Source organism: Mycobacterium sp. PDNC021 (genome assembly GCF_048282635.1).
In the GTDB taxonomy this organism is placed as follows: Bacteria; Actinomycetota; Actinomycetes; order Mycobacteriales; family Mycobacteriaceae; genus Mycobacterium; species Mycobacterium llatzerense.
The window spans coordinates 1,942,688-2,057,040 of the sequence record NZ_CP182502.1 but is presented as its reverse complement, the minus strand read 5'-3'; the positions used below and the strand labels follow the sequence as shown (position 1 = coordinate 2,057,040).

Sequence of the window (114,353 nt, the reverse complement as noted above, 5' to 3'; positions counted from 1 at the left end):
GAAGATGCCGCCGGGCTCGATGGTGTCGAACACCTGCCCACCAGCTGCCCCACCCACCTCCTGCAGATTCACCGAGCCGGTGAGGACCATCCAGATGTCATCGGGGACGTGGCGGGAGAAATCCGCGATGACCGCTCCGGTCGGGTACGGCTCCACGGTCGACTGCGCCACCAACTCGAGCAACTCGGCGTCGCTGGCCGTCTGGAACGGCGGATGCGCACGGAGAAACTCCACCAGCTCCGAAGCCGATGCGGGAGATGCGGTCACCCCGACATCGTGCCCTACGTCAGGTCGTACGAAGCAGATCGACGCATTTCTCCGCCATGGTCATCACGGTGATGTTCGGATTCACCACCGGCAGCTTCGGCATCGCCGAGGCATCCACCACCCGCAGGTTGCGCACACCCTTGACGCGCAACTGCGGATCGAGCACCGCCATCGGGTCGTCCAGCGCACCCATCCGCGCCGTGCCGGCCGGGTGGTACACGGTGTTGTGCGTCTTGTAGATGTACGCGAGCAGTTCCTCGTCGGTCTGCACATCCGGTCCGGGCGCGAGTTCACGGCCGATCCACTCCTGCAGCGGTTCCTGCTCGGCGATCTTGCGGGCCAGCCTGATTCCGGCGAGCATCACCTTCTCGTCGTGCCCCTCCGGGTCGGTGAAATAGCGGGGGTCGACCTTGGCCCGGTCCCGGAAGTCACGGGAGGCCAGCCGCACCGTTCCGCGTGAACGACCCTGTGTCACATTGGGAGTCAGGCAGAACCCGTTGTCGGTGGTGGGATACCCATGCCGCAGGGTGTTCATGTCGAACGGGACGCTGCCGTAGTGCATCATCAGGTCCGAGTGATCGGGATTGTCGCCGGCGACCTCGGTGGTGGCGAACAGCCCGATCTCCCACCACTGGGTGGAGTCGGCGACCATCGGCTTCGCCGCTTCCCAGAACACCAGGCCCTCGACATGGTCGTCGAGGTTCTCGCCGACCCCGGGAGAGTCGACCCGCACCGGGACCCCGACTTCGTTCAGGTGATCCGCCGGCCCGATTCCGGACAGCATCAGCAGCTTCGGGGTATCGATGGCGCCGGCGGTGACGACCACCTCGCGGGTGGCGTGGACGACGTCGTAGCCGGTGAGGTCCGGACGCTGGTACCGGATGCCCGTCGCCACCGGCTCGTCCCCGGAATCGTCGAACAGAATCTCGGCCACCCAGCAGTTGGTCAGCACCGTGAGGTTGGGCCGCGACTCCAGGATCGGGTGCAGGTACGCGTGCGAACTGGACATCCGCTCGCCGGCCTCGTTCGCGTTGATCTGCAGCCAGCCGGCCGCATTGAGGTTCCAGTCGTCGCGGTTGAACTGCACGGTCTCGAGACCGACTTTGGCGGCCGCGTCGATCACGGCCTGACCGCACGGATCGTTCGGTGGCACGTCGCGCAGCCGAACCGGACCCGAATCACCGTGCGGCACGCCCTGATACGTGCCGGTAGCCGTGTTGTTCTCCAGCTTCGCGGTATACCGCAGCACGTCCTGCGGGCCCCATCCGGTGGCGCCCATCGCCTCCCAGTCACGCAGGCCCTGGGCCAGCGGCCAGAACGCGATACAGGAGTTGTGCGACGAACACCCGCCGAGCACCTTCGCGCGGGCATGCCGCATGAAGCTGTTGCCCTTCTCCTGTGGCTCGACCGGGTAGTCCCAGTCGTAGCCGGAGTCCAGCAGGTGCATCCACTGGTTGAGCACGAGGATGTTCGGATCGTCGACGTCGCTCGGACCTGCCTCCACCAGACATACCGTGACGTCCGGGTCCTCGGACAGGCGCGCCGCGACGACACAGCCGGCGGTGCCGCCACCGGCGATCACATAGTCGTAGGTCTGGTCAGACATGATGCGAACTCCTCGAAAAGTGGGCAGGCAGAAGGGAATCGGTTCAGTGGGTCACTCGCGGCTGTCCGCCGCATGGGAGGCAAGGGTGCCAATGTGGTTGCGGCCCTTGACGAAATACCAGAGCAGGCCCAGTCCGAGAATGACGCCGATGTAGATGAAGGCGCCCCAGGTGTTGTACCAGGGGTCGCCGTAGATGGCGACGCGCGGCCAGGCCAGGTTGATCGCCATGGCGACACCCCAAACCACCGCGAAGATGTTGACCGCCATGCCCCACTTGCCCATGGTGAAGTAGCCACCTTCCTTCAGGTCCTTCGGCGGCCACTGGCCCTGCAAGCGCTTCTTGAGCAGCGGGCCGGTGACCATCAGGTAGGCCAGGTAGATCATGATGATCGCGATCGAGGTCAGCACCGTGAACACCTTGGGCTGCCCGAGGTTGATCACCAGGATCAGCGCCGCGATGATGCCGATGACGACGGCCGGAACGATCGGCGCCTGGGTCTTGGGGTGTACGCGGGCCAGCTTCTCGCCGAACGGCAGCGCGTTGTCGCGGGCCATCGCGAAGGTCAGCCGGATCGCTGCGGTGTGCACGGCCAGCGAACACACTGTCACCGCCACCACGATGCAGATCAGGAAGATGGTCCCCAACGGGCCCCACATCACCTTCTCGACGACGGACTGCAGGCTGCCGTCGGGGCTGCTGAGCGCCGGGTCCTTCAGGTCCGGCGTGGCCATGACGGCGAACGCCAGGATGGAGCCGCCGATCACGAACGAGGCGAGGATGGCGCGCAGGATGGCCTTGGGTGCGGTGCGCCGCGGTTCGACCGTCTCCTCACCGAGCGAGCTTGCCGTGTCGAAGCCGTACATCACGTAGAGCGAAGCCACCGACGCGACCATGAAGGCGCCGAAATACCCACCGGGCACGCCGGCGCCGTGACCCTGCGTATCGAAGAAGACGCTCGGTCCGCGCTTGATGTTGAACGCCAGGATGAGCGCAATGAGCACGGCCGCAATGAGTTCGATGAAAACACCGGCGCTGTTGATCATCGCCATCAATCGAACGCCGAAGGCGTTGATGGTGGTGGTGAACGCGATCAGGACGGTGCCCAGCAGAATCGCGTTGGCGGCGAAGTCGTACTGACCTGTGCCGTCACCGATCACCTGGAAACCGTGCCACAGCCGCGGCAGGTTCAGTTGCAGGGCCAACACCACGGCCGACAGCGTGACGATCGACGCCGTCAGCATCAGCCAACCCGAACTCCAGCCGACGATGCGACTACCCAGCTTCTTCGACCAGTTGTACACCGATCCCGCGACGGGGTACTTCGCGGCGAGTTCCATGAAACACAACGCGACCGCCATCTGCCCGATGAAGACCATGGGCCACGACCAGAGGTAGGCCGGACCGCCGTTGCCGTAGCCGACATAGAACAGCTGGAAGGTGCCGGTCAGGATCGAGATATAGCTGACCCCGGCCGCGAAGCTCGCGAATTTTCCGATACTGCGGTCCAGCGACTCCTTGTAGCCGAAATCTTCGAGTCCGCCGCTGTCCGTATCGGTCAGGTTCTGCGTCATGTTGTCGTGTCCCTAGGCTTCGCTGGCAGCGTCAAACCAGCCCGCGGGCTTCGGCGCGGTGTTGTGCCAGATATGTTTGAGCTCTTGATATTCCGCGAGGCCCGACGGTCCGAGCTCACGACCGTTGCCCGACTTCCCAAAACCGCCCCACTCCGCTGCCGCGGTGTAGTAACCGAAGTCGTTCAACCACACCGTGCCGTGCCGCAATGCGCGCACCACACGTTCGCCCCGCGCCGGATCGGAGGTTCGGACCCCCGCCGCGAGACCGTACTGCGTGTCGTTGCCGAGCATGATCGCCTCGGCCTCGTCAGCGAACCGCTCCACCGTCATGATCGGCCCGAAGGTCTCCTCCGTGACGATCCGCATCGAGCGGTCGCACCGGTCGAAGATCGTCGGCAGGAAGAAGTAGCCATCCACGAGCGCCGGATCGCTGGGCCGGCAACCGCCGGTGACGAGCTTCGCCCCCTCGGAAATACCGAGGGCCACAAACGATTCCATCTTGTCCAGCTGTTGCTTGGACACCAGCGGGCCGGTCTCGCTGCGCGGGTCGGTGCCGTCGCCCAGCCGAATCTTCTCGGCCCGTTCGACGAGTTGGGCGACGAAGTCGTCGGCGATCGAGTCCTCGATGATCACCCGGGTGCCCGCCGAACAGACCTGACCCGAGTGCAGGAACACCCCGGTGAGGACCTGGTCCACCGAGCTTTCCCAATCCGCATCGGCGAACACGATGTGCGGGTTCTTCCCACCGAGTTCCAGGGCCACCTTGCTCACATGCTCGGCGGCGCTCCTGGCGATGTGCTGACCGGTGCTCAGACCTCCGGTGAACGAGATGAGGTCGACGTCGGGGTTGTCGGTGAGAGCGGCGCCCACGGCGGCTCCGCTGCCCTGGATCAGGTTGAGCACGCCGGGGGGCACACCTGCCTCCTGGGCCAGCCGGACGAACGCGATGGTCGAAAGTGGTGTCACTTCACTGGGTTTGGCGACCATGGTGCAGCCGGCCGCCAGCGCCGGTGCGATCTTCCAGGAGATCTGCAGCAGCGGGTAGTTCCACGGGGCGATCAGCACGCACACCCCGATGGGCTCGTGCACCACCCGGCTGATCACGGTCGGGTCGCCCACATCGACCAACCGATCGGACTGTGTTGTCACCAGGTTGGCGTAGTAGCGGAACACCGAGATCACGTCATCGATGTCGATCCGGCTCTCCGCCAAGGTCTTTCCGGTGTCGGCGGTCTCCACCGCCGACAATGACTCCTTGTCCCGGGCCAGTAGATCGGCGATGCGACCCAGCAGCGCGGCGCGCTCGGCGACCGGAGTGGCCGGCCAGTCACCGGCGTCGAACGCCGCCCTGGCCGCGGCAACGGCCGCCAGCGCATCGTCGTGGGTGGCCTCGTCCACGGTGGCGAAGACCTTGCCACTGGCGGGATTGATGATCTCCCGGACACCGCCGTCGGCGGCATGGCGCCACTGCGATCCGATGAGCAGATCCGGTGCACCGTCCACATTGCCTCCTCGACTAACCATCACCGCACATCCCGACTACAACCGAGGTGGTGTCCCGGCCCGCCGAGGCCGCCTCTCCAGCCGACCCGGCGGACCGGGACACCGCACCGACTCCACGAACATTCGACACCCAACCGGGTTGCCGGGTGCCGAATTTCGCGCATCAGCCGGCGAGCTTGTTTCGCAACCAATGGTGGAATTCACCGAGGTGGTGCTCGCTGGGCACCAACACTCCACCGTCGCGGTAGACGCGCGAACTCATGGCGGGCTGGCACCGCTCGCACGCGTCGAAGTCCTGCTGATTGACGCGGTGGAACAACTCCACCGACTTGCTGACGTCGCGCCCGGATTCGACGACCTCGGGCAGGTACAGCCAGTCGCATTCCACGATGGTGCGGTCCGCCGCCATCGGGAACATGCGATGGATGATGACGTGGTCGGGCACCAGGTTGACGAACACCTGCGGGCGCACCGTGATCGCGTAGTAACGCCGATCCTGGTCCTCGGCGACTCCGGGGATGTGCTCGAATCCCGCTGACCCGTCGATGGTGAAACCCGAGACCTCTTCGCCGAACTCCGCGCCGTGGCCGACATAGAACTGGGCGGCATAGCCGTCGGCGAACTCGGGCAGCACCTCGGTGAGTTCCGGATGAATCGTGGCGCAGTGGTAGCACTCCATGAAGTTCTCGATGATGAGCTTCCAGTTGGCCTTGACGTCGTAGACGATCCGGCGACCGAGGCTCAGGTCGGCCACCGTGTAGTGGTCGATCGATTCGACATCGCCGAGCCGATCGACGATCTCCTGCATGACGGTGTCCTCGAACGACGGCGGCTCGTCGGCCAGGCACACCCACACGTAGCCCAGCCATTCGCGCACTGAGATCGCGCGCAGACCGTATTCGACGCGGTCGATGTCGGGCATCTTGGTCAGGTTCGGCGCCGCGATGAGCTTGCCGTCGAGATCGTAAGTCCATGCGTGATAAGGACATTGGAAGGCGCGTTTGACCTCGCCACTGTCCTCGGTACACAACCGCGCGCCGCGATGCCGGCACAGGTTGAAGAACGCCTTGACATCGCCCTTGCGCGACCTGGTCACCAGGACGCTTTCGCTGCCGACCTGAACCGTCTTGAACGCACCGGGCTTATCCAGATCCGCGGAGCGCACAACGCAGAACCACATGGTCTCGAAGATCTTCTCCTGCTCGAGGGCAAAGACCTCCGGATCGGTGTAGTAGTGCCCTGCCAGAGTGGAAATGAGGCTTTCCGGCAGGTGTGGCACGGTGGCGGTCATCGAGCTCCTTTTCGGTGTTTCCGTGGTGAGTTTCATTGGCGGGCAACAACTAAACGGCGGCGGCCGTGGGAACCAGCTGGCGGCGCCAGCGGGTGAACAGCCGGGGCTGATCGATACCGAGGACCGCCACCAAGCGGCCGTCCCGCCGATACGTGGCCAGCAGGCAGCGTTCCTCGCAGCTGCCGTCCTCGATGGTGATCTCGTCATCGGGTCGCGCGAGGCCGGCGAACTGGATGCGCGAGCCGTACTGGTCGGACCAGAAATACGGCGCCTTCACTGCCGCCTCTTCTCGGCGACCACCGGAGAGCAGCGCGGCGACAGCCGCGGCAGGACGCTCCAGCGCACCGGTCCAGTGCTCGACGCGATGGTGAGCGTTGGTGGCGGAGTCGAGCCAGGCCGCGCAGTCGCCGACGGCGACGACGTTCGGCAGGGCCGTCTGCCCATTGGTGCCGCAGAGGACGCCGTTGCCCAGCTCCAGACCACTGCCGTGCAGCCAGTCGATGTTGGGCACGCCGCCGATACCGACCACGACGACGTCAGCCGGCAGGTGGCGTCCGTCGGCGAGGTCGACGCCGGTGACCCGCCCGACGCTGCCGGGGGCGCGCAGTGCGCGCTTCTCACCGACGAGCCCGGCGACGCCGACACCGCAGATCAACTTGGTTCCGTTGGCGGCGTGCGCACCGGCGACGACGCCGCCGAGCCAGCCGCCGAGCTGCATCTGCAGCGGGGTCGGCGCGGCCTCGACCACCGTGACGTCCAGGCCGAGCTTGCGCGCGGTCGAGGCGACTTCCGCTCCGATGAATCCGGCGCCGATGACAACCAGTTGCGCACCGGGTACCAGGTCTGTACGCAAGGCGCGGGCATCCTCGACGGTGCGGATCACGTGCACGCCGCCCATGTCCGCGCTGCCGGGCCAGCGGCGGGCGCGGGAACCGGTCGCGATCACCACACCATCGGCGTCGATGCGCGTGCCGTCCGCGAGTTCGATTGCGCCGCAGCGATTATCGATTCCCGACGCGGAGACTCCCAACCGCCAGTCCGCCTGCAGATCGTCGTCCTCGGATTCCAACGCGAGATCGGCCTCGGAGACGTTGCCGCAGAGGAACTCCTTCGACAGCGGCGGGCGGTCGTAGGGCCGCTGCGCCTCGTCGCCGATGACGGTCAGGTGCCCGTCGAAACCCTGTGCCCGCAGCGCCCTGGCCGCGGACAGACCGGCAAGCGAGGCCCCCACGATCGCGACGTGCTTCACAGCTTCCCCGCTCCACCGAGTCGGGCGCGGACGTCCGGTGGCAGGTTGGGCTGCTCGGTGCTCAGTTCGACGTGGATGACGCCGTCGGAGATCACGACGGCGTGCGTGCGGACCGGCAACTTGGCCGGCGGCGCGTCGACAGCGCCGGTGCGGAGGTTGAACCGCGAGGCGTGCAGCGGGCACTCGACGTCGCACCCCTCCAACCAACCGTCGGCCAGTGACGCGTCCTGATGCGAACAGGTGTCATCGATCGCGAACACCTCGCCGTCCTCGGTGTGGAAGACCGCGATGGGCGGGTCGGATTCCACGCGCCGGGCTTCACCCGGAGGCAGTTCGGAGAGTGGACAGATCTCCAGCATCGTGTGTGCCCTCTCGATACGGTTTGACGCATAAAACGCAACGTATTTCGTATTACGCAACAGTGTGGTGGCAGTCACAAGCCCTTGTCAAGGGCAGAACCGCACCGTTTACACAGCCGGAACAACAGCCTCAAATCACCTGAAAACCCACGTCAATCGGCTTTACGCCGAACGGGAGCCTTGTTGCGCAGATGCGCCACCATCGGGTCCCGGGTGACATCCAGATACAGCGACACACACATACCGATCATCACGACGACGAACGGTGCGGCCACGATGATCGTCATCGTCTGCAAGCCGTTGAGCGCGTCATTGCCGCCGGCCCAGAGCATCAGCACAGCCACTGCACCCGTACTGAGTCCCCAGAACGCCACCGCCCACCGCGATGGGAACAGGGAACCGCTCTGCGACAGCGTGCCCATCACCATCGAGGCCGCGTCGGCGCCCGAAACGAAGAAGATCGCGACGAGCGCCATGACCAACAGCGACGAAGCGCCGGCCCACGGCAGGTGGTTGAGCATGCCGAACAACAACAGCGGCGGTCCCGCTGATATATTAGAACGCGAATATCTGATATGCGACCGAATCGCGAAATTGCCCGAATCAGATTGGCGGCGACGCCGGACGATCAGCCCTGATGACCCATCCGGCGGCTGACATCGTCAGCGGCCGAGACCACCGTCGGCGCAATCTCCCGAGCCCGCTCCGCGGTGAGCCGGTACGCCGGCCCGGAGACGCTCAGCGCGGCGATCACCCCGCCGATGTGGTCGCGAATCGGCGCGGCGACCGCGTTGAGCCCGTCCTCGAGCTCCTCCAACGACACCACGTAACCGTTCTGGGGCACGTCGCGCAGCTGCGCTTCCAGGCCCTCGACCGACGTGATGGTGCGCTCGGTGAACCGCCGCAACCCGGCCACCGCCAACAGATCCCGGCGGGCATCCGCAGCCATGAACGCCAGCAGCACTTTGCCGCTCGACGTCGCGTGCAACGGGGTGAGTTCACCCACCCAGTTGTGCGTACTGACGGCAGCCGGCCCGCGCGCCTGGTCGACGTTCACCACATACTCCGACCGCAATACCGCGATGTTCACGGTCTCGCCGACTTCGAGCGCCAGCCGCTCGCATACCTCTCGTCCCTGCTGCGTGACGTCGAGGCGGCCCGACACCGCGTTGGCCAGCCGCAGGATGCCGAATCCGAGTCGGTACTTGCCGCGCTCAAAAGCCTGCTCGACGAGTTCGCGGTCCTCCAGCGCCGTGAGCAGGCGCGAGACCGTCGATTTGTGCACCCCGATATCCGACGCCAGCTCGGTGACCCCGGCTTCGCCGCGGCGCGCAAGGAGCTCCAAGACCTGCAGCGCGCGGTCGACGGACTGCACCCCGCCATTGCCGGAGTCAACAACACTGTTGCTCATTGCGCAACAATACCCACGATGTGACGCTAGCGGTCACGTTCGTCGGGCACGTCAGACGATGGCGCGGACAGCCTTCTCGAATCCGGTGACGTGCTCGAGCGCGATCTGCGCAGCGGCATCCCCATCGCCACCGGCAATGGTCCGCAACAGTTCGGCGTGCTCACCCACGTGGCGGGCCACGGTCGGCAGCCGATCGAGAAACAGGCAGAAGATGCGGGTCGCCAGGTTGTCGTAGCGGACCAGCACGTCCTCGAGATGCGGGTTTCCGGTGGACCGGTAGATCGCGCGGTGCGCGCGCAGGTCCCAGCGCATCAGTTCGTCGCGGTCGATGTTCTCGACGTCGAGCGCTTCAGTGCGATCGGCCAGCTTCAGCAGGCCGGCACGCGCCTCGGCCGAGGCGTTCTCGGCAGCCGAGCGCGCCGCGACAGGCTCGAGATTGACGCGGATTTGCGAAATGTGGCGGAGGTCGGCGACATCGACACCCGTAGCAAAGGTGCCCCGACGAGGAAAGGAGACCACGAGCCGGTCCACTTCCAAGCGCTTGAGCGCCTCGCGGACGGGCGTGCGCCCCAGTTTGAGCTCCGCAGCCAATTCGCTTTCGACGATCGCTTCGTTGGGGCGGATGTCGAGCATGATGAGCTTGTCGCGGATCACCAGGTAGGCGCGGTCGGCAAACGACATCTCCTCGGAGGCAACGTCATCGAGCTGTTCCACACCCGCAACACTCATCGCCGAACCGCCTTCCCGACGTCACCGACTTCACCAGCCCGCAACTGACCTGCTCTGGTCGGAGCAATGATATATCAGGACCGGTCGCGGTTGGGTCTGCCCGCCGGCGAGCAGCCGGCGGCGGACGACGGAGACGTCACAGCAACGCGCGAATGGCCGCCTCGAAGCCGGTGACGTGGGCCAGCGTGAGAGCCGCCGCCTTTGCCTCGTCGCCGCCGACGATGGCCTCCAACAGCTCGATATGTTCGCGAACATGGCCGGCCACCCCGGGGAGCCGATCCAGGAACATGCACCAGATCCGGGTGGCATGCGCGTCGAGGCTGACGAGGATCTGTTCCAGATGCGGGTTGCCCGAGGCCCGGTAGATCTCGCGGTGCACATGGACGTCGTGCCGCAGCACCTCACGGGGATCGTCGGTGTCCTCGATTCCGGCGATCGCCTGCGCCAGTGCCGTCAGTCGGGCACGGGTGTCCGGCGCCGCGACCCGGGCGGCACGGGCGGCCGCCGTCGGCTCCAGCAGCTTGCGAATCTCTGAGATGTCGGCCAGGTCCGTCATGTCCACAGCCGCGGCGAACGTGCCCCGGCGCGGGTAGGCGACGACGAGACGGTCGCGCTCAAGGCGTTTGAGGGCCTCCCGCACGGGAGTACGGCCAAAGCCGAGTTCGGCAGCCAGCCGGTCGTCATTGATCGGGTCACCCGGCCGGATGTCCAGCATGACCAGACGTTCGCGCACGATCTCGTAGGCACGGTCCGCATTGGTCTCGCCGATGGCCGGCGTGCTGTCGGGTTCGCCGAACGACAACTCCGTCAGGGTCATCGCCACTCCTCCAAGAATGTCTGCGGCCAACCTATTGACGTGGCCTCGAGCTGATCCTAATCTAACCGACAGTTGATATATTAGTCCACTGCACACTGCAATGTCAGAAAGGTGCACATGACCCTCGACACCGCACCCACGGCCACGAACCCCACGCTCAGCGCGAGCCTCGCCGAACTGGACCCGGACGTGTACCGGGCCATCTCCGCTGAGTTGCACCGTCAGCAGAGCACCCTGGAAATGATCGCCAGCGAGAACTTCGCGCCGGTCGCCGTGATGCAGGCGCAGGGCTCGGTGATGACCAACAAGTACGCCGAGGGCTACCCGGGCCGCCGGTACTACGGCGGCTGCGAATTCGTCGACGTCACAGAGCAACTCGCCATCGACCGGGTCAAGAGCCTGTTCGGCGCTGCCTTCGCCAACGTGCAACCACATTCGGGGGCGCAGGCCAATGCCGCCGCCATGGCGGCGCTGCTCTCCCCCGGGGACACCATCCTCGGGCTCGATCTGGCCCACGGCGGCCACCTCACGCACGGGATGAAGCTGAACTTCTCCGGCAAGCTCTACGACGTCGCCGCGTACCACGTCGGCGAGAGCGACCACCGGATCGACATGGCCGAGGTCGAGCGGATCGCCCTGGAGCGTCGGCCGAAGCTGATCCTGGCCGGCTGGTCGGCATATCCCCGGCAGCTCGATTTCGCCGAATTCCGGCGCATCGCAGACGAAGTCGGCGCGTACCTGATGGTCGACATGGCGCATTTCGCGGGCCTGGTCGCCGCCGGGCTGCACCCCTCCCCGGTGCCGCACGCCCACGTCGTCACCTCGACCACACACAAGACATTGGGCGGCCCACGCGGTGGCATCATCCTGACCAACGACGAAGCGTTGGCCAAGAAGTTCAACTCCTCGGTGTTCCCCGGACAACAGGGCGGTCCGCTCGAGCACGTCATCGCCGCCAAGGCAGTGTCGTTCAAACTCGCGGCAGCCCCGGAATTCCGCGAGCGGCAGCAGCGCACCCTCGACGGCGCGGCGATCCTGGCCGAGCGTCTGCTGCAAGAGGATTCCCGCGCCGCCGGCATCAACGTGGTCTCCGGCGGCACCGACGTCCACCTGGTGCTGGTCGACCTGCGGGAGTCCGAACTGGACGGCAAACAGGCCGAGGATCGGTTGCACCGCGTGGGAATCACGTTGAACCGCAACGCCGTTCCGTTCGACCCGCGGCCGCCGATGGTCAGTTCGGGCGTGCGGATCGGCACCGCGGCGCTGGCGACCCGGGGTTTCGATAAGGAGAGCTTCCGCGAAGTCGCCGACGTCATCAGCCACGCGCTTCGACCCGGCACCGACGACGCGTCCTTGGCCGCGCTGCGCGCCCGGGTGGACGTGCTGGCCGGCCGTTTCCCGCTCTACCCGAACCTCACGGAGGCCTCGCTGTGACCGCATCGACGATGCCGCCGGGCGCCCATCTGCCCGACCACCCCGAATTCCTCTGGCGCACACCCGAACCCAAGAAGTCGTACGACGTCGTCATCGTCGGTGGCGGCGGGCACGGTCTGGCCACCGCGCACTACCTGGCCAAGAATCACGGCATCACCAATGTCGCGGTGCTGGAGCGGGGCTGGCTGGCGGGCGGCAACATGGCCCGCAACACCACGCTGATCAGATCCAACTACCTGTGGGACGAGAGCGCCCGAATCTACGAGCACGCCCTCAAACTGTGGGAAGGGCTCGAAGAGGACCTGGACTACCCGATCCTGTTCAGCCAGCGCGGTGTGCTCAACCTCGCACACAGCCTGCAGGATGTGCGCGACAGTGTCCGGCGCGTCGAGGCCAACAAGCTCAATGGCATCGACGCCGATTGGGTGGAGCCCAAAGAGGTCCGCGACCTGTGCCCAATCATCAACATTTCCAGTGACATTCGCTACCCGGTACTGGGCGCCACCTATCAACCGCGCGCCGGCATCGCCAAGCACGACTACGTGGCCTGGGGCTTCGCGCGCCGGGCCGATGAGGCCGGGATCGACATCATCCAGAACTGCGAAGTCACGGGATTCATGACCGACGGCGACCGGGTGACCGGCGTGCGCACCACCCGCGGTGACATCGGCGCCGGACAGGTGGCGCTGTGCGCGGCCGGCCACACCTCCACGCTGACCGACATGCTGGGGATCCGCACGCCGCTGCAGAGCCACCCGCTGCAGGCGCTGGTGTCCGAACTGCTCGAGCCGGTGCACCCGACCGTCGTGATGTCGAATGCGGTGCACGTGTACGTATCCCAGGCACACAAGGGTGAACTCGTCATGGGTGCCGGCGTGGACTCCTACAACGGCTACGGACAGCGCGGCGCCTTCCACATCATCGAACGCCAGATGGCAGCCGCGGTGGAGCTGTTCCCGATCTTCGCCCGGGCACACCTGTTGCGCACCTGGGCGGGCATCGTCGACGTCTGCCCGGACGCGTCACCGATCGTCGGCCGCGTCGGCTACGACAATCTGTACCTCAACGCCGGTTGGGGCACAGGCGGATTCAAGGTCACGCCGGGTATCGGCTGGTGCCTGGCCGACACCATCGCGAGCGGCGTCGAACACGAATACGTCGCCCCGTTCAGCATCGACAGGTTCGTCACCGGAGCCCTCGTGGATGAGCACGGCGCCGCCGGCGTGGCGCACTAGATCTCAGGAGTCACAATGCAACTCATCGACTGCCCGTGGTGCGGACCACGCGAGGAAACCGAATTCCACTACGGTGGCCAGGCGCACGTCGCCTACCCCGAAGACCCGCAATCGCTGACCGACGAACAGTGGGCGCACTACGTGTTCTTCCGCGCCAACCCCAAGGGGCTGTTTGCCGAACGCTGGACCCACAGTGCCGGCTGTCGCCGCTGGTTCAACGCCATCCGGGACACCGCAACCTACCGATTCGACCGCGTCTACCGACTCGACGAGCAGAGGCCGACCATCTGATGAGCACATCACTGCGTACCGAGACTGGTGGCCGTATCGACCGAGATACGGTGCACACCTTCACTTTCAACGGCCGCGAGTACACCGGCCATGCCGGTGACACACTGGCCTCCGCGCTGCTGGCGCACGGCGTGCATCACGTCACCTCCAGCATCAAGATGGGCCGGCCCCGCGGCTTCACCTCGGCGTGGGCCGAGGACACCGGCGGCCTGGTCCAGATCGAGTACCCCTTCCCCGAGCCCATGCTGCTGGCCACCACCGTCGAGCTGTACGACGGTCTCGTCGCACGAGGCATCCCGGGACAAGGCCGGCTGGCCGACGTCCCCGACCCCGCGCGCTACGACTCGACCCACGTGCACGCCGATGTCCTGGTCGCCGGAGCCGGCCCGGCCGGTCTGGCGGCCGCGCTGACGGCAGCGCGCGCCGGCGCCCGCGTGGTGCTGATCGACGAGCAGAGCGAGGCCGGTGGTGCCCTGTTGGGCAGCGCCGACACCATCGATGGTCGGCCGGCACTGCAGTGGGTCGCCGATGCCGTGGCCGAGCTCGCCACCTATCCCGATGTGCTGCACCTGCAGCGCACCACGGCGTTCGGTCACTACGACGACGGCTTTGTCCTTGCGCTGCAACGGCGTACCGATCACCTCGGTGCCGATGCTCCTGTGGCGGTGAGCCGCCAGCGGGTCTGGCGGATCCGGGCCCGGCACGTCATCGTCGCCGCCGGTGCGCATGAGCGGCCGGTGGTGTTCACCGACAACGACCGGCCCGGCATCATGCTGGCGGGTGGCGCCCGGACGTTCCTGCACCGGTACGGCGTCAAGGTCGGCGAGCGGGCCGTCGTCTTCACCACCAACGACAGCGCGTATTCGGCCGCGATGGATCTGCACGACGCCGGCGTGGCAATCACGGCGATCGTGGATGCCCGCAGCAACGTGGCCTCGGATCTGCGCGCGGCGTGCGCCTCCCGTGGCATCGAACTGCGGACCGGATCGGTCGTCAGCGGCACCGACGGAGAGCATCGGGTCAGCGCCGCCATTGTCACCGGTCCCGAAGGTTCACAATCTTTGTCGTGCGACGTGCTCCTGATCAGCGGTGGCTGGAATCCCGCGGTGCACCTGTTCAGTCAGGTGCGCGGGCCCCTGCGGTACGACGACGGCATCGGCGCGTTCGTCCCCGGCGCGGAACTCGATGAGGTGAGTGTCACCGGTTCGGCCGCCGGGACCTTCGACCTGCCCGGTTGTCTGCGCGGCGGGCGCACCGCCGCGACCCGGGCCTTGTCGGGCCTCGGGTTCACCGCGGCAGCTGAACCGCTTGCCGGAGAATCGGATTCAACCCGCACCGCCGAAGCTCCCCTGGTGCTGTGGCGGGTTCCCGATGCTGACGGTGCGGCAACGCAATTCGTCGACGTCCAGCGCGATGCCACGGTGGCGGACCTGGTGCGCGCAGTCGGTGCCGGCATTCGTTCGATGGAACACATCAAGCGCTACACCACCATCGGCACTGCGCACGATCAGGGCAAGACGTCGGGCGTCGTCGCCTCGGGCATCACCGCCGAGCTGCTCGGCGTCCCCGTTGCGGACCTGGGCGTCACCACGTTCCGGCCGCCGTACACCCCGGTCGCGTTCGCCGCGCTGGCCGGCCGCAGCCGCGGCCGGATGTTCGACCCCGAACGCGTTACCGCAGTACATGATTGGCATGTTGCCCGAGGCGCGGTCTTCGAGGACGTCGGGCAGTGGAAGCGACCCCGCTATTACCCGCTGGCCGGCGAGGACATGCAGACCGCGGTCCTGCGCGAATGTGCCGCCGCGCGAACGAATGTCGGAATCCTCGACGGCTCCACCCTGGGCAAGATCGACGTCCAGGGCCCCGATGCCGGCGCCTTCCTCGACCTGCTCTACACCAACCTGATGAGCACCCTGAAGGTCGGGATGCTGCGGTACGGCGTGATGTGCGGCGTGGACGGCATGGTGATCGACGACGGCACCGTGATGCGCTTGGCCGACGACCGCTTCCAGGTGTTCACCACCACGGGCGGCGCCGCGCACATCCTCGACTGGATGGAGGAATGGCTGCAGACCGAATGGCCGCATCTCCGGGTGCGTCTCACCTCGGTCACCGAGCAGTGGCATACCTTCCCGGTGGTCGGCCCGCGGTCGCGCGACGTCGTCGGCACCGTGTTTCCCGGCGTCGACGTCAACAACGAGGCGTTTCCGTTCATGGCCTGGCGGGACACCCAACTCGACGGCGTCCACGTCCGCATCGGCCGGGTCAGTTTCTCGGGCGAGCTGGCCTACGAGGTCAACGTCATGGGTTGGTACGCAACTGCGGTGTGGGAGAGGCTGATTGCGGCCGGCGAGCCGTTCGGCATCACGCCCTACGGCACCGAGACAATGCACGTGCTGCGGGCCGAGAAGGGCTACCCGATCATCGGGCAGGACACCGACGGCACCGTCACGCCGCAGGACCTCGGGATGAACTGGGTGGTGTCGAAGAAGAAGCCCGACTTCGTCGGCAAGCGCTCCTTCACTCGCGCCGAGAACCTGAATCCGCTGCGCAAGCAGTTCGTCGGGCTGTTGCCCGTCGACGCGCAAACGGTGCTGCCCGAAGGCGCTCAGATCATCGAGACCCCTGGCGACGGTGCGCTGCCGCCGCCACCGGTTCCCATGCTCGGGCACGTCACGTCGAGTTACCGCAGCGCCGAACTGGGTCGCCCGTTCGCTCTTGCGCTGGTCAAGGGCGGCCACGCCCGCATTGGAGACACCCTCACCGTTCCGGTGGACGGCACCCTGGTGGCCGTCGAGGTCACCGGGTCTGTCCTCGTCGATCCCGAAGGAGCACGCCGCGATGGCTGAAACTCTCACTCGCCGTAGCCCATTGCAGGGTTGGGCCGCCCAGTTCGCAGCCACGCCGGCTGCGGCGCGCCTCACCGAGGAGCCGTTCGTCACGATGGTCGATCTGTGGGCCGACCCGACGGGGCCCGGCGGCGCCGAAGCCGCCCGGCTGCTCGGCCTGAACTCGTTGCCGGCGACGCCGGGGACCTGCGCCAGCGGAACTGATACGACGGCGATCTGGTTCGGTCCGCAGGAGTGGTTGGTGACCTCGACGCAGCGCGGCGGTGAGGCGCTCGAGGCGCAGCTGCACGAGGCGGTCGCCGCGGCCGGCGGTGCAGCCGTCGACGTGTCGGCGCAGCGCACCACGGCGCGCCTGCGCGGTGCCCATGCCCGCGACGTACTTGCCAAGGGCTGCTCACTGGACCTGCACCCGCGGGTGTTCGGCCGGGGTGACGCGGCCCAGACGATGCTGGCGCTCGCTGCCGTCGTACTGATTCCCTTGGACGACAGCGGAACCGACTACCGGGTCATCGTCCGGTCGTCGTTCGCCGGCTATCTGGCCGACTGGTTGATCGATGCGGTGGCGGAGTTCGGCGGCGACTAGATCGACTGGCAATGCTCGGCCTTGTCAGAGGTGCCGGTGCCGAATTCGGGCGGGCGGGGAAGTACCTGAATGCAATCGCGATTGCGATCCGCCCGCGGCTATTGCGCTCAGGGACCTCTGATGCGCCGAAACAGTACCTGACTTCAATCACCTCGGCTACGCGCACATTCTGGTTGAAGCTACGTATTCTCTGACTGCATACGTTCACACTCAAGGACTCTCGATACCTCGCCCGTACGCGACCCACAGTTCTGCCACAACAACCATGCGGAAACAACTGTGCGGCGGCAACTCATCAGAGTTGCCGCCGCACAGCGCTATTGAATTCAGTGCCCGCGGGCGATCCACTCCGCCAGATGCGGCGCCTCGGCGCCCACCGTGGTGTGGTCACCGTGGCCGGTGTGCACGCGGGTGTCCTCCGGCAGCGTCAGGATCGAATCCCGGATCGAGTCGATGATCGTCGGGAAATCACTGTACGAGCGGCCCGTAGCGCCGGGCCCGCCGTTGAACAGGGTGTCACCGGAGAACAGCGCGCCGGCCTCCGGCAGGTACAGGCACACCGACCCCGGCGAGTGTCCGGGCGTGTGGATGACCTCGATCTCGGTGCCGGCGAAACCGATCCGCTGACCGGCATCGAGATTCCAGTACTTTTCATCGGGATAGCTTGCCTGCCAAAGCATGTCGTCGCCGGGATGCAGCAGTACCGGAGCGTGGAGGGCGGTTGCGAGTTCCGGCGCCACGGTCACGTGGTCGTTGTGTCCGTGGGTGACGATGACTGCCACAACATCGCGGCCGGCGACCGCGTCGATTATCTGCGGTGCAGTGTGTGCGGCGTCGACGATGACCACCTCGGAGTCATCGCCGATCACCCACACGTTGTTGTCGACGTCCCAGGTGCCGCCGTCGAGGCTGAACGTGCCCGAGGTGACGACCCGGTCGATGCGGAGCTGTCCACTCACAGCACAACCACCGAGCGCAGCACGTTGCCCGCGTGCATGGTGTGGAAGGCTTCCTCGACCTCGTCGAGCTTGATGCGTTCGGAGACGAAGCGTTCCAACGGGATTCGACCCTGCCGGTAGAGGTCGACGAGCATCGGGAAGTCGCGCTCGGGCAGGCAGTCGCCGTACCACGACGACTTCAGCGAGCCACCGCGGGAGAAGAAGTCGACCAGCGGCATCTCCAGCGTCATATCCGGGGTGGGCACGCCGACCAGGACGACGGTGCCGGCGAGGTCGCGGGCATAGAACGCCTGCTTCCACGTTTCTGGGCGGCCGACGGCGTCGATCACGACGTCGGCGCCGAATCCGCCGGTGAGCTCCTGTACCGCCTCGATGGTGTCTGTGTCGGTGGCGTTGATGGTATGGGTGGCGCCGAGTTCCTTGGCCCACTCCAGCTTTCGCGGGTCCCGGTCGACGGCGATGATCTTGCCCGCGCCCGCCAACCGGGCACCCATGATGGCGGCGTCACCGACCCCACCGCAACCGATCACTGCCACCGAATCACCGCGCGAGACGTTGCCGGTGTTGACGGCCGCGCCGAGCCCCGCCATCACGCCACAGCCCAGCAGGCCGACCACCGCCGGGTCCGCATCGGCGTCGACCTTGGTGCACTGCCCCGCGTGGACCAGCGTCTTGTCGGCGAACGCTCCGATGCCCAGCGCCGGCGTGAGCTCGGTGCCATCCTCGAGCGTCATCTTCTGAGTGGCGTTGAAGGTGTCGAAGCAGTACTGCGGACGGCCGCGCTTGCACGCCCGGCACTGGCCGCACACTGCGCGCCAGTTGAGGATCACGAAGTCGCCGACCGCCACCGACTCGACGCCGGGCCCGACCTCTTCGACGATGCCAGCTGCCTCATGTCCGAGCAGGAAGGGGTACTCGTCGTTGATGCCGCCCTCGCGGTAGGTCAGGTCGGTGTGGCAGACGCCGCACGCCTGGATCTTCACCACCACCTCACCCGGGCCCGGGTCCGGGATCACGATGGTGGTGACTTCGACCGGGGCGCCCTTGGAGCGAGCGATGACGCCTCGAACGTGTTGCGGCATAGGGATACTCCTTGTTTGTCAGGGGATGGTGGTGGTCAGAGAACCAGGCAGAGCCGGAACGCGTCGTAGATCGCCGCGTGGATGTTGCGGCTGGCGACGGCGTCACCGATTCGGAAAAGCTGGTAGCCGCCGCCGGTGTTGCGGACGACGTCTTGCGGTTGCAGGTTGAGCAGAGCCTGCTGGTCGACCTCACCGAGGTTGGTGGAACCCGCGACCAACCCGAAGTACAACTCGTCCGACGGCAGGGTGCCGTGTTCGACGACGACGTGGTCGACCATGCGCTGCCGGGTGGCGTGCGCGTATTCGTTGTACAGGTCCACTTCGAGCCGACCGTCCTTGCGGCGCACCGCAGTCAGCCGCTCGTTGAGCGTGACGTGCACGTCGTGCTCGGCGAAAACCTTGAAGTAGCCGGGGTAATTCACGCCGCCGACGTCAGGCGCCAATGTCCGTTCCGGCGTGACGAATTCGACGGCGACGCCACTGCGTGCCAGCACCTCGGCGGCATCCAACCCGGGGTGGCCACCGTTGTCGTCGTAGAGCATGACCTCGCCGCGCGGATGCACCGCACCGCACAGCACATCCCAGCCATCGGTGACCAGATTGGCTCCCTCGGTGAGGAATTCGGTATTCGGCACTCCCCCGGTGGCGACCACGACGATATCGGGATTCTCCGCCAGCACTTCGTCGGTGTCGACGTAGCGGTTGGTGCGGATGTCGACCCCGAGCAGCTTGCACTCGTCCAGCCGCCACTCGATGATGCTGATGAGATCGCGCCGGCGCGGTGACGACGCCGCGATCCGGACCTGACCGCCCGCCGCGTCGGCAGCCTCGAACACCACGACCCGGTGGCCCCGCTCGCCGAGCACCCGGGCGGCCTCCAGTCCTGCCGGTCCTGCCCCGATGACCACCGCGGTCCGCGCGGGCCCCGTCGCCCTGGACACATGATGCGGCAGCCGATCCTCGCGGCCGGTGGACGGGTTGTGCACGCACTTGGCATCGCGGTTCTGGTAGATCTCGTCGAGGCAGTAGGTCGCGCCGACACAGGGACGAATCCGATCCTCCTCGCCCGCTTGGATTTTCGCGACGATGTGTGGGTCGGCGATATGCGCGCGGGTCATGCCGACGAGGTCGAGGAGGCCGTCGCGGATCGCATGCCGGGCCGTGGCCACGTCGTTGATCCGGGCAGCGTGCATGACCGGGATCCCGAGTTCCTTCTTGACCTGCCCGGCGAACGACAGGTGCGGCGCGACCGGGGTACCCATCGGCGGGATGACGCGCGACAGCGCCTCGTCACTGGCCATGTAGCCCTTGATCACGCTGATGAAGTCGATGCCCTCGGGCACCAGGCGTTTGGCGATCTCGATGCCGTCCTCGTACTGCAGCCCGCCGGGCAGGTCCTCGTCGAGTGACATCCGGATTCCGACCGCGAAGTCCGGTCCGGCGGCCTCGCGGACGGCGCGAATCACCCTCAACGGGAAGCGAAGTCGATCCTCCATGCTCCCCATGCCGTACTCGTCGTCGCGGTGGTTGGTCAGCGGCGACCAGAACGCGTCGAGCAGATGCGTGTAGGCCTCGAGTTCGATGCCGTCCAGGCCGGCCGCGCGGCACCGTGCGGTGGCGTCGGCGTATGCCTTGACGATGCGGTCCATGTCCCACTCCTCGGCCACCTTGGGGAAGGACCGGTGGGCAGGCTCGCGGATGGCGGACGGGTACACGACGGGCAGCCAGTCGCCGTCGTAATTGCTGGTCCGGCGGCCCAGGTGGGTGATCTGGCACATGACGGCGGCGCCGTGCTCGTGGACGCCGTACGCCAACTCGCTCAGCCACGGCACGATCTCGTCTTTGTAGACGTGCAGATTGCCGAAGGCAGACGGGCTGTCCGGCGCGACGACCGCCGAGCCACCCATCATGGTCAGCGAGATGCCGCCCTTGGCCTTCTCCTCGTGGTAGAGGCGGTAGCGGCGCTTGGGCATGCCATCCTCGGTATAGGACGGCTCGTGCGACGTGCTCACCACGCGATTGCGCAGGTTCATCTTCTTCAGCTGGAAGGGCTGCAGGAGCGGATCGATGAGCTGATGCGCCATGGGCGAGTCCGTTTCTTTCTGATGGTTCGGACGTGCTTCACACGTCGTCTTCAACCCCACAAGTACCCCTTGACCAGGTACGAATGCTGATCTACCGTATGTGAGATAACTAATATATCACTCGTCTATCAGCCCGTCTATGGACATCGAAAGGGGAAATTCCGATGACCATCAGCGTGTTCGACCTGTTCTCCGTCGGCATCGGTCCGTCGAGTTCGCACACCGTCGGACCGATGCGGGCCGCCGCCCGATTCGTCGACGATCTGCACACCATCGGCGCCTTCGGCGGCGCCACCGGGGTTGCCGCCGTCCGCGTCGATCTCTACGGCTCGTTGGCGGCGACCGGAGCCGGCCACGGCACCATGACGGCGATCCTCCTCGGCCTCGAAGGCAACCGCCCTGAGGAGATCCGCACCGATGTCATGGAACGGCGCGTCGAAGAGATGCGGGCCAGCGGCCACATCATGCTCGGCGGGTTGCGGGCAATCGCGCTCACCGAGGCCGACATGATCCTGCGCCCGTTGACCGTGCTGCCCTTCCACCCCAACGGCATGACGCTGACCGCAGTCGATGCGCACGGCGCCGAGTTGCACCTGCAGACCTACTTCTCCATCGGCGGCGGGTTCGTCGTCACCGAGGCCGAGAGCCTGGAACCCGCACGGGCCGCCACAACCCAGTCGCTGTCGTTCGACTCCGCCAAGGAGATGCTGGAACTCTGCCGCCAACGTGATTGCCGCGTCAGCGATCTCATGCTGGCCATCGAATGCGAAACCCGAACCGCCGATGAGGTCCGGGCGCGGTTACTGCACATCCGCGACGTCATGGTCGAGTGTGAAGTGCGCGGCATCGCGCGCGACGGCTACCTCCCCGGGCCCATGAGAGTGCGCCGCCGCGCCAGAGACTGGTTCGAGCGTCTCAATGCCGAGGACTGGAACAAACAGCCCGAATTCGCCGAGGACTGGGTCAATCTCGTCGCGCTGGCCGTCAACGAGGAGAACGCGTCCGGCGGCCGGGTCGTCACCGCTCCCACCAACGGCGCCGCCGGCATCGTGCCCGCGGTGATGCACTACGCCGTGCACTACACCCGGGCGGGACGGCAGGATCCCGACGGCACCGCAGTGCGGTTTCTCTTGACCGCGGGTGCCATCGGCTCGCTTTACAAGGAACGAGCGTCCATCTCGGGCGCCGAGGTCGGCTGCCAGGGCGAGGTCGGCTCGGCCGCGTCGATGGCTGCGGGTGCGCTCGCCAAAATCCTCGGTGGCACAACGGAACAGGTCGAGAACGCCGCTGAGATCGCCATGGAGCACAGCCTCGGGCTCACCTGCGATCCGATCCAGGGCCTCGTCCAGGTGCCGTGCATCGAGCGCAACGCCATCTCGGCCGGTAAGGCCATCAACGCGGCGCGGATGGCACTGCGCGGCGACGGCGCCCACTACGTCTCCCTGGACCAGGTCATCGAGACCATGCGGACCACGGGTGCCGACATGCTGTCCAAGTACAAAGAAACGTCCACCGGCGGCCTCGCGGTCAACGTGCCGGTGAACTACGTCGAATGCTGAATGTTGGTGTAGGAGAGGGAGACAACCATGCACCTCGACTGGTACGACCGGGGAATCCTCGCCTTTGTGCTGGGTTGCGCGTCGGGTTCAGGACCGTCCGACGACGCGTCCCTGGCACAGTTCGGGATCACCACGCCCCGGGTGATGCGTCGCTTCGACGCCGTCCTCGACACCGTCAGATCACACCAGATCCCGCTCGATGACGCTGACCTGACGCTCGTCCGCCAGGCCGTCGACTATCGAGACCACATGCCGCGCACCGGGTAACCCGGCCACTCCCGCCGAAACGCGCTAGGGCTGGTCGCTGACCGACTCTGCGACGCGGAACGCCACCATCCGCGCGGTGTCCTCGTCGGCGGCTTCCACCATGACCCGGACCACCTGTTCGGTTCCGGAGGGCCGCAACAGGATTCGGCCGGTATCGCCGAGTTCTGCCTCGGCTTCGGCAACCGCGGTCTGCACTGCCGGCGCCTGCGCCACCGTGGTCTTGTCGGCCACCTCGACGTTGATCAGTACCTGCGGCAACGTCTTCATGGGCGCACACAGCCGCGCCAGGGACTCCCCCGTCTGCGCCATGCGCGACATCAGCCGCAGTCCGGTGACGATGCCGTCACCGGTGGTGCCGAGCTCGGGCATCACGATGTGGCCGGACTGTTCGCCGCCGAGGGCGAACCTGCCGGCGCGCAGCTCCTCGAGCACGTACCGGTCCCCCACGCCCGTGGTGCGAACCTCGATGCCGGCTTCGCGCATGGCCAGGTGCAGACCGAGGTTGCTCATCACGGTGGCCACCAACGTGTTCGAGACCAGCTCGCCCGCATCGCGCATGGCCAGCGCCAGCACCACCATGATCGCGTCACCATCGACCAGCGCGCCTGACGCATCGACGGCCAGACAGCGGTCGGCGTCGCCGTCATGCGCCAGGCCCAGGTCGGCCCCGTGCTCGATGACGGCCTGTTGCAGCTGCGCCATGTGGGTGGAACCGCAACCGTCGTTGATGTTGAGCCCGGTCGGCTCGGCGCTGATGGCGATGACGGTCGCGCCCGCGGCCCGGTACGCCTGCGGGGCTGCAGCCGAGGCGGCGCCATTGGCGCAGTCGACGACCACTTTCAGCCCGGCCAGCGGCGCAACCGCGGCCTTGGCGGCGTGGGTGAGGTAGCGGTCCAGCGCGTCGGCGGCGTCGAGAACGCGTCCGATGCCGGCGCCCGTCGGCCGGGTACCCGGACCGGCAGCGACCAGTTCGGCGATGCGGTCCTCGGTATCGTCGTCGAGCTTGTGCCCGCCGGCGCCGAAAATCTTGATGCCGTTGTCCGGCATGGGGTTGTGCGAGGCGGAGATCATCACGCCGAGCTGCGCGTCATAGGAGGCGGTCAGATACGCCACCGCGGGGGTCGGCAGCACGCCGGCCCGCAGCACGTCGACGCCCTCGCTGGTGATGCCTGCGATGACCGCGGCCTCCAGCATCTCGCCGCTGGCCCGGGGATCTCGTCCGACCACCGCGACGCAACGGCCGGCTCCTGAGGTCGAGCAGAGCCGTCGGGCGGCGGCCGAACCCAGCGCCAGCGCCAACTCAGCCGTCAGATCACGGTTTGCGACGCCACGTACGCCATCGGTGCCGAACAGCCGACTCATAGACCCGCTTTCCTCCAGAGATGTCCTCATGAAACGCCGAAGGCGGGCGTGTCCAGACTGCGACACGCCCGCCCACGAGCAGAAACGATCAGCGCTTGCTGTACTGAGGCGCCTTACGGGCCTTCTTGAGGCCGTACTTCTTGCGCTCGATGGCACGCGGGTCACGGGTCAGGAACCCGGCCTTCTTGAGTGCCGGACGATCCTCAGGCTGAACAATGATCAGCGCACGGGCGATGGCCAGACGCAGCGCGCCGGCCTGGCCCGAGGGGCCGCCACCGTCGAGGTGGGCGTAGATGTCCACTGTCTCGACGCGGTCGACGGTCACCAGCGGGGCCTTGATCAGCTGCTGGTGCACCTTGTTCGGGAAGTAGTCCTCGAGCGAACGGCCGTCCAGGTTGAACTTGCCGGTGCCGGGCACCAGGCGAACGCGGACGACGGCTTCCTTGCGGCGACCGACGGTCTGGATCGGACGGTCGATGTACACGGGCTCGCGGGGGGCCGACTCTTCGGCCGCCTCGAACTCGGGCGCTTCGATCGCTTCTTCGGTCACTTCGGTCACTTCAGCCGTTTCGACGATTTCAGTCACTGGGCCACCTGCTTGATCTCGAAAGGAATCGGCTGCTGAGCGGCGTGCGGATGATCAGGACCCGCGTACACCTTGAGCTTCTTCTGCACCTGGCGCGCCAGCTTGTTGTGCGGGAGCATGCCGATGATCGCGTTCTCGACGGTGCGGGTCGGGTGCTTCACCAGCTGTTCGCCGATGGAGCGCTTGCTCAGGCCGCCCGGGAAACCCGAGTGACGGTAAGCAAACTTGTCGGTGAGCTTCTTGCCCGACAGGGCAATCTTCTCGGCGTTGATGATGATGACGAAGTCACCCTCATCGGAGTTGGGCGTGAACGTCGGCTTGTGCTTGCCGCGGAGCAGCTTGGCTGCTTCCACCGCGAGCCGGCCGAGGACCACGTCTTGGGCGTCGATGACGTACCACTTACGCGTGGTGTCACCCGCCTTCGGCGTGAATGTAGGCACAGCTATACCTCTTCATCTCGGGTTGAGTCCCGGTGCTATCCGGGTGTCGATCAAGTGCGCGACCTGGTATTTCCCGGCGACCGACGGTGACCCGGGAACCACTGGCCTGACGGCCTGCAGCGCACCAACGTGGGAGCTTACCCGCGGGCGTCGCCGCAGGTCAAAACGCGCAGAGGTCAGTACACCCGGTCCTGCTGGTCGGGCACGACGCTGCCGTCCGGCCGGTGCAGCGGCGCCTTGGCGCCCGTCGGCTCGATGTAGCCCTTCGTCGCGCAGGCATATGGCTCGCTCTGCTTCTTGGGGTCGATGAACATCGGGTTGACCAGCCAGTTTCCGCCCGCGTTGTCGTACGCCGTGCACATCAACTCGGTCTTGTTCCGGTTGAGTACCAGCCGCAGGGCAGTGGCGTCGGTCAGGAACGTGACGTCGGTGTCGGAGTCGCCGGCGGCGAACGCGGCGCGCTTGGGCTCGGGCTGCTGGGTGAACGCGGCCGGGCCGCTGACCCCGAACACCTCTTCATTGACCCGGCAGCGCTTGCCCTCGATATAGGTGATGGCGGTTTCGCCGCCGCAGGGCACCAGCCGGGGCGTCAGCACATCGCCGTCGCGTTCGGTCCGCACACCCATCACGTGATCGGCGGGGATACCGAGTTCTTCAGCCCACACCCGGGCAATCAGTTCAGGCGAGGCCGAGATGACCCGCACGTCGAATCCGTTGGCGTGCAAGGTTTCCACGAGGTCGCGCATCTGCGGGTAGTAGCGCACCCAGGCGGTCTCCACCCCACTGCCGATCTTCTGCTCGGCGCCGACCGGGGCATCGAGGTTCTCCTTGCGGGCCGCCTTCGCGAATTCGGCCAGCTCGGCTTCCGACCAGCCGGCGAGCATCTGCGCGTTCCAGGCGTAGGCCGGCTCGACTCGGCGGGCGTTGAACCCGGCGAATGCGGGTTCGCCGGCCTTCGTCTCGCTGCCGGTGTAGACCGAGATGATCTCGTCGGCGCACGCGGTGTCGGTGTCGGTCGCCATCGGCTGGCCCGGCTTGGCCGCGGCGCAGGCCCGGCCGAGGGCCGAGGCGGCCTGCGGAGTAAGGAACGTGCTGGTGGACGCCCAATTGCCGTCGGCCGGTGCCCGCAGCCTGCCGTTGCGCACCATCCAGAAGAACGTGGCGTCGCCGATGTCGTTCTTGACCAGGGTGTTGTCCCAGTCGAACAACGCCAGGGGCGCACCCGCGTTCACCGAACCGGTCGCGCCGCACGTGCCCAGCTTGGCGAGCATGGCGTCGATCCGGTCGCGGTTGTCGCCGTACCAGGCCGCGCTCTCCGCCAGCGTCCGGCACGACGCCTTACCGGTGGCCGGCGATTGCGCCGCCGGGGTGCTGTCGTGGCTGCTGCAGCCGGACATGGCGAGGAGGCCGGCCAGTGCAGCGGCACCGGCCAGTCGGGTCAAGCGGGTCACGGTTCTCCTGGTGGTGTCAGGTCAGTTCGGCGGCGCTGGGCGCCTCGAGCGAGGTGTCACGTGAGGTGTCCTTGAGGTCGACACCGGATCGACCCAAGGCGCGGGCACCGGACACCAACCCCGCGGCGACCCTCGCGGCCTCGGTGTAGCCGAGGCCCTCGGGCGGATGGATGTTCGAGATGCAGTTGCGGTCGGCATCGGTACGCCCCGGGATGGGCAGATGCGTCAGGTAGATGCCCAGGCTGTCGGCGACGGACAGGCCCGGCCGCTCCCCGATGATCACCAACAAGGTCCGCACTTTCGCCGCCGCGCCGATGTGGTCGCCGAGGGCGACACGGGCCTGGGTGGCGATCACCGGCGGCGCCAGCGTGTAGTCGTCACGCAGGGTGGCCACCAGTTCGGCGAGCAGCGCCGGACCGTGTTTGGCCAGGGCGTAGGGCGAGAGCCCGTCGGCCAGCACGAAGCCGATGTCGGCCGGGGTCTCGGGGACGTCCATGGGCTCGGCCGGGACCCGGCCCAGGTCGGGACGGCGCAGATACTCGCTGCGGGACTCGGCCTGGCTGCGGACCACCGCTGGTTCGCCGAGGCCGATATCCCGGACCCGGGCCGCCAGGGTGCCGATGTCGAGCGGCTCGTGCACGGCGTCCCGGGCAGCGGCATGGGCCGCCGCCAGTTCGAGCACCTCGCGGGTGGGCAGCGCGTTCCCGGCGCGGCCCAGCCCGATGCGGGCCTGGGTGGTCTTGCGGAGCTCGTCCCAGAATTCCTGGATTGCAAGATCTTCGGTCATCGTCATCCCGCCGCGGTGAGCGCACGCAGCGCCGAGCGCTGCAGATCGAAGTTGGTGAGCTTGCCGGCATCGTCGGTCATGCCGACCTTCTTCAGCCAGGCCTCGAACTCGGGCGCGGGCTTCAATCCCAAGGTGCGACGGACCGCCACGACGTCGTGGAAGGACAGGCTCTGGTAGCCGAGCATGACGTCGTCGGCGCCGGGCACCGTGATCACGAAGGCGCAGCCCGCCGCGGCGAGCAGCGTGAGCAGGGTGTCCATGTCGTTCTGGTCGGCTTCGGCGTGGTTGGTGTAGCAGACGTCGACGCCCATCGGCAGGCCGAGCAGCTTGCCGCAGAAATGATCTTCGAGCCCGGCGCGGATGATCTGCCGGCCGTCGTAGAGGTACTCGGGGCCGATGAAGCCGACGACGGTGTTGACCAGCAGCGGGTCCAGGGCACGGGCGACGCCGTAGGCGCGGGTTTCCAGGGTCTGCTGATCGACGGGCCGGCCGCCGGTGCCGAGGTGCGCACCGGAGCTCAGGGCCGAGCCCTGCCCCGTCTCCAGGTACATGACGTTGTTGCCGACGGTGCCGCGGTTCAGGGACCGGCCGGCCTCGTTGCCTTCCCGCAGCAGCGCCATGTCGACACCGAAGGCCTTGTTGGCGCCTTCGGTTCCGGCGACGGACTGGAACACCAGGTCCACCGGAGCCCCGGCCTCGATGAGGCCGATGGTCGTGGTGATGTGGGACAGCACGCAGGACTGCGCCGGGATGTCGTAGCGGCTGCGGATGTTGTCGAGCAGGTGCAGCAGGTCGGCGGTGGCCTGCGGTGAATCGGTGGCCGGGTTGATGCCGATGACGGCATCGCCGCAACCCATCAGGAGACCGTCGAGCACCGCGGCGGCGATGCCGCGGGGGTCGTCGGTCGGGTGGTTGGGTTGCAGTCGGGTGGCCAGGGTGCCCGGCAGCCCAATGGTGCTGCGGAAGGCCGCGTGCACCTGGGTGGCCGCGGTGACGGCGATCAGGTCCTGGTTGCGCATGATCTTGCTGACCGCGGCCGCCATCTCCGGCGTGATGCCGGGTGCGACGGCCGCGATACGGACTGCGGCGTCGTCGCCGGCCACCGCGTCCAGCAGCCAGTCCCGGAACGCTCCCACCGTCAGGTGCGAGATTTCCGAAAATGCCTGCTGGTCATGGGAATCCATGATCAGACGGGTGACCTCGTCGGTCTCGTAGGGCACCACCGCGTCATTGAGGAAGGTGTCCAGCGGAAGCTCGGCCAGCGCCCACGCCGCGGCGGCCCGCTCGGCATCGCTGTGGGCCGCGCACCCGGCGAGTTCGTCACCGGAGCGCAGCGGCGTGGCCTTGGCCATCAAGTCCACAAGCCCGTCGAAGGTGTAATTCACCCCCGAAATCCGCTGGTGGTACTTCATTTCAGCTCGTCCTCGGCTTCTGCGAGCATCGCGAACTCTTCATCAGGAGAGTTTGCCACCAAACGGTGCCGGCTGTAGAGCGCGAAGTACAGCATGAACGCGCAGAACACCAGGAGGCACAGACCGGCGGCGACCGGGTTCACCAGGAAGGTCGCGATGACGGCGACGACGGCGATGACGAGAGCGAACGACGTGGTCGCGATGCCGCCCGGGGTGCGGTACGGCCGCGGCATGTTCGGCTCGCGACGGCGCAGCACGATGTGGCTGACCATCATCAGGACGTAGCTCACCGCAGCGCCGAAGACGGCCATGTTCAGCAGCAGGTCGCCCTTGCCGGTCAGCGACAACAGGAAGCCGATGACGCCGGGGACGATGAGCGCCAGTGTCGGCGCCTTGCGCGAGTTGGTCACCGACAGCTGGGTCGGCAGGTAGCCCGCCCGGGACAGGGCGAACAGCTGGCGCGAGTAGGCGTAGATGATCGAGAAGAAGCTCGCGATGAGGCCGGCCAGGCCGATGTAGTTGACCAGCTTGGCTCCGGCGCCGGAACCGAGTGCCTCGACGAGCGGGTTGCCCGAGCCCGACATCTGTTGGGCCCCACCGACACCCGTGGTGAGGATCAGCACGACGGCGCAGGTGACCAGCAGGATCGTCATTGCCGCGATGATGCCGCGCGGCACGTTCTTCTCCGGGTTGGCGGTCTCTTCGGCGGCCAGCGGCACACCTTCGATGGCCAGGAAGAACCAGATGGCGAACGGGATGGCGGCCCAGATGCCGAGGTATCCGTGCGGCAGGATGTCGGAAGCTCCGGCCGCTCCCGTGTCGACGGCGATGGTGGTCAGGTTCGAGATGTCGAACTGCCCGATGGCACAGACCGCGAAGATCACCAGGCCCAGCAGCGCGATGGCGGTGATCACGAACATCACCTTGAGCGCCTCACCGACGCCGGACAGGTGGATACCGATGAAGAAGGCATAGGCCGCGAGATACACCCACCAGCCGTTGTGAATCCCGAAGAGTCCCAACGATTCCACGTAGGCGCCGATGAACGTCGCGATGGCGGCCGGGGCGATCGAGTACTCGATCAGGATCGCGGTACCGGTGGCGAAACCGCCCCATGGGCCCAGGGCGCGGCGCGCGAAGGTGTAGCCGCCGCCGGCGGCCGGCAGGGCCGAGGACAGCTCGGCCATGCCGAGCACCAGGGCCAGGTACATGCCGGCGATGATCACGGCCGCGATGGCGAGACCGCCGAAACCGCCTTGCGCCAGGCCGAAATTCCAGCCGGAGTAGTCCCCGGACACCACGTAGCTGACGCCGAGGCCGGCGAGCAGCAGCCAGCCCGCGGTGCCTTTCTTCAGCTGACGCTTGGCGAGGTATTCGTTCGTTTCGACATGTTCTTCAACACCGTGAGCGGAGTGCTCACTGGGCGGGTTGGCGATGGACACTGCAGACTCCTGAGGGGGATGGCGGATTACCGCGGTCTGCCCCCAGGACCCATCTGGTGCCGACCGGAATTAGTTTGTCGCCGAACGCATTTGAGAACGCGTCGACCGAGCCCGAAGCGAGCGCCCGCGTATTCGGGGGTTACGCGGGCGCTCGCGGATCGGGGATCAGAAGAAACCTTGAGCCTTCGTCGAGTACGAGACGAGCAGGTTCTTCGTCTGCTGGTAGTGGTCCAGCATCATCTTGTGGTTTTCCCGGCCGATGCCGGACTGCTTGTAGCCGCCGAAGGCGGCGTGCGCGGGGTACATGTGGTAGCAGTTGGTCCACACGCGACCGGCCTTGATGTCCCGGCCGGCCCGGTAGGCGACGTTGCCGTTGCGCGACCAGACGCCGGCGCCCAGGCCATACAGGGTGTTGTTGGCGATGGAGATGGCGTCGTCGTAGTCCTTGAACGACGTGACCGACAGCACCGGCCCGAAGATCTCCTCCTGGAAGATGCGCATGCCGTTGTGACCGGAGAAGACCGTCGGCGTCACGTAGTAACCACCGCTGAGGTCGCCGCCGAGCTCGGCCCGCTCACCACCGGTGATCAGCTGGGCGCCTTCGGATTTGCCGATCTCGATGTACGACAGGATCTTCTCGAGCTGGTCGTTGGAGGCCTGCGCGCCGATCATGGTCTCGGTGTCCAGCGGGTCGCCCTGGCGGACGGCCTTGGTGCGGATCGCGGCCAGCGCCAGGAACTCGTCGAAGATGTCGGCCTGGATGAGGCTGCGCGACGGGCAGGTGCAGACCTCGCCCTGGTTCAGCGCGAACATGGTGAAGCCTTCCAGGGCCTTGTCCTGGAAATCGTCGTTGGCGGCCATGATGTCGCTGAAGAAGATGTTCGGGCTCTTGCCGCCCAGCTCCAGGGTGACCGGGATCAGGTTCTGGCTGGCGTACTGCATGATCAGCCGGCCGGTGGTGGTCTCACCGGTGAAGGCGATCTTGGCGATGCGGTTGCTCGACGCCAGCGGCTTGCCCGCCTCGACACCAAAACCGTTGACCACGTTGACAACACCCGGCGGCAGCAGGTCACCGATGACCGAGAACAGGAACATGATGGAGGCCGGGGTCTGCTCGGCGGGCTTGAGCACGATGGCGTTGCCGGCGGCCAGCGCGGGGGCCAGCTTCCAGACGGCCATCAGGATCGGGAAGTTCCACGGGATGATCTGGCCGACGACGCCGAGCGGCTCGTGGAAGTGGTAGGCGACGGTGTCGTCGTCGATCTCGGAGAGCGAGCCTTCCTGGGCCCGCAGCACCCCCGCGAAATAGCGGAAGTGGTCGACTGCCAACGGGATATCGGCGTTCAGGGTCTCGCGCACCGGCTTACCGTTGTCCCAGGACTCGGCGACGGCGATGGCCTCGAGGTTCTGCTCCATGCGGTCGGCGATCAGGTTGAGAACGCGGGCTCGGTCCGCCGCTGACGTCTTGCCCCAGGCGGGCGCGGCGGCGTGCGCAGCGTCCAGCGCCTTCTCGATGTCGGATTCGTCCGAGCGAGCGATCTCACAGAACACCTGGCCCGTCACCGGGGTACGGTTCTCGAAGTAACGTCCGGCAGCGGGAGCCACCCACTCGCCGCCGATGAAGTTGTCGTAGCGGGCCGGGTAGGTCATCACCGAACCCTCGGCACCGGGACGCGCGTAAACAGTCATGGGGTTCACTCCTCGCAGTGGTCAAACACAATTGTGCTGCTGATCACTTACGGTACGCAGAAGTGGGTTGCAACACAGTTGCATCGTTCAACGCGGTTGAACCGTGACCGCGTCAGCCGAGGTCGGCGTCGAGCCCCGCCAGGTGCCCGACGGCCTGCGCCCGCACGACCGGGTCAGCCGACGGGTGGTTGCGCAGCAGTTGCCAGCCGTGCCGGTCGTCGCGCCCGTCGGGCAGGGCCAGCCAGCGGCGCAACAGGCCGACGTGTCCGGCCGCGGACGCCGACAGCACCGCGGTGCGCAGGCTCTCCCCCAACTCGGTGCGCAACCGGGCGATCGCCGGCGACACCGACTGCGGCAGCAGCGCACCCGAATAGTGCGACAGGGCCGCGTCGACGTCGCCGCGGTGCAGCGCGGCGAAGACCTCGGCGACGTCGCTCTCGATCGCGGTGAGCAGCCGGTAGGGCCGCGACGCCACGTACTGCGCGCCGATCACGCGGCGCAGCCGGGACATCTCGACGCGGATGGTGACCGAGTCAAGATCGTTGTCGTCCAACAACATTGCGAGATGGTCGGCGCTCAGGCCCTCGGGATGGCGGCTCAGCAGGACCAGGATGTCGGCGTGCCGACCACTGAGGGTGTGCTGGTGGGGTTGTCCGTCATCGCCGGTGGCGATCCAGCGCGGGCGGTCGCCGCCGAGCACCGTCAGGCGGGCCGTCGTCACCGGGTTCGCCGCCGGCTGGAGCAGGCGTTGCAGGGCCAGGTGGTTCTCGATGGCCATCACCGTGGCGCGCACCAAGCCGAGGGTCTGCGCTGAGGCGATCTGGCTGTCCCCGGTCAGGTCGACGCAGCCGATGAGCTCGCCCGTCGTCGGGTCGTGCACCGGCACCGCCGTACAGGTCCACGGCTGCACCAGCCGGGCGAAGTGCTCCGAGCCGTGGATCTGCAGTTCCCGGTCCAGGGCCAGCGCGGTGCCCGGGGCGTTGGTGCCGGCACTGCTCTCGCTCCAGTTGGCGCCGGGGACGAAGTTCATGGCCTCGCCCTTGCTCAGGGCCGTCGGGTCGCCTTCCACCCAGAGCAGGGTGCCGTCGGCCGCGGCGACCGCGACCATGACGCCGCTGTCCTTGGCGTCCTCGACCAGCAGCTTGCGGATCACCGGCAACGCGGCGGAGATGGGCTGGTCGGCGCGGATCTGGTCCAGGGTCTTCGGCACGACGGGCGTGAACTGCGCACCGCCGCGGTCCGGGTCGACACCCGTGGCCAGGCTTCGGCGCCAGCTGTCGGCGATGACGGGGCGGACGGCGGCGGGGTCCAGGTGCTGGGCGTCGATCTCGCCGGTGACGAACCGCTGGTGTACCGCGCGCAGCGTCGAGCCGGCCGGCGACCCCTTGGTGCGGCTGGTTCCCACGACACTCACACTCCTCGCAGGTCGGATACACACCTGCGTGGCCGCCAGGGTAGTCGACCTGGGTGTTTCGCGGCACAAGTTGGTCCCCGACTGCTGCAATGACTGTGTGGCCCCGCCCCCGGCTCTCCATTCCAGGGGCAGGACCACACAGGGTTTGTGGTGCGCTAGAAAACCCAGTCGCCGGCCGCGCGCCGGTCGGTGTCCGCGATGTCGTCGGCGCCGTCCCGGACGGCGTTGCCGAGGCTGTGCAGAATCTCGTTGAGGGCGGCCGCCGACTGGTTCCAGCGGGCCTGCTCGGCCTGGAAGGCCTCGGCGGCTTCGCGGGTCCACGTCTGTTGCAGTGGCGCGACCAATTGCCGAAGTTCTTCCAGCGACGTGTTCATCCGTGCCGACGTGGCATGGATTTGTTGGCGGACGGTGAATTCGATCTCGCCGAAGTGGTACGACAGTGCTGATTGCATGTGCTGTGTCCCGTCAGATCGTGTGGCCGGTAGCGCCGATGCGCTGGGCGTGCGTGTCGGCCGCCTGGCTCAGCACCGCGGCATTCGATCGGATGGTTTCGGCGATACGTTGAAGCGAGGCATGCAGTTTCATCGACTCGCCGTTCCACCGGTTCACCACGTCCTGGAATCGGGTCGCCGCGACACCGCCCCACACCGTCGGTGGGATGGCCGTCATCTGGCCGATGAAGTTGCCGAGCATGGCCCTGATCTCCTCGTTGCGCACCTCGACCTTGCCTGCGATACCCGTCATCAGATCGAAATCCGTAGTCAGGGTGCCACTTTGCGGAGCCGTCATGATTTCCTCTCCATTGGGTTTGATTGTTTAGACGTTTCCGGGGAACGTTCGGTTCCATTGCCGCCCATGTTTTTTCAATCGGTTCGGCGTGCAGAGCGGATGGCGGTGTCACACGCTGCGCGGACCGACGCGCCCTGGCATCCCACGGCGATGCGCACCGGGCCATCGAGCACCACAGTCCACTCGACGACCCGCCTGCCCCGCACCTCGCGGTACCGCACGGCCGCGCGTCCGGCACTGACACCGGCGTCCTCGAAGTCGACGATGACGCCGGCCGGCAGCTTCGTCGCCGCCGCTCGCAACGACCGCGCGGCCACGTCCAGCGTCTGGTCCGGCGCCACCACAGATTGAGTGAGGTGAATGATCTGGCCGCGATCATCGGGCGAAATGATCTGCAGCCGAGCCGATCCCGTGCCCGTCAGCGTCCGCTCGACCGGCCAGCGTGCCGGGACCTGTACCGCGATACGGCCTTCCACGAGCCACGTGAGGTCCGGATCTACAGCGGTGACGACTGCCGCCGGGGTGTCCCGGCTCGACAGCCCCAGTCCCACGGCACAGACGACCGCGACGGTGGCCGTGGCGACAATTGCGATGCGACCCCGCACAGCGCGCGATCCGGCCGCAGCGAGAGTGCCGTCCGGATCGCGATGGTCGAGCAAGTCGTCGCAACTCAATATCTGAGCGGTGACGCCTTGCTCCTGCAGCAGCGCCCGTATTTCAGCGGCCAGGGCCGCGACACCGGGGACGCCGATCGGCGCGTCGATCACCACATCTGTGCCCCACGCAGTTCGGGCAACGACGGCCTCTGCGGTGGCGCCGTCGATGCGTCGCACAACGAACGAGGCGGTTCCTGGCCGGGAGACCGTCACGAGGTCCTCCCCCAGTTCGACCACCGCGCAATCGGATTCGCCTGCGGCCGCACGGAGCACCTCGGTCCGCTCCTGGATGACGACGCGCGTGCCACCGGCGTGAGCGGCGGCTCGAATCCGGTCGACCCTCCACGCCAACCACCAGGTCGGGCACACCACCGTGACCGCTGATGCGGCACCGATCGCCGCGGTCATCGCATCGCGCCAGATGCGTTCGGCGGGAAGGACTGCCGCATCCAGGAGACCCAATTGCTCGTCGATGCACTCCAATGCGGACGTAACAAGTTCGGCGTCGATATCCCCCGGTCCGATGATGGTCGCCGGCCCCACCACCACAGCCGTCATGGCGGATCGGTCCAACCGATTTGGACCAACTGATCGGGCCGCCCACGACGCGTCACGACGGCCCGGCCGGGCGGAAGCGTCATCGGGCGCGCGGCGCCCAGCAGCGGCCCTTCCTCGGGACCGGTGCTCATGATGATGCCGGTGGCGCCCAGGTCACGCATGCGCGACAGGAGCGGGTCAAACATGGCGCGCGCGGCCCCGCCGGAGCGGCGTGCGACCACCACGTGGAGTCCGATGTCCGATGCGTGCGGCAACAGGTCGAGCAAGGGGCTCAGCGGATTTCCCGCCGCACTCGCGACCAGGTCGTAGTCGTCGACTACGACGTGGATTTCGGGACCGGACCACCAGGATCGGTCCCGCAGCTGCTGCTGAGTGATGCCGGGTCCCGGCAGCCGGGCGGTGAGCAGCGACAGCGCGGCCGCCAGTTCTGTGGCCGCCGTGACAGTCGACATCGCATAGCCGAACAGGTGCGGCGGCTCCACCACGCCCAACAGCGATCGCCGGAAGTCCACGATCAGCAGCTGGGCCCGATCCGGGTCCGCCTGTCCGATGATCGCGTGGCACAGCGTCCGCAGCGCGGATGTCTTGCCACAACCTGTGTCGCCGAACAGGATCAGATACGGATCGTCGTCCAGATCGAGTGCGAACGGTTGCAGTTCCTCCTCGGCCACTCCGACGACGTACCGCGGCGGCGCTTCCGCGGCGGCCACCAGCTCCGCGTAGTCGACATGCTGTGGAAGCAGCTCGATGACCGGCGCGGGACCCGAGGGATCGGTCGCCATCCGGTCGAGCTGCGGCAGCGCGACCACGAACTCCTTCCCGTCTCTGGTGAGGCCGCGACCGGGTGGGCACGTGCTGAGCAGCTGGGCACGACGACGGTCCATTTCGGACTCCGTCGGGTCACCGAGCCGCAACTCGATCCGGGTGCCGATGTGGTCTTTCAGCATGGGGCGCAGCTCAGCCCACCGACTGGCCGTGAGCACCACGTGGACGCCAACCGACAGCCCCTGCGCCACCACTGCGGTGATGGTGTCCTCGAGCGCATCGAAGTCGCGGCGCAGCACGGCCCAGCCGTCCACCGCCAACACGACCTCACCATAGTCATCCGGAAAAGGCACCCCAGGTCCGTGCTGCTGCCGAAAGTCCTGGCGACGGCGGCACAGGGTGAACAGTTGAGACACGATGCGCCGCAGTAATTCTGGCTCGTTCCGGCCGGCGACGGCGCCGACCTGAGGATGCCGCCGCAACGCCGTCAGCGCACCGTCACCCAGATCCAGGCCGTAGACGCTGAGCCGTGGTGTTGTTGCGGACAGGCCGAGCACCACTGTCTGCAGCGCAGTCGATTTTCCTGAGCGCGGGCCGCCGACGATCGCCACATGTCCACCGGAGCCACTCAGGTCGATGACCAGTGGGTCGCGGCGCTGCTGAAATGGGTTGTCCACCAGACCGATCGGAACACGCAACGGATGGTCCGCGCCGGCCGCCAGCAACTCGGACAATGCGGGCGAGCCCGTCAGCGGTGGCAGCCAGACCTGATGGGCTTTCGCGCCGAGCCCGGTCAGCCGGTCCAAGGTCATGTCCATCAGGGTCGGGCCGGCCGACGGCTCCGGCGTCACCGCCGGGACTCCGACGGTGAACAGTCCGGGCACCGGATCGTCGTCGTCGCTCGATGGGGCCGGCCCGGATACGAACGTGGACTGAAATCGCAACAACTTTCCGTCCGCAGTCCGCAGCAAGCCGGCACCCGGTGTACCGGGCAACTCATGCGCGTCGGTGACCCCGACGACCGCACGGGACTCGGCCGCCGAGAAGGTCTTGAGGCAGACCCGGTACGAGAGGTGGGTATCCAATCCACGCAGGCGGCCTTCGTCCAGTCGCTGGCTGGCCAGCAGCAGATGAATGCCCAGTGATCGGCCGAGCCGTCCGATGGCGACGAACAACTCCGCGAAATCCGGATGCTGGCTGAGCAATTCGGAGAACTCGTCGACCACGATGAACAACGCAGGCAGCGGTGCCAGGTCGGCACCCGCCGCGCGGGCCCGGCGGTAGTCGCCGATACCGGACAGATTCCCGGCCGCCCGCAACAGCCCTTGGCGCCGGGTCAACTCGCCGGCGAGGGCGTCGTGCATCCGGGCGACCAGATGTGCCTCTTGCGCCAAGTTGGTGATGACCGCCGCGACGTGGTTCACCTTCTCAAAGCCGAGAAACGTTGCGCCTCCTTTGAAGTCGACGAGGATCAGGTTCAGCTCGTCGGGCGAGTGCGTGCTGATCAGCTCCAACGTCAGCGTCCGCAACAGCTCGGATTTCCCGGAACCCGTTGCGCCGATACACAAGCCGTGCGGACCCATGCCGTGCTCGGCCGGCTCTTTGAGGTCGAGTTCGACCGCCGCCCCGGTGTCGTCGGTGCCGATCGGCACGCGCAGACGTTGCCGGGCCGGCCGGGGCGACCACGTGGGCGCCCAATCATGTTGCCGCCGCACAATGTCCGCGCTGCGGGCCAGTTTGTAGCGCGCCAGTCTGCGCGCACAGACCTCTGCTTGTGCTGCCGTCAGCGTGTCGGCGGTCGAGCAGGGCGCGAGCGTCGACGCTGAACCCGAGCCGCCGACCACCAGCAGCGTCACCGCCGCCGTGTCCTCGAACCGCACGGCCGAGGCAGCGTCCACCAGCACCACCAGGTGGCAATCGGCGATGGCAGACACGGCGCCGAGTTCCGGGAAGCGCAGCGGCACCCCACCGATGACGCCCGAACGGTAATGGTGCGGTAGCCATTTCAGCCAGTCCCACTCACCTGATCGGGTGACTAAGGCGATCTTCACCTGATCCGGTCCGTGCCACAACGCCAGTTGACAGACCATGGCGCGTACCCGTCCCTGGGCATCGCCGCCGCCGACGTCGATACGCCGATACCGGTTCACGGCGACGGTCACGGGGACATCGGGCACTGTGGCGGCGGTTCGCAGCAGCCGATCGAATGCCGAGGCGGTCAACGGGTCGGCGACTCCGTCATCGGCGACTTGAGTCGGCACCAGCGTGGTGCGGAGCGGGCGCTCGCCGATGCCTACGCGGATCTCGGTGAAATCGTCGTCATTCCAACTGCGTTGCCACATCCGCTTGGTGCCGGCCACGGTCCACAGCGCGCCGGGCGGTGGATGGTTGTGATGCAGCCAACGATGCTGTTCGGCGGCAGTGCGTCCCGCGCACTCACCGATCGCGTCCAGATACACCAGGTACTCACGACGATCGGCATCGATCTCACCGGCCCGGCGCGCACCGCGCGACCCGAGAACGGTGCTACCGATCATCGACAGCACCATCATGGCCGGGAAGAGCAGGAACATCGGGTTCCGTCCCGCCGCCGAACCCGACCGGAAGTAGAACACCATCATCCCGGCCATTGCCAACAGCATCAGCACGGGTGCGAGGCGGGTGACGACGTTGCCCGGCGACAGCCGCGGCACCTGCGGTGGCGTGCGGACCTCGACGTCTCCCTCCGCCGGTTCGGCTGCGGGAGATCGCGCGACTCTGGTGAATTCCATCGAACTATCAGACGCACGCGGGCGCCGTTCGGTTCCATCGAGTTTCCTGTCGGGCAGGGGTTCGATGTGCGGTTACGGTGGTATCGGGCATGTCGATCCGGGGGGTGCGATGTCCGAATCTGTTTGTCGGCTTTCGGTGCGATTCCACGGCGAACGCACCAGCGAGACCACCGATCTGGTCTTGCCGGCGGGTGCCGCGGTGGACTCGCTACTACCTGACATAGTGGCGCTGGCTCATCCGCAGGAGTCGCCCGATGGCGTGAGCTGGTGCCTGGATCGGGCTGCCGGCGACCCGATCGACGGCTCATTGTCGTTGAGCCAAAACGGCGTTCACGACGGCGACGTGCTGCAACTGCTGCGCAGCATGACCCCGGAACTCGGCGTGCTGCGGACGCACACGGCGACGATGGCCGCCGACCACGCCCCTGCTGGACCGACCGCTCATCTGGTCGGGCCCGTACTCGGGTTGTGGGCGTTGAGCGTCGCCGCCGTGATCCTGATCTGGTCCGCCATGCACGATGATCAACCCACAGCAGCCGTGGTCAGCTGTGGTGGCGCACTGGCCGCACTGACGGTGGCGTGGCGGTCCGGCCTTGGGCAGTGGCCGGTCGCCGCCGTCATACTCGCTTTCGCGGCCGGGTTCTCGGCCGTTCCGGACGGACCGGCGGCCCCGAATGTCCTCCTCGGTTCAGCGGCGGCATTCGCGGTGGCCCTCGTCCTGCTGCGAATCGGCGCACATCGCGTATCTATTGCGGCAGCGTCGTTTTCGGCTCCGATGATCGTGGCGACGGCGGCGGCGAGCGTCTGGTCGCTACCGATGGCCAGTACCGGCGTGGCCACGACCGCGGTGGCTTTGGTGGCGCTGTCGGCCGCACCACGGTGCGCTGTCACCGTCGCCGGACTCACTCCGCATTCGGCGACGGTCGCCGACGGCGACGCTGAGCGGGTCGCACGCGCGCATCTGGTGCTCACGGCGCTGGTGATCGGTGCAGCTGCGGCCGCGGCGATCGGCGCGATCGTGGTGGCGGTGGCCGCCGTGCACCGGCCCAGCACCGCGACGTTGGTGTTCAGCTGGGTGGTGGCCGCAGCGATCGCATTGCGAGCGCCGTCCTACCAGCTTCCGGCACGCCGATGGAGTGTCCTGATCGCGGGAATGATCTGCACCACTGGGGCTTTGGTCGTCACCGTGATGGTGTTTCCCGCCTGGTTGGCCTGGCTCGGTGGCGGCGTCATCGCGGTGGTTCTGGGTATCCGGCGGATCGGGCCGGTGAGCGCCACGACGGGCCGGCGTCTGGTGTATCTCGAATACGCGATGCTGGTCGCGATGGCTCCGTCGGCGCTCTGGGCCGCAGACGTTTTCAGATTGGTACGCGGCGGATGAGACACCGCGATCAGGTGATCGCCGTCGCGTTGACGGTCGCGATGACATCCGCGGCTCCGTGCGCCTACGCCATTGCCCCGAAGCCGGTTGATCACGGTCAGCTGCCCGCGCCCACGGCACCAGCGCCGCCCGGTAGAACCGAACAGTCGGACCGGTGCTCGACGGTGAAGTCGGTCGACGCACGTCCCGCAGGGCAGCTCGACATGCTCAATCTTGCTGCGGTGTGGCCGCTTTCCCGCGGCACCGGACAGACGGTAGCGGTGATCGATACGGGCGTGGCCCGGCACCGTTTGCTACCGCACCTGGTCGCGGGCGGCGATTACGTCTCGTCGGGAGACGGTACTCAGGACTGCGACGGCCACGGCACGGCGATCGCCGGCCTGATCGGCGCCACCACCTCGGGCACTGAACCCGGCGCCTTCAGTGGGGTGGCGCCCGACGCCACCATGATGGCGATTCGGCAGTCCAGCAACAAATTCCGGCTCTCCGACGATCATGAGATATCCGGTGTCGGCGATGTCGAGACACTCGCCCGCGCTGTCCGCTCGGCAGCCGACGCGGGCGCCACCGTCATCAACATTTCGTCCGTGGCCTGCATGCCCGCCGCAGACCCGCTCGACGACCGGTCGCTGGGTGCCGCGCTGGCCTACGCCGTGGATGTCCGCAATGTCGTGGTGGTCGCCGCAGCCGGTAACGCCAGTGGTGAATGCGCACAACAGAATCCACTGTCCGATCCCAAACGCCCGGGCACGCCGGACTGGGACACAGTCCTCACCGTGGTCAGCCCGGCGTGGTACGACGACTACGTGCTGACCGTCGGCTCGGTCAACACGACTGGTGCGCCATCACAATTCAGCCTGGCCGGGCCATGGGTCGACGTCGCCGCGCCGGGCGAATCGGTGGTGTCGCTGAGCGCGCAGGGCGACGGTCTCGTCGACAGCCGGCCAGACTCCCGCCCGCTGTCCGGGACCAGCTACGCCGCGCCCGTGGTGAGTGGTGTTGTGGCACTGCTGCGTTCGCGACTGCCGCAATTGTCTGCGCGGCAGGTGATGGCCCGCATCAAGGACACAGCGCGCCATCCCGCAGACGGCTGGAACGCACAGGTCGGACGCGGTGTGGTCGACCCGCTGACCGCGGTCAGCGGCGGAACACCGGCACCTGCCCCCGCGCGGGTCGCCGCCGCACAGGTACCACCGACGCCCGGTCCCGACGATCGGCCGTCGCGCCGAATCGCCTTCCTCGGCACCGCCATCTGCATCGCGGTGGCGGCCGTCGCCGTGACCGGGCGCCGCCGGTCACGGCGCTAGCTGGTCGAACGTATGGTTGTTGCCTTGCCCCTGACTGGAGGCCTGCTTGGCTCCGTACCGATTCGAATGACCACCCTCACCTCACGGGCTCGGGCGCCGGCTCCGCGGCCAACGACGATTCGCGGGTCTGCCTGCGGGCGATGCGGGCCGGTCCGGCGACATACCAGGCGGCCGCGGCAAGCAGCACAGCCAGGAAGATCCACGGCATCAGGGCTACGGGCCAGGCCGGGAGTGGATACACGTTGCGGTAGAAGACGTACCCGAGGCAGCACGCGACGGTCATCCCGATGATGACGGCAGCACCGATGCTGGCCTGTGGCGCCAGGCGCCGCACCAGAATCGGAATACCCAATCCCATCAGCATGTAGGCAATCATGTAGCCGAAGGTTCCCAGGGTTCCGGTGTAGGAATACACATCGAGCTCGTTGATTCCACTTGCACCCAAGCCGATTGCCGCGATCAGCGCCGCCACACTGAGCAAGATGATCGCAACATGCGGGGTCTTGCGGATGGGATGCGTCGCGGCCATCTTGCGGTGCACCAGCTGTGACTCCCCCATCGATCGAAGTACCCGACTGGCTGCTGTGAGCGAGCCGGTCACGCAGGCGAAGTTCGAGGCCACCGCTCCCAGATCGATGCCCAACGCAAGCCAGTGAAAGCCAAGGCCGTCGGCCAGTGTGTTCAAAGGCGTTGCATCGGCGGCCAGGTTGTCGGCACCGCCGAATCCGACAATCTGCGCGTAAGACGCGTACAGGTAGAGCGCACCGGCCAGGAGCGCACTGCCCGTGACAGCCCGTGGGATTGTGCGCTGTGGGTCTTTGGCCTCGACGGACAAACACGCGGCCGACTCGAACCCGACGAAACCCAGGGTCGCCAATACCATGCCGCTGACCACCTGTTGCACCGTGATTCCGGTGGGCATGAGCGGCGCGAGACTGAACCCATGATGAAGCAGAACCATGGTGCACACCAACAGAATTGCTCCGATAGAGAGCACCTCGAGCACCACACCGGTCCATGCGGAGACCCGGACACCGCGGATCATCATCCATGCCGCGCAGACCACGCACAGGATTTCCAAAACCACCGTGACCGAAATCGAGGTGGCGGGCGCTCCGGCGCTCACCGGTGGAGCCACTCCGAGAAGAGGTTTGGTGTACTGCGAGAATTGGGCGACGCAACCGACGGAGATGAGCAGGTACCCGAGAGCGAGACCGGTCGACCCGACGAACCCGACCGCTCTACCGAACGCGGCGGTGATATGTGAGAGCAAGTCCTCTCCCGGCCGCAACCGCGCGGCCCGAGATACGCACCAGCCCACCAAGAGCAGCACGCACAAGGAGACGGCGTAGGAATACAAGGTTCCTGCGCTGGCGCTAGCGGCCACAAGGGTTGCGCCGGAAACCATCACGGCACTTGGCGCGATGCCGGCGGTCGACTGCGCGACAAGCTCTACGCCGCTCATGCTGGCGGCCGCAAGTCCGGTATCGGCGCCCTGCTGAGCATCTCTGAGTTCTTCGAGCCGCTCGACATTGGAAATAGACGGCATTGATCGGCCTCCTCGGTGTTGGTCGGTCCACGAACATGGCACGGACCGCATGCCGGTCACGGTGGCGACGGCTGGTGTGTGTACAGGGCGAAGTAACCAAGCGGGACAACCGCTTTCGCTCTACGACTGCCCTCGGGACAGACTTTAGGACCGGGTTGTTACTAGGAGTTACGCCGAGTGTTAAATGCGCTAAAAAGAACGCTCCGCCATTCGTGACAGTCCTCACAGAAGTCGGTCAGGACTTGCCAGCGTTGAGCGCGTTCGCGATTACCTTCGGCCGCCGCGTATCGGGAAGCGAAACACCCTAACCAAAGACGCCGCTCATATCGTCAGTCTGACGCTGGATCGAGCAGAATTGGACATCCGAGATCGATGTCGAGTAGATACGTGTCCGCAGCGAGACGGCGCACGTGTCCCAGAATATCGACAAGGCGCCCATCGCCTCGTTATGGATTCAGCAAGCTGGCTGTCGACGAGGGACCGCAGGGCGGAATAGTGTTGCGGTGCATCTATATTCGGACACGGCGTGTCGACTTCTGCACCTTCGGAAACATTTCATGGCGAGCAGGCCGGGCGCAACATTGTCGACGTTGATTCCGCGGACTGCGAATTCCTTGGACCCTGCACTAGTGAAGTGCTCCACAAGGCTTTCGACGCCTCGGGTTGGCGTCGACAATCGCGCAGATTACTGCCTCTTGGCGAAAATAATTCGATGCCAGTCTTTTTCGGCAACCGAGGTGATGTCGCTCATCACGTGTTTGATGGTCAGGTATTCCTCGAACGAATATGCGCTCATATCTTTGCCGAACCCGGAAGCACCGAAACCGCCATGTGGCATTTCGGAAATGATCGGGATGTGATCATTGATCCACACACAGCCGGCCTGGATTTCGCGCGCTGCCCGCTGGGCCCGGTATACGTCGCGAGTCCATGCCGAGGCCGCCAGCCCGTACTCGGTGTCGTTGGCCTGCCGCAGTGCGTCATCGTCGTCGATGAAGGGCCGCACGGTCAGCACAGGACCGAAAATCTCATCGCGGTAGATCTCGGAGTCTTCCGCGACATCGGCAATCAGTGTCGGCGGGTAGAACGTGCCGGAACCCTCGGGCATTGTTCCGCCCGTCACGATCCGCCCGCCTTGCTGCTGCGCCCGCTCCACCATGCCGGCGATCTTGGTCCGGTGTGGCGTCGAGATCACCGGCCCCAGATCGGTATTCGGGTCATGCGGGTCTCCGGTGACGACCTTGCCGAACAGTTGGGCAACGCCGTCCACAAAGTCGTCGTACAAAGGTAGCGCCACGATGGCGCGGGTGGCCGCGGTGCAATCCTGGCCGGTGTTGATCAGGGATGCCGCCACCGCGCCATGGATCGCGGCATCCAAGTCCGCGTCATCGAAGACCACGAACGGAGCCTTGCCGCCAAGTTCGAGCTGAGTGCGGTGGCCGTGAACCGCCGCTGCTGCCATCACTCGTCGCCCGACTGCCGTCGAGCCGGTGAACGTCACCATGTCGACGTCACGATGCCCAGAAAGGGCTGCGCCGACGTCGGCGCCCAGCCCGGTCACAACATTGAACACGCCTTCGGGCAGCCCCGCTTCGCTGGCCAATCGGGCCAGCGTGAGCGTGGTCAGCGGGGTGATCTCAGCGGGCTTGATCACCACGGCACAACCAGCTGCCAACGCGGGCAGTACCTTCCAGACCGCCATCTGCAGCGGGTAGTTCCACGGCGTGATGGTGGCGACAACTCCGACCGCCTCACGCCGGATGCTTGAGGTGTGATCGGCCGAGTACTCGGCAGTGGCCTTGCCCTCGAGGTGTCGGGCGGCACCGGCAAAAAAGTCGATGTTGTCAATGCTGCCGGGAACGTCGAAGTTTGTCGCTAGCCGAACCGGTTTACCGGTCTGGCTCACCTCCTGATCGATGAGCTCGTCAGCGTTCTCTGCGGCCAGTCGGGCCAACTGCGCCAGAACCGTGGCCCGCTCGGCCGGAGTTGCCCGGGCCCAGCTCGGCTGTGCGGCGCGAGCCGCGGCTACTGCAGCGTCCACATCGGCCGGCGTCGCCAGCGCATATGACGCCACGACGACACCCGTGGCCGGATTGATGATCTCGAACGGCCTCCCGGCCGTTGTCACGATCTTTCCGTTGATGAAGCTACCTGCGACGACCTGGCCTCCACCTGCGCTCACAATCTTGCACGCTACCCCAACACTGTTGCGGATTCCACTTGAAACGTCATCACTTGCGACTGATTCCGTTGCCAACATTGCATTGAGCGACGGAATCAGTGCACAATTGAGGCCATGGCCATCTCAGATGCACAGCCCGATGCCGCTGCGATGCCTGCGCGAAGTAGCCAATCTCGGGGCGGCACCGCATTCCAGCTCGACGAACTCTCGAAAGAGATCATCGAGAAACTGCAGCAGGATGGCAGGCAGTCCTACGCCGCCATCGGTAAAGCGGTCGAACTGTCGGAAGCGGCGGTGCGCCAACGTGTTCAGCGCATGGTCGACGCCGGCGTCATGCAGATCGTCGCCGTGACCGACCCCGTTCAGCTGGGCTTCGGACGCCAGGCCTTGATCGGCGTTCGATGCACCGGAGATACCACGAAGGTCGCGGACAAACTTGCCGCCATCGCGTCCGTCGACTACGTCGTGCTGACCGCCGGAACCTTCGACATCATCATCGAAGTCGTCTGCGAAGACGACAGCCACCTGCTCGACCTGCTCAACAGCAAGATTCGAGCCGTACCCGGGGTGCTATCCACCGAAACGCTCGTCTACCTCAAACTCGTCAAACAGCAATACAACTGGGGCACCCGATGACAACCATCAATGCAGCACAACCACTTTCAACCGACCTGGCAGCCAAGGCCAATCGGCATCTCTGGGGACATTTCGCCCGTCACGGCACCGATATCGCCCCACCCATCATCACCCGCGGCGAGGGCGTCACCATCTTCGACGACCGAGGCAAAAGCTATATCGACGGGCTTTCGGGCCTGTTCGTCGTGCAGGTCGGGCACGGCCGCGAGGAACTCGCGGCGGCAGCTGCCCGCCAGGCCGAGCAACTGTCCTTCTTCCCGTTGTGGTCCTACGCAACGCCGCCCGCAATCGAACTGGCCGAACGCATCGCCAACTATGCGCCAGGCGACCTGAACCGGGTCTTCTTCACCACCGGCGGCGGCGAAGCGGTGGAGAGTGCATGGAAGCTGGCCAAGCAGTTCTTCAAGTTGACCGGAAAACCCGGTAAACACAAGGTGATTTCGCGTTCCATCGCGTACCACGGCACCCCTCAGGGCGCACTGGCGATCACCGGGATCCCGGCATTCAAGGCGCCATTCGAACCGCTCACCCCCGGCGGCTTTCGCGCACCGAACACCAACTTCTACCGGGCGCCCGATGCCTACGCACACGACCAGGAGGCATTCGGCCGGTACTGCGCCGACCGCATCGCCGAGGCCATCGAATTCGAGGGTCCCGATACCGTCGCCGCAGTATTCCTGGAGCCAGTGCAGAACGCGGGCGGCTGCTTCCCACCACCACCTGGGTACTTCCAGCGGGTCCGTGAGATCTGCGACCGGTACGACGTACTCCTGGTGTCCGACGAGGTGATCTGCGCCTACGGCCGCATCGGCTCGATGTTCGCCTGCGACGATTTCGGCTACATCCCCGACATCATCACCAGCGCAAAGGGTTTGACATCCGGCTACTCCCCCATCGGCGCGATGATCGCCAGCGACCGCCTGTTCGAACCGTTCAACGACGGCAAGACGATGTTCGCCCACGGCTATACCTTCGGCGGACACCCGGTGTCGTCCGCAGTGGCGCTGGCCAACCTCGATATCTTCGAGCGCGAGGGCATCAATACCCATGTGAAAGCGAACGCCCCGATATTCAGGGCAACACTAGAGAAGCTGTACGACCTTCCCATCGTCGGCGACGTTCGCGGTGAGGGATTCTTCTACGGCATCGAACTGGTAAAAGACAAGGCCACCAGAGAGACGTTCAACGGCGAAGAGTCCGAGCGCCTGCTGCGCGGCTTCCTGACCCCCGCACTGTGGGAGGCCGGTCTGTACTGCCGCGCGGACGATCGCGGCGATCCGGTGATCCAGCTGGCTCCACCGCTGATCAGCGGCCAGAAAGAGTTCGAAGAGATCTATAGCATCCTGCACAACGTCCTCGACGAAGCGGGGCGCCGCCTCTAGATCCTTGAGACGGGCCGAGACAGGATTTCGCGGGATCATCGGCCGCTACGGCGCCAGTCCGTCCCGCAGCACTTCAGCCGCCGGCACGCTCAATTCAGGTCCTCCGGGCAGCCGGGCCAGCAGCGGCCAAGGTGCGGGCAGCGGCTCACCCTCCACGCCAAGGTATTTCGCCGTGTCGGCGTCGTGGATGCCGTACCGGACGCCGGTATCCGCCACCAGGTACAGCGGGCCGGTCACCGATCCACCGGTAACCCCGGTGGCATGCACGTACGCGTACCGTCCCGGCGGTATTGCCACCGCATCGATATTCGGACCGTCGCCGTCGGCTTGCACCAGCGCGACCTCATGCGCTGCCGGCTTCCCCGGTAAGACAGCGGTATTCACGCGACCCGAATCCGATTGCCATTGTGCGCACACCGGGACCTCGCTCGGCAGAGGCGCAAGGGCCTGCTCCGGGAAGGTCGACACGGCAAGGTCGTGGACCGCCGGGATGGCGGCGATGTCCGCCGGGCGCACGGTCCGGAGGTCGCCGTCAGCCACACCGTGTGCGAACCGGATGACGTCGGCCGCAACGTCGCCGACGCGTTGCAGACCGCCGGCGAGAACCACATGGTGCTCCGCGGCATCTGCGCGGTTGACTCGAAGTACCTGTCCGACAAGGAAACCGGCGGTCCCCCTTGTACCAAGACCCGGGATGCCTGGCGCCGCAATGGCGGGGACTTCGGGCAACAGGTCGAGAAAGGACCGCGACAGCGGCCGGGGTGTGACGCCGTCGAGTCGCAGTGCCCGGACCACCGCGAGATCCCGTAGGTCGACTTCAGCCCGCCTGCCGTCGTACACCAGATATGTCGTCGCATGGTGCTCGCCTGCTGCCGCCGCCAGGATCGGCCGCGCCCGCTCATGCCCGCCGGCATCCGGGCCGGCGAGCAGTACTGTCCGGCCGCTGTCGCAGACCTGCCACGTTACCGCGGTGAGCGGTCGGCCCAATTCGGCTGGGGCACCGGGTATTCCGACGAGAGGTCCGCGCGGCGCGGCGGCGATCGCGTCAGCATTGACTGGCACCGGGTTGACCGCGGACTTAGCGATGAGCCGTGCCGACGCGAGATTGAGCGCGGGATGCCACGTCGAGCCGATGCGCACGTACAGCGCGCCGGTGTCCCGGACCATGACAATCGGCACCTCCCCCAGTCCGCCGGCCGGTGACGCGATCGCGATGACCGCGCACACTGCGACCGCCAGCAGTCCGGCGAGCCATCCCGCCGCGTACGAAATCGATTGCGCGCGAATCGGTTCATCGACCATCGCAGCGTCACCACGCACCAGTGCGTGGATCAGTCGACGCATTTGAAAGCGCCGGCCGCTGGCCTCTAGTTGCGCACCCTGTCCCCGAGCCATGTCCATCCCCCGGCTAGCAGCCTAACCGCGGACGGACACGCGCCCCGACGCCAATTCGCCCCCGCGGTTCGTGCACGTTCAGTCACGCCGAGCGTGACTGAACGTGTGTCAATTCTCAAAAGCGGTGTCCCGTTCCATGTGGCTCACCTGCAACGACTTGATCGCGTCCAGCGCGAATCCGAAGACCGTCTACGGAAGAGTAGCTCATTCGTCGCACATCAAATGGACAACTTCTGCGAACAACCTCTGCATATCGAATGGGCTCAACGTCCTCCAACGGTCATCCCGCGGCGCCAGAAACGTCGCCACGAGCCGCCGGCGATCGCTTATCTGGGCAACGTAATCGAATTCCACGAAATCGGACCGGTTCTCGCGCTCGTGCACAGTGATCAACCACTGGCGCCCCTGAGTCCGAATTCCTTCGATGCGGGGCGCGGCGACATCCAACGTGATTCCAGAGGTGTCAGGCCAGTCGCCTGCACGTCCCGAGAAGGTGACAGCCGCGCATTTGGGATCGTCAAAGATCGGAGATATCGCCAACTTTGATGCAGTGGTATCGGCGACGGTAAACTCGATCCGAGCACTTCGGGAAGGGAGATTTCCCGTCACTCCCGCCACGGAGCTGCCGACAGGAAGGGGATTCGGGCGCAACGCAGTGCCACAATCTGCCGGATCGTAATGCGTCCCAATCGCGGCACCACGCTCCATGTCCGCGTCTTGAGCAGCAAGGCGGCGCGCGAGTTTACGAGAAGGCTGATAGCCTGGCGGCAACAATCCCTCGACTGCATAAATCTTCGTGAGCCAGCCCCCCTCGGCAGCGCCCCCTACGACATGCACAAGCGGTTGCCGGGCCACGGATCCACATCCTTCAAGCACCATTGCTAATAGCAAAATTGCCAGCACTCGCAGCCCGCTTATGACTCGGCGCCCGCAGCTAGGCGTGCGGCCGCGCAGATCCCAACCCCACGTATCGCCCGAATTGTTATCTGCACCAACTGATCCGAGTCGACCGAGACCGTTCATACGAGTATCGGACGGCCCATATTTCGGGCAACGGTCGACCCGTACCTGCTCACGAGCTGAATGGCGTTGGACGAAAATTGCTCCGCACACGGCGCTTCCCCCTGTCGCGAAATGTCACCGCGTCGAGGCCGACTCGTATGCGCGTCGCACATCAGAGCAACAGCGGATCAACGACCGACCATTACCTAGGAACCGCTTCAGAGCAGCCCCTCAATCCCCAATTCGCGCAGCATAGTCTGTTACTACGAATTATTATTGTTAACATCGTAACATGAGTGCTCGGAGCGCTACAGAAGCTGAACACATCCACCGATCCCCTCGCGCGAATATCAGCCTCGCCCCAACGCCACGTCGACTCACCACACCGGGGACCAGGCCTGGAGATTCGCGCAGAAGGGCGACACCCGCGCACGGAGGCCAATCCTCAAGTGACACAGTTTGGGCTCGACCAGAACCGCCTGTAGATCAGCAGTGAACTGGGCCGCGATCACCGCGATCAATACTCTCACCCGAAAATTCGGCAATGACGCATCGGGCACATGATCGCACGAAGGCAGCAAAGAATGAGCTCTTGACACAGGCTGAAGATCCCTGTAGTGCGCGCAAATTATCCGCCTCAACAAATACGCAGACAACGGCGATAGTGCGGCCCATTGGACACAAGAGCAACGGACGCCAAATGCTCCAGCCAGCCCGCATTTCGGCTAATTTTTCGCCTTGCAGCGAAATCTGAGTATCGCTATACTCACAAATTGACGACAGCGTTACTGGGGGGCTCCCGGTCGGGCGATCTGTCTTGCACATAAATAGCTTGGGACACGATAGAAACTCCCGTCGACCGCCATGCACAGCAGCAGAAGGGAACGATGTCCATGGATGGCGTGCTGCATTCAGGTCGGCCGCATCGAATGACGCGCGTGTGGCAGCGTGGGTTCAACCCAGTGCACCCACAGCACACCCGCTCGAGTGCAAACGTTCGACTAATGCGGTCATGATGCCTGCGACGCACGAGCGGGCGCGCGCACGAATGGCAAATGGGCTGCCAGATGCGCAGCACTCAACCGAAAGCCGCGCGCGGAGCTCTTCAGTCGACATGACTTCCCGAACCACGACTTCGACCGACGACGGTCGACTTTGTTGGCTTCAATCTTACGATTTGGTGTACTCAGTTGTAGAGCGTTATCTACCAACACAGTTGGCACATTTGCAGTTGTGCGTGCGCCGCCCGAACGATTCCGCTGCCGATATCGTTGACTGCCTGACAGGCGTGTTCATAACTGTTCAAGCGCTCGCAAAAGGCACCCAGGGCCAAGATCGAGGACAGGCCGCCTGTATTGATCGATCGTCCGCGCGTGTCGCCCGCGCCGTCGACGCAAGCTGCGATGTGTGTATGGCGACCACCCGTGCAGGCACGCACGCCAACCGCACGGACGTGCTAGTCGAGATCACGGCTCGGACTATGCAGTCCATGCTGTTCTCACCCGATTTCAGCGCCCAGCTTAAGACGCCCCAAGACATTGCCGATTACATGCGAACCCACCTGCTCCCGCTGGCGGTATACCTGCTCGGTAACTGCCGGGCCATCGAGTGCGAAAGTAGATGCGAAAGCACAGCGAGACAACAAGTCCGACCGTTATAGCCTGGCTACCAGCTAAATTCACGGCATTGCCGCCCGAGCTGAGGCTGGCGGCCACGGACTGACGCGGATCACCGCCATTAATTGCAAAGGACGCTCGCCGGCATGAGGCGATCGTGCCGTTGCGACTGGTTCAATAGCATCACCGCGCCACGGCCCAATATGGCCGAGCATCAAATCGTGATCTCCTGTACAGGACGGCACAGTATGCTCGGGGCAATACGCAACGCGTCGCGGTATCCGAATGGGTTCGCTCGCTGCACGATTCCAGGAGAAGGGCCCGCGTTGGAACTGAAAGACGCCCGAGAAGCGAATGATGATCGCATCCTCGACGCGGCACTTCGCGCGTTGGTGGACTTTGGTGTCGAGCACGCAACCGTGAAATCCATCGCGAAGTACGCCGATGTGTCCCACATGACGGTCTACCGACGGTGGCCGGCAAAGAATACGCTGTTGATCACAGCAGTGATGCGTGAACTGGATCGGCTGTTCAACGAAGCACAAGAAGCCGCCGCCAAAGAACGGTCGTTCGAAGACAAGATCATCACCGGTTTCGTCGCCGTCTATTGGGGCCTGCAAACCCATCCTCTCATGACACGCGAGATGCGCAGCGAGCCCGATGTGGCCCTGCGGCTGCTGACTCACGAGTCAGGTCCGGCTCAGGCTGTCGCGACTGACTTCGCCGTGTCATCTATAGCCCGGGCAGCGAAAAGTCACGACGTCGACCTTCTCAAACCGCGCACTCTGGCCGAGATGCTCGTGCGGATGGTTCACTCTCTGCTGCTTGCTCCGCCCAGACAACCCGCTCTGGCAACCAAGGCTGATGTCCGCCGGTACGCGCGGCGCTTCGTGTTGCCGATCGTGCGCGCCGTAATCGAAAACGCCGACCGATCGTGACACTGATTGCCGTGTGACTCACCCGCCAAGAGTCAGACCAGCGGCTTGCTCAGCCGATGTCATAGCTGAATGTTCCACCGCATCGCGTCCACAGGGAATGTGCGCACAAACCCCGGTAGCGGCTTGCACGTCAGTCCGATGCCGCGCATCAGCCGGCTGAACCGTCACGCTGTTCCCGCTGCCCACCGGGCTCTGCATCACGCCATAACAGATTTCCGGCCACGCCAGCTGCATTGCCACATTCGCAAGCCCGACCTGCACAACTGTATGTCCGTCATTCCCCTTGCTGAGTACCTCGACTGCCTGCTCCTGCCGCGGCTCAGTCTGTTCGCCCCCTGTACTTGCATGCTCCTCAACCATCAGAGGATTTAGTGCGGGAAGGGACCAGGCTAAGTCCATCAGCGCGCCTCTCGATACAGTGCCAGTGCCCAACCTCCATCTGGTGTCATTCCACCCCAGAAGCAGATGTGTCGTCAGCGTGCACCAAAATTGCGCTGGGGTCAAGTGCAAGAAGAAAGGACATGTCGGTAATGCCAATCGCCAGGCGTGTCTACGGCGGGGTTACTGCCGACCAGCGCAGCTCAAGTCGCCGAGAGGCCTTGCTCGAGGCCGCACTCGACCTGATCGCCGAATCAGGAGTGCGATCAGTCACCAAGCGCGCCGTCTGTTCGCGAGCGCGACTCAACGATCGATACTTCTACGAACACTTCTCCGACATCAATGCCCTCCTGCTGGCGCTCGGAGAATGGGTCACCACCCAAGGGCTACAAGCCGTTCTCGATGCCACACGAGGATCGGCACCTCCAGCACGGGTACACGCGGCCGCCGGCGCAGCACTGGGCTTCTTGTTGGCCGACCCTCGTCGCGCCCAACTTCTGATCAGTTCGCATACCACCGAGACCCTCCAAAGCATTCGCATCGCCACCAATCACCAGATCGCCGCGTCAATGTCTGCTCTCACCCGAGAACAACTCGGGCCCAAGGCACCACCCACGTGCGACACTGACCTCGTTTCCTTCACGATCATCAGCGGCACAATGGAACTTGTCGCGGCATGGTTGCGCGGCGAATTCGACACCGACCGTGATCATCTCACCGACATCATTGCGGCAATGCTGTTTGCCGCCGGCCACATCAGCCGGAAGTAACCCGGCGCTCGTCGATGCACGCGTACATTCGCGATCGCCACATGCGACGCCCTAGAATCCAGACCAAGAGACCACTGAATTTCGGTTCCCACGTGGCCAATAGGGTGATTGAGGCGTAGTTGATTCCGACCGATCACGATAGCGCGAAGACGCCAATAGATGGCTGCACCACAAGACCCAAATCCCCAAGTTCGAAATTTGCGTCACAATTGCTCCATCCGCCCATCGTCGCCCGTTTGCTGGTCGATTCGCGACAGTTCTCGACAACCTCCGATTCACCAGACGTTGCGATTACCCTCACAACGCGAGCTACCAGGCGACTCTCGGAACTCGAGCGTCGAGCGCGGAGAATCCTTCCCCCATGCAGTCAGGGCTTCCTTGCGTTTCCACCGCACCCGTGCGGTCCGAACCCTGCTCGGTTGACTGATCTGAATCCCAAAGACAACAAAGATGAGACCGCGCCAGCACTCGCCACGCTGAAGGATTAGCCGACTCAGTGACGTGACACAGTACTTCGTGCCCGACGCGGTTGATGTATGCCACAAACGGAGACTGTCTGGCGTCCAAGCGGCGCCGGACAGTCTCTGTCCGATGCGACCGTATCGCTGCAACGGCATACAGGAACCGCGGTAGCGGGCCGAAAAAGCCGCACAATGCCTTGGGTCACCAGGTTGCACTGCGTGGCTGCTCACGCACGGCTGGCGCCGCGCTGGCCGGATAGTTGGCGCAGCCGGCATTCGAAGCACCGCAGGGGCGCCAGAATCATGCCGGCGAAAACAGGCTGCCGACGTAGTCAATCACGTCGGCGACCGCTGCCCCGGACCCGGGAATTCCCGAATAGATGGCCACACCCGAGACGAGCGTCAACGCTGCCTCTGCCACAACGCCCACGTCGACGTCCGCATCAAACTCACCGTTGGCGGAAGCGGCCGCCACACAGTCAGAGACGAACCTCCGCACCTCATCGAATGGGTCACTGAGGCCGCCGAGGGGCTGCCATTGACGACAAGCCTGCACAGCCATCTTCATAAAGAGCGAGGCCCGCGCTGAATCATTCTGCCCATCAACAAACAACTCGGTCATGAAAGCAACCAAGCGTCCCGCCAGATCGGGGTAACTACCAACTGCGTTCACTGCTGCCGCGAAACATTCATCGCGAACGACCTCTAAGACCGCAGCGTAGAGCGCATCCTTGCTGTCAAAGTAATACCGGAGCGCGGGTCGCGTGACGCCACTAAGCTCGGCAATGGCGTCCATCGTCGCCGCGTCAAACCCCCAATCGCAGAACACCGTTTGCGCCGCATCGATAATCCGGTCACGTGTGACCACCGCGGATGACCCGGATGGGCGTCCGATGCGACGGTTACCGTCCTGGGCAAGAGTCGGAACGCCCTGACGGCCATCGAAACCACCACTGGAGACACGCTTGCGCGTTTGACGGTCCGCCTGGCCCGCCACCACATTCTTCACAATACTTCCGCTCCGGCTCACATCGCCTCCCAAGGATCGAATCGCCTCCCAAGGATCGAAACAACGGACCGGGTCGGATGCACTTGGCCCCCCGGAGCGAATTGCAAAGGTGAACAGCCAGAACCAACGATCTGCGCACCGCGGAAAACTAAGAACCATTCCGATCCCACCTACGGCGAACCCGCCGACATCGATGTCATCGTGACGACCGCAGCCAGAAGTGGTACGCGTTACCTAGCCAGATGCTCACTGGGGCGCAGCCCAGCCGGGCGACTGCGCGCTGCAATCATCGATTCAAACACCCTCGTCCGACAAGCTCACCAAGCGCAGACCAAACAGCGCTGGTTGCACTGTTATTCAACTAATATCATAGTAACATAGCGGATACGTTCCGCGCATTGCCCTGCATCATCTTCCATGGAATGCAAAGCGGTGTGCGTAGAAGTTTGCCGCCAGTGGCCGCCACTGGACGTTTGCCTTCTAACGTCGGAGAACTGTTCGTAGAAGTACCGGTGAATAAGCAGCGCGCGTGAACAAATGGCGCTTCGCAACGGATCGCACCGCAGATTCGGCAAGCAGGTCGCGCGCGGCCTCAAGCAGGGCCCCACGGCGGCTTGCGCAGCACTCCTCCGCAGCGCCCTTGTCATAGACGCGTGTGGCAGCTGGCATCGTCGCCTCGTCAAAGACTTGACTGCATAACGACTTTAGTGCACGCTGACACCACATCAATTTCTGGTGCCAGAAGGCACCAGACAGTTTGATCATTCGGCACTCAAATCTAAGGCGAAAACATGGACGCAGCCTCGACGCTTCCTCCGGTCCCGATGGATGTCGTCAATACTCTGATTGGCGACGAAAGCGGACCGGCAATTGCGGCGCGGATCGAACGCGAGCAAGAGCGGGCGGTCAAGGTCTTCGCCCAGGGGTTCGATGGGCTGACCGTGGTGCTGGCGGGGCCCGCGAACGTGGCAATGCAACTGGCATGGCCCGAAGTGTGTTACGGCGTCATGGAGAGTCCAGTTGACAGCGGCAGTGTCACCAAGCACCCCTTCAAGCGTTACCGGACCACGATTGGCTACGTGGCCATCGCGTTGTTCGGTTCCCAGGAGCTGCGCTTGGCCTACCGCGACGCAGTCAATGGATCACACCGGCACATTCGGTCAGGGCCGGACAGTCCGGTGAAGTACAACGCGTTCAACCGCGATCTCCAATTGTGGGTGGCATCCTGCATCTTCTACGGAGCCCGCGATGCGATCATTCGATGCCACGGCCCACTTACCACTGAACAAGAGAACGTGGCGCTACTAGCCGGCTCTCGATTGGCCACCACGCTGCAGGTGCCATTCGGCATGTGGCACAACGATATCAACGCATTCTGGGAATACTGGGAGGCCGGTCTGCAGCGTTCGGTCATCGATGATCGGATGGCCGCCTACTTGCGCGGGCTGGTGGAATTCGATTTCCTGGCAGGACCGTTGCGCACCGCCATCCGCCCCGCTACCCGGATGTTGACCTGGACCAACGTTGGCTTTCTCGCGCCGCCGATCCGCGAGCAGCTCGGCTATCAATGGACAGAGCGCGACGAACGTCGGTTCAGCGCGCTCATGCGCGCTATCGGACTGGCGCAAACGCCGCTACCCCGGTTTGTACGCACCCTGCCCGTCGAGGCGATGCGCTGGAACATCCAGCTACGACATCGGCTGGGCAAGCCACTCGTCTGAACCTTGACGGGCTGTACGTCACCCACCTCGCCGTAACTTGCTGAGGACTTGCGGTGCCCAGACGTCACTGTTCCCGGTTTTGAATCAACAATAAATTATTGAGACCGGTGCTTCCGATAGCTGGAATCGCGACTGGGATGACGCGGTTGGAACCGAAACACTTTGGCGCCGTGGGCCTGATCCGTAGTCAACGCGGAGCAGCTGTTGATGTTGCGGTCCGTGACCGTGGCCCGCTCAACGGGTCGAAGTGTGTTCGCAGAGGCGGTTCTGCGGTTGGAAGTTCAGGACTGCAGCCGAATGGATTGAGTTGAAAGGCCGACGTGATGCTGCGATGTCAAAGCAACGAGCAGACGTGATTTCCACACCTGCCGACGGCGACGCAATTGATTCGCCTCCGGTACTTATGACCGAGGTGTTTTCACCTAGTGACGACGACTCACACCAGGCCAATCCTGATGTCCGTCACGGTGCACGCCCACCGTCATCCTCAAGTTCGCAGCGACCTCAAATATCAATCGATAGAGAGCGCATATTCGTTACCTACTCCGTGCCGATCACTGCTGCCACCGGCGAGTTGGATATCGAAAACCAACCAGCAAGCCTGTGTCGACAGGGTGCTTACGCTGATGGTCGGCGCGGCGGGGTACGCGGGATACTCCGAGTTCGCCGCTATCACGGCTGTGGTCGACAAGGTACGGGACCTGTTCGGGCTCACAGTATGGCACGACGCGACCGACTACTCCGCAGCATGAAAAGCCAATCGGCACAGCGTATCCCAAGAAATGCTTAGGGGAAAGTAAGAATGCCAGATGCCAACTCGACACCAACGTCGTTCGCCCAGCGCTTGAACCGGCTCTTTGAAACTGTGCATCCACCGGGGCGCGGTCCGCTCTCGCCGGCCGAAGTGAGCCGAGCTTGCAGCAACTTAGGCGTGCCGGTATCACCGCCGTATATTTCGCAACTACGAAACGGAGCGCGAGTGGTTCCGTCGACCAGAATTCGCGAGGCTATCGCACGAGCATTCGGAGTTTCTTCGACATATTTCACCGACGACGCTTACTTTGAGCGAATCGACGCCGATCTGATGCTGCTAGCCGCATCGAAGACCGGCCCCGTGCGCCGGCTCGTCGACGCTATTAGCATTCTGCCACCCGCGGCCCGTGTCGAACTGGAAATATTCATCGGCACCTTCGCTGACGACGAGGTGGACCGGCCAAGAAGTCGCGACAGTGATCTTTTGAACAAATCTGTCAACTACCAGGTCGGGATATCGCAGCTGCGCGCGGACGTGTTGCACTACGTAAAGCTCTCTGCGAGCGGTCATATCATCGATGTAACTCGGCGCGGCGCGGTTCTCGCGCGAATGCAACCATTGTGGATGAGTCGTCCGCAAGCGCCGAGCGGCAGCGTTATCATTGTGCGCATCACGGACCTGCGGAGTCGGACCGCGTACTACATGGACCGCATCATGGATGGTGCCGGCGTGTACGTCGTGCATCAGGACCGACCGGTCGTGTGGATCGGATCAGTCAACGCATCAACCCATTGAGCCATAAACGATTGTGAGCCCTCGCGCAAACCAGACTCAGATGAAGTCATCGCAGAATCTCGCTTGCCCGCGTCAGCTCGAAGATGGGATATCCTCTTTGGTGGCAGCCACTTTCACGGCTGAGCTCGTCCCGGCGGCGTATTCAACCGCGAGCGCGTAGCCGGACGGCGACGCGCTCGAGCGGCGGAATTGAGCGCCTCCCGTCATGGTGGCCGATACAGCCGTACAGGGATTTGCATCACGAGACGCTGATGGGGGTGGCTGGCGACGGGGCGTCTAGCTACGAGCGCAGATGTCGCTGGCGGCTGATACTCCATCCCTGGGATGGTCGGGCGCGAACGACGTGAGCCCGATGCCCTTGTATGCGGTTATCAGCTTCTCGTACTTGCGGCGAGCACGGGTCAGTGGAGTGTCGGTAATGGCCACCGGCAGAATCCGGTATGCCGATCGCATCAGGAAGGACAACGCACTGAACTCTAGGTCGTGTCGCCAGGTCCACTTCATCGGTACCAGTGCCCGCGCGCCAGGGTGCATAACACCGAAGCCCAGCACCGCTGCTAGATGTCCTGCGACGGGACCGACCAGAGCCCACGCCGGAGCAGCCATAATCGGAACAAAGTCGGGACGCGGCGGATGTAGCAAAGAGCTCGTTGCAGTCTCCAGAGTTGGCGTGGCGGCAAGTCTATTGGCCACCATGTTGTCGTAGTAGTTGCAGAGGTCTCGGTAGTCGCTGACGAGTCTTGAGCGTCCCGGCAACTGCAGATCGGTGACGTCCTCGCGGAAGTGATTCCAGACGGCCTGGTTGTCTGCGTCGGTGAAGTCCATGCCGCTGATCACCACAGCGGCATTGCGATACATGAAGAAAGTGCTGATCAAAATCCAGTTCCACAGTTCGGGATTCAGCGCCGAATAGCGGTTACCGCCCGCGTCGACACCTTTGACGTCGCGGTGCAGGCGCAGCAGACGCGCGGATTCTTCGCGGCGATCTGCAGCATCGCCGGAGAAAACGATCTGAGCAGATGTGGCGGTGCGCAATCCACGCGGCACCGGGGTGTTGCGGATGCGCCCCGTCTCTTCCAATGCCGCTGATACGGCGGGCATCATCGTCTGGTCAAGCAGCGCGGCGGCGAACAACCCGATGAACGCCGAGCCCGATATCCGTTCGAATCGGTCGACCCCGTCGGTGCATGCCGGCGCGGCGCCGTCATGGTCAAGCGAGATCGATTCGGGTGCCGGTGAGGTGATCGATGCTTGATTAACGGGACAGGTCATTGGCGTTCTCCTGCGCTCAGAGCCACCGTTAGGAGTGGCACGGCCAGTATTCTGGTGCCAATCAGCACCAGACTTCTATTTGGAGTTAGCGTGCACCAGAATTGAGTGGGAGTCAAGGTCCGGAACGCCCCCTTGGCCGCCGAGTTCGCCCAGGCCTAATGGGGCGCGAATGACCGCGTGCACGCCCTCATCCAAGGCACCAGAAGTCGCCCCCGAGCGGCAGCCGGAACATACCGGACACAACTCCGCACGCGACTTGTCCGCCGCCGACCCGCTCGCCGCAGGCATCCCATGCGCCAATCACACGCAGGCGGGACATGCGCCCCGACGCCAATTCGCCCCGGTGACTTGTGCACGATTTCCGCGCTCGCCGCGGAAAATCGTGCACAAATCGCTAGGAGACGTCGACCCAGTCCAGGGTGCGGCCGACGGCCTTCTGCCAGCCGGCGTACCCGGCCGCGCGCTGGCCGTCGTCCCACGACGGCGCCCAGCGTTTGTGCTCCAGCCAGTTGGCGCGCAGCTCGTCGGGGTTCGACCAGAACCCGACCCCGAGTCCGGCCGCGTAGGCCGCACCGAGCGCAGTGGTCTCGGCGACAACGGGTTTCACCACCTCGACGCCCAGCACGTCGGCCTGGATCTGCATGCACAGTTCGTTGGCGGTGATGCCGCCGTCGACCTTGAGCACCTCGAGGTGCACGCCGGAATCCGCGGCCATGGCGTCGACCACGTCGCGGCTCTGGTAGCAGATGGCCTCCAGCGTGGCCCGCGCCAGGTGGGCATTGGTGTTGAACCGGGACAGCCCGACGATCGCTCCGCGCGCATCCGAACGCCAGTACGGCGCAAAGAGTCCCGAGAACGCCGGCACGAAGTACACGCCGCCGTTGTCCTCGACCTGGCGGGCCAGCGTCTCGCTGTCGGAGGCACCGGCGATGATGCCCAGCTGATCCCGCAGCCACTGCACGGCCGAACCGGTGACGGCGATCGAACCCTCCAGGGCATAAACGGGTTTCGCGTCGCCGAAGCGATAGCACACCGTGGTCAGCAGCCCGTGCTCCGACCGTACGATCTTCTCGCCGGTGTTGAGCAACAGGAAATTGCCTGTGCCGTAGGTGTTCTTGGCCTCCCCCGCCGACAGACACACCTGCCCCACCATCGCAGCCTGCTGGTCGCCGAGGATGCCTGTGACCGGCACCGGCGCGCCCAACGGGCCGTCGGCCGCGGTCAGACCGTAGGGCTCGGACACCGACGACGACGCGATGGTCGGCAGCATCTGGCGCGGAATCCCGAAGAACGACAACAGTTCGTCGTCCCAGTCGAGAGTCTCGAGGTTCATCAGCATAGTGCGGCTGGCGTTGGTGACGTCGGTGACGTGCACGCCGCCGCGGGTGCCGCCGGTCAGGTTCCACAGCACCCAGGTGTCGCAGGTCCCGAAGATTGCGTCACCGCGTTCGGCGGCTTCGCGCACACCGTCGACGTTCTCGAGGATCCACTGAATCTTGCCGCCGGAGAAATAGGTCGCCGGCGGCAGGCCCGCCTTGCGGCGGATGACATCGCCGTGGCCCTCGCGTTCCAGCGCCGAGGCGATGCGGTCGGTGCGGGTGTCCTGCCACACGATCGCGTGGTAGTACGGGCGCCCGGTGTGCTTGTCCCACACCATCGTCGTCTCGCGCTGATTGGTGATCCCAAGCGCGACCAGATCGGACGCCGCCAGCCGCGTCTTGTTCAGCGCGGTCTGCAGCACCGAGCCAGTGCGCTCCCAGATTTCGACGGGATTGTGCTCGACCCAGCCGGCCCGCGGCAGGATCTGCTCATGTTCGAGCTGGTGGCGTCCGACCTCACGACCTGAGTGATCGAAGATCATCGCCCGGGTGCTGGTGGTGCCCTGGTCGATGGCCGCTACGAATTCGGCCAATGGCCCGTCCTTCCGCTCAAACACTGAGGTGTCGGTGATCACGGTAGGAGACGGACGCGCATGACGCGATGCATTGCGGCAACCGGCGCCGGGCGCGTCGGACGGAAACGTCAGTTCTCGCGGGCGCGGCGTTCGCGGTACGCCGCGACGTGCTGGCGGTTTCCGCAGTTTCCGGTGTCGCAGAAGATGCGGGATCGGTTGCGCGACATGTCGATCAGCACGGCGGTGCAGTCCGCTGCCGTGCACGTCTTGAGCCGGCGCAGTTCACCGGCCCGGATGAGGTCGGCGAGGGCCATCGCCATCTCGGCGCCCATGCGCTGCACGAGCGGATCCTGGTCGGCCGCCAGGTGCAGGTGCCATTCCGGCATCTCCGGGTGCCGCGTCAGCCAGGGCATGGCGCGGTTGTCGCTGAGCAGCGCATTGACCTGGCCGACCACCGCTTCCTCGTCGCCCGCCGCGGCCCACAGCGAGCCGAGTCGCGCGCGCAGACCGTGTACCGCCGCCAGCTCGTCGGCGTCGCGGTCGCGCCGCCCGGTCCAGCCGAACTCGTTCAGGTACCCGTCGAGGGCCGCCAGATCGGCCAGCTGATCACCGTCGACGCGGTCACTGTTGACCAATACACATGCCGCGCGCAGCGTGAGCTCCGTGTCATGACTGAAATTCATTTGACTCGTTACACCCACCCTCCGTAGCGTCATGACCAATCTCAACTTCACTCATTACACCATCGGAGGTGGCCCGTGACTGCGTCGAACGGCACCGCAGCCGGTCACTTCCGGACCGGCATGATTTTCGCCGTCACGTCGGCCTTCACCTTCGGGATGGCGGGCGCCCTCGGCAAGTCCCTGATCGAGGCCGGCTGGAGCCCTACCGCGGCAGTGGTCGCCCGGCTGACCGGCGGCGCGCTGGTCATGGCCGTGGTCGCGACCATCCTGCGCCGCGGCTGGGTGCGCGAAGCCCTGAGCCACAAAGGGACGGTCATCGCCTACGGCGCCATCCCGATCGCGGGCGCCCAGCTGTGCTACTTCAACGCCGTCACCTACCTGCCGGTCGGCGTCGCGCTGCTGCTCGAGTACGCCGCACCCCTGCTGGTGGTGGGTTGGGTATGGGCCACGACCCGTCGCCGCCCCAGCACCCTGACCCTGGCCGGCGTCGCGATCGCCATCGCCGGCATCACCCTGGTGCTCGGTCTGATCGGACCCGGCAGCCACACCGGAGCCCAGATCAGCCTGGCCGGCATCGCCTGGGGCATGGGCGCCGCCGTCTGCGCCGCCTGCTACTTCGTCATGTCCGACAAGGCCAGCGCCGACGGCACCGGCCTGCACTCCATCACCCTGGCCACCGGCGGCCTGATCGTCGGCGCGGTGACGGTCGCACTCCTCGGCGTCTCCGGCATCATGCCGCTCGCCTTCACTGCCCACCCCACCACGCTGGCGGGGCTGACGACATCCTGGCTGGTCCCCGTGATCGCGCTGGCCATCGTGCCGACCGCGATGGCGTACACCTTCGGCATCATGGGCATCGCCCGCCTGCAGCCCCGGTTCGCGTCCCTGGTCGGCCTGTCCGAGGTGATGTTCGCCGTGCTGTCCGCCTGGGCATTGCTGGGCGAGGCCATCACCGGGATCCAATTGCTGGGCGGTGCGGTGGTGCTGGCGGGCCTGGCGCTCGCCCGCCAGGGTGACCGCGGTGAGGCCAGCTGGCACGACGACTGGCCGGATAGCCCGGAAGGTTTGCCAGCAGGGCAAACGATTGGCCGTAGCTGAGCGCGATATGTGAAGATGGCCCGCGTGACCTTGCTCAGCACGTCGGTCCGCGTGGCCGCGATCGCCGCCGCCGTCATCTCCAGTTCCGCGCTGTTGCCGTCGGCACCGGCCAAGGCAGACCCCTGCCCGAACATCGAGGTGATCTTCGCCCGCGGCACGCACGACGACCCCGGCATGGGCCGCGTCGGCTCGGTACTGGTCGACGCGCTGCAGCCCCTGGTCGGGAGCCGCACCGTCACCGGCTACGCCGTCGACTACCCGGCGTCCTATGACTTCCTCACCGCGCAGGACGGCGCCACAGACGCACAGAACCGCATCGCCCTGATGGCGCAGCAATGCCCCAGTACCAAGATCGTGCTGGGTGGCTACTCGCAGGGCGCCGCGGTGGTCGACATGCTGGCGGGCATTCCGCCGCTCGGCGACCGAATCGGCGAAGTCGGCTCGGCACCGCCGCTGCCCGCCGACCTCGCGAGCCGAGTCTCGGCCGCCGCGGTATTCGGGAATCCGTCAGCCAAGTTCAGCCATCCGCTGGATTCGATCGGGCTGTTCTCCAACCGCTCGGTCGACCTGTGCCTGTGGGGCGACCCGATCTGCTCGCGCGGCCGCAACCCGTTCGCGCACTCGCGCTACGAGACATCCGAGTACATCGGACAGGCCGCACAGTTCATCGCATCCCGCGTCTGACCGGCCGCTAAGCGTCTGGCGCGGAACCGCATCCGGAACCGCGGTTAAGATTCGGTGTGATCATCAGTGCACTGCGCCGCGTCTTCGCCGGCACCGCAACCACCGTAGTCATCGCCGGCGTCACCGTGCTGACACCGCCATCCCTGGGTGCCGTCGGCGTCGCCGCTGCCGCGAACTGCCCCGACATCGAGGTGACCTTCGCGCGCGGCACCACCGAAGCGCCCGGCCTGGGCAGGGTCGGCGGGGCCTTCGTCAACCAGCTCCGCAACAAGGTCGGCGGCCGGTCTGTCGGGTCCTACGCCGTCGTCTACCCGGCGTCGTACGACTTCCTGGCCGCGGCTGACGGCGCCAACGACGCCAGCGCCCACATCCAGTGGATGGCCGACAACTGCCCGGGCACCCGGCAGGTGCTCGGCGGCTACTCGCAGGGCGCGGCCGTGATGGACGTCATCGGCGCCATCCCCGTCCCCGGCGTCGGCTTCAACAACCCGTTGCCGCCCGAGGCCGCCGGCCACGTCGCGGCCATCGCGGTGTTCGGTAACCCGTCCGCCAAGCTGGGCCTGCCGTTGACGGCCAGCCCGGTGTGGGGTGGCAAGGTCATCGACCTGTGCAACCCGGGTGACCCGATATGCCAGACCGACGGTCAGGTCGTGGACGCGCACAAGACGTACGCGGGTGGCGCGACCAACGACGCGGCCAATTTCGTCGCCGGATTGTTGTAAGGCTGGCATCTTTTCTCGACGAGACCGTCAATTCGTCGAGATACCATCGAATTTGTGATTGGCCGCCGTACGTCTGCTGTGCTGATCACCGCTCTGACTGTCGGCGCCGCGCCAATGTCCGTGTTACTCACGGACATTGGCGTGGCGAACGCCGCCGCCACCTGCGCGCCCGCAGAGGTGGTGTTCGCCCGCGGCCGGATGGAACCGCCCGGCCCCGGACAGGTCGGTGCCGCGTTCGTCACCGCGCTGCGCCAGCTCCGCGGCCCGAATATCGCTCTGTACCCGGTGAATTACCCGGCGGACACCCAGGTAGACATGGGTGCCAACGACATGAGCCGGCGCGTGCAATGGCTTGCCCGCAACTGCCCGGCCACCAAGATCGTGCTCGGCGGTTACTCATTGGGCGCCGCGGCCACCGATCTGGTTATCGCGGTGCCCATTTCGGCGTTCACCTTCAACAGCCCACTGCCCCGCGGCACCGATCAGCACATCGCGGCGGTGGCCCTGTTCGGCAACGGCGTCAACTGGGCAGCGCCCATCACGGCGTTGAGCTCGACGTATCAGAACCGCACCATCGACCTCTGTCATTCGGACGACCCGGTCTGCAATCCGAGCAGCCCCTCCAGGTGGCGTGCCGAGTGGCAGGACCATCTCGCGCCCGGGTACATCAAGTCCGGCATGGTGAACCAGGCCGCGAAGTTCGTAGCGGCGCGATTGTGACGCGCGGCTAGACTCCAGCCATGGCCCCCCGCTCCGTCATGAACTCCGTTCGGTCTGCCGTCGCCGTGGTTGGCGCGGCAGCGTCCGTCGCCACTGGGCTGGCGGTGTCGACGACCGCCGCACCGTCGGGATTCATCGGTGCCGCGTCGGCCGACCCCTGCCCGCAGGTGGAGGTGGTCTTCGCCCGCGGCCGCAATGAACGCCCCGGCATCGGCCGGGTGGGAACCGCCTTCGTCGATGCGTTGCGCGCCAAAACACCGCTGAATGTCGGGGTCTATGCGGTGAACTATCCGGCCAATATCGAAATCCCGCAGGGCGCCAACGACATCAGCTCACGCATTCAGGACATGGCGTCGCGGTGTCCCGACACCAGGCTGGTAATCGGCGGGTACTCGCTGGGCGCGGCGTCCGCAACCATGGCGTTGTCCTCGGACAACAAGGGATTCGGGTTCGACAGGCCGCTGCCGCCCGGGATGGACTCTCACATCGCCGCGGTGGCGCTGTTCGGCAACGTCACCCACCGCATGGGTGGCGGCAACATCAGCCCGGTCTACGGGGATCGGACCATCGACCAGTGCAATGGCACCGATCCCGTCTGCATGGACGGACTTCCCCAGACCATCACCCAGCTGCAGGCCGATTGGTCAAATCACTTGCAGGACGGGTACATAGGGTCCGGCATGGTCGCCCAGGCGGCCGACTTCGTCGCGGCCCGATTGGCACCACCGCCGGCTCCACCGGCCCCACCGGCCCCGTAGCCACGACAGTCAGTCGAGGGTGCGCAGGTCGCGGGTGACGTTGATGCGCGACGCCAATTGATCGTCCGGCGGGTAGTCCACCGACACCAGTGTCAGGCCCCGCGCCGGGGCAGCGGTGTACTCGCTGGACCGGCTGTCGGCTGTCAAAAGGCCTGCGATCCAACCGGGTTCACGACGACCCACGCCCACGGTGAGCAACGCACCGACCAGCGAGCGCACCATGTTCCAGCAGAAGGCGTCGGCCGTCACGTAGGCGGTGACCAGATCACCCGAGCGCTGCCATTCCAGCCGCTGCAGGTCCCGGATGGTCGTCGCGCCCTCCCGGAATCGGCAGAAGGCCGCAAAATCCTGCAGCCCCAACAACTCCTGCGAAGCGGCCGTCATCGCGTCGAGATCCAGCGGTCGCGACCACGGCGTGATGAAGCGGGTCTGCTGCGGCTCTACCCCATACGGCGCCAACGACAACCGGTATTCGTAGTGTCGCCGCAACGCAGAGAACCGGGCGTCGAAACCGGGTGCCGCACGGACGATCTGGCGTACCCGCACATCGGCGGGCAGGAACCGCGCGAGCCGGCGCACCAGCGGCAGAAACTCGGGGTCACCATCGCGACGGGTGCGCGGATACGCGAAACCCAGTGCGGCAGAAGGCACATCGACGTGCGCAACCTGACCGGTCGCATGAACGCCGGTATCGGTACGACCGGCAGTGACCAACCGCACCGGCTCGCGGAACACCGTCGACAGCGTCTCCTCGATGACGCCGGCGACCGTGCGCTGCCCGGCCTGCGGTGCCCAGCCGGCGAATTCGGTGCCGTCGTACGAGATATCCAGGCGTAAACGAACATGCCCGCCATCGGATTCGATGGCGGGCATGTCGCTCACAACCTGATTAGGACTTGGCCTCAACCTCGGTCGCCTCAGCCTCGGCCTCAGCGGTCTGAGCGTCGGCGATGCCCTCGTCGGCAGCCTCGACCTCGGCAACCGGAGCCTCGGCAGCGGCTTCCTCAGCCGGAGCCTCGACCGGAGCGGCAGCAGCCTGAGCGGCGGCGGCGCGACGGGCGCGGTCGGCCTCGGAGACGACGGTCTTCTCCCGGACCAGCTCGATCACGGCCATGGGGGCGTTGTCGCCCTTGCGGTTCTCGACCTTGATGATGCGGGTGTAGCCGCCCTCGCGGTCCGCGAAGTGCGGTGCGATCTCGGCGAACAGGGTGTGCACCACGTCCTTGTCGCGGATCTTCTTCATCACCTCGCGCCGGTTGTGCAGCGCGCCCTTCTTGGCGTGGGTGATGAGCTTCTCGGCGTACGGACGCAACGCCCGGGCCTTGGCATCGGTGGTCTTGATGCGGCCGTGCTCGAACAGCGAGGTGGCCAGGTTGGCCAGGATCGCCTTCTGGTGTGACGACGACCCGCCGAGGCGAGCACCCTTTGTGGGCTTAGGCATTGCAACTTCTCCTAATTGGGGCCGGCCCCCGTATCAGGTAGGGCCGGGACGGACCCGGCGGGCGAAGCCCGGGGGTATTTACACTGCTCTTACAGCTGTTCGGTTTCGGCGTAGTCCTGGTCGGCGTCCAGGTCGTAGCTGGCATCGCTGTTCCAGGTGCCGGTGGCCACGTCGTAGCCGGCGACCTGCGACGGGTCGAACGTGGCCGGGCTGTCCTTGAGCGACAGACCCAGCTGGTGCAGCTTGATCTTGACCTCGTCGATGGACTTCTGGCCGAAGTTACGGATGTCCAGCAGATCCGACTCGGTACGCGACACCAGCTCGCCGACGGTGTGCACGCCCTCACGCTTGAGGCAGTTGTACGACCGCACGGTCAGCTCCAGGTCGTCGATCGGCAGCGCGAACGAGGCGATGTGGTCTGCCTCGGCCGGCGACGGGCCGATCTCGATGCCCTCGGCCTCGACGTTGAGCTCGCGGGCCAGACCGAACAGCTCGACCAGCGTCTTGCCGGCCGAAGCCAGGGCGTCACGCGGGGCGATCGAGTTCTTGGTCTCGACATCGAGGATCAGCTTGTCGAAGTCAGTGCGCTGCTCGACGCGGGTGGCCTCCACCTTGTAGGTGACCTTCAGCACCGGCGAGTAGATCGAGTCGACCGGGATACGGCCGATCTCGGCACCCGAAGCCTTGTTCTGCACGGCCGGGACGTAACCGCGACCGCGCTCGACGACGAGCTCGACCTCCAGCTTGCCCTTGTCGTTGAGGGTGGCGATGTGCATGTCCGGGTTGTGCACCGTCACACCGGCCGGGGGCACGATGTCACCGGCGGTGACGGCACCCGGGCCCTGCTTGCGCAGGTACATGGTGACCGGCTCGTCCTCTTCCGAGGAAACGACCAGGCCCTTGAGGTTCAGGATGATGTCGGTGACGTCTTCCTTGACCCCGGGGACGGTGGTGAACTCGTGCAGCACACCATCGATGCGGATGCTGGTGACCGCTGCGCCCGGGATGGACGACAGCAGCGTGCGGCGCAGCGAGTTGCCCAGGGTGTAACCGAAGCCGGGCTCCAGCGGTTCGATGGTGAACCGGGACCGGTTTTCGGCCAGCACGTCCTCGGACAGGGTGGGACGCTGAGAAATCAGCATTTTCTATCTCCTTCTCGGCACCCGCTATTTGATGCCGGTTTGGTTGGTGCCCGACCGGAATTGGCCGGGCACCATGACCTCGAATTACTTCGAGTAGAACTCGACGATCAGCTGCTCGGTGAGCGGCACGACGATCTGGGCGCGCTCGGGCAGCTGGTGCACGAGGATGCGCTGACGCTCGCCGACAACCTGCAGCCACGACGGCACCGGACGATCGCCGGCGACCTCGCGAGCGATCTGGAACGGCAGGGTGTTCAGCGACTTCGACTTGATGTCGATGATGTCGTACTGCGACACCCGGTAGCTCGGGATGTTCACCTTGACACCGTTGACGGTGAAGTGACCGTGGCTGACCAGCTGGCGGGCCATGCGGCGGGTACGGGCCAGACCGGCGCGGTACACGACGTTGTCCAGACGGCTTTCGAGGATCTGCAGCAGGTTCTCACCAGTCTTACCAGCCTTGCGGTTGGCTTCCTCGTAGTACTTGCGGAACTGCTTCTCCATGACGCCGTAGGTGAAGCGAGCCTTCTGCTTCTCCTGCAGCTGGGTGCGGTATTCGCTCTCCTTGATCCGCGCGCGGCCGTGCTGGCCGGGCGGGTAGGGGCGCTTTTCGAACGACTGATCGTCACCGACGAGGTCGACGCCGAGACGGCGCGACTTGCGGGTGGCGGGTCCGGTATAACGAGCCATTTTTCAGATCCTCCCTAGACCCGGCGCCGCTTGGGCGGACGGCAGCCGTTGTGCGGCTGCGGCGTGACATCAGAAATCGCGCCAACCTCGAGGCCGGCAGCCTGCAGCGAACGGATCGCGGTCTCGCGGCCCGAACCCGGACCCTTCACGAAGACGTCGACCTTCTTGACACCGTGCTCCTGCGCCTTGCGGGCAGCGTTCTCGGCGGCGAGCTGCGCGGCGAACGGGGTGCTCTTGCGAGAACCCTTGAAGCCGACGTGACCCGACGAGGCCCAGGCAATGACGTTGCCCTGGGGATCTGTGATCGAGACGATGGTGTTGTTGAACGTGCTCTTGATGTGAGCGGCGCCGTGCGGGACGTTCTTCTTTTCCCGGCGACGAGTGGGCTTGCCGCGCTTCGAAGCAGCGCCGGCTTTCTTGGTGGGTGCCATTTACTTACCTGGCCTTCTTCTTGCCGGCGATGGTGCGCTTCGGGCCCTTGCGGGTACGCGCGTTGGTCTTGGTGCGCTGGCCACGCACGGGCAGGCCACGACGGTGGCGCAGGCCCTGGTAGCAACCGATCTCGATCTTGCGACGGATGTCGGCCTGCACCTCGCGGCGCAGGTCACCCTCGACCTTGAGGTTGCCTTCGATGTAGTCGCGCAGCTGGGTCACCTGGTCGTCGGTGAGGTCCTTGGTGCGCAGGTCCCGGTCGATGCTGGTGGCGGCCAGGATTTCCTGGCTGCGGGTACGGCCGATGCCGTAGATGTAGGTCAGCGCGATCTCCATGCGCTTGTCGCGCGGGAGATCAACGCCCATGAGACGTGCCATCAGGCAGTGTTCCTTTTCGTTGCGGAGGTCTGATCCCAGTCCGTTCCCCGTCTTGTTCGGGGTCCGGCCTCCGTGCCGGACGTGGTTGAGCGACCTATTCGCTCAGTGGTACTGGGAGGTCTGCATTCAGTTTTGGGTGGTGCCTACTGCTTCGGGGACTAGCCCTGCCGCTGCTTGTGCCGCGGGTCGGAGCAGATGACCATGACCCGCCCGTGCCGGCGGATCACCCTGCACTTGTCGCAGATCGGCTTGACGCTCGGGTTCACCTTCACGACTTAGCGATCCTTTTCTCTGTTCTGAATTGGTAGTGCTTTGGAGATGCGGGGCGCGTTGCTGTACCCGCCGGTAGTGACTCGCTGACGCTCGTCGCTACTTGTAGCGGTAAACGATGCGGCCACGGGACAGGTCGTACGGAGACAGCTCCACTACGACACGATCCTCCGGCAGGATGCGGATGTAGTGCTGCCGCATCTTGCCGCTGATATGGGCGAGCACCTTGTGACCGTTCTCCAGCTCAATGCGGAACATCGCATTGGGCAGGGGCTCGATCACGCGACCCTCGACCTCGATGGCGCCATCTTTCTTGGCCATACTCTTTGGTAATCCTCTGGTTCTTCGGTTTCGTATCTCATACGCCCGTGCTTGGCGCAGACCCCACCCCGGCTACAAGAACGTGGACTTAATGCCAGGAAATTCCGGGGAACTTCAGAACAGAGCACGCAAAGAGCCGGCGCAGAAGCTGCACCGTTGGTCCACGATACCCGCTCTGACCCCAGGTACCAAAATCAGCGAAGCCCCTCGGCCAACCCCAGGTGCACCCATCGTCTTCGCAAGTCAGGGCGCATAATGAACAGCGATGACTGGACCCGCTTCCCCGGCTCGCAATCCGGTGATTCTCACCGTTGACGATGATCCGGCAGTGTCCCGGGCGGTAGCCCGCGACCTGCGTAAACACTACGGCGCACGCTATCGGATCGTGCGCGCCGAATCAGGACAGGACGCGCTGGTCGCGATCAACGAGCTACAGCTGCGGGGCGACACCGTGGCGATGTTCATCGCCGACTACCAGATGCCGGAGATGAGCGGCATCGACTTCCTGGAACTGGCCATGGACGTGTTCCCGCTGGCCCGGCGCGTGCTGCTGACCGCGTACGCGGACACCCACGCCGCGATCAACGCCATCAACCTGGTCGACCTGGACCACTACCTGCTCAAGCCGTGGGACCCGCCCGAGGAGAAGCTGTACCCGATCATCGACGGCCTGCTGGAGGCCTGGCATGAGGTCGGCGACCGCGCGGTCCCGCACACGAAGGTGATCGGCCACCGGTGGAATCCCCGCTCGTGGGAGGTCCGCCAGTTCCTGGCCCGCAACCAGCACTACTACCGCGCGTATTCGTCGGACGAGGCCAAGGGCAAGCAGCTGCTGACCGCGGCGGGGCTGGACGGCCTCGAGCTGCCCGTGGTGATCTCCGAGCAGGGCGAGACACTGGTCCAGCCGACGGACGTGCAGCTGGCCGAGATGCTCGGCCTGGCCACCACACCGTCACTGGACATGTACGACCTGGCCGTCATCGGCGGTGGCCCCGCCGGCCTGGCGGCCGCGGTGTACGGCGCGTCCGAGGGTCTGCGCACGGTCCTGATCGAGCGCACCACCACCGGCGGCCAGGCGGGTCGCAGCTCGCGGATCGAGAACTACCTGGGCTTCGAGACCGGGATCTCGGGCGCCGAGCTGACGACGTCGGCCCGCCGGCAGGCCGAGCGCTTTGCCGCCGAGGTCATCACCACGCGTGAGGTCGTCGGGCTGGACGTCTCGGCGCTGGCCAGCAAGACGCTGACCTTCGACGACGGCCGGAGCATCACCGCCCGGTCCGTCATCCTGGCCACCGGCGTCGATTACCGGCACCTGCAGGTGAGCGGATGTTGGGACAACCCGGAGGACGTCGGCAACAGCTATGTCGGCAACGGCGTCTTCTACGGCGCTTCAGTGTCGCAGGCCTCCGAATGCGCCGGCGAGGACGTCTACATCGTCGGCGGCGCGAACTCGGCCGGGCAGGCCGCGATGTTCATGTCGCAGCAGGCCAAGTCGGTGACGCTGCTGGTACGCGGACCGTCGCTGGAAGCGTCGATGTCGTACTACCTGATTCAGCAGATCGAGAACACACCGAACATCAGCGTCCGCACCTGCACCGAGGTGGTCGACACCTGCGGCGAGGACGGGCACCTGACCGGTCTGTGGCTGGTCGACAACAAGACCGACGAGCGGGAGAAGGTCGACTGCTCGCGGCTGTGTTGTTTCATCGGCGCCACCCCGCGCACCCAGTGGCTGGAGAACGCGGGCATCGCCCGCGACGACCACGGCTTCATCCTGACGGGCCCGGACCTCAAGGACGTGTGCGGCTGGAATCTGGACCGGCCGCCGCACCACTTGGAAACAAGTGTGCCCGGTGTGTTTGTTGCAGGAGATGTCCGCGCTGAATCGGCCAAACGGGTCGCAGCCGCGGTTGGCGAAGGCTCGATGGCAGTGATGCTGGTGCACCGGTATCTGGCCGAAACGTAGGAGGAGACCGGTATGGGCGAAACGTGCGCGCGTAGTGAACTGAAGACGCTGTTCCTGTTCGAGGCGCTGACCGACGAGCAGTTGGACACGCTGTGCGCCAACGGTCACATCGCGACGTTCGAGCCCGGCCCGGTGTGCACCGAGGGTGAACCGGCCACGTGTTTCTACGTGATGCTCGACGGCGAGCTGGTGATGTCGATGAAGTCCGGTGGCATCGACATCGAGACCAACCGCACGTCCATGCGTGGCGTCTACTGCGGCGCGTGGTCCGCCTACATTCCGGACGAACAACCGGTCTATGAGGCGTCGGTGCGGGTGACCAAGCCGTCGCGGTTCTTCGTCCTGGACGCCAACGCCTACGCCGACTTCATGCGCAAGGAATTCCCGATGGCGGTGCACTTGCTGGAGGGGCACAAGGTCGGCGGCCGGCGCGGCCGGCAGATCGTCGGCCAGCGGGAAAAGCTCCTCGCCCTGGGCCAGCTCTCGGCCGGGCTCACCCATCAGCTGAACAATCCGGCGGCCGCGACCGCCCGCGCCGTCGCCGATCTGCACGACCGGATCGGCAAGATGCGACACAAGCTGGCCATGCTGGCCGACGGTCAGGTCAGCCCGCAGTCGCTGCGGGTCCTGGTCGGCATCCAGGAAGGCATCGCCGATCAGGTGCTCAAGGCCAGAAACCAAGAGCTGTCCGCCATCGAGGCTTCCGACCGCGAAGACGCGATCGGCGAATGGCTGGAGGATCACGACATCGCATCCGCCTGGGACTACGCACCCACCTTTGTCGACGCCGGGCTGGATGTCGCTTGGCTGGAAGGCATTTCGTCGTCCATCGGGTGCGCCGACTCGTCGGCGACGCTGCAGGGCGCACTGGGCTGGCTGAAGTACACCATCGATACCGAGCTGCTGATGTGCGAGATTTCCGAAGCGAGCAAACGGATTTCGACGCTGCTCGCCGGCGCCAAGCAGTACTCCCAGATGGATCGGGCCCCGTATCAGAACGCCAACGTGCACGAGCTGCTGCGCAGCACGCTCATGATGTTCGGCGATCGCATCGGCAAGGACGGCACCACCTGCGTCAAGGTAGTCAAGGAATACGACCCGGCCCTGCCCGAATTGCAGTGCTACCCAGCCGATCTCAATCAGGTCTGGACCAACATCATCGACAACGCACTGCAGGCCATGAAGGGCTGCGGCGTGCTGACGATCCGCACCAGGCGCGTCGGCGACACCGTCCGGATCGAGATCAACGACAACGGGCCGGGCATTCCGGCCGACGTCATCGAGCGCATCTTCACCCCGTTCTTCACGACCAAACCGTTCGGTGAAGGCACGGGGCTCGGACTCGACCTGGCGTGGCGCATCATCTGCGAAAAGCACCACGGGAACATTTACGTCGAGTCCAAACCGGGTGACACCACGTTCATCGTCACGTTGCCCCTGCACGCACCGGCGCCAGAAGAGTTTCCGGCTGCGACATTGGGATAGTTCGGCTCACCGAGCGCCGAACGGAATAGCCGCACACGCCCGGGAGTTGCCGCAGAGGTGACCAAACCAGACCTCGGGCGCTACGGCGTATTCGGACGCGGCGCGACGCCGCGGCAGGCGGCAGAAATCGAAGCGCTGGGCTACGGCGCCATCTGGGTCGGTGGTTCACCGCCCGCGGCACTGGACTGGGTCGAGCCACTGCTCGGCGCGACCGAGCGGCTGAAGGTCGCGACGGGCATCGTCAACATCTGGACGGCGGCGGCCGGACCGGTGGCCGAGTCCTTCCACCGCATCGACACCGCCTATCCCGGCCGGTTCCTGCTCGGCATCGGCGTCGGCCATCCCGAGGCCCACACCGAGTACCGCAAGCCCATCGACGCGCTCACCGAATACCTCGACAAGCTCGACGAGTACGGGGTGCCGAAAGAACACCGGGTGGTGGCCGCGCTCGGCCCGCAGGTACTCAAGCTCTCGGCCCGCCGCAGCGCGGGCGCGCACCCGTACCTGACCACTCCGGAGCACACCGCGCAGGCGCGTGAATTGATCGGGCCGGACGCGTTCCTGGCGCCCGAGCACAAGGCGATCCTGACGACGGACGCCGACAAGGCGCGCGCGGTCGGGCGCAAGGCCCTGGAGATTTACCTCAATCTGAACAACTACCGGGGCAGCTGGAAGCGGTTGGGGTTCACTGACTCTGACGTCGCCAAGCCCGGCAGTGACCGGCTCGTCGACGCGGTGGTCGCCTACGGCACGGTCGACGCGATCGCCGCCCGGCTCAAGGAGCATCTCGACGCCGGCGCCGACCACGTGCCGGTCCAGGTGCTGACGTCGCCGGAGAACTTGGTGCCCGCACTGACCGAACTCGCCGGCCCGCTGGGCCTGCGGTAACTGGAGGGATCACGCATGAGCCAGCTGAACCTGGACCGCTTCGGGGTGTGGACGTTCGGAGCCCAGCAACCCGAGCAGGCCGCTGAGATCGAGAAACTGGGGTACGGCGCGGTGTGGCCGGGCGGCTCCCCCGCCGGCGACCTGGCGTTCGTCGAGCCGCTGCTGGCCGCGACGGAGAAGCTGCAGGTGGCCACCGGCATCGTCAACGTGTGGACCGCGCCCGCGGCGCAGGTCGCCGAGTCGTATCACCGCATCGAAGCCGCGTATCCGGGGCGGTTCGTTTTGGGTGTCGGCATCGGCCATCCCGAACACACCAAGGAGTACCGCAAGCCGTACGACGTCCTCGTCGAATACCTCGACGAACTGGATGCCGCGGGCGTTCCGGTGGCGCGCCGGGTGGTGGCGGCCCTCGGCCCGAAGGTGTTGCGGCTGGCGGCCGATCGCAGCGCCGGCGCACACCCGTACCTGACCACCCCCGAGCACACCGCAGAGGCGCGCACGCTCATCGGGCCGGACGCATTCCTCGCGCCCGAGCACAAGGTGGTGCTGACCGACGGTTCTGCCGCGGCCGCCGAAGAGGCCCGGGCCATCGGCCGCCAGACCGTCGACTTCTACCTGAATCTCAGTAATTACCTGAACAATTGGCGCCGGCTCGGCTTTTCCGAGGACGACATCGCCAAGCCGGGTAGCGATGCGTTGATCGACGCGGTGGTCGCGCACGGCACGCCCGACGCCATCGCCGCCCGTCTCACCGAGCATCTCGACGCCAGCGCCGACCACGTGACCATCCAGGTGCTGGGCGGTTGGGACAAGTTGCTGCCGACGTTGACGGCGCTGGCGGGCCCGCTGGGCTTGCGGGGGTAAAAACCCAGGCGCTCAGCGCTTTTGGTCTTGGTGGTCCTCGTGGTGCTGCTGCAGGATGCGGCGCAGCCAGGTCCAGTGCGGCCGCTGCTGCGTCGGGGTCTCGGCGACGGGCGGCGCGGCAATCGGCTGCGCGGGAGCGATCGCTTTCGGCGGTGCGACGACCGGAGCGGTGACGACATTGACGACCGGCACCGGTGCCGGGGCCGCCACGTGATTGACGGTCGGCATCGGGGCCGGAGCCGGCGCCACGTACGGGGCCGATCGGGTGTGGTCGACGACGGCCAACGGCGTCGACGGTGAATCGTCGGCGCCGAGCCCGATCGCACCGAGCGCGGCAACGACGGTGACCCCGCCGAACAACATCGCGACGAGCCCCACCCGCCTGGTTCGCGGCGTTCTCGTCGACGCGACGGGGGCGGCCGGGACAGGGCGCTGGGCGACGGGTTCTTCGGGTTCGGCCAGTGACCAGGCCAACGCACTGATCGGCATCGTCGGCGCGCCATGAATAGTTCCGCTGGCCGGGTCCGATGTGAACGCCAGATCAGGGAATGTGGCGGTCAGGGTCGTGGACATGGCGTCCTCCTGTGTCGTCCGTGCTGCCCCGGTGGGCTGCTCCTATAGGTAGGAGCAGCGCGGTACCCGCATCGGGACAACTTTTGGGAAATTCCACTTGCCGGTTCGAAACCGACCGCGTCAATAGAGCACCGGCGGCTGCGTCGTCGTCACGGGTGCGGGCTCGATCGGACCCACGGGGCCCGGCGGCAACGGCCGCGGCCGCGGTGGCTTGGGCGTGCCGACCGGTGTCGTCGGGGTTGGCGATGGGAGCGGCTCGGTGATGACGGGCGGCGCCTGGCTGGGCGACGGTTCCTCGGTGACCACAGGCGGGCGATGATGCCGCGGTGGCGGCAGCGGTAGCGGCGACGGCTCAGGAGCTATGACCGGCGGGGCCGACGGCGGCGGAGGCACCGGCGACTGCTGCGGCGGAGGCACCGTCCGCGGCGGACGGACCGCTGTCGACTCCATGGGGGCTGTCACGACCGCGGTCGGAGAGGACGGCTGCGGAGCCGGTATGGACGTCGTGTTCTCTGGCGTGTGACTCGGTGACGGCGTGACGGAGCTGGTCACGCCCTGCGGGCTGACAGGAGCATTCGTTTCGTATCGCCAGGCGATCGTCAACGCCAGCACGATCAGCGGAATACCGATCAGCAGTGACATCGTCAGCATCACGCGGCTCGGCGGTTGGGTGGCCGCGGGTTCCCCGTCGGCCCCGTCGGCCGCAGCGAATTGTTCCGTCGGCGCATCCGGCAACGAACCCTGCGCCTGGGTGGGTGCGCTACTCAGATCCGTGTTGGCTGCGGTCAGCTGAATGTGATTCAGCGTGCGGTCGCGCAGCCACGTCGGCGCGGGGATGAACAGCGGCGTGCCACCGAGCAGCGCGACCGGGTTGACCATCCGGCGACGATCCTGATCGCACGTCGGGCAGCTTTCGATGTGCCGGGCGATGCGCTTGCGCATCAGGATGGTGAAGGTGCCGTCCCACCCCGCGAGGATCGCGCCCAACTCAACGCAGTTGTTTCCTTGTTGGCCGCGGCGCGCAACCAGCAGTGCGCCCAGCGAGCGTTCCATGGTGTCGCGCAGCCGCTGCATGATCTTCTTGGCGCTGGCGGTGCTGACGCCCAGCGCCTCGGCGAGCTCGGGCCCGTCCAATCCGTGGCGGTAACCCAGCTCCAGCACCGCACGGTCCCGGTCGGACAGCCCACCGGCTGCCTCGGCGACCAGGTTGGCCAGTTCGTTTCGGGCCGCCATCGTGTCCGGTCCGGCATCGTCGGACGCCTCGTCGGGCAGGTCGTCGGACGGTTCTTCGCGACGCCGCTGCCGAATCCGGCGCAGCGCCTCGTTCCGGGCGATCGCGTACAGCCAGGGGCGCAGTTTGTCGGGCTCCCGCAGCTGGTCCAAAGCTGTTGCCGCGGTGCAGAACACGTCCTGAACGCAGTCAGCGGCGGCATCACGGTCGCGGACCATGCCGACGCAGAAGTCGTGCAGCCGATCGGCGTAGCGGTCATAGATGCCGGCAAACGCCATGCGGTCCCCGGAGAGCGCGGCGCCGACCAAGTCGGCGTCGCTGACGATGTCCCAATCTGGCACTGCGGTCATGAGACGGACTCCCATACCGATCGATCGCCGGTATGCACTGATGCTAGTCCGGCGAAGGTGAGTTGATTTGCCGAATCAACGTGCATCGGCACCTGAGTTCATTGATGAGAACGAGAGCAGCCCGGGTCCGGTTCAATGCCGGGCCCGGCTGCACCCCGCGACCCGACCGCGACGGCGGTTGGTCGCCGCGACCGGTCAGTGGTGGTCGTCGTGGTGGTCGTGGTGCTTCCAGTCCCAGTTGTGCCAGTCCCAGTAGTAGTGGCAGTGCTCCCAGTCCCACCACGCCCACGAGCAGTACTGGTAGCCCCAGGTCTGCGGTATCGGGGCGGATGGCTGCGCTTGCGCGGTACCGGCCGTCATTCCCAAACCGGCCAGGGCCATGCTCCCCGACACCAGCGCCGCCGTGACAGCGCGCTTCGCCAGAGACTGCCGCTTGGATCGATTGATGCTCATTTCGTGCTCCCTTGTCAGTTGGTGCAGAGACCCCGTGCGGGCTCTGTCATAGGTAGGAGCACGACCCCCATCCGCTGGAGACACATTTCTCAAGAGAATTGTTGGGACGGATCCCTGCGGCTCAGCCCTGGGGCACGACGTACGTCTCGAGGTACGCCGTCACCACCCGCTCGCCTTCCGCCAGCACCGCCAAGTCCAGGCCGGCACCGCGCCGATGTGCGAGTTCCAGGATGTGGTCGCCCAGTTCGATGGCCATCGCGGCGACCAGCGGGTCGGTGTCGGCCGGCAACAGACCCCAGGCGATCAGCGCGTGGTGCACGGCGTCGGCCACCTCGGACCGCAGCAGGCGCGGGTCGGTCAGGGCGCCGCTGGCTCGATTGACGTAGAACAGCGTCGCCATGTGGGGGTGATCGCGCAGGTAGCAGCGGTGAAAGTCGAACAGTTCGGCGACCACCTCGGCGATGCTGGACGGATTCATCGCCGCGAGCACGGCGTGTCCATCGGCGGCGCGACGTTCGAGCAGGTCTTGCAGGATTTCGTCGATGATGGCGTCCCGATTCGGGAAGAACTGGTAGACCGTCGCCACCGGCACTCCGGCGCGGTCCGCGATGGCACGGGTCGTCACGGCGTCACTGCCGCCGGATTCCAACAGTTCCAGCGCCGCGGCCAGGATCCGCCCGACGCGGTCCCGGCTGCGTTGCTGCACCGGCTGGCGTCGTCGCAGCGATCCTGACGTAGCCACCACAACGGCCTCCGCTCTATCTAATATGAACAGTATTCATATTAATGTTTCATCGTGGAGGTTCTCGATGACACCTGCACCACCGATGGCGACGCCGCGCCGCATCGCTACCGCGACGCTGATCACCGCAGGCATCGTCGGAGCAGTTCAGATCACGGTCATCTCGCTGACCCTCGCGGTCACCCGCACCGGCTTCGACATGCGGAGGCACGCCAACAGTCAACTGGTACTGGGAGATTGGGGCTGGATCCAGACAGTCGACTTCATCGTGTTCGGGCTGCTGATGATGGCGGCCGCGATCGGCACCGCGCGCGTCAGCCGCCCGTCCAGAGCCGGATTGATCGCCGCGGCGGGCGTATTCGGCTACGGCCTGGGCGCCGGAGTCATCGTCGGCTTCAACCCGACCGATCCGGCATTCGGGTTCCCGCCCGGAACCCCGGCCGTGTACGCCGGCTACGACCAGATCAGCACATCGGCCCGGATTCACGGAGTGGCGGGGATGGTCGGATTCCTCGCCATGACCACCGCGTGCTTCGCCTTCGCGCGCTACTTCGCCGGCGTCCGCCGCACCGGCTGGTCCGTGGCCTCCGCGGCGATGGGTGCCGCGGTGGTGGTCGTATGCGGGCTGCTGGGGGCCAGCGCATCCGCCGCCACCGACCAGTTCGATTTCCGGCCGACGTGGGCCGTGGGCGCAGCGCTGTGGCTGTACGTCGGCGCGGTCTGCGTGCGGCTGCGTCAGGACGCCCAGGACGCCCGATGACCACGCCCCTCTGGTTCGCCGCACCGCCGGAAGTCCACTCGACCCTGCTCTCGGCCGGCCCCGGTCCCGGCGCGCTACTTGCCGCAGCCCAGGCCTGGCACCTCCTGGCCACTGAATATGCCGCTGCGGCAACCGAACTCACCACGGTGCTGGGCACCGTGCACCCCGGCACCTGGACCGGGGCAAGTTCCGACCAATACCTGGCGGCGCATGCGCCGTACTTGGCATGGCTCGTCGAGCAGAGCTCGCTCAGCACGCACGCGGCAGCTCAGCACGAGGTGGCGGCCGCGGCCTACAGCACCGCTCTCGCCGCGATGCCCACCCTCGGGGAAATCGCCGCCAACCACGCCGTCCACGCCACCCTCATCGCGACCAACTTCTTCGGCCTCAACACCATTCCGATCACGGTCAACGAACTCGACTACAGCCGCATGTGGATCCAGGCCGCGACCGTGATGGCGACGTATGACGCGGTGTCCACCGCCGCGGTGGCGGCAGTGCCCGCACCGACGGCGGCACCCGTCATGCTCGCACCCGACAGCAGCGCAGCAGCCGGCGCGCTACTGAGGCGCGGGTCCGCAACAGAGTCGGCCAGGGCACTGAACAGCTCCAACGCCATCGTCAACTGGCTGGAGCAGCTGATCCTGAGCATGCCCGCAGGTGAGATGACCCTGGAGTTCATCCGAAATCCGGGCGCCATCGCGCAGGCCTTCCTGACCGACTTCGCAGCCAATCCCGTTGCCGCACTTGTCACCTGGGGCCCGATCTTCTTCCTGATCAGCTACAACTTCTGGGGCTGGCCACTGTGGTGGTCCATCTACGGCATGATCCTGGCCTCCCCGTTCCTGCTCTCGGCCACGCTCGGGCTGATCGGGTTGGTGGGGCTGCTGCCACTGCTCGGAGAGACCCCTGCCGACGGCGCGGAGGCCGTTGTCGCGCCACCTGCGCCGACCATCGCGCCACAGTCGGTCGCCGACCCGGTGGCCGTCGCGTCGGTGGCACCGACAGTTCCGGCGACCGGTTCCGCGGCTGCCACCGGTACCGCTGCGGGTGCAGGAGCTGCGGGGACTCCTGCACCCGCGGCGCTGCAATCCGTCGTCTACGCCGTGCCGGGCTTCGACTCGGCAGGGCCGGAACGCCCGCCCGTGACGGAGGGCACCGGAGCGACGGCGCCGGCACCGGCGAGTTCGGTCGCGGCGGCGGCATCCGCATCATCAACCGCGCAGTGCCGACACCGACGCAAGGCACGCACGCAGGAGCGGGGCCACCGCGACGAGTACATGACGATGGCCGCCACCACGTCGCCCGACCCGAAAGATGAAGCACCCATTGCACATTCGCGCTGGGGCGCCGGCATCATCGGGACCCACGGCGCCGTCTCCGCACCGAGCCCCACCGCCGCCGGACTCGCGACAGCCGAATCAGGAGCCTTCGACGGCGGCACCGTGCGGCCACTCCTGCCTGCGACATGGGACGACGACGTCCACCACCGGATCGATCCCTGACCGCCGAACAACCCCGTGCCAGGCCAGAAGGCCGACCCGGGGCAACGATGTCCGGTCCGCCGGGAATCACCATGCGGTTCGGTGGATTTCAGCGCAGCGGGAATCGCCCTTGCCAAGCTCCGCCCCAATTACTAGGATATGCAAGTATCTCGGCGTGAGTCGAGGAACCCGAACTCTCTTTGGACGGATGTCATGACCACCCAGATTCCGCACTTCATCAACGGCCAGCGCACCACCGGCGAATCCACCCGCACCGCCGACGTGCTCAACCCCAGCACCGGCCAGACCCAGGCCCAGGTGCTGCTGGCATCGGTAGCCGACGTCGACACCGCGGTGGCGGGTGCCGTTGTCGCGCAACGGGAATGGGCTTCCTGGAACCCGCAGCGCCGCTCGCGGGTGCTGATGAAGTTCATCGACCTGGTCAACCAGAACAGGGATGAACTGGCCCGCCTGCTGTCCCTGGAACACGGCAAGACCTTCGAGGACTCGCTCGGCGACATCCAGCGCGGCGTCGAGGTGATCGAGTTCGCCGTCGGCGTCCCGCACCTGATGAAGGGCGAGTTCACCGAGGGCGCCGGTTCCGGCATCGACGTGTACTCGATGCGCCAGCCCCTCGGCGTCGTCGCCGGCATCACCCCGTTCAACTTCCCGGCGATGATCCCGCTCTGGAAGGCCGGCCCGGCGCTGGCCTGCGGCAACGCCATCATCATCAAGCCGTCCGAGCGCGACCCCTCGGTGCCGCTGCGCCTGGCCGAGCTGTTCATCGAGGCGGGCCTGCCCGCCGGCGTCCTGCAGGTCGTCAACGGCGACAAGGAGGCCGTCGACGCCATCCTGCAGCACCCGGACGTCAAGGCCGTCGGTTTCGTCGGCAGCACCGACATTGCGCAGTACATCTACTCGAACGCCGCCGCCAACGGTAAGCGCGCACAGTGCTTCGGTGGCGCCAAGAACCACATGATCGTGATGCCCGACGCCGACCTGGACCAGGCCGTCGACGCGTTGATCGGCGCGGGTTACGGCAGCGCCGGCGAGCGGTGCATGGCCATCAGCGTCGCGGTGCCCGTTGGCGAGGAGACCGCAAACCGGTTGCGCAACAAGCTCGTTGAACGTGTCAACCAGCTGCGCGTCGGCCACAGCCTGGACCCGAAGGCCGACTACGGCCCACTGGTCACCGGCGCGGCGCTGGAGCGGGTGCGCAACTACATCGGGCAGGGCGTGGACGCCGGCGCCGAGTTGGTGGTCGACGGCCGCGAACGCGCCAGCGACGACCTGACGTTCGACGATGCCGACCTGTCCGGCGGATTCTTCATGGGCCCCACCCTGTTCGACCACGTCACCCCCGACATGTCGATCTACACCGACGAAATCTTCGGCCCGGTCCTGGTCATCGTGCGCGCCCACGACTACGAGGAGGCGCTGCGCCTGCCGTCGGAGCACGAGTACGGCAACGGCGTCGCGGTGTTCACCCGCGACGGCGACACCGCCCGCGACTTCGTCTCGCGCGTGCAGGTCGGCATGGTCGGCGTCAACGTGCCGATCCCGGTTCCGGTGTCCTACCACAGCTTTGGCGGCTGGAAGCGCTCCGGCTTCGGTGATCTCAACCAGTACGGGACGGCGTCGATCCAGTTCTACACCAAGGTCAAGACCGTCACCGAGCGCTGGCCGTCGGGCATCAAGGACGGGGCCGAGTTCTCGATCCCGACCTTCAAGTAAGGCCCGGCGTTGAGCATCGATCTTTTCGGACTGGACGACGACGAACGCGTGATCGCCGAGACGGCGGCCGCGTTCGCCGAAAAGCGGCTGGCGCCAAATGCTTTGGCGTGGGATGCCGACGATCACTTCCCCACCGATGTGCTGCGGGAAGCGGCCGAGCTCGGCATGGCGGCCATCTACTGCAGTGACGACGTGGGCGGCAGCGGGCTGCGACGGTTGGACGGGGTGCGGATCTTCGAGCAGCTCGCCACCGCCGACCCGACCATCGCGGCATTCCTGTCGATCCACAACATGTGCGCCTGGATGGTGGACAGCTACGGCACGCCGGAACAGCGCAAGACCTGGCTGCCGAAGCTGGCCTCGATGGAGGCCATCGCCAGCTACTGCCTGACCGAGCCGGGCGCCGGCAGCGACGCGGCGGCCTTGCGCACCAAGGCCGTTCGCGACGGCGACTACTACGTGCTGGACGGGGTCAAGCAGTTCATCTCCGGCGCGGGCGTTTCCGACGTCTACGTCGTGATGGCCCGCACGGGCGCAGACGGACCGCGCGGCATCTCCGCGTTCATCGTCGAAAAGGACACGCCCGGGCTGAGTTTCGGTGCCAACGAGGAAAAGATGGGCTGGCATGCCCAGCCCACCGCCCAGGTGATCCTGGAAGGAGTGCGCGTGCCCGCCGAAGCCATGCTCGGCGGTTCGGACGGCGAGGGCACCGGCTTCTCGATCGCGATGAACGGCCTCAACGGCGGCCGCATCAACATCGCCGCCTGCTCGCTGGGCGGCGCGCAGGCGGCCTACGACAAGGCGCTCGGCTACCTGGCCTCGCGCGAGGCGTTCGGTGCGGCGCTGATCGACGAGCCGACCATCCGGTTCACCCTCGCCGATATGGCGACAACCTTGGAAACGTCGCGAAACATGTTGTGGCGGGCGGCAACTGCGCTCGACACCAACAATCCACGCAAGGTCGAACTGTGCGCCATGGCCAAACTGCACGTCACCGAGGCCTGCTACACGGTGGCCGACCAGGCGTTGCAACTGCATGGCGGCTACGGCTACCTGCGCGAATACGGCTTGGAGAAGATCGTCCGCGATCTCCGGGTGCACCGCATCCTGGAAGGGACGAACGAGATCATGCGCGTGGTCATCGGGCGGGCTGCCTCGACCGCCGCACGCAATTGAGCGATTTGTGCACGAAAATCCGCGATGAGCACGGGAAAACGTGCACAAATCGCGGAGAACTAGGGAGGACGAACTGATGGCGACGATTGCATTCCTGGGCCTGGGCCACATGGGCGGCCCGATGGCGGCGAACCTGATCGCGGCCGGGCACACCGTGCACGGCTTCGACCCGGTCCCGGCGGCGGCACAGGCGGCGCGGGACCACGGCGCGACCACCTTCGACAGCGGCCCCGAGGCAGTGGCCGGCGCCGACGTCGTCATCACCATGCTGCCCAACGGCGACCTGGTGAAGCGCTGCTACGCCGACGTCATGCCGGCGGCCGCCCCCGGCACGCTGTTCATCGACTCGTCCACCATCTCGGTCGACGACGCCCGCGAGGTGCACCGACTGGCCCTCGAGCACGGCTTCGCCCAACTGGACGCCCCGGTGTCCGGCGGGGTGAAGGGCGCGACCGCCGGCACACTGGCATTCATGGTCGGCGGCGAGCCCGAGGCCGTCGAGCGCGGACGCACGGTCCTCGACCCCATGGCCGGCAAGATCATCCACTGTGGCGCGTCCGGCGCGGGCCAGGCCGCCAAGGTGTGCAACAACATGGTGCTCGCCGTCCAGCAGATCGCCATCGGCGAAGCGTTTGTGCTCGCCGAGCACCTCGGCCTGGACAAGCAGTCGTTGTTCGACGTGATCACCGGGGCGACCGGCAACTGCTGGGCCGTACAGGTGAACTGCCCGGTGCCCGGGCCGGTGCCCACTTCCCCCGCGAACAACGATTTCCAGCCGGGGTTCGCCACCGCACTGATGAACAAGGACCTGGGTCTGGCGATGGCTGCAGTGCGCTCGACGGGATCGTCGGCACCCCTCGGCAGCCATGCCGCGGACATCTACGCAAAGTTTGCCGCCGAGCATGCCGATCTTGACTTCAGTGCGGTAATCAATCTGCTCCGTCAATGACGCCGCCCCACCATCACCGCACGTCACAGTGGTGTTCGTTAGTTAGCTGTGACACCGCGCGCATTAGGGCATAGGATGCGTGGGTCGCACAGGGAGGATTCGCGCCGCATGACTTTCAAATTTTCCGCCAAGGGGGCAACGGCCTCGGCTACGGCGATTGCTGTGGCGTTTTTCGGAGCCGGCATCGCCATCGCATCGCCAGGTCCGGTGAACCCGAGCAACCCGGGTACCGACCCGTCGCAGCCGACGCAGACCCAGCAGGCCAGCAAGAACAACGAGTCGGCCACCACCCCTTCGGGTGACCTCGGCACAGCCAGCAGCAAGACCGTCTCCAGCTCGACCTCGAGCTCGGGCGGCGGCCTGACCGGCAAGACGGCGCGCAACAACGACAACGGCCTGGACTGGGGTGACGACTGGAGCCTGGGCGGCTTCCCGCCCATCAACCTGTCGAGCATGCAGCCGCCGGAGGCCACCGTCGCGATTCCGCTGTCGCTCGGCCTGCCCGGCCTGAGCCTGCCGAGCCTCGTGATCGACGCCGGCCTCGGTGGCCTGGTCACGGGACTCGGGGCTCTCCTCCTCAACGGCGCGGCAGCCGCCGTGCCCGCGAGCGCGACCCTGGGCGCCCCCGTCGCCGCTGCGGCAGCACCGGCCGCGACCGCCGCCACCTTCGGCACCCTGTCCGCCGTCGGCGACATCGCGAAGGTCTCCTCCGCCGCCGCTGCGCCGGCTCTCTCGGTTCCCGCCATGGCCGCTCCGGCAGTGGCTGCCCCCAGCCTCGGCGGCCTGCCGGCCATCGGCGCACCGGCGATCGGTTCGCTCGGTGCGCTGGCCGCACCGAAGCTGCCCGGTATCGGCCTGCCGAAGCTGCCGAACGCAGGCCTGCCGGAAATGCCGGACTTCACCAAGTTGGGTGCCCCCAAGCTCCCCAAGCCGGAAGACCTGCCGCACCCGGAGATCGGCCTGCCGAAGGCGCCGAAGATCGGCATGCCGGACATCCCGCACCCGCAGATCGGCTTCCCGCCGCACCCGCGGATCTTCCCGAAGATCGGCCTGCCGAAGATCAGCCTGCCGTGGTTCTGAACCGCTGAAAGAGGCGGGGCCTGAAGCCCCGCCTCGATAATTGAAAAGTTGTGACGAACTGGTGGTCAGCCCTGGGCTGACCACCAGTTCTTGTGTAGGCGCTCGCATCCGGCGGCCATCAGACCGTCGTACTCTGCGCGCACCTGGACCGCCCCGGGGAATTCGTGGCCGGCCGAATAGCCGGTCGTGACCACCAGCGTGGCCAGCTTGGCGGCCCGTGCCGCGCGGAAACCGCGGGCGCCGCCCGCCACCGCCAGCGCGCTCTCCGGCCCCAGACCCAGCTCCCACAACGCGTGGCCGTGCAGATCGGGGTCACGCGTCGGACGCGGCAGATCGTCAGGCGTCACGATGGTTTCGGCGATTCCGTCGCCCAGCAGCTGCCGGACCAGCGGCTCCACCCACGAGCGCGTACCGGTACTCACCACTGCGACCGATATCCCGGTGCCGAACAGCCCGGCCGCCAGATCGGCGAGGCCGTCGCGCGGGCTCACGTCGCCGTCGAGCACCGACGCCTCGAACAGGTCGGTCTTGGTGCGGTACACATGGGCCGCGATCTCCGTGCTGACCCGCCCGTAGCCGCGCCGGCGCAGTGCCGAGGCGACGCGACGCTGTTCGTCGGCGATGCGGACCAGCCGGCCGTAGTCGGCGACCGACCAGGAGATATCCAGCCCGTGTTCGGCGAATGCGGCGTTGAACGCCACCCGGTGTGCATCGCGTTCGACATCGGCCAGCGCACCGTCCAGGTCGAAGATCACCGCACGCAGCGGATCGATCACGGCATGGGCCGGGCGCGCCACATCCCACCAGAACGTGCGCTCCACACAACTCACCGACATGGCTACCAGGGTGTCCTACGTCACATGCCCCGGGCCTCCCCCCAACGGGGGATTGGACGGGCGAGATTGCCGGTGAAGTTTCTTCGGTAGTCCACAGCCGGTCCTGCCGACCAGCGCCGAATCGCGGCCCTAAGGTGTTGCCATGAGCACCAGCGAGAAGCCGAAGGCGGATCGCGCATGACGGACGAACCCGAAGCCGACGCTGCGCCGGTGCGGCTGATCCTGGTCGATGACCACGAAATGGTCATCGAGGGACTCAAGGCCATGCTGGCCGCTTTCAGCGACCGGGTACGGGTGGTCGGCCAGGCCGTCGGGGCCGAACGCGCCGCCGCGGTGGTCGACGAACTGCAGCCCGATATCGTGCTGTGCGACGTCCGGATGCAGGGTGCCAGCGGTCTGGACCTGTGCCGTGAACTGCGGGAACGGGATCCGGAACGCAAGGTGGTCATGCTGTCGGTGTACGACGACGAGCAGTACCTGTACCAGGCACTTCGGGTCGGCGCGTCAGGGTATCTGCTCAAGAGCATCAGCAGTGACGACCTGGTCCGTCAGCTCGAGCTGGTGCACGGCGGCGCGACCGCCATCGACCCCAGCATGGCCGCGCGCGCTGCCGACACCGCCGCCCGCATGCAGCGTGACGAGTTCTGGCCCGGTGCCCGGCAGGGCCTCACCCAGCGCGAAAGCGAGATCCTGTCGTTCGTCGTCGACGGCCTGTCCAACCGTGGCATCGCAACGCGGCTGGTGATCGGCGAGGAGACCGTCAAGAGTCACCTGCGCGCGATCTATCGCAAGCTCGACGTCAGCGACCGGGCGGGCGCGGTAGCCACCGCGCTGCGGGAGGGCATCTACCGATGACCCCGAGCAATCCCGACGAGCGCGGCCGCGAGGCACCGGCCGGCAAGGTTTTGACCGCCGACCGCGAACTGGCCCTGTTGCGCGAACTGATCCAGGCCGCCTCGAGCGGTCCCGGCGTCGAGCCGCTGGCCGCGGCAGCCGCCCGGATGATCACCGCGGCCACCGGCACCGATGTCTGCTTCGTTCACGTGCTCGACGACACCGAACGGTCGCTGACCCTGACCGGCGCCACGCCGCCGTTCGATCAGGAGGTCGGCAAGATCCGGCTACCGCTGGGCGAAGGCGTCTCGGGATGGGTGGCCAGCAACCGCGAACCCGTGGTGATCAGCCACGACAAGGAATCCGACCCGCGCTACCGGCCGTTCGAATCGCTGCGCGGCAGTGACTTCGCTTCCATGGTGTCGGTGCCGATGGAGACCGACCCGGGTGGGCTGGTCGGCGTGCTCAACGTGCACACCGTCGAACGCCGGGAGTTCGGCGCCCGCGACGTGGAGCTGCTGCTGGTCATCGGCCGGCTGATCGCCGGGGCCATGCATCAGGCCCGGCTGCACCGCCAGCTCGTCGCCCGCGAACGCGCCCACGAGAATTTCGTCGAGCAGGTCATCGAAGCCCAGGAGATCGAGCGCCGCCGACTGGCCGGCGATATCCACGACGGCATTTCGCAGCGCCTGGTGACCCTGTCCTACCGGCTCGATGCGGCCAGCCGGGCGGTCGGCTCCGACACCGCCGTCGCGGCCGAGCAGCTGACGTTGGCCCGCGAACTCGTGGATCTGACCCTCGGCGAGGCTCGGGCCGCGATCGGGAACCTGCGCCCGCCGGTCCTCGACGACCTGGGGCTGGCCGGCGGGCTGGCGAGCCTGGCGCGGTCCATCGGCCAGCTCGACGTCGACGTGGAATTGACCGACGTCCGGCTGCCCGACCACATCGAGTTGGCGTTATACCGAATCGCCCAGGAGTGCCTGCAGAACGTCGTAAAGCACGCCCACGCCAGCAACGCGCTGCTGAAGTTCGCGGCCGACGCCGAACATGCGCGGCTCGAGATCATCGACAACGGCATCGGTTTCGACACCTTCGAGCGCCCGCTGGGCGCCGACGAGACGGGCGGCTACGGGTTGTTGTCGATGGCCGAACGCGCCGAGATCGTCGGCGGCCGGCTGAACATCCGCTCCCGGCCAGGCTCGGGGACGATCGTCACCGCCACCATCCCGCTGCCAGCAGGGAACTGAAGGCGGTGCCCCCGGGACGGGATCGTTGCTAGATCGCGCTCACCGCGTGGCGCGCTGTCCGGCTGGCAATTTTGACAATACCCGCTTGATGACGAATTATCAGCGCATACATGGGGGTATCGGTGCTCAGACGCAATACGAACGCCGCCATCGGCGGCATTGCGGTCGTCTTTGCTGTGTTTGCTTACTTGGTGATCTCGGGTGAGCGCGGCACGGTCGCCGCAAAGCTCACTTACGACATCGGATTGGCGGTGTTCAGCGCATTCGCCTGCCTGACCGCAGTCGCCGCGTACCGGGTCAACAAGGGCCGGCGCCGGCGCGTGTGGATGGCGTTGGCCATCGGCATGGCGGGCTGGGTCGTCGGCAACCTGATCCTGTTCTACTACCACGCTGTACTCGGATCGCCGCCGCCCTTTCCCTCGGTCGCCGACGCCGCGTTCCTGGTGCTCCCCTGCACCGTGGTGATCGCCTCCATCTGGACGGTGACGGCCGATCGCATGTCAGCACCGCGGCCGGTGCTGGACGGTGTCATCGTCGCCGCGGCGTTGTTCCTCGTGTGCTGGGTGCTGATTCTGGAGGACCTGTTCGCATCGGCGAACTCGAGCTGGATGGCGACGGCGGTGTCGGTCGCGTTCCCGATCTCGGACGTCGTGATGATCACGCTGGCGGTGCTGACGGTGAGTTCGGCAGCACCGGGCCAAAGGCAGTCTGTCATTCTGGTCTGCGCCGGACTGACCATCGTTGCCGTGGCGGACAGCATCTGGATATATGTGCTGGCGCAATCGAATTCGACCAGCCCCGTCGCCATCATCGGCTGGGCGACCGGTCTGGTGCTGTTCAGCGCGGGCGGCCTGGTGGAAGCGCGCATGCCGCCGCCGGCCGCCAAGAATCGACGCCGCCTTGCGGACCCCTTGCTCTGGCTGCCCTATGCGCCGCTGGTGTCGGCAGTGGTCGTCGGCCTCATCGACTTGTGGCCGATGACCAGCGACAAACCTGTGCTGGTCGCCGCCGCCGTACTGGTGATGGCCGCGCTGATCCGGCAACTGATCGTCCTCATCCAGAACCGGCGACTGTTGTTCGACCTGGCCGAGCAGACCAGACGCGATCCGCTGACGGGGCTCGGCAACCGGTTGATGTTCAACGACCACCTCGACGCAGCCATGCAATCACGTGCGCACGACCGGCTTCCCGTGGCGGTGCTGGCTCTCGACCTGGATGACTTCAAGATGGTCAACGACAATCTCGGCCACCCCAGCGGCGACGAGCTCCTGATCGACGTGGCCAATCGACTCCAGGGCAGTGTGCCGGCCGGACATACCGTCGCTCGACTCGGCGGTGACGAGTTCGCAGTTCTCATCCAATCGACGGCGTTCTCGGCCACGACCATCGCCGAGCGCGTCATCGAGGCGTTCGACGCGCCTTTCGCGCTGAGCAGCGAGAAAGTGTTCATCCATCCGAGCGTCGGGTTGGCCATCACCCACGCCGACGAACCGGACACCACCGCCGATGATCTGATGCAACGCGCCGACGTCGCGCTGTACGCCGCCAAGCGGACCGGCATCGGCGGAGTGCAGACCTTCACCGCCGACATGCGGCAGGTTTCGGCGCTGGACCTGCCGCAACGGTGGAGCGACAGCGGCCGGGTACAGCTGCCGGCCAACGTCGGGGTGCAACTACTCGGGCAACTACGCCGCGCCATCACCGACTCCGAGTTGAGGCTGGTCTACCAGCCGAAGGTGTCGCTGGCCACCGGCGACATCGTCGGCGTCGAGGCCCTGCTCCGTTGGCCACACCCCGAACTCGGTCTGCTGACGCCTGCTGAGTTCCTGCCGTTGATCCGGCGCAACGGATTGATCGGCTCGGTCACCGACACGGTGCTCGAGCAGGCTGTCCGCGACGCATCTACGTGGTTCGGCACCGGCCATCGCAATGTGCCCGTTGCGATCAATCTTTTTGCACCGTCCCTGACCGACGTCGACCTGGCCGACCGGATCGGGGCCATCCTCGCCCGCAACTCACTGCCGACGCGTGCCCTCACGGTGGAGATCACCGAGCAGATGCTGCTGTCCAACATGAGCCGCACCGAAGTGGTGATCGATCGGCTGCGGAAGTCGGGACTGCGGGTTTCGATCGACGACTTCGGGTCCGGCTACTCGACCATGAGTTACCTGCGGGACCTCCCCGTCGATGAGCTCAAGCTGGACCGCGAGTTCGTCCTGCCGATGATGCAGAGCACCCGCGCTGCCGCCATCGTGCAATCGGTGATCAACCTGACTCACGCGCTGAACATCGTCAGCGTCGCCGAGGGCGTCGAAGACGCGGCGACCGCCCAACGGCTCACCGACTACGAGTGCGATATCGGGCAGGGGTTCTACTTCGCCAAACCGATGTTCGCCGAATCACTTCGGACACTGATCGAATCGCGACAGCCACTGCAGCCCTGAGCCACTCAGAAGTCGCCGGCGTTGCGGCGCAGCGTCTCGATGGCGGTCACCAGCGCCTCCGACTGCCTGTCGGACATTCCGACGTCGGCGAACACTTCCTTGTTCAGCGTGACCGTGGCGTCCTCGACCGTCGAGCGGCCCACCTCGGTCAGTTGCACCAACGTGGTCCGGCCGTCGGTCGGGTGCGGCACCCGCTCGACGAGGCCGTCGGCTTCCAGCCGCCGGATCGCGTGGGTGACGCTGGTGACGTGCACCTGCAGCCGGTCCGACGCCTTGGTGATCGGCAGTGCACCGCTGCCGCTGAACGCCAGCAGCCGCAGCAGTTCATAGCGGGAAAAGCTCAGATCATAGGGCCGCAGCGCGGTCTCGACCCGGGCCAGCAGGATCTGGTGGGCGCGCATCACGGACGTCACCGCGACCATGCCGTCGGCGACGTCGCCCCAGCCGGCCCGCTCCCAGTTGGCCCGGGCCCGGGCGATGGGGTCACTGCTCACGCCTCATTCTTACCGCACCGCATACTCGCCGGCGCTGCGCTCGCCCAGTTGGCCACAGATCCGCTGCGGTCAGCCCCCGACGCTCGTCCCGTCCACCGCTTTGCGGATGGCCGCGAGCACCGCGCGCGACGACCTACGGTCCCCGACAGTGATCCGCACTCCGCCATCGGCGTAGCTGCGCACCCGCGGGCCGTCATCGCCGAATGTCCAGGCCCGCGCCCCACTCGGCAGGTAGACGAAGTTGGCGTGGCTGTCCGTGCAGTACACCCCCATCGACCGCAACCGCGCCCGCAGAAATGCCCCCTCCGCGGAGATCATCTGGATACGTTGCTGCAGTTGATCTTCCGCATCGTAGGACGCGGCGACCGCCACCAACCCGGTGATGCCGATGCCGAACGGCAGCTGCATCCCCCACAGCTGACGGGCCAGCGACGGCGCACACACGCCATAGCCGATGCGCAGCCCGGCCAGCCCGTAGGCCTTCGAGAAGGTGCGTACCACAACCAAATTGGGGTACCGCGCCACGAGCGAGGGGATGTCCAGGCACAAGTCAGGCGCCAGGAACTCCACATACGCCTCGTCCAGCAGGACCACCGTGCCGGACGGCACCCGATCCAGGAACCGGTACAGGTCCGCGGGCGACTCGACGGTCCCGGTCGGGTTGTGTGGCCGGCACACCACGACGACCCGCGCCCGCGCCGCAGCGTCTGCCATGGCGTCGAGATCGTGGTGACCATGCCGGTCCAGCGGCACCGTCACCGACCGCAATCGTGCCATCTGCGCGAAGATCGGGTAGCCGTCGAACGTCGGCGTTGCCGTCACCATCACGTCACCGGGCTTGGTGACGGCCTGCAGCACCTGCATGATCACGCCCGTGGCACCGGCGCCGACCACCACCTGTTCGTCGGCGACGCCGACGCGCCCGGCGATCAGCGATCGCAACCGCTGCGGCAGGAACTCCGGGTACCGGTTCACCACCTCGATCGACGCGGTCAGCGCGGCGCGCACCCCAGGCAGCGGCGGGAACGGATTCTCGTTGAGCGACAACGCCAACGGGTCGTCCGCGGCGGGCAGCGAATCGACCGCGTCGGTCAACGCGCAGGTGGGCGTCATCGCTGTCCGCCCCACCGCACCGCGGCCGCGCCGGCGAAGTCACCGGCGTGCGCGAAGGCCGCCATCATCACGATGTCGCCCTTCTTGACCTGTCCGTCGTCGATCGCCCGGTCCAGGTTGATCGGCACGCCCGCGGCGAACAGGTTGCCGCACTCTTCGAACGTGTCCCGGTGCCTCTCGGCGGGCAGCTCCAGCGCCTCACGCCAGTTCCGCAGGAACACCCGGTTCGGCTGGTTGGTGACCAGCAGGCCGATGTCCTTGGGCGCCAACCCGATCCGGTCACACACCGCATATGCCACCTCGGGAACCTGACGGTTACCGCGGGCCAGCACCTTGGTGATCTTGCTTTCGGTGAAGCCGATGCAGCCCTCCCCCGGCCCCGCCTGCCACCATTTGCGCGGCGGATCGACGGCCATGGTCATGTCACCGGCGTACTCGCCGTAGGTGCGGCATTCGACGTCGAGGATCGGCGAAACATCCGACAGTGCAACCAGTCCCACCGCGGCACCGTCACCGGGCACGGACGCCTGCGCCTTGGGCCGGATGGTGGACTGGTCGAAGACCTGACCCGCCGCGTTCTGCGCCACCGCCACCAGCGCCGTACGCCCCTCGCCGGACGCGAGCAACTGCCGCGCCAGCTTCAGGCCCAGGATGAAGGCCGCACACCCACCGTTGTGCAGGTCGATCACCCAGTTCGGTTTCATACCAAGACGATTCGCCATACCGCCACCGCCGCCGTAGAACGGCATGTCGGGCAGCTGGGTGTGGGTGATCAGCACGTCCACGTTGGCCAGGACATCAGACCCGTGCCGGTCCACGATGCCCGCGGCGGCGCGTTCGACCATGTCGATGGCGGTCTCGTCGGGCGCCACGTGGTGCCGGAACTTCGGCGCCCGGAACATCAGGTTGTCCCGCAGGTCGTCGGAACCGGCGAATTGCGCGTAGTAGTCGGCACCGATCGGCTCGCCCGGGAGATAGGTCGAGACGTCCAGAAGGCTGACGGCAGGCTGCTGCATCTTTTCGCTCACTTCATCCAGGCCGGGGTGATCGGCAGACCGTTGCGGTGCCGGTATTCGGCGATTGCCTTGAGGTTGTCCAGTTCCAGGCGGTGGCCCGCCCCGAACATGTCCCAGAAATCCCCGACCCACACGGGCCGCTGCGCGGGCGCCGCCTCCGGGTACGGGTTCTTGTCGTAGAACGGGTGGTGGCAGTTGGTCCACAGCACCACCGAGCCGGGCTTGTTCAGTACGGTCTGCGCGTCGACGACGCGCATCAGGTAGATCATCCAGAGGTGCTGGCCCTGGTCCCACGCGCAGTGGTAGTCGACGGTCATCGCGTCACGGTTCGACACTGTGCGCGTGTAGATTTCGGTCTCCGAGCCCAGCCGGTCGTAGGCCAACCAGAGGCCGGGCTCGGTGGTCTCGGTGAACCCGCGCAGGCTGTAGGTCCACTCCTCCAGGCTGCGGGTGTCCGACAAGTACTCGAACAATTCCTCCGGCGGGCAGTCGATGTAGTCGTTGACGGTGCAGTACTCACCGAAGACCACGTCGTGCGGGTACACCGACCGCATCATCTCCATGATGATCGGGGTGGCCTTCTCCCGGGGCGCGTTCTCGATGCGGGTGATCCCGTCGATCGGTAGGGCGATGTCTTCAAGCGCGGGCAGCGACATGCTGGGAGCTCTCTTTCTGCGTCTGTTGGGTGACTGAATCGAGAAATGGTGCGAATGTGGGGATTTCGTCAGCGGAACATTCGACGCTGACCACCGATGGTCCGTGCCGGCTAAGCGCTTCGGTCAGCGCGCCGGCCAGCTGCGGCAGCTCGGTGACGTCGGTTGCGTGCAGGCCGGGGAACATCGCGGCCAGACCGGCGCCGAGCCGCGCCGGCGTGAAGCGGTTGTAGCTGTAACGGTCGCCGTAGAACAACTGCTCGCGGGTGACGCACATGGCGTGGGCGTTGTTGTTGAACAGCACGAAGGTGATCGGGAGCCGGTACTGCACCGCGGTGTGCACTTCCATGCCATGCATGAAGAAGGAGCCGTCGCCGGCCACCACCACGGTCCGGTATTGCGGCCCAGCGGTTTTCGCCCGGGCAAAGCACATGCCGATGGCGGCGCCGAAGCTGTACCCCATGCCGCCCATCCCGAGCGCCACCACGAAGCGCCCGTGCCGGCGCACCGGCAGCCCGTGCACCGTCGAAGCGCCGGTGTTGCCGGCGTCGACGACGATGTCGGCGCCATCGGGCACCAGCTCGTCGAGCAGCGTGACGGTATCGCGGTACCGGATGCCGGGCCCCTCGTGGACTGGTGGCTGAAGTTCGGTGTGCGGCAACGGATCCAGGACCCGAAGCCCATGGGCACGACCGGCTCCCGTCAGCGACCGGGTCAGCGCTGTCAGTGACGCCCGCAGATTGGTCGAATTCACGTGTGTTGTCGGGACATACGGCCGCTGCGCCCCGAGCGAGACGGCCTGTACCCCGGCCAGGGCGCTGTCGAGACCAGCGCGGGCCGTCACCGACAGGCGTGTCCCGACCACCAGGCACACCGCGCTGCGGGAGATCGCATCGACCACCCGCGGATGACCCATCACGCCGGTGACTCCCAGCCACGACGACTGACCCAAGCCTGGAGAGCCGCTGACATCCTTGGCATCGGGAACCGTGGCGACCCAGGCCCGCAGCACCGACCGCAGCTCCTCGAGTTCACGGCGGGCGTCGTCGCGGGCCACCTGCTCGCCGGCGATGATGGTGACCGGCCCCAGGGCCCGGCGCAGCACCTCGGCGATCGGACCGGGATCGGCCAGCAGCGAATCCTGAACCGCAGCAACTGGATTGACCATATCGATCATCGCCTGCTGGACATCCTTCGGCAGCAGCAGCACCGCCGGACCGCCACTGTCGGCCGCGGCCAGCGCCTCCGCCAGCGCCGGCACGATGTCCTCGGGTGCCGTCACGCGACGGCAGTACACCGACACCGCGGAGAACAACGCCACCGCATCGAGTGACCCGGAGCGCCCACTGGTGTCCTGAAAGCTGCCTCGGCCGTCCAAACCGGTCGGCGCCTGCCCCACCAACGCCAGTACCGGCACTCGACTGGCCAGTGATTCGCCCAGTCCCGCAACCAGATTCAGCGATCCGCCGCCCGATGTCGCGGCCACCACCCCGATCCGGGACACCGCACGGCTGTAGCCGTCGGCCATGGTAGCCGCCGAGAACTCGTGCTTTGCCAGGATCGCGGTGATGTCGTCACTCAGGAACGCCGCGTCGAACAGGTCCTCGATGTTTGCCCCGTCGACACCGAAGAAATATTCGATGCCCGACGCCGCAAGTTGCGTGATGATGTGATCCACCACCCGATGCCTGCCGACCATCTGTCACCTGCTTCCGCTCGTCTGACCAAGACACGAAGCAGAGCGCCGGATGGTTCAACGCCGCCGGGAAAATCTACAAATTGCGCTCGAGCAGCACTTTGCCGCTGTCAGCGGAAACCAGTTGTACCGCAGCAATTTCCGAAAGCTGCATCGGCGTGTTACCGCTCGGCAACGCAGTGGCTCCGGACATGCCGAACCACGTGGCGATCTGCGCGCGGCTGCCGTCGCGGCCCACCACGACCATACCCAGGTTGGTCGGCGGGGCTGCCGGTCCGCTGGACCAGTCGCCGTAGCTGCACGCCATGTCGATCCGGGTGCCCCAACCGAAGCTGCTCAGCGCGATGGTGGCGTTGAACGGAGTGGGCGCCACGTGCTGCATGGGCAGCTGCTGCGCCTGCTCCTGAGCCTGGCCGCCGCCGAAGAACTCCGGCCGGACCACGGCCACCGCACCGACTGCCAGTACCGCTGCGGCCAGGCCGGCCACTGCCGTCGTCACCCAGCGGGTCCGGCGCCGGCGCCACCGAACCTTGGCCAGCACAGAATCGAGCACCTCGGGGCGCAACGGCGGTTCCGGCTGCTCGGCACTGATCTCTTGCACATCGGCCAACTGCAGTAGCCCCAGTAGGGCCGGCATGCCACTGATCTCAGAGACCGCGTCGCGGCAACGCGCGCAGGTGTGCAGGTGCGCCTCGTACTCGCGGCGTTCCGCGCTGGACAGCGAGCCCAGCACGTAGGCGGCGTCCCAGGTTTCGTACCGGTCGCCGTCGAAGGGTCCGATGGACTCGATCAGGTGTGCGCTCACCGAGTCACCCCCATTTCCTGCAGATTCAGGCGTAACGCCCGGACCGCGTAGTGCAGCCTCGACTTCACTGTGCCCTCGGCGATCTGAAGCTCGGCCGCTATCTGCGCGACGCTCAACTGCCGGTAGTACGCGCGCTCGATCACGGCGCGATGGTCGACGGAGAGCTGACTCAGGGCGCCCCCGAGCAACATCCGATCCAAGGTGATATCCACTTCATCGGTAGCCTTCGGGTCCGTCCGGTCCTCGGCCTCCACCACCTCCGACGAGGTGGTTTCGTGCCGACGCCGGGCGCTGCGCTGCTCATCGATGATCAGGTTGCGGGCGACGGTGTAGAGCCAGGCCCGCGGGGACTGGTCGGTGTCGGATACGACGTCGGGATGCCGCCACGCCCGTAGCAATGTCTCCTGCACGACGTCCTCGGCACGCGCCGAGTCCTGTGTCAGTCGCAGGGCATAACGCCAAAGGGCACCAGCGTGCTCGTCATAAAGCACCCGCATCATGGCGGCCTCCGGATCACTCATGCACCAACCTCCGTCATAGACACGAGATCAGGGGCGATCCGGTTCACCGAATCAGTCGCGCAGGAGGGTCAGAATTCTGGGTCCGTCCTCGGTGACCGCGACGGTGTGTTCCCAGTGTGCGGCACGGGAGCCGTCCTTGGTAACCACTGTCCACTCATCTTCGAGGATGACCGTCTTGGAGCTACCCAAGGTCAGCATCGGTTCGATCGCCAGCACCGAGCCGGGTTCGAGGAACGGGCCCCGACCGGGCGATCCCTCGTTCGGCAGGAACGGGTCCATGTGCATCTCTTGGCCGATGCCGTGGCCGCCGTAGCCTGCGACGATGCCGAACTTGCGGTCATAGCGGGCAGATGCGGCGCGGGTGGCCACCTCGATGGCGTGCGAGACGTCGGTCAGCCGGTTGCCGGGGACCATGGCGGCGATACCCGCTTCCATGGACTCGCGGGTGGCGTCGGACAGCTTCTGGTCGGCGTCGATCAGCGGGCCGACACCGAACGTCACCGCCGAGTCGCCGTGCCAGTCGTTGAGGATGGCGCCGCAGTCGATGGACACCAGATCACCGCTGGCGAGCACCTCGTCGGCGGTCGGAATCCCGTGCACCACGCGGTCGTTGACCGACGCGCAGATGGTCGCCGGGAAACCGTGATAGCCCAGGAAGGACGGGATGCCGCCGCCATCGCGGATGACGGACTCGGCGATCTGGTCCAGGTCGAGGGTGGACATCCCGGGCGCAGCGGCCTCACGAACCGCTTTCAGCGCGGCCGCCACCAGGGAGCCGGCAGCCGCCATGGCGTCCAGTTCGCCGGGAGTCCGCTGCGGGACGACCTTGCGGCCGCGTCGGGGTAGACCAATCATCGATAACTACTCAGCCGGATTGGCGGCTTAGCCGCCGAGCGCCTGCAGGGCGCGGGCGAAAACCTCGTCCAGGCTGCCCACGGCGTCGACCGACACGAGCTCGTCCTGGTAGTAGTCGAGCAGCGGGGCGGTCTCGTCCCGGTACACCTTCATCCGGTTGAGGATGACCTCTTCGGTGTCGTCGGCGCGGCCGCGGCTCTTCAGCCGGGTCAGCAGCTCGGACTCCGACACGCGGAACTCCAGCACCGCGTCCAGCTTCAGGCTGCGCTTGGCCAGCATCTCGCGCAGCGCGACGGCCTGCTCGACCGAGCGGGGGAAGCCGTCGAGGATGAACCCGGCGGCGGTGTCGTCGGCGTCGAGACGGTCGTCGACCAGCGCGTTGGTCAGCTCAGCCGGGACCAGGTCGCCGGCGTCGAGGTACTTCTTGGCCTCGACACCCAGCGGGGTGCCCTTGCTGATGTTGCTACGGAACAGATCACCCGTGGAGATCTGCGGGATGCCGAACTTCTCGGCCAGCTTCTCGGCCTGAGTGCCCTTGCCTGCTCCCGGCGGTCCCAGCAGAACCATTCTCATTTGAGGAACCCTTCGTAGTTGCGCTGCATGAGCTGGCTCTCGATCTGCTTCACCGTGTCCAGACCCACGCCAATCATGATCAGCACGGCCGTACCGCCGAACGGCAAGTTCTGCGCGCTGCCTCCGCCGCCCTGCAGGAACAGATTAGGCAACACAGCGATCAAACCGAGGTAGATCGAGCCCGGCAGCGTGATCCGGCTCAGGACGTACCGCAGGTAGTCCGCCGTCGGCTTGCCCGGCCGGATGCCCGGGATGAAACCACCGAACTTCTTCATCTCGTCCGCCCGCTCATCGGGGTTGAACGTGATGGACACGTAGAAGTACGTGAAGAAGATGATCAGGCCGAAGTAGATCGCGATGTAGACCGGGTCGGCCGGGTTGGTCAGGTACTTGGCGATCGCCTTGGACCACCAGCCGTTGGACGCGTTCGGATCACCCGCGGTCACCAGCTGGGTGATCAGGTGCGGGATGTAGATCAGCGACGAGGCGAAGATGACGGGGATGACGCCGGCCTGGTTGACCTTCAGCGGCAGGTAGGTCGAGGTACCGCCGTACATGCGACGACCCACCATGCGCTTGGCGTACTGCACCGGGATACGGCGCTGGCCCTGCTCGACGAAGACCACACCGACGATGATGATCAGCGTTGCGGCCACGACCGAAGCGAAGACCATGCCACCGCGGCTCTCCAGGATGGTCTGGCCTTCGGACGGGATGCGGGCCGCAATACCGGCGAAGATCATCAGCGACATGCCGTTGCCGATGCCACGTTCGGTGACCAGCTCGCCCATCCACATGACCAGGGCCGCGCCCGCTGTCATGACCAGCACGATCACCACGAGGGTGAAGATGCTCTGGTCCTGGATGATGTTCAGCGTGCAGCCCTGCAGCAGGTTGCCGCTGGCGGCCATCGCGACGATCGAGGTGCCCTGCAGAACGGCCAACGCGATCGCGAGATAACGCGTGTACTGCGTCATCTTGGCCTGACCGGACTGGCCTTCCTTCTGGAGCTGTTCGAAGCGTGGGATGACCACGACCAGCAGCTGCACGATGATGCTCGCGGTGATGTAAGGCATCACGCCGACCGCCAGCACCGATAGATGCAGTAGCGCACCGCCGGAGAACAGGTTGATCAGCGAGTAGACCTGCGCTGCGTCACCGCCACTGACCTGCTCGATGCACTTCTGCACGTTCGGGTAGTTCACCCCGGGGGACGGCAATGCAGCACCGGCCCGATACAGGATGACTACACCCAGCGTGAAGAGGATCTTGCGTCGCAGATCGGCCGTCCGCAGGGACGAGATAAAAGCCGAAAGCACTCTTCCTCCTGCGCAGCCGAGCTCGGGCCGCGGCGTGCTGATGGGGCTGGTCAGGTCCAGCGTTTGGTTAATTCCGTGCGCGACCAACAGCAGGTACCCGACCTGTCTGGACGCGCCGTCAAATCAGTCTCCGAGAATAACAGTTGCCGTCCCCCCGACCTGCATCCGCACGGCGCCGGACCGTTCCCACCCAGCACGGACGGGTCGAAACCTGCCGCCACCCGGCATTTCTGCCGCGTTCAGGAAGGGCGCGTACAGTCGCCGACAGGTTGTTACATGAGCTAACTACCGGCCCATTCACCGGGTAAGACACGACAGGAACGACGCGATGGCACGCACTGACAACGACACCTGGGACCTGGCATCGAGCGTAGGAGCGACCGCGACGATGGTCGCCGCCGCTCGCGCCCTCGCCACCAACTCCGACGACCCGATCATCGACGACCCGTTCGCCGCTCCCCTGGTCCGCGCCGTCGGAGTCGAGTTCTTCACCAAACTGGTCGACGGGACCGTCGACTTCAGCGCGCTCGACGAGACCGGCTCCGGAATGGCCCGGTTCGCCAACAGCATGGCCGCCCGTACGCGGTTCTTCGACGATTTCTTCCATGACGCCGGCCGCGCAGGTATCCGGCAGGCCGTCATTTTCGCCTCCGGCCTGGACTCCCGGGCCTACCGGTTGGCCTGGCCGGCCGGCACCGTCGTCTACGAACTCGACCAACCCGAGGTCCTCGCCTTCAAGGCACAAGCGTTGACGGACCTCAACGCCGCGCCGACCACCGACCGGCGCGCAGTGGCGATCGACCTGCGCGACGACTGGCCGGCCGCGCTGCAGGCCGCGGGTTTCGACCCGACCAAACCGACGGCCTGGATCGCCGAGGGATTGTTCGGCTACCTGCCACCCGAGGCCCAGGACCGCTTGCTGGACCAGGTGTCCGAGCTCAGCGCCCCAGGCAGCCGGATGGGCGCCGAGGGGGTGCCCGCCCTGCAGGAGCGCGACCACGATGCGGCCCGGGAGCGGATGAAGGCGATGTCCGACCACTGGCAGGCGCAGGGGTTCGACCTCGACTTCACCGAGCTGGTCTACCTGGGTGACCGTGCCGACGTGACCGCCTATCTGCAGGGCCACGGCTGGCAAAGCAGCGCCGTCACCTCCAACGAGCTGCTCGTCCGGAATGGACTGCCGCCGATCGAAGTTGACCCGGACAGCGATCAGGGCACCTTCGCCGAGGTCAACTACGTCACCGCGTTGCGCTGATCCCCTGATAGGAGTGAACCGATGACCCGGACCGACAGCGACACCTGGGATCTGGCCTCGAGCGTGGGCGCGACCGCGACCATGGTGGCCACTGCCCGCGCCCTGGCCACCAAGGAGGCGGAGCCGCTCATCAGCGATCCGTACGCCGATCCGCTGGTGCGGGCCGTCGGCGTCGAGTTCTTCATCAATCTGCTCGACGGGCAGATCGATCTCACCGGCGAGGTCGGGACGGCCGCCGCCATGATGACCAATCTGATGGCGGTGCGGACGAAGTTCTTCGACGACTTCTTTACTTCTGCGACTGCAGCCGGCATCCGGCAGGCAGTCATCCTCGCCGCCGGCCTCGACTCGCGGGCCTACCGGCTGGACTGGCCGGCCGGCACCGTCGTCTACGAGATCGACCAGCCCGAGGTGATCGCCGCCAAGACCGGGACCATGGCTCAGATCGGGGCCACGCCCACCAGCGAGCGCCGCACGGTCGCGATCGATCTGCGCGAGGACTGGCCGGCCGCACTGCGCGCCGCCGGGTTCGATTCTTCGGCGCCGACGGCCTGGATCGCCGAGGGACTGCTGATCTATCTGCCGCCCGAGGCACAGGACAAGCTCTTCGACAACATCACCGCGCTGTCGGCGCCCGGCAGCCGGCTGGCCACCGAGTTCCACACCGACCACGGCGCCGGCATGCGTGAGCGCGGCGCGGCCATGAGCGAGCGGTGGCGCGGCGCCGGCCTCGACCTCAACCTGACCGACCTCTGGTACCAGGGCGACCGCACCTCGGTGGTCGAGCACCTGGATGCCAGTGGCTGGCACACCACGGCCCGCCCGCGACTCGAAGTGTTCGCCGAGTACGGCCGCCCCCTCGCCGAGACGGAAGACACTGCGGCACTGCGCAATTCACTTTCCGTGACGGCCATCAAGAACTAGGAGCTGGGAGAAAAATGACACGAACTGACGGAGATTCCTGGGATCTGGCCTCCAGCGTCGGGGCCACCGCCACCATGGTCGCGGGGCAGCGTGCCCTCGCCCACCGCGAGCAACTGATCGACGACCCGTACGCCGAGCCGCTGGTCCGGGCCGTCGGACTGGACTTCTTCACCAAGGCGCTGGACGGCGAGATCGACTTCGGTGACGTGAACCCGGCCTTCACCCCGCGCCGCGCGGCGGAGGGCATGACGGTCCGCACCCGCTGGTTCGACCAGCTGTTCCTCGATGCGGCCGCCGCCGGCGTCCGGCAGGCGGTGATCCTGGCCGCCGGTCTGGACGCGCGCGCCTACCGGCTGCCGTGGCCCGACGGCACCGTCGTCTTCGAGGTGGACCAGCCCGAGGTCATCGAGTTCAAGTCCACGACCCTGGCCGACCTGGGCGCCTCCCCCACCGCCACCCGGCGCACCGTCGCCGTCGACCTGCGCGACGACTGGATGCAGGCACTGCGGGACAACGGCTTTGACCCCGCGGCACCCACCGCGTGGATCGCCGAAGGACTGCTGATCTACCTGCCGCCCGAGGCCCAGGACCGGCTGTTCGACAACATCACCGCGCTGTCGGCACCCGGCAGCTTCGTGGCCGCCGAGCAGGTCGGCGACCTGAGCAGCGCGTTCGACGACGAGCGGATGCAGGCGATGCGCGAGCGGATGAAGGCGCTCGGATCGAACATCGAGATGGCCGACCTGATCTACCAGGGCGACCGCAACCACGTCACCGACTATCTGACCGGCCTCGGCTGGGACGTCACCGCGCGGTCGGTCGAAGAGGCGCACACCGACAACGGTTTCCAGTACCCCGACGACGAACTGTCCCGGGCCTGGACGCAGCTGAAGTATGTCCGCGCAGTCCTGAACCGGAAGGCGTAACCGCGATGGCACGGACACACGGGGACAGCTGGGATCTGGCGTCGAGCGTGGGCGCGACGGCCACGCTGGTCGCGACCGGGCGGGCGATTGCCAGCACCCACCCACACGGTTTGATCAACGATCCGTTCGCGGCGCCGCTGGTGCGCGCCGTCGGGATCGAGGCGTTCACCAACATGGTCGACGGTGTACTGGACCTCGCCGCGCTCGAGGCCTTCGCGCCCGATGCCGTGGTCCGGGCCCGGGCCAACATCGACGAAATGGCCGTTCGCACCCGGTTTTTCGACGACTACCTGCTGACGGCGACCGACGGCGGCATCCGGCAGGCCGTCATCCTGGCCTCCGGGCTGGACTCCCGCGCCTACCGGCTGCCCTGGCCCGACGGCACCGTGGTCTACGAGATCGACCAGCCGGATGTCATCGAATTCAAGACACAGACCCTGGCCGGCCTCGGCGCGGCGCCGACCGCGCAGCGGCGGACCGTCGCGATCGATCTGCGCGAGGACTGGCCGGCGGCGTTGCAGGCAGCCGGTTTCGATCCCAGCCGGCCGACGGCGTGGTTGGCCGAAGGTCTGCTGATCTACTTGCCACCGGAGGCCCAGGACAAGCTGTTCGACAACATTCACGAGCTCAGCGCACCCGGTAGCGCCGTGGCCACCGAATTTGTGCCCGGGCTGAAGGATTTCGACGCCGACAAGGCTCGTGAAGCCGCTGCGGGGTTCGCGCAGCTCGGCTTGAACATGGACATGCCATCGCTGGTCTACCACGGCGAAAGGCATTCCGCCGCAGACTATCTGGCAGCCAAGGACTGGCAGACGACCGGCGTCGGCCGGTCCGACCTGTATGCCAGGTACGGGCTGGCGGCAGCGGATCTCGGCGGCGACGATCCCATGCGCGAGATCATCTACATCAGCGGCACTCTCGGCTGAGCCCGCTGCCTAGAAGCGGTAGTCACCCAGCCAGAGCGCGCTGACCCCGGTCAGCGACCGCTCGGCCGCACCGAGCGCGCCGACGAGGGAACGGCCGAGCAGTGCCGCCACCGCGTCCGGCAACGACGCCGCCGCGGGTTGCGACGAGGCCTTGGGCCGCACGTGGTCCAGCAGCGACGAGCCCGGGTAGTTGACGACCTTGGCGGTCGCGTCGGGATCGAGTCCGGCCAGCACCTTGGCCCGGCGCACAGCGGTCCGCAGCCCACCGAGTTCGTCGACCAGGCCGTGTTCCAGCGCGTCGGCGCCGGTCCAGATGCGGCCGCGCGCCACCTGTTCGACGGCCTCGACCGGCAGGTTGCGGCCGTCGGCGACGCGTTCGACGAAGTCGGTGTAGAACAGGTCGGCCTCGGCCACCACGTGCGCGTGCTGGGCCTCGGTGAAGGGCTGGTTCGCGGACCAGGCGTCGGCATTCTCGTTGGTACGCACGGCATCCGAACCGACACCGAGCCGTTCCTTGAGGCCCTTGGTGACGAGCTTGCCCGTCACCACGCCGATGGATCCCGTGATGGTGCCGGCGTTGGCGACGATGTGGTCGGCCGCCATCGACACGTAGTAACCGCCCGACGCGGCGACCGCACCCATCGACGCGACGACAGGCGTGCCGGCCTCGCGCAGCCGAACCACCTCACGCCAGATGGTTTCCGAACCGGTGACCGCGCCACCGGGGCTGTCCACCCGGAGCACGACGGCTGCGACGTCGTCATCGGCGGCGGCTTCGCGCAGGGCGGCGGCGATGGTGTCGCCACCGACGCTCGACGGGCCGGGTGGGAACGCGCTCGGGCCGCCGCGACCGCTGACGATCGGCCCGGCCATGGTGACGACGGCGATGGTCGGCTTGTGCTTGATGCCCGGCAGCGGCGGCACCTCGGGCAGGGTATGTCCGGCGGTGGCCTTGGCGTACCGGGACAGGAACAACCGCGGCGGCGCGTCCTTGCCGTCGGCTTCGGCTGTGCCGCCGATCAATTCACCGACCCGGGCATACGCCTCGTCTCGGAAGCCGATGCGGTCCACGAGCTTGGCTGCCAGCGCGTCGTCGCGCAGCAGCGGCGCCCGGTCGACCAGGGTGTCGAGTTCGTCGGCGTCGACGTCGCGGGATGCGGCGATGGCGGCCAGCACCTGGGCGTGCAGGCTCTCGATGAGCCGGCCGTCGGCCTCGCGGTGCGGCTCGGTGTAGCGGTCCTGCGTGAACATGTTGGCCGCCGACTTGTACTCACCGCGCGCCACGAACTGCGCCTCGATGCCCGCCTTGTCGAACGCGTCGCGCAGGAACAACGCGTTGGTGGCGAAACCCACCAGCCCGACCGTGCCCGACGGCTGCATCCAGACTTCGCGGAACGCCGAGGCCAGGTAGTACGACATGGTGCCGGGGTAGGTCTCGGCCCAGGCCACGGACGGTTTGACGGCGCTGAACGCGGCGATGGCGTCGCGCAGTTCCTGCACCGGACCGGCTGCGGCAGCGGGCAATTGGACCCGGGCGATCAGCCCGGCCACGCGCTTGTCGTCGGCCGCGCGGTGGATGGCGGCGACGGCGTCGCGCAGCACCAGGGGCCGGGAGTTGCCCATGACGAAGGCGATCGGGTCGAAGCCGGCGGTCTCCGGCGGCACGGCCTGCAGGTCGAGTTCCAGCACGCAGCCGTTCGGCACGCCGTGGTGACGCGCGGTGTCGACCTTGCGGACAAGAGCACGCAACTCATCGGGGCCGGGAAGACCGGGGAGGCTGGGCCGGAAAGCAAACATCTTCCGAGCCTACCGACTCGCCGCCGGATGCCGAGCAGACGCAAAACTGTCGTTTTCGGCGGCGAATCGACGGTTTTGCGTCTGCTCACGGGAGAGGATCAGGGCCATGGTGCTGAAAGTCTCTGTCTCCCCCGACCTGGTCCACGGCGATGCCGACGACGGCTACGGCAAGGTCGCCGACGCGTTCCGGGCCAACTTCGCGGCGGGCAGCGAGGTGGGCGCGGCCCTGTGCGTCTACCGCGACGGCCGCAAGGTGGTCGACATGTGGGGCGGCTACCGCGACGGGATCAGCAAGGCGCCGTGGCAGGACGACACCATGGTCAACATGTTCTCGTCGACGAAAGGTGTTGCGGCCCTAGCTGTTGCGCACGCGGCGTCCAAGGGACTGTTCGACTACGACAAGCGGGTGGCCGAGTATTGGCCCGAGTTCGCCGCACAGGGCAAGGACGAGGTCACCGTGCGTCAGCTGCTGGCCCACCAGGCCGGGCTGTGTGTCCTGACCCCGAATCCGCTGCTGTCCGACATCGCCGATCCGGTGCGGCTCTCCGCCATCTTGGCCGCCCAGAAACCGGCGTGGACGCCGGGCACCCGGCACGGGTATCACGCCATCACCATCGGTTGGTACGAGTCCGAGCTGATCCGTCGCACCGACGGCCGTACCCTCGGCCGCTACCTCGCCGAGGAGATCACCGGGCCGTTGGGCCTCGACCTGTACATCGGCCTGCCCGACTCTGTCGATCGCGGCCGGCTGGCGACGTTGCACCATTGGCAGCGCCACGAGTCGCTGAAGCATCTGAATGTCATGCCGGCGGGGTTCCTGCTCGGCAGCCTGAACCCGCGGGGGTTGTTGGCCAGGACCGCGGCGATCCCGGCCGATATCGACCCCTACGCCGGCGACTACAACACCGACCGGGTGCGCCGCGTCGAGATTCCGTCGGCCAACGGCACCGGGACCGCCCGCGCGCTGGCCGGCCTCTACGGTGCCGCGGCGGTCGGCGGGACCGAAATAGGTTTCACCCCAGAGACTTTCGACGCCTTGGCCGCGCCCCCGCGAAACCCGTCAGGCGGGACGCGGGACAAGGTGATGCGCGCCGAGATCGCGTATGCGCTCGGCTTCTGCAAACCCATCCCGACGTTCGCCTTCGGCTCCTCGGGTAAGGCCTTCGGCACGCCCGGGTTCGGCGGCTCGTTCGGCTTCGCCGACCCGGACACCGGCGTCGGGTTCGGCTACGTGATGAACCGGCTGGGCTTCCATCTGGTCAGCGATCCCCGGGAACTCGCGGTGCGCCAGGCGCTCTTCCGCGACGTCCTCGGCGTGCGCGCCCAGACCTAGTCGCGTTGACCCTGAACTGCGGGCGCAAAAGTCCGAGTGGCGCCCGCCCTCAGGACAGGATCAACACAAAGAAGAAGGGCCCCCGCCGAAGCGAGGGCCCTTCTCTGTGGAGCAATTACAGCTCGGTCGCGCTACCACCGGCAGCGGTGATCGCCTCACGGGCGCTACCGCTGAACTTGTTGGCGGTGACGTCGAGCTTGACGGCCAGCTTGCCGTCGCCGAGGACCTTGACCAGGTTGTTCTTGCGAACCAGGCCAGCGGCCACCAGCTCGTCCACGCCGACGGTGCCGCCCTGCGGGAACGCCTTGGCGAGATCGCCGACGTTCACCACCGCGTACTCCGTGCGGAAGCGGTTGCGGAAGCCCTTGAGCTTCGGCAGACGCATGTGGATCGGCATCTGGCCACCCTCGAACGTCACGGGGACGTTCTTGCGGGCCTTGGTGCCCTTGGTACCACGGCCAGCGGTCTTACCCTTGGAGCCCTCACCACGACCGACGCGGGTCTTGGCCTTCTTGGACCCCTTGGCCGGCTTCAGGTCGTGCAGCTTGATGACACTCATTACGCCTCCTCGACGGTGACGAGGTGGTTGACCACCGCGAGCAGACCACGGGTCTGCGCGTTGTCCTCGCGAACGACGGACTGGCGGATCTTGCGCAGTCCCAGCGTCCGCAGGCTCTCGCGCTGCTTCCACCGGGCACCCACGGTGCCACGCACCTGGGTGATCTTCAGTTCAGCCATGATTATGCCGATCCTTCACGCGCTGCCGATGCGGCCAGCGCTTCTGCCTCACGCCGGGCCCGCAGCATGCCGGCCGGCGCAACATCTTCGATGGGCAGGCCACGACGGGCCGCCACTTCCTCGGGACGCTGAATCATCTTCAACGCGGCAACGGTGGCGTGCACCACGTTGATCGCGTTGTCGCTGCCCAGCGACTTGGCCAGGACGTCGTGCACGCCGGCGCATTCCAGCACCGCGCGGCAAGCGCCACCAGCGATGACACCGGTACCCGGGCTGGCCGGACGCAGCATCACGACACCGGCAGCGGCCTCGCCCTGAACCGGGTGCACGATGGTGGCGCCGATCAGCGGGACCCGGAAGAAGCTCTTGCGAGCCTCCTCGACACCCTTGGCAATAGCGGCCGGAACTTCCTTGGCCTTGCCGTAGCCGACGCCCACCATGCCGTGGCCGTCACCGACGATCACCAGGGCGGTGAAGCTGAAGCGCCGACCACCCTTGACCACCTTCGAAACGCGGTTGATGGTGACAACGCGCTCGATGTAGTTGCTCTTCTCACCACGGTCGTCGCCGCGGCCCCGGCCACCGCGATCATCGCGGCGACCACGGCCGTCGCGGTCACCACGACCGCCACGGTTGTCCTGCGCCGAAGCGGCGCCAGCCTGCTCGGCCATCATGCAGTCCTTCCGGTCATCTTCAAGTAAGTCATTAGAACGTCAACCCGCCTTCACGCGCGGCGTCGGCGAGAGCGGCGATCCGGCCACCGTAGGTGTAGCCACCGCGGTCGAACACCACCTCGGCGATGCCGGCAGCCTTGGCGCGCTCGGCGATCAGCTGACCCACCCGGGCGCTGACGGCCTTCTTGTCGCCGTCGACTGCACGCACGTCAGCCTCGATCGACGACGCGGCGGCCAGCGTGGTGCCGGTCAGGTCGTCGATCACCTGGACGTGGATGTGCCGTGCGGAGCGGTTGACCATCAGGCGCGGACGCTCGGAGGTGCCGGCGACCTTCTTGCGCAGCCGCGCGTGACGGCGCAGACGCGCCACCCGACGGGTCTCAGAGATGTTCTGGCCCAACGGCTTACGCTTGTCAGTCTCAGTGTTAGCCATTGCTACTTACCTGTCTTTCCGACCTTGCGGCGGATCTGTTCACCCTCGTAGCGAATGCCCTTGCCCTTGTACGGGTCGGGGCGACGCAGGCGGCGGATGACTGCCGAGATCTGGCCGACTTTCTGCTTGTCGATGCCGGACACCGAGAACTTCGTCGGGGTCTCGACAGCGAAGGTGATGCCCTCAGGGGCTTCGATCAGCACCGGGTGGCTGTAGCCGAGCGCGAACTCGAGGTTCGAGCCCTTGGCCTGCACGCGGTAACCGACGCCGAAGATTTCCATCTTGGTGGTGTAACCCTGGGTCACACCGGTCACCAAGTTGGCGATCAGGGTGCGGGACAGCCCGTGCAGCGAGCGGTTACGACGCTCGTCGTTCGGACGGGTCACCACAACGGCGCCCTCGTCGTTGCGTGCCACCTCGATGGGCTCAGCGACATCCAGCGTCAGGGTGCCCTTGGGGCCCTTGACCGCGACGTTCTGGCCTTCGATGGTCACATCGACGCCTGCCGGAATCACAACCGGCTGCTTTCCAATACGCGACATATTCTCTGCCCCTACCAGACGTAAGCGAGGACTTCGCCGCCCACGCCTTGTCGAGCTGCTTGGCGGTCGGTGAGCAGGCCAGTGGACGTGGAGATGATCGCCACGCCAAGGCCGCCGAGAACCCGCGGCAGGTTGGTGGATTTCGCGTACACCCGCAGACCGGGCTTGGACACCCGGCGGAGGCCGGCGATGCTGCGCTCGCGGCTGGGGCCGTACTTGAGGGATACAACGAGGCTCTTGCCCACGCGGGCGTCCTCGGTGCGGTAGTCGGTAATGTAACCCTCCTTCTTGAGGATCTCGGCGATGTTGGCCTTGATCTTCGAGTGGGGCAGGGTCACCTCGTCGTGGTACGCCGAGTTGGCGTTGCGCAGACGTGTCAAGAAGTCTGCGATCGGATCCGTCATTGTCATGACAGTGTTGATCAACCTTTCTCGCTGCGGTTCCCATACATCACGCCCGTGCCGGTCCCACCTTTCGATGGCTCGGCACGTCACATCGTGGGCCTGCTACGAAGTGTTTTCCCGTATCTGACCGAGTGCGGTCAGGGGCCGTGCATCGGTAGTGCAATCCAGCTTCAGAAGGCACATACCGATCGGCCATTAGGCTGAAAAGCCCATGGCAACCTGCCCAGTGTAGACAATCCGCAGCTCAGGGCCAAATCCATGCGCAAAGGTGGACAGACCTGACGGTAGTCGGCCGAGCGATGTCCGCGGACCGTGGCTCGGCGGCTGTTCTCGCGGGGTGTCGGTCCCGGATCAGGCAGAAAATCCCTGAGTTCAATCGCGGTGACGATGCACCGGGGTTATTGAATGCAGGCACCTCGGACGGCCCGAAAAGGTACCTGGTTTCAGGCATGGTGCCTGCACATGCCTCGTGATTGAAGCTACGTATTTGTCGGGCCCGGCCTTCTCGCCGGGGCGAGCGGGGTCCGCCGTGACACCGTCGACGTCGTCCTCCGAACCGCCACGACGGCGCATGCAGATCGCATGTCCAAACGCGCGCACGATCTGTGTGCATCCTCGACGCAGAAAAAGCCGCCCCGGTCACGAGGACCGGGGCGGCTTTCTACAGCGTCATGAGACGGGCAGAGTCACCAGCTGGACTTCTGCACGCCGGGCAGCTCGCCGGCGTGGGCCATCTCCCGCAGGCAGATTCGGCACAGGCCGAACTTGCGGAACACCGAGTGCGGGCGACCGCACTTGTTGCAGCGGGTGTAGCCACGCACCGCGAACTTCGGCTTCTTGTTGGCCTTGTTGACCAGAGCCTTCTTTGCCATTGTCAGTTCTCCTTGAACGGGAAGCCCAGGGCCCGCAGCAACGCACGGCCTTCGTCGTCAGTGGTGGCCGAGGTGACGACCGTGATGTCCATGCCGCGGGGGCGGTCGATCGAGTCGACGTCGATCTCGTGGAACATCGACTGCTCGTTGAGGCCGAAGGTGTAGTTGCCGCTGCCGTCGAACTGCTTGGCCGACAGACCGCGGAAGTCGCGGATACGGGGCAGTGCGATGGAGATCAGGCGGTCCAGGAACTCCCACATGCGGTCGCCACGCAGGGTGACGCGGCAGCCGATGGGCATGCCCTCACGCAGCTTGAACTGCGCGATGGACTTGCGGGCCTTGCGGATTTCCGGCTTCTGACCGGTGATCAGCGTCAGGTCGCTGACCGCGCCGTTGATCAGCTTGGCGTCGCGGGCGGCGTCACCGACACCCATGTTGACGACAACCTTGACCACGCCGGGGATCTGCATGACGTTGGCGTAGTTGAATTCATTGCTGAGCGCGTCGCGGATCTCTTCGCGGTAGCGCGTCTTCAGCCGGGGCTGAGTCTTTTCCACTGTGGTCATCTCAGATGTCCTTGCCGTTGCGCTTCGAGATACGGACCTTCTTGCCGTTCTCCTCATCGACGCGGTAGCCGATGCGGGTGGCGTTGCCGTCGGAGTCGACCACCATCACGTTCGAAACGTGGATCGGCGCCTCCTGGGTGACGATGCCACCCGACGATGCACCGCGCTCGTTCTGAGACTGCGCAGTGTGCTTCTTGATCCGGTTGACGCCCTCAACGAGCACCTTGTTGCGGGTCGGGTAGGCCTCGATGACCTTGCCCTTGGCACCCTTGTCCTTGCCGGCGATAACCAGCACGGTGTCGCCCTTGTGCACCTTCATCACAAAACCTCCGGGGCCAGCGAGACGATCTTCATGAACTTCTTCTCGCGCAGTTCGCGACCGACCGGCCCGAAGATGCGGGTACCGCGGGGGTCATTGTCGTTCTTGATGATGACGGCGGCGTTCTCGTCGAACTTGATGTAGCTGCCGTCCGGCCGGCGGCGCTCCTTGACGGTGCGCACGACGACGGCCTTGACCACGTCACCACGCTTGACGTTGCCGCCCGGGATGGCGTCCTTGACGGTCGCCACGATGATGTCGCCGATGCCGGCGTAGCGCCGCGACGAGCCACCGAGCACGCGGATGCAAAGGATTTCCTTTGCGCCCGTGTTGTCGGCGACCTTGAGTCGCGATTCCTGCTGAATCACTCGATCTCCTGACCTGGATTTTGTATGCACGCCAGATACCGACCTGGACGTGCGCGGTCTTGTTGTCCAAAGGCACGCGAAGTCACGTGATGACCGGGGTCTGCCCTGGGCAACCCCTACATACTAGGCGAGCAGCCATAACGCTCCAAATCGCTGCTCAATCGGCCCCGAAACAGACGAAATGGCCGCTGCCTCGATGGCAACGACCAGTTCGTCGATCTCGCGGTCGGTCAGCCGACGACACCCCAGCCCAGCACCCGCGACGTCAGCAGCACCAACGCCAGCGACACCGTCGCCACCACGACCAGACCGATCACCGCGACGACGAGCGGGCGCCAGCCGGTGCGCGCGATCTGCCGGAAGTCGGTGGACAGCCCTACCCCGGCGAAGGTGAGCAGGAACGCCCATTTGGACACCGCGGCCAGGTTCGCGACCTGCCCCTTGCTCAGCAGCCCGGCGGTGACGACGGCCGATACCGCCAGAAAGCCGAGCACGAACTTCGGGAACTTCTGCCAGATGAACGCCGCCTTGGCTCGCGCTCCGGGGGCGACGGCGTCGGCCTCGCCCCGGGCGGCCCAGTAGATGGCGAACCCGAGGACCACGAAACCGATCAGCGCGTTGCGCACCGACTTCACCAGGACGGCGGTCTTGCCGGCCTCGTCGGAGAAGAGGTACCCGGTGGCCGTGGTCTCGGCGGTGTTGTCCACCGCGAGGCCGGCCCACAGCCCGAACTCGTGATCGGTCAGGCCGATGGCGTGGCCCAGCGGCGGCAGCACGAACAGGGCTACGGCGCCGAGCGCCAGGATCGACGCGATCGCGTAGCTGACTTCGGAATTGCGGGCCCGGATGGCGCCCTTGGCCGCGATGATCGCCGACACCCCGCAGATCGACGTCCCGATCGCCAGTAGCGAGCCGAGCTTGCCCGACAGCCCGAACCACCGGGCCGCGGCGATGATGATCGCACCCGCGACCGTCATGTCGATGAGAATCTGCAGCAGGCTGGTGGCACCGAGCTTGAGGACGTCGCCGAGCACGAACCGCGCGCCCAGCAGGACGATGCCGACCTTGAGCCAGAACTCGTAGGT

107 protein-coding genes and 1 pseudogene (2 of these 108 running past the window's edge) are annotated in these 114,353 nt (G+C 66.2%); 38 read left to right on the top strand and 70 right to left on the bottom strand.

What is annotated here, in order from left to right; all coding sequences use genetic code 11:
• From ACNO8X_RS09610 to ACNO8X_RS09560, 11 genes are all read right to left on the bottom strand, one after another.
• Positions 1-267 carry the beginning of a putative nucleotidyltransferase substrate binding domain-containing protein gene (locus tag ACNO8X_RS09610; protein WP_418005077.1) on the bottom strand. Its footprint begins 1,587 nt before the window's first position, so the window shows 267 of its 1,854 coding nt (coding positions 1-267); its start codon is at positions 265-267; its stop codon lies beyond the left edge, outside the window.
• A gap of 19 nt (positions 268-286) precedes the next feature.
• The gene (locus ACNO8X_RS09605; RefSeq protein ID WP_418005076.1) at positions 287-1,873 is read right to left on the bottom strand and encodes a GMC family oxidoreductase; all 1,587 of its coding nucleotides are present in this window, start codon (positions 1,871-1,873) and stop codon (positions 287-289) included.
• Positions 1,874-1,924: 51 nt separating this feature from the next.
• The gene (locus ACNO8X_RS09600; RefSeq protein ID WP_418005075.1) at positions 1,925-3,445 is read right to left on the bottom strand and encodes an APC family permease; all 1,521 of its coding nucleotides are present in this window, start codon (positions 3,443-3,445) and stop codon (positions 1,925-1,927) included.
• Between the two features lie 12 nt (positions 3,446-3,457).
• Complete coding sequence (locus ACNO8X_RS09595; RefSeq protein WP_418005840.1) at positions 3,458-4,930, bottom strand: aldehyde dehydrogenase family protein; 1,473 nt, start codon at positions 4,928-4,930, stop codon at positions 3,458-3,460.
• A 181-nt stretch (positions 4,931-5,111) separates the two neighbouring features.
• Complete coding sequence (locus ACNO8X_RS09590) at positions 5,112-6,239, bottom strand: aromatic ring-hydroxylating oxygenase subunit alpha (RefSeq protein ID WP_418005074.1); 1,128 nt, start codon at positions 6,237-6,239, stop codon at positions 5,112-5,114.
• Positions 6,240-6,288: 49 nt separating this feature from the next.
• Positions 6,289-7,488, bottom strand: a complete 1,200-nt coding sequence (locus tag ACNO8X_RS09585; protein ID WP_418005073.1) for an NAD(P)/FAD-dependent oxidoreductase — start codon at positions 7,486-7,488, stop codon at positions 6,289-6,291.
• Entirely contained in the window at positions 7,485-7,847 is a 363-nt protein-coding gene (locus ACNO8X_RS09580; RefSeq protein WP_043400847.1) for a bifunctional 3-phenylpropionate/cinnamic acid dioxygenase ferredoxin subunit, read from the bottom strand. Before ACNO8X_RS09580 ends, ACNO8X_RS09585 begins: the two co-directional genes overlap by 4 nt.
• Positions 7,848-7,999: 152 nt before the next feature.
• On the bottom strand, positions 8,000-8,476 hold the full coding sequence (locus tag ACNO8X_RS09575; protein WP_418005839.1) for a BCCT family transporter: 477 nt from the start codon (positions 8,474-8,476) through the stop codon (positions 8,000-8,002).
• Complete coding sequence (locus ACNO8X_RS09570; RefSeq protein WP_418005072.1) at positions 8,476-9,258, bottom strand: IclR family transcriptional regulator; 783 nt, start codon at positions 9,256-9,258, stop codon at positions 8,476-8,478. The genes ACNO8X_RS09575 and ACNO8X_RS09570 overlap by 1 nt, the downstream gene beginning before the upstream one ends.
• Before the next feature lie 51 nt (positions 9,259-9,309).
• Entirely contained in the window at positions 9,310-9,987 is a 678-nt protein-coding gene (locus tag ACNO8X_RS09565) for a GntR family transcriptional regulator (RefSeq protein ID WP_418005071.1), read from the bottom strand.
• A 136-nt stretch (positions 9,988-10,123) separates the two neighbouring features.
• Positions 10,124-10,804 carry a GntR family transcriptional regulator gene (locus ACNO8X_RS09560; protein ID WP_418005070.1) on the bottom strand — a complete coding sequence of 227 codons (681 nt, stop codon included), beginning with the start codon at positions 10,802-10,804 and terminating at the stop codon, positions 10,124-10,126.
• A gap of 117 nt (positions 10,805-10,921) precedes the next feature.
• Here ACNO8X_RS09560 and glyA point away from each other — a divergent pair, with 117 nt between their 5' ends.
• From glyA to ACNO8X_RS09535, 5 genes are read left to right on the top strand one after another with little or no spacing between them, the layout of a single operon-like run.
• Positions 10,922-12,238, top strand: coding sequence for a serine hydroxymethyltransferase (glyA, locus tag ACNO8X_RS09555; protein ID WP_418005069.1), 1,317 nt, complete (start codon positions 10,922-10,924; stop codon positions 12,236-12,238).
• Between the two features lie 11 nt (positions 12,239-12,249).
• Positions 12,250-13,473 carry a sarcosine oxidase subunit beta family protein gene (locus tag ACNO8X_RS09550; RefSeq protein ID WP_418005838.1) on the top strand — a complete coding sequence of 408 codons (1,224 nt, stop codon included), beginning with the start codon at positions 12,250-12,252 and terminating at the stop codon, positions 13,471-13,473.
• A gap of 15 nt (positions 13,474-13,488) precedes the next feature.
• A complete protein-coding gene (locus ACNO8X_RS09545; protein WP_043400840.1) occupies positions 13,489-13,764 on the top strand; it encodes a sarcosine oxidase subunit delta in 276 nt (91 codons plus the stop codon).
• A complete protein-coding gene (locus ACNO8X_RS09540) occupies positions 13,764-16,613 on the top strand; it encodes a 2Fe-2S iron-sulfur cluster-binding protein (RefSeq protein WP_418005068.1) in 2,850 nt (949 codons plus the stop codon). The genes ACNO8X_RS09545 and ACNO8X_RS09540 overlap by 1 nt, the downstream gene beginning before the upstream one ends.
• Positions 16,606-17,196: a sarcosine oxidase subunit gamma gene (locus ACNO8X_RS09535; RefSeq protein WP_418005067.1), complete on the top strand. Its 591-nt coding sequence runs from the start codon at positions 16,606-16,608 to the stop codon at positions 17,194-17,196. The genes ACNO8X_RS09540 and ACNO8X_RS09535 overlap by 8 nt, the downstream gene beginning before the upstream one ends.
• A gap of 326 nt (positions 17,197-17,522) precedes the next feature.
• Here ACNO8X_RS09535 and ACNO8X_RS09530 read toward each other — a convergent pair whose 3' ends face one another.
• Genes ACNO8X_RS09530 through ACNO8X_RS09520 form a run of 3 tightly spaced genes read right to left on the bottom strand, consistent with a single transcriptional unit; the run spans position 17,523 to position 21,321 of the window.
• Positions 17,523-18,155, bottom strand: a complete 633-nt coding sequence (locus tag ACNO8X_RS09530) for an MBL fold metallo-hydrolase (protein WP_418005066.1) — start codon at positions 18,153-18,155, stop codon at positions 17,523-17,525.
• On the bottom strand, positions 18,152-19,237 hold the full coding sequence (locus ACNO8X_RS09525) for an S-(hydroxymethyl)mycothiol dehydrogenase (RefSeq protein ID WP_418005065.1): 1,086 nt from the start codon (positions 19,235-19,237) through the stop codon (positions 18,152-18,154). Before ACNO8X_RS09525 ends, ACNO8X_RS09530 begins: the two co-directional genes overlap by 4 nt.
• 35 nt (positions 19,238-19,272) lie before the next feature.
• Positions 19,273-21,321, bottom strand: a complete 2,049-nt coding sequence (locus ACNO8X_RS09520) for an NAD(P)-binding protein (protein WP_418005064.1) — start codon at positions 21,319-21,321, stop codon at positions 19,273-19,275.
• 164 nt (positions 21,322-21,485) lie between these two features.
• Here ACNO8X_RS09520 and ACNO8X_RS09515 point away from each other — a divergent pair, with 164 nt between their 5' ends.
• Together ACNO8X_RS09515 and ACNO8X_RS09510 are read left to right on the top strand one after the other, a co-directional pair.
• A complete protein-coding gene (locus tag ACNO8X_RS09515) occupies positions 21,486-22,880 on the top strand; it encodes an L-serine ammonia-lyase (protein ID WP_418005063.1) in 1,395 nt (464 codons plus the stop codon).
• Between the two features lie 27 nt (positions 22,881-22,907).
• Positions 22,908-23,147, top strand: a complete 240-nt coding sequence (locus ACNO8X_RS09510; protein WP_260937575.1) for a hypothetical protein — start codon at positions 22,908-22,910, stop codon at positions 23,145-23,147.
• Between the two features lie 24 nt (positions 23,148-23,171).
• Here the strand turns inward: ACNO8X_RS09510 and glmM are convergent, their stop codons facing one another.
• The 13 genes from glmM to eccCb form a co-directional block, all read right to left on the bottom strand.
• On the bottom strand, positions 23,172-24,509 hold the full coding sequence (glmM, locus tag ACNO8X_RS09505; RefSeq protein WP_260937573.1) for a phosphoglucosamine mutase: 1,338 nt from the start codon (positions 24,507-24,509) through the stop codon (positions 23,172-23,174).
• 88 nt (positions 24,510-24,597) lie between these two features.
• Positions 24,598-25,044 carry a 30S ribosomal protein S9 gene (gene rpsI / locus ACNO8X_RS09500; protein WP_231575709.1) on the bottom strand — a complete coding sequence of 149 codons (447 nt, stop codon included), beginning with the start codon at positions 25,042-25,044 and terminating at the stop codon, positions 24,598-24,600.
• A gap of 47 nt (positions 25,045-25,091) precedes the next feature.
• A complete protein-coding gene (rplM, locus tag ACNO8X_RS09495) occupies positions 25,092-25,535 on the bottom strand; it encodes a 50S ribosomal protein L13 (protein WP_133759637.1) in 444 nt (147 codons plus the stop codon).
• 176 nt (positions 25,536-25,711) lie between these two features.
• A complete protein-coding gene (locus ACNO8X_RS09490; protein ID WP_418005837.1) occupies positions 25,712-26,932 on the bottom strand; it encodes an HAD family hydrolase in 1,221 nt (406 codons plus the stop codon).
• A gap of 70 nt (positions 26,933-27,002) precedes the next feature.
• Positions 27,003-27,779: an ethanolamine ammonia-lyase subunit EutC gene (gene eutC / locus ACNO8X_RS09485; protein ID WP_418005062.1), complete on the bottom strand. Its 777-nt coding sequence runs from the start codon at positions 27,777-27,779 to the stop codon at positions 27,003-27,005.
• On the bottom strand, positions 27,776-29,185 hold the full coding sequence (locus tag ACNO8X_RS09480; RefSeq protein WP_418005061.1) for an ethanolamine ammonia-lyase subunit EutB: 1,410 nt from the start codon (positions 29,183-29,185) through the stop codon (positions 27,776-27,778). Before ACNO8X_RS09480 ends, eutC begins: the two co-directional genes overlap by 4 nt.
• The gene (gene eat / locus ACNO8X_RS09475) at positions 29,182-30,627 is read right to left on the bottom strand and encodes an ethanolamine permease (RefSeq protein ID WP_418005060.1); all 1,446 of its coding nucleotides are present in this window, start codon (positions 30,625-30,627) and stop codon (positions 29,182-29,184) included. The genes ACNO8X_RS09480 and eat overlap by 4 nt, the downstream gene beginning before the upstream one ends.
• A gap of 165 nt (positions 30,628-30,792) precedes the next feature.
• Complete coding sequence (adh, locus tag ACNO8X_RS09470) at positions 30,793-32,316, bottom strand: aldehyde dehydrogenase (RefSeq protein ID WP_418005059.1); 1,524 nt, start codon at positions 32,314-32,316, stop codon at positions 30,793-30,795.
• Positions 32,317-32,428: 112 nt separating this feature from the next.
• The gene (locus ACNO8X_RS09465; RefSeq protein ID WP_418005058.1) at positions 32,429-33,721 is read right to left on the bottom strand and encodes a GAF domain-containing protein; all 1,293 of its coding nucleotides are present in this window, start codon (positions 33,719-33,721) and stop codon (positions 32,429-32,431) included.
• 164 nt (positions 33,722-33,885) lie between these two features.
• Complete coding sequence (locus ACNO8X_RS09460; RefSeq protein WP_418005057.1) at positions 33,886-34,182, bottom strand: WXG100 family type VII secretion target; 297 nt, start codon at positions 34,180-34,182, stop codon at positions 33,886-33,888.
• 13 nt (positions 34,183-34,195) lie between these two features.
• Positions 34,196-34,519, bottom strand: a complete 324-nt coding sequence (locus ACNO8X_RS09455) for a WXG100 family type VII secretion target (protein ID WP_043401934.1) — start codon at positions 34,517-34,519, stop codon at positions 34,196-34,198.
• A 74-nt stretch (positions 34,520-34,593) separates the two neighbouring features.
• A complete protein-coding gene (locus ACNO8X_RS09450) occupies positions 34,594-35,733 on the bottom strand; it encodes a type VII secretion-associated protein (protein ID WP_418005056.1) in 1,140 nt (379 codons plus the stop codon).
• A complete protein-coding gene (eccCb, locus tag ACNO8X_RS09445) occupies positions 35,730-39,269 on the bottom strand; it encodes a type VII secretion protein EccCb (protein ID WP_418005055.1) in 3,540 nt (1,179 codons plus the stop codon). Before eccCb ends, ACNO8X_RS09450 begins: the two co-directional genes overlap by 4 nt.
• Positions 39,270-39,378: 109 nt before the next feature.
• Between eccCb and eccD the strand changes: the two genes are divergently transcribed.
• Together eccD and mycP are read left to right on the top strand one after the other, a co-directional pair.
• Positions 39,379-40,650, top strand: a complete 1,272-nt coding sequence (gene eccD, locus ACNO8X_RS09440; protein WP_418005054.1) for a type VII secretion integral membrane protein EccD — start codon at positions 39,379-39,381, stop codon at positions 40,648-40,650.
• Positions 40,647-41,957, top strand: coding sequence for a type VII secretion-associated serine protease mycosin (mycP, locus tag ACNO8X_RS09435; protein ID WP_418005053.1), 1,311 nt, complete (start codon positions 40,647-40,649; stop codon positions 41,955-41,957). Before eccD ends, mycP begins: the two co-directional genes overlap by 4 nt.
• Before the next feature lie 76 nt (positions 41,958-42,033).
• On the opposite strand, the gene ACNO8X_RS09430 is transcribed toward mycP, so the two are convergent.
• Positions 42,034-43,506, bottom strand: coding sequence for an APC family permease (locus tag ACNO8X_RS09430; RefSeq protein WP_418005052.1), 1,473 nt, complete (start codon positions 43,504-43,506; stop codon positions 42,034-42,036).
• Between the two features lie 685 nt (positions 43,507-44,191).
• On the bottom strand, positions 44,192-45,688 hold the full coding sequence (locus tag ACNO8X_RS09425) for a gamma-aminobutyraldehyde dehydrogenase (RefSeq protein ID WP_418005051.1): 1,497 nt from the start codon (positions 45,686-45,688) through the stop codon (positions 44,192-44,194).
• 114 nt (positions 45,689-45,802) lie between these two features.
• Here ACNO8X_RS09425 and ACNO8X_RS09420 point away from each other — a divergent pair, with 114 nt between their 5' ends.
• Both ACNO8X_RS09420 and ACNO8X_RS09415 read left to right on the top strand, forming a co-directional pair.
• Positions 45,803-46,324, top strand: coding sequence for an Lrp/AsnC family transcriptional regulator (locus ACNO8X_RS09420; protein WP_418005050.1), 522 nt, complete (start codon positions 45,803-45,805; stop codon positions 46,322-46,324).
• A complete protein-coding gene (locus tag ACNO8X_RS09415; RefSeq protein WP_418005049.1) occupies positions 46,321-47,706 on the top strand; it encodes an aspartate aminotransferase family protein in 1,386 nt (461 codons plus the stop codon). The genes ACNO8X_RS09420 and ACNO8X_RS09415 overlap by 4 nt, the downstream gene beginning before the upstream one ends.
• Positions 47,707-47,751: 45 nt before the next feature.
• On the opposite strand, the gene eccB is transcribed toward ACNO8X_RS09415, so the two are convergent.
• Together eccB and ACNO8X_RS09405 are read right to left on the bottom strand one after the other, a co-directional pair.
• Entirely contained in the window at positions 47,752-49,101 is a 1,350-nt protein-coding gene (eccB, locus tag ACNO8X_RS09410) for a type VII secretion protein EccB (RefSeq protein WP_418005048.1), read from the bottom strand.
• Between the two features lie 204 nt (positions 49,102-49,305).
• Positions 49,306-50,004, bottom strand: coding sequence for a DUF5642 family protein (locus ACNO8X_RS09405; RefSeq protein ID WP_418005047.1), 699 nt, complete (start codon positions 50,002-50,004; stop codon positions 49,306-49,308).
• A gap of 2,041 nt (positions 50,005-52,045) precedes the next feature.
• On the opposite strand from ACNO8X_RS09405, the gene ACNO8X_RS09400 reads away from it, so the two are divergent.
• Positions 52,046-52,657 carry a TetR/AcrR family transcriptional regulator gene (locus tag ACNO8X_RS09400; protein ID WP_418005046.1) on the top strand — a complete coding sequence of 204 codons (612 nt, stop codon included), beginning with the start codon at positions 52,046-52,048 and terminating at the stop codon, positions 52,655-52,657.
• Positions 52,658-53,256: 599 nt separating this feature from the next.
• Positions 53,257-53,805 (top strand): TetR/AcrR family transcriptional regulator, encoded by a 549-nt coding sequence (locus ACNO8X_RS09395; RefSeq protein ID WP_418005045.1) that lies wholly within the window; start codon positions 53,257-53,259, stop codon positions 53,803-53,805.
• Positions 53,806-54,567: 762 nt separating this feature from the next.
• On the opposite strand, the gene ACNO8X_RS09390 is transcribed toward ACNO8X_RS09395, so the two are convergent.
• Entirely contained in the window at positions 54,568-55,296 is a 729-nt protein-coding gene (locus ACNO8X_RS09390; RefSeq protein ID WP_418005044.1) for a TetR/AcrR family transcriptional regulator, read from the bottom strand.
• Positions 55,297-56,066: 770 nt separating this feature from the next.
• On the opposite strand from ACNO8X_RS09390, the gene ACNO8X_RS09385 reads away from it, so the two are divergent.
• Complete coding sequence (locus ACNO8X_RS09385) at positions 56,067-56,996, top strand: oxygenase MpaB family protein (RefSeq protein ID WP_418005043.1); 930 nt, start codon at positions 56,067-56,069, stop codon at positions 56,994-56,996.
• Positions 56,997-57,798: 802 nt separating this feature from the next.
• Entirely contained in the window at positions 57,799-58,545 is a 747-nt protein-coding gene (locus tag ACNO8X_RS09380; RefSeq protein ID WP_418005042.1) for a helix-turn-helix domain-containing protein, read from the top strand.
• A gap of 276 nt (positions 58,546-58,821) precedes the next feature.
• On the opposite strand, the gene ACNO8X_RS09375 is transcribed toward ACNO8X_RS09380, so the two are convergent.
• From ACNO8X_RS09375 to ACNO8X_RS09365, 3 genes are all read right to left on the bottom strand, one after another.
• Entirely contained in the window at positions 58,822-59,817 is a 996-nt protein-coding gene (locus ACNO8X_RS09375; RefSeq protein ID WP_418005041.1) for an oxygenase MpaB family protein, read from the bottom strand.
• A 394-nt stretch (positions 59,818-60,211) separates the two neighbouring features.
• Positions 60,212-61,678, bottom strand: a complete 1,467-nt coding sequence (glpK, locus tag ACNO8X_RS09370; RefSeq protein ID WP_418005836.1) for a glycerol kinase GlpK — start codon at positions 61,676-61,678, stop codon at positions 60,212-60,214.
• 161 nt (positions 61,679-61,839) lie between these two features.
• Positions 61,840-62,394, bottom strand: coding sequence for a CGNR zinc finger domain-containing protein (locus tag ACNO8X_RS09365; protein ID WP_260937534.1), 555 nt, complete (start codon positions 62,392-62,394; stop codon positions 61,840-61,842).
• A 120-nt stretch (positions 62,395-62,514) separates the two neighbouring features.
• Here ACNO8X_RS09365 and ACNO8X_RS09360 point away from each other — a divergent pair, with 120 nt between their 5' ends.
• The 5 genes from ACNO8X_RS09360 (at position 62,515) to ACNO8X_RS09340 (ending at position 66,376) form a co-directional block, all read left to right on the top strand.
• Positions 62,515-63,492, top strand: a complete 978-nt coding sequence (locus ACNO8X_RS09360) for an EamA family transporter (RefSeq protein ID WP_418005835.1) — start codon at positions 62,515-62,517, stop codon at positions 63,490-63,492.
• A gap of 15 nt (positions 63,493-63,507) precedes the next feature.
• The gene (locus ACNO8X_RS09355; protein WP_418005040.1) at positions 63,508-64,176 is read left to right on the top strand and encodes a cutinase family protein; all 669 of its coding nucleotides are present in this window, start codon (positions 63,508-63,510) and stop codon (positions 64,174-64,176) included.
• A 56-nt stretch (positions 64,177-64,232) separates the two neighbouring features.
• The gene (locus ACNO8X_RS09350; RefSeq protein WP_418005039.1) at positions 64,233-64,898 is read left to right on the top strand and encodes a cutinase family protein; all 666 of its coding nucleotides are present in this window, start codon (positions 64,233-64,235) and stop codon (positions 64,896-64,898) included.
• Positions 64,899-65,012: 114 nt separating this feature from the next.
• Positions 65,013-65,618 carry a cutinase family protein gene (locus ACNO8X_RS09345; protein WP_418005834.1) on the top strand — a complete coding sequence of 202 codons (606 nt, stop codon included), beginning with the start codon at positions 65,013-65,015 and terminating at the stop codon, positions 65,616-65,618.
• A gap of 20 nt (positions 65,619-65,638) precedes the next feature.
• Positions 65,639-66,376, top strand: coding sequence for a cutinase family protein (locus ACNO8X_RS09340; RefSeq protein ID WP_418005038.1), 738 nt, complete (start codon positions 65,639-65,641; stop codon positions 66,374-66,376).
• A gap of 9 nt (positions 66,377-66,385) precedes the next feature.
• Here ACNO8X_RS09340 and truA read toward each other — a convergent pair whose 3' ends face one another.
• The 8 genes from truA to infA form a co-directional block, all read right to left on the bottom strand.
• A complete protein-coding gene (gene truA / locus ACNO8X_RS09335; RefSeq protein WP_418005037.1) occupies positions 66,386-67,249 on the bottom strand; it encodes a tRNA pseudouridine(38-40) synthase TruA in 864 nt (287 codons plus the stop codon).
• 16 nt (positions 67,250-67,265) lie between these two features.
• Complete coding sequence (rplQ, locus tag ACNO8X_RS09330) at positions 67,266-67,817, bottom strand: 50S ribosomal protein L17 (protein WP_418005036.1); 552 nt, start codon at positions 67,815-67,817, stop codon at positions 67,266-67,268.
• An 89-nt stretch (positions 67,818-67,906) separates the two neighbouring features.
• On the bottom strand, positions 67,907-68,959 hold the full coding sequence (locus ACNO8X_RS09325) for a DNA-directed RNA polymerase subunit alpha (protein ID WP_020101463.1): 1,053 nt from the start codon (positions 68,957-68,959) through the stop codon (positions 67,907-67,909).
• Between the two features lie 84 nt (positions 68,960-69,043).
• The gene (gene rpsD / locus ACNO8X_RS09320; protein ID WP_043401870.1) at positions 69,044-69,649 is read right to left on the bottom strand and encodes a 30S ribosomal protein S4; all 606 of its coding nucleotides are present in this window, start codon (positions 69,647-69,649) and stop codon (positions 69,044-69,046) included.
• 14 nt (positions 69,650-69,663) lie between these two features.
• Entirely contained in the window at positions 69,664-70,080 is a 417-nt protein-coding gene (rpsK, locus tag ACNO8X_RS09315) for a 30S ribosomal protein S11 (protein ID WP_020101461.1), read from the bottom strand.
• 4 nt (positions 70,081-70,084) lie between these two features.
• Positions 70,085-70,459, bottom strand: coding sequence for a 30S ribosomal protein S13 (gene rpsM, locus ACNO8X_RS09310; RefSeq protein WP_043401867.1), 375 nt, complete (start codon positions 70,457-70,459; stop codon positions 70,085-70,087).
• 158 nt (positions 70,460-70,617) lie between these two features.
• Positions 70,618-70,731: a 50S ribosomal protein L36 gene (rpmJ, locus tag ACNO8X_RS09305; RefSeq protein WP_003879483.1), complete on the bottom strand. Its 114-nt coding sequence runs from the start codon at positions 70,729-70,731 to the stop codon at positions 70,618-70,620.
• Positions 70,732-70,828: 97 nt separating this feature from the next.
• Positions 70,829-71,050, bottom strand: coding sequence for a translation initiation factor IF-1 (gene infA / locus ACNO8X_RS09300; protein WP_003886926.1), 222 nt, complete (start codon positions 71,048-71,050; stop codon positions 70,829-70,831).
• A gap of 265 nt (positions 71,051-71,315) precedes the next feature.
• Here infA and ACNO8X_RS09295 point away from each other — a divergent pair, with 265 nt between their 5' ends.
• Genes ACNO8X_RS09295 through ACNO8X_RS09280 form a run of 4 tightly spaced genes read left to right on the top strand, consistent with a single transcriptional unit; the run spans position 71,316 to position 76,253 of the window.
• Positions 71,316-73,016, top strand: coding sequence for an FAD-dependent oxidoreductase (locus tag ACNO8X_RS09295; protein ID WP_418005035.1), 1,701 nt, complete (start codon positions 71,316-71,318; stop codon positions 73,014-73,016).
• Positions 73,017-73,028: 12 nt separating this feature from the next.
• A complete protein-coding gene (locus ACNO8X_RS09290) occupies positions 73,029-74,501 on the top strand; it encodes an ATP-binding protein (RefSeq protein WP_043401861.1) in 1,473 nt (490 codons plus the stop codon).
• A gap of 57 nt (positions 74,502-74,558) precedes the next feature.
• Positions 74,559-75,389: an LLM class F420-dependent oxidoreductase gene (locus ACNO8X_RS09285; protein WP_418005034.1), complete on the top strand. Its 831-nt coding sequence runs from the start codon at positions 74,559-74,561 to the stop codon at positions 75,387-75,389.
• Between the two features lie 15 nt (positions 75,390-75,404).
• Positions 75,405-76,253, top strand: coding sequence for an LLM class F420-dependent oxidoreductase (locus ACNO8X_RS09280; RefSeq protein WP_418005033.1), 849 nt, complete (start codon positions 75,405-75,407; stop codon positions 76,251-76,253).
• A 12-nt stretch (positions 76,254-76,265) separates the two neighbouring features.
• Here ACNO8X_RS09280 and ACNO8X_RS09275 read toward each other — a convergent pair whose 3' ends face one another.
• The 4 genes from ACNO8X_RS09275 to ACNO8X_RS09260 form a co-directional block, all read right to left on the bottom strand.
• Positions 76,266-76,826, bottom strand: coding sequence for a hypothetical protein (locus tag ACNO8X_RS09275; protein ID WP_418005032.1), 561 nt, complete (start codon positions 76,824-76,826; stop codon positions 76,266-76,268).
• A 120-nt stretch (positions 76,827-76,946) separates the two neighbouring features.
• Positions 76,947-78,407, bottom strand: a complete 1,461-nt coding sequence (locus tag ACNO8X_RS09270; protein ID WP_418005031.1) for a sigma-70 family RNA polymerase sigma factor — start codon at positions 78,405-78,407, stop codon at positions 76,947-76,949.
• Between the two features lie 195 nt (positions 78,408-78,602).
• A complete protein-coding gene (locus ACNO8X_RS09265; protein WP_418005030.1) occupies positions 78,603-78,860 on the bottom strand; it encodes a hypothetical protein in 258 nt (85 codons plus the stop codon).
• A 121-nt stretch (positions 78,861-78,981) separates the two neighbouring features.
• Positions 78,982-79,602: a TetR/AcrR family transcriptional regulator gene (locus tag ACNO8X_RS09260; RefSeq protein ID WP_418005029.1), complete on the bottom strand. Its 621-nt coding sequence runs from the start codon at positions 79,600-79,602 to the stop codon at positions 78,982-78,984.
• Positions 79,603-79,669: 67 nt separating this feature from the next.
• Between ACNO8X_RS09260 and ACNO8X_RS09255 the strand changes: the two genes are divergently transcribed.
• The 6 genes from ACNO8X_RS09255 (at position 79,670) to ACNO8X_RS09230 (ending at position 86,785) form a co-directional block, all read left to right on the top strand.
• Entirely contained in the window at positions 79,670-80,362 is a 693-nt protein-coding gene (locus ACNO8X_RS09255) for a DUF998 domain-containing protein (protein ID WP_418005028.1), read from the top strand.
• On the top strand, positions 80,359-81,867 hold the full coding sequence (locus ACNO8X_RS09250) for a PPE domain-containing protein (protein ID WP_418005027.1): 1,509 nt from the start codon (positions 80,359-80,361) through the stop codon (positions 81,865-81,867). Before ACNO8X_RS09255 ends, ACNO8X_RS09250 begins: the two co-directional genes overlap by 4 nt.
• Before the next feature lie 192 nt (positions 81,868-82,059).
• Positions 82,060-83,580, top strand: a complete 1,521-nt coding sequence (locus ACNO8X_RS09245; protein WP_418005026.1) for a CoA-acylating methylmalonate-semialdehyde dehydrogenase — start codon at positions 82,060-82,062, stop codon at positions 83,578-83,580.
• A gap of 15 nt (positions 83,581-83,595) precedes the next feature.
• Positions 83,596-84,756 carry an acyl-CoA dehydrogenase family protein gene (locus ACNO8X_RS09240; protein WP_043984516.1) on the top strand — a complete coding sequence of 387 codons (1,161 nt, stop codon included), beginning with the start codon at positions 83,596-83,598 and terminating at the stop codon, positions 84,754-84,756.
• A 76-nt stretch (positions 84,757-84,832) separates the two neighbouring features.
• Positions 84,833-85,705, top strand: a complete 873-nt coding sequence (gene mmsB, locus ACNO8X_RS09235) for a 3-hydroxyisobutyrate dehydrogenase (protein WP_418005025.1) — start codon at positions 84,833-84,835, stop codon at positions 85,703-85,705.
• Positions 85,706-85,867: 162 nt separating this feature from the next.
• The gene (locus ACNO8X_RS09230; RefSeq protein WP_418005024.1) at positions 85,868-86,785 is read left to right on the top strand and encodes a hypothetical protein; all 918 of its coding nucleotides are present in this window, start codon (positions 85,868-85,870) and stop codon (positions 86,783-86,785) included.
• Positions 86,786-86,850: 65 nt separating this feature from the next.
• Here ACNO8X_RS09230 and ACNO8X_RS09225 read toward each other — a convergent pair whose 3' ends face one another.
• A complete protein-coding gene (locus ACNO8X_RS09225) occupies positions 86,851-87,621 on the bottom strand; it encodes an HAD family hydrolase (protein ID WP_418005023.1) in 771 nt (256 codons plus the stop codon).
• 177 nt (positions 87,622-87,798) lie between these two features.
• Here ACNO8X_RS09225 and ACNO8X_RS09220 point away from each other — a divergent pair, with 177 nt between their 5' ends.
• From ACNO8X_RS09220 to ACNO8X_RS09210, 3 genes are all read left to right on the top strand, one after another.
• Positions 87,799-88,476, top strand: a complete 678-nt coding sequence (locus ACNO8X_RS09220) for a response regulator (RefSeq protein ID WP_418005022.1) — start codon at positions 87,799-87,801, stop codon at positions 88,474-88,476.
• Positions 88,473-89,702 carry a GAF domain-containing protein gene (locus ACNO8X_RS09215; RefSeq protein WP_418005021.1) on the top strand — a complete coding sequence of 410 codons (1,230 nt, stop codon included), beginning with the start codon at positions 88,473-88,475 and terminating at the stop codon, positions 89,700-89,702. The genes ACNO8X_RS09220 and ACNO8X_RS09215 overlap by 4 nt, the downstream gene beginning before the upstream one ends.
• A gap of 122 nt (positions 89,703-89,824) precedes the next feature.
• A complete protein-coding gene (locus ACNO8X_RS09210; RefSeq protein WP_418005020.1) occupies positions 89,825-92,146 on the top strand; it encodes a putative bifunctional diguanylate cyclase/phosphodiesterase in 2,322 nt (773 codons plus the stop codon).
• A 5-nt stretch (positions 92,147-92,151) separates the two neighbouring features.
• On the opposite strand, the gene ACNO8X_RS09205 is transcribed toward ACNO8X_RS09210, so the two are convergent.
• From ACNO8X_RS09205 to secY, 10 genes are all read right to left on the bottom strand, one after another.
• Positions 92,152-92,640 carry a MarR family winged helix-turn-helix transcriptional regulator gene (locus tag ACNO8X_RS09205; protein ID WP_260971239.1) on the bottom strand — a complete coding sequence of 163 codons (489 nt, stop codon included), beginning with the start codon at positions 92,638-92,640 and terminating at the stop codon, positions 92,152-92,154.
• Between the two features lie 69 nt (positions 92,641-92,709).
• Entirely contained in the window at positions 92,710-93,753 is a 1,044-nt protein-coding gene (locus ACNO8X_RS09200) for an aminotransferase class I/II-fold pyridoxal phosphate-dependent enzyme (RefSeq protein WP_133759602.1), read from the bottom strand.
• Positions 93,750-94,769 carry a 3-oxoacyl-ACP synthase III family protein gene (locus ACNO8X_RS09195; protein WP_418005833.1) on the bottom strand — a complete coding sequence of 340 codons (1,020 nt, stop codon included), beginning with the start codon at positions 94,767-94,769 and terminating at the stop codon, positions 93,750-93,752. The genes ACNO8X_RS09200 and ACNO8X_RS09195 overlap by 4 nt, the downstream gene beginning before the upstream one ends.
• A gap of 8 nt (positions 94,770-94,777) precedes the next feature.
• Complete coding sequence (locus ACNO8X_RS09190; RefSeq protein ID WP_260937481.1) at positions 94,778-95,425, bottom strand: SRPBCC family protein; 648 nt, start codon at positions 95,423-95,425, stop codon at positions 94,778-94,780.
• Positions 95,406-97,121, bottom strand: coding sequence for a thiamine pyrophosphate-binding protein (locus ACNO8X_RS09185; RefSeq protein WP_418005019.1), 1,716 nt, complete (start codon positions 97,119-97,121; stop codon positions 95,406-95,408). Before ACNO8X_RS09185 ends, ACNO8X_RS09190 begins: the two co-directional genes overlap by 20 nt.
• Before the next feature lie 73 nt (positions 97,122-97,194).
• On the bottom strand, positions 97,195-97,923 hold the full coding sequence (locus ACNO8X_RS09180; protein ID WP_418005018.1) for an anti-sigma factor family protein: 729 nt from the start codon (positions 97,921-97,923) through the stop codon (positions 97,195-97,197).
• Complete coding sequence (locus tag ACNO8X_RS09175) at positions 97,920-98,444, bottom strand: sigma-70 family RNA polymerase sigma factor (protein ID WP_043401806.1); 525 nt, start codon at positions 98,442-98,444, stop codon at positions 97,920-97,922. The genes ACNO8X_RS09180 and ACNO8X_RS09175 overlap by 4 nt, the downstream gene beginning before the upstream one ends.
• 51 nt (positions 98,445-98,495) lie before the next feature.
• A complete protein-coding gene (gene map / locus ACNO8X_RS09170) occupies positions 98,496-99,299 on the bottom strand; it encodes a type I methionyl aminopeptidase (RefSeq protein ID WP_418005017.1) in 804 nt (267 codons plus the stop codon).
• Between the two features lie 27 nt (positions 99,300-99,326).
• Positions 99,327-99,872 (bottom strand): adenylate kinase, encoded by a 546-nt coding sequence (locus ACNO8X_RS09165; RefSeq protein ID WP_043401800.1) that lies wholly within the window; start codon positions 99,870-99,872, stop codon positions 99,327-99,329.
• A complete protein-coding gene (gene secY / locus ACNO8X_RS09160) occupies positions 99,869-101,191 on the bottom strand; it encodes a preprotein translocase subunit SecY (protein WP_418005016.1) in 1,323 nt (440 codons plus the stop codon). The genes ACNO8X_RS09165 and secY overlap by 4 nt, the downstream gene beginning before the upstream one ends.
• A gap of 328 nt (positions 101,192-101,519) precedes the next feature.
• On the opposite strand from secY, the gene ACNO8X_RS09155 reads away from it, so the two are divergent.
• The 4 genes from ACNO8X_RS09155 to ACNO8X_RS09140 are packed head-to-tail and all read left to right on the top strand — an operon-like array spanning position 101,520 to position 105,222.
• Positions 101,520-102,446, top strand: coding sequence for a class I SAM-dependent methyltransferase (locus ACNO8X_RS09155; protein ID WP_133759595.1), 927 nt, complete (start codon positions 101,520-101,522; stop codon positions 102,444-102,446).
• A 21-nt stretch (positions 102,447-102,467) separates the two neighbouring features.
• Positions 102,468-103,370: a class I SAM-dependent methyltransferase gene (locus ACNO8X_RS09150; protein ID WP_418005015.1), complete on the top strand. Its 903-nt coding sequence runs from the start codon at positions 102,468-102,470 to the stop codon at positions 103,368-103,370.
• A gap of 14 nt (positions 103,371-103,384) precedes the next feature.
• Positions 103,385-104,296, top strand: a complete 912-nt coding sequence (locus ACNO8X_RS09145) for a class I SAM-dependent methyltransferase (protein ID WP_418005014.1) — start codon at positions 103,385-103,387, stop codon at positions 104,294-104,296.
• A gap of 5 nt (positions 104,297-104,301) precedes the next feature.
• Complete coding sequence (locus ACNO8X_RS09140; RefSeq protein WP_418005013.1) at positions 104,302-105,222, top strand: class I SAM-dependent methyltransferase; 921 nt, start codon at positions 104,302-104,304, stop codon at positions 105,220-105,222.
• Between the two features lie 9 nt (positions 105,223-105,231).
• Here the strand turns inward: ACNO8X_RS09140 and sppA are convergent, their stop codons facing one another.
• A complete protein-coding gene (gene sppA, locus ACNO8X_RS09135) occupies positions 105,232-107,019 on the bottom strand; it encodes a signal peptide peptidase SppA (RefSeq protein WP_418005012.1) in 1,788 nt (595 codons plus the stop codon).
• Positions 107,020-107,125: 106 nt separating this feature from the next.
• On the opposite strand from sppA, the gene ACNO8X_RS09130 reads away from it, so the two are divergent.
• Complete coding sequence (locus ACNO8X_RS09130; RefSeq protein WP_418005011.1) at positions 107,126-108,352, top strand: serine hydrolase domain-containing protein; 1,227 nt, start codon at positions 107,126-107,128, stop codon at positions 108,350-108,352.
• A gap of 115 nt (positions 108,353-108,467) precedes the next feature.
• Here ACNO8X_RS09130 and rplO read toward each other — a convergent pair whose 3' ends face one another.
• The 11 genes and pseudogenes from rplO to ACNO8X_RS09075 form a co-directional block, all read right to left on the bottom strand.
• Positions 108,468-108,911, bottom strand: a complete 444-nt coding sequence (gene rplO / locus ACNO8X_RS09125; protein WP_043401780.1) for a 50S ribosomal protein L15 — start codon at positions 108,909-108,911, stop codon at positions 108,468-108,470.
• Positions 108,911-109,090, bottom strand: coding sequence for a 50S ribosomal protein L30 (rpmD, locus tag ACNO8X_RS09120; protein WP_020101428.1), 180 nt, complete (start codon positions 109,088-109,090; stop codon positions 108,911-108,913). The genes rplO and rpmD overlap by 1 nt, the downstream gene beginning before the upstream one ends.
• Positions 109,091-109,092: 2 nt before the next feature.
• The gene (gene rpsE / locus ACNO8X_RS09115; protein ID WP_043401777.1) at positions 109,093-109,761 is read right to left on the bottom strand and encodes a 30S ribosomal protein S5; all 669 of its coding nucleotides are present in this window, start codon (positions 109,759-109,761) and stop codon (positions 109,093-109,095) included.
• 34 nt (positions 109,762-109,795) lie between these two features.
• Positions 109,796-110,197 (bottom strand): 50S ribosomal protein L18, encoded by a 402-nt coding sequence (gene rplR, locus ACNO8X_RS09110; protein ID WP_418005010.1) that lies wholly within the window; start codon positions 110,195-110,197, stop codon positions 109,796-109,798.
• A gap of 2 nt (positions 110,198-110,199) precedes the next feature.
• A complete protein-coding gene (gene rplF / locus ACNO8X_RS09105; protein WP_133759588.1) occupies positions 110,200-110,739 on the bottom strand; it encodes a 50S ribosomal protein L6 in 540 nt (179 codons plus the stop codon).
• Positions 110,740-110,750: 11 nt separating this feature from the next.
• Positions 110,751-111,149: a 30S ribosomal protein S8 gene (gene rpsH / locus ACNO8X_RS09100; RefSeq protein WP_133759587.1), complete on the bottom strand. Its 399-nt coding sequence runs from the start codon at positions 111,147-111,149 to the stop codon at positions 110,751-110,753.
• Positions 111,150-111,829: 680 nt separating this feature from the next.
• Entirely contained in the window at positions 111,830-112,015 is a 186-nt protein-coding gene (locus tag ACNO8X_RS09095) for a type Z 30S ribosomal protein S14 (protein WP_005197641.1), read from the bottom strand.
• A gap of 2 nt (positions 112,016-112,017) precedes the next feature.
• Entirely contained in the window at positions 112,018-112,581 is a 564-nt protein-coding gene (gene rplE / locus ACNO8X_RS09090) for a 50S ribosomal protein L5 (RefSeq protein WP_133759585.1), read from the bottom strand.
• Position 112,582: 1 nt separating this feature from the next.
• The gene (rplX, locus tag ACNO8X_RS09085) at positions 112,583-112,900 is read right to left on the bottom strand and encodes a 50S ribosomal protein L24 (protein ID WP_043401761.1); all 318 of its coding nucleotides are present in this window, start codon (positions 112,898-112,900) and stop codon (positions 112,583-112,585) included.
• Positions 112,900-113,268 (bottom strand): 50S ribosomal protein L14, encoded by a 369-nt coding sequence (gene rplN, locus ACNO8X_RS09080; RefSeq protein WP_020101420.1) that lies wholly within the window; start codon positions 113,266-113,268, stop codon positions 112,900-112,902. Before rplN ends, rplX begins: the two co-directional genes overlap by 1 nt.
• A 230-nt stretch (positions 113,269-113,498) precedes the next feature.
• A pseudogene (locus ACNO8X_RS09075) lies at positions 113,499-114,353 on the bottom strand (YeiH family protein); its annotated part runs 198 nt beyond the window's last position; the annotation flags it as partial.

What these genes read in the sequence shown, in the direction of transcription:
- ACNO8X_RS09605 (WP_418005076.1), bottom strand. Translation starts at nt 1,873, where the DNA reads ATGTCTGACCAGACCTACGACTATGTGATCGCCGGTGGCGGCACCGCC.
- ACNO8X_RS09600 (WP_418005075.1), bottom strand. Translation starts at nt 3,445, where the DNA reads ATGACGCAGAACCTGACCGATACGGACAGCGGCGGACTCGAAGATTTC.
- ACNO8X_RS09590 (WP_418005074.1), bottom strand. Translation starts at nt 6,239, where the DNA reads ATGACCGCCACCGTGCCACACCTGCCGGAAAGCCTCATTTCCACTCTG.
- ACNO8X_RS09580 (WP_043400847.1), bottom strand. Translation starts at nt 7,847, where the DNA reads ATGCTGGAGATCTGTCCACTCTCCGAACTGCCTCCGGGTGAAGCCCGG.
- ACNO8X_RS09570 (WP_418005072.1), bottom strand. Translation starts at nt 9,258, where the DNA reads ATGAGCAACAGTGTTGTTGACTCCGGCAATGGCGGGGTGCAGTCCGTC.
- ACNO8X_RS09565 (WP_418005071.1), bottom strand. Translation starts at nt 9,987, where the DNA reads ATGAGTGTTGCGGGTGTGGAACAGCTCGATGACGTTGCCTCCGAGGAG.
- ACNO8X_RS09560 (WP_418005070.1), bottom strand. Translation starts at nt 10,804, where the DNA reads ATGACCCTGACGGAGTTGTCGTTCGGCGAACCCGACAGCACGCCGGCC.
- glyA (WP_418005069.1), top strand. Translation starts at nt 10,922, where the DNA reads ATGACCCTCGACACCGCACCCACGGCCACGAACCCCACGCTCAGCGCG.
- ACNO8X_RS09550 (WP_418005838.1), top strand. Translation starts at nt 12,250, where the DNA reads ATGCCGCCGGGCGCCCATCTGCCCGACCACCCCGAATTCCTCTGGCGC.
- ACNO8X_RS09545 (WP_043400840.1), top strand. Translation starts at nt 13,489, where the DNA reads ATGCAACTCATCGACTGCCCGTGGTGCGGACCACGCGAGGAAACCGAA.
- ACNO8X_RS09540 (WP_418005068.1), top strand. Translation starts at nt 13,764, where the DNA reads ATGAGCACATCACTGCGTACCGAGACTGGTGGCCGTATCGACCGAGAT.
- ACNO8X_RS09535 (WP_418005067.1), top strand. Translation starts at nt 16,606, where the DNA reads ATGGCTGAAACTCTCACTCGCCGTAGCCCATTGCAGGGTTGGGCCGCC.
- ACNO8X_RS09525 (WP_418005065.1), bottom strand. Translation starts at nt 19,237, where the DNA reads ATGCCGCAACACGTTCGAGGCGTCATCGCTCGCTCCAAGGGCGCCCCG.
- ACNO8X_RS09520 (WP_418005064.1), bottom strand. Translation starts at nt 21,321, where the DNA reads ATGGCGCATCAGCTCATCGATCCGCTCCTGCAGCCCTTCCAGCTGAAG.
- ACNO8X_RS09515 (WP_418005063.1), top strand. Translation starts at nt 21,486, where the DNA reads ATGACCATCAGCGTGTTCGACCTGTTCTCCGTCGGCATCGGTCCGTCG.
- ACNO8X_RS09510 (WP_260937575.1), top strand. Translation starts at nt 22,908, where the DNA reads ATGCACCTCGACTGGTACGACCGGGGAATCCTCGCCTTTGTGCTGGGT.
- glmM (WP_260937573.1), bottom strand. Translation starts at nt 24,509, where the DNA reads ATGAGTCGGCTGTTCGGCACCGATGGCGTACGTGGCGTCGCAAACCGT.
- ACNO8X_RS09490 (WP_418005837.1), bottom strand. Translation starts at nt 26,932, where the DNA reads ATGTCCGGCTGCAGCAGCCACGACAGCACCCCGGCGGCGCAATCGCCG.
- eutC (WP_418005062.1), bottom strand. Translation starts at nt 27,779, where the DNA reads ATGACGATGACCGAAGATCTTGCAATCCAGGAATTCTGGGACGAGCTC.
- ACNO8X_RS09480 (WP_418005061.1), bottom strand. Translation starts at nt 29,185, where the DNA reads ATGAAGTACCACCAGCGGATTTCGGGGGTGAATTACACCTTCGACGGG.
- adh (WP_418005059.1), bottom strand. Translation starts at nt 32,316, where the DNA reads ATGACTGTTTACGCGCGTCCCGGTGCCGAGGGTTCGGTGATGACCTAC.
- ACNO8X_RS09460 (WP_418005057.1), bottom strand. Translation starts at nt 34,182, where the DNA reads ATGCAATCAGCACTGTCGTACCACTTCGGCGAGATCGAATTCACCGTC.
- ACNO8X_RS09455 (WP_043401934.1), bottom strand. Translation starts at nt 34,519, where the DNA reads ATGACGGCTCCGCAAAGTGGCACCCTGACTACGGATTTCGATCTGATG.
- ACNO8X_RS09450 (WP_418005056.1), bottom strand. Translation starts at nt 35,733, where the DNA reads ATGACGGCTGTGGTGGTGGGGCCGGCGACCATCATCGGACCGGGGGAT.
- eccCb (WP_418005055.1), bottom strand. Translation starts at nt 39,269, where the DNA reads ATGGAATTCACCAGAGTCGCGCGATCTCCCGCAGCCGAACCGGCGGAG.
- eccD (WP_418005054.1), top strand. Translation starts at nt 39,379, where the DNA reads ATGTCCGAATCTGTTTGTCGGCTTTCGGTGCGATTCCACGGCGAACGC.
- mycP (WP_418005053.1), top strand. Translation starts at nt 40,647, where the DNA reads ATGAGACACCGCGATCAGGTGATCGCCGTCGCGTTGACGGTCGCGATG.
- ACNO8X_RS09430 (WP_418005052.1), bottom strand. Translation starts at nt 43,506, where the DNA reads ATGCCGTCTATTTCCAATGTCGAGCGGCTCGAAGAACTCAGAGATGCT.
- ACNO8X_RS09420 (WP_418005050.1), top strand. Translation starts at nt 45,803, where the DNA reads ATGGCCATCTCAGATGCACAGCCCGATGCCGCTGCGATGCCTGCGCGA.
- ACNO8X_RS09415 (WP_418005049.1), top strand. Translation starts at nt 46,321, where the DNA reads ATGACAACCATCAATGCAGCACAACCACTTTCAACCGACCTGGCAGCC.
- eccB (WP_418005048.1), bottom strand. Translation starts at nt 49,101, where the DNA reads ATGGCTCGGGGACAGGGTGCGCAACTAGAGGCCAGCGGCCGGCGCTTT.
- ACNO8X_RS09385 (WP_418005043.1), top strand. Translation starts at nt 56,067, where the DNA reads ATGGACGCAGCCTCGACGCTTCCTCCGGTCCCGATGGATGTCGTCAAT.
- ACNO8X_RS09380 (WP_418005042.1), top strand. Translation starts at nt 57,799, where the DNA reads ATGCCAGATGCCAACTCGACACCAACGTCGTTCGCCCAGCGCTTGAAC.
- ACNO8X_RS09375 (WP_418005041.1), bottom strand. Translation starts at nt 59,817, where the DNA reads ATGACCTGTCCCGTTAATCAAGCATCGATCACCTCACCGGCACCCGAA.
- glpK (WP_418005836.1), bottom strand. Translation starts at nt 61,678, where the DNA reads ATGATCTTCGATCACTCAGGTCGTGAGGTCGGACGCCACCAGCTCGAA.
- ACNO8X_RS09365 (WP_260937534.1), bottom strand. Translation starts at nt 62,394, where the DNA reads ATGAATTTCAGTCATGACACGGAGCTCACGCTGCGCGCGGCATGTGTA.
- ACNO8X_RS09360 (WP_418005835.1), top strand. Translation starts at nt 62,515, where the DNA reads ATGATTTTCGCCGTCACGTCGGCCTTCACCTTCGGGATGGCGGGCGCC.
- ACNO8X_RS09355 (WP_418005040.1), top strand. Translation starts at nt 63,508, where the DNA reads ATGGCCCGCGTGACCTTGCTCAGCACGTCGGTCCGCGTGGCCGCGATC.
- ACNO8X_RS09345 (WP_418005834.1), top strand. Translation starts at nt 65,013, where the DNA reads ATGTCCGTGTTACTCACGGACATTGGCGTGGCGAACGCCGCCGCCACC.
- ACNO8X_RS09340 (WP_418005038.1), top strand. Translation starts at nt 65,639, where the DNA reads ATGGCCCCCCGCTCCGTCATGAACTCCGTTCGGTCTGCCGTCGCCGTG.
- truA (WP_418005037.1), bottom strand. Translation starts at nt 67,249, where the DNA reads ATGCCCGCCATCGAATCCGATGGCGGGCATGTTCGTTTACGCCTGGAT.
- rplQ (WP_418005036.1), bottom strand. Translation starts at nt 67,817, where the DNA reads ATGCCTAAGCCCACAAAGGGTGCTCGCCTCGGCGGGTCGTCGTCACAC.
- ACNO8X_RS09325 (WP_020101463.1), bottom strand. Translation starts at nt 68,959, where the DNA reads ATGCTGATTTCTCAGCGTCCCACCCTGTCCGAGGACGTGCTGGCCGAA.
- rpsD (WP_043401870.1), bottom strand. Translation starts at nt 69,649, where the DNA reads ATGGCTCGTTATACCGGACCCGCCACCCGCAAGTCGCGCCGTCTCGGC.
- rpsK (WP_020101461.1), bottom strand. Translation starts at nt 70,080, where the DNA reads ATGGCACCCACCAAGAAAGCCGGCGCTGCTTCGAAGCGCGGCAAGCCC.
- rpsM (WP_043401867.1), bottom strand. Translation starts at nt 70,459, where the DNA reads ATGGCACGTCTCATGGGCGTTGATCTCCCGCGCGACAAGCGCATGGAG.
- infA (WP_003886926.1), bottom strand. Translation starts at nt 71,050, where the DNA reads ATGGCCAAGAAAGATGGCGCCATCGAGGTCGAGGGTCGCGTGATCGAG.
- ACNO8X_RS09295 (WP_418005035.1), top strand. Translation starts at nt 71,316, where the DNA reads ATGACTGGACCCGCTTCCCCGGCTCGCAATCCGGTGATTCTCACCGTT.
- ACNO8X_RS09290 (WP_043401861.1), top strand. Translation starts at nt 73,029, where the DNA reads ATGGGCGAAACGTGCGCGCGTAGTGAACTGAAGACGCTGTTCCTGTTC.
- ACNO8X_RS09280 (WP_418005033.1), top strand. Translation starts at nt 75,405, where the DNA reads ATGAGCCAGCTGAACCTGGACCGCTTCGGGGTGTGGACGTTCGGAGCC.
- ACNO8X_RS09275 (WP_418005032.1), bottom strand. Translation starts at nt 76,826, where the DNA reads ATGTCCACGACCCTGACCGCCACATTCCCTGATCTGGCGTTCACATCG.
- ACNO8X_RS09270 (WP_418005031.1), bottom strand. Translation starts at nt 78,407, where the DNA reads ATGACCGCAGTGCCAGATTGGGACATCGTCAGCGACGCCGACTTGGTC.
- ACNO8X_RS09265 (WP_418005030.1), bottom strand. Translation starts at nt 78,860, where the DNA reads ATGAGCATCAATCGATCCAAGCGGCAGTCTCTGGCGAAGCGCGCTGTC.
- ACNO8X_RS09255 (WP_418005028.1), top strand. Translation starts at nt 79,670, where the DNA reads ATGACACCTGCACCACCGATGGCGACGCCGCGCCGCATCGCTACCGCG.
- ACNO8X_RS09250 (WP_418005027.1), top strand. Translation starts at nt 80,359, where the DNA reads ATGACCACGCCCCTCTGGTTCGCCGCACCGCCGGAAGTCCACTCGACC.
- ACNO8X_RS09245 (WP_418005026.1), top strand. Translation starts at nt 82,060, where the DNA reads ATGACCACCCAGATTCCGCACTTCATCAACGGCCAGCGCACCACCGGC.
- mmsB (WP_418005025.1), top strand. Translation starts at nt 84,833, where the DNA reads ATGGCGACGATTGCATTCCTGGGCCTGGGCCACATGGGCGGCCCGATG.
- ACNO8X_RS09225 (WP_418005023.1), bottom strand. Translation starts at nt 87,621, where the DNA reads ATGTCGGTGAGTTGTGTGGAGCGCACGTTCTGGTGGGATGTGGCGCGC.
- ACNO8X_RS09220 (WP_418005022.1), top strand. Translation starts at nt 87,799, where the DNA reads ATGACGGACGAACCCGAAGCCGACGCTGCGCCGGTGCGGCTGATCCTG.
- ACNO8X_RS09215 (WP_418005021.1), top strand. Translation starts at nt 88,473, where the DNA reads ATGACCCCGAGCAATCCCGACGAGCGCGGCCGCGAGGCACCGGCCGGC.
- ACNO8X_RS09200 (WP_133759602.1), bottom strand. Translation starts at nt 93,753, where the DNA reads ATGACGCCCACCTGCGCGTTGACCGACGCGGTCGATTCGCTGCCCGCC.
- ACNO8X_RS09195 (WP_418005833.1), bottom strand. Translation starts at nt 94,769, where the DNA reads ATGCAGCAGCCTGCCGTCAGCCTTCTGGACGTCTCGACCTATCTCCCG.
- ACNO8X_RS09190 (WP_260937481.1), bottom strand. Translation starts at nt 95,425, where the DNA reads ATGTCGCTGCCCGCGCTTGAAGACATCGCCCTACCGATCGACGGGATC.
- ACNO8X_RS09185 (WP_418005019.1), bottom strand. Translation starts at nt 97,121, where the DNA reads ATGGTCGGCAGGCATCGGGTGGTGGATCACATCATCACGCAACTTGCG.
- ACNO8X_RS09175 (WP_043401806.1), bottom strand. Translation starts at nt 98,444, where the DNA reads ATGAGTGATCCGGAGGCCGCCATGATGCGGGTGCTTTATGACGAGCAC.
- map (WP_418005017.1), bottom strand. Translation starts at nt 99,299, where the DNA reads ATGATTGGTCTACCCCGACGCGGCCGCAAGGTCGTCCCGCAGCGGACT.
- ACNO8X_RS09165 (WP_043401800.1), bottom strand. Translation starts at nt 99,872, where the DNA reads ATGAGAATGGTTCTGCTGGGACCGCCGGGAGCAGGCAAGGGCACTCAG.
- ACNO8X_RS09155 (WP_133759595.1), top strand. Translation starts at nt 101,520, where the DNA reads ATGGCACGCACTGACAACGACACCTGGGACCTGGCATCGAGCGTAGGA.
- ACNO8X_RS09150 (WP_418005015.1), top strand. Translation starts at nt 102,468, where the DNA reads ATGACCCGGACCGACAGCGACACCTGGGATCTGGCCTCGAGCGTGGGC.
- ACNO8X_RS09145 (WP_418005014.1), top strand. Translation starts at nt 103,385, where the DNA reads ATGACACGAACTGACGGAGATTCCTGGGATCTGGCCTCCAGCGTCGGG.
- ACNO8X_RS09140 (WP_418005013.1), top strand. Translation starts at nt 104,302, where the DNA reads ATGGCACGGACACACGGGGACAGCTGGGATCTGGCGTCGAGCGTGGGC.
- sppA (WP_418005012.1), bottom strand. Translation starts at nt 107,019, where the DNA reads ATGTTTGCTTTCCGGCCCAGCCTCCCCGGTCTTCCCGGCCCCGATGAG.
- ACNO8X_RS09130 (WP_418005011.1), top strand. Translation starts at nt 107,126, where the DNA reads ATGGTGCTGAAAGTCTCTGTCTCCCCCGACCTGGTCCACGGCGATGCC.
- rplO (WP_043401780.1), bottom strand. Translation starts at nt 108,911, where the DNA reads ATGAGTGTCATCAAGCTGCACGACCTGAAGCCGGCCAAGGGGTCCAAG.
- rpmD (WP_020101428.1), bottom strand. Translation starts at nt 109,090, where the DNA reads ATGGCTGAACTGAAGATCACCCAGGTGCGTGGCACCGTGGGTGCCCGG.
- rpsE (WP_043401777.1), bottom strand. Translation starts at nt 109,761, where the DNA reads ATGGCCGAGCAGGCTGGCGCCGCTTCGGCGCAGGACAACCGTGGCGGT.
- rplR (WP_418005010.1), bottom strand. Translation starts at nt 110,197, where the DNA reads ATGGCTAACACTGAGACTGACAAGCGTAAGCCGTTGGGCCAGAACATC.
- rplF (WP_133759588.1), bottom strand. Translation starts at nt 110,739, where the DNA reads ATGTCGCGTATTGGAAAGCAGCCGGTTGTGATTCCGGCAGGCGTCGAT.
- rpsH (WP_133759587.1), bottom strand. Translation starts at nt 111,149, where the DNA reads ATGACAATGACGGATCCGATCGCAGACTTCTTGACACGTCTGCGCAAC.
- ACNO8X_RS09095 (WP_005197641.1), bottom strand. Translation starts at nt 112,015, where the DNA reads ATGGCAAAGAAGGCTCTGGTCAACAAGGCCAACAAGAAGCCGAAGTTC.
- rplE (WP_133759585.1), bottom strand. Translation starts at nt 112,581, where the DNA reads ATGACCACAGTGGAAAAGACTCAGCCCCGGCTGAAGACGCGCTACCGC.
- rplX (WP_043401761.1), bottom strand. Translation starts at nt 112,900, where the DNA reads ATGAAGGTGCACAAGGGCGACACCGTGCTGGTTATCGCCGGCAAGGAC.